At 48.0% G+C, this 115,343-nt stretch carries 102 protein-coding genes (2 of these 102 only partly in view); 56 read left to right on the top strand and 46 right to left on the bottom strand.

Translation table 11 applies throughout. The features are described from left to right. Positions 1 to 843: the 5' portion of a YgiQ family radical SAM protein gene (locus KFF03_RS07620; RefSeq protein ID WP_255860409.1), read on the bottom strand. Its footprint begins 1,479 nt before the window's first position; 843 of the gene's 2,322 nt are visible here — the first part of the coding sequence; it begins with the start codon at positions 841 to 843; its stop codon lies off the left edge, out of view. A 319-nt stretch (positions 844 to 1,162) separates the two neighbouring features. Between KFF03_RS07620 and KFF03_RS07615 the strand changes: the two genes are divergently transcribed. The 7 genes from KFF03_RS07615 to KFF03_RS07585 all read left to right on the top strand — a co-directional run bounded on the left by KFF03_RS07615 (position 1,163) and on the right by KFF03_RS07585 (position 9,350). Continuing rightward, positions 1,163 to 1,786 (top strand): ANTAR domain-containing response regulator, encoded by a 624-nt coding sequence (locus KFF03_RS07615; RefSeq protein WP_255860407.1) that lies wholly within the window; start codon positions 1,163 to 1,165, stop codon positions 1,784 to 1,786. A 10-nt stretch (positions 1,787 to 1,796) separates the two neighbouring features. Beyond that, positions 1,797 to 2,852 (top strand): CmpA/NrtA family ABC transporter substrate-binding protein, encoded by a 1,056-nt coding sequence (locus tag KFF03_RS07610; RefSeq protein WP_255860400.1) that lies wholly within the window; start codon positions 1,797 to 1,799, stop codon positions 2,850 to 2,852. A gap of 421 nt (positions 2,853 to 3,273) precedes the next feature. Beyond that, entirely contained in the window at positions 3,274 to 4,656 is a 1,383-nt protein-coding gene (locus tag KFF03_RS07605; protein ID WP_255860398.1) for a CmpA/NrtA family ABC transporter substrate-binding protein, read from the top strand. A 221-nt stretch (positions 4,657 to 4,877) separates the two neighbouring features. Beyond that, positions 4,878 to 5,840 (top strand): ABC transporter permease, encoded by a 963-nt coding sequence (locus KFF03_RS07600; RefSeq protein ID WP_255860862.1) that lies wholly within the window; start codon positions 4,878 to 4,880, stop codon positions 5,838 to 5,840. Positions 5,841 to 5,905: 65 nt separating this feature from the next. Beyond that, entirely contained in the window at positions 5,906 to 6,745 is an 840-nt protein-coding gene (locus KFF03_RS07595; RefSeq protein ID WP_370647463.1) for an ABC transporter ATP-binding protein, read from the top strand. A 36-nt stretch (positions 6,746 to 6,781) separates the two neighbouring features. Then, entirely contained in the window at positions 6,782 to 7,993 is a 1,212-nt protein-coding gene (locus KFF03_RS07590) for an alginate export family protein (protein WP_255860396.1), read from the top strand. Positions 7,994 to 8,078: 85 nt separating this feature from the next. Further along, positions 8,079 to 9,350 carry an NAD(P)/FAD-dependent oxidoreductase gene (locus KFF03_RS07585; protein WP_255860390.1) on the top strand — a complete coding sequence of 424 codons (1,272 nt, stop codon included), beginning with the start codon at positions 8,079 to 8,081 and terminating at the stop codon, positions 9,348 to 9,350. Positions 9,351 to 9,356: 6 nt separating this feature from the next. Here KFF03_RS07585 and KFF03_RS07580 read toward each other — a convergent pair whose 3' ends face one another. The 5 genes from KFF03_RS07580 to KFF03_RS07560 all read right to left on the bottom strand — a co-directional run bounded on the left by KFF03_RS07580 (position 9,357) and on the right by KFF03_RS07560 (position 17,777). After that, entirely contained in the window at positions 9,357 to 11,126 is a 1,770-nt protein-coding gene (locus KFF03_RS07580; RefSeq protein WP_255860388.1) for a bifunctional protein-serine/threonine kinase/phosphatase, read from the bottom strand. A gap of 349 nt (positions 11,127 to 11,475) precedes the next feature. Next, complete coding sequence (locus KFF03_RS07575; RefSeq protein ID WP_255860386.1) at positions 11,476 to 12,942, bottom strand: NarK family nitrate/nitrite MFS transporter; 1,467 nt, start codon at positions 12,940 to 12,942, stop codon at positions 11,476 to 11,478. A 90-nt stretch (positions 12,943 to 13,032) separates the two neighbouring features. Beyond that, complete coding sequence (gene nirD / locus KFF03_RS07570) at positions 13,033 to 13,359, bottom strand: nitrite reductase small subunit NirD (RefSeq protein ID WP_255860385.1); 327 nt, start codon at positions 13,357 to 13,359, stop codon at positions 13,033 to 13,035. 56 nt (positions 13,360 to 13,415) lie between these two features. Next, complete coding sequence (nirB, locus tag KFF03_RS07565) at positions 13,416 to 16,007, bottom strand: nitrite reductase large subunit NirB (RefSeq protein WP_255860384.1); 2,592 nt, start codon at positions 16,005 to 16,007, stop codon at positions 13,416 to 13,418. Between the two features lie 444 nt (positions 16,008 to 16,451). Further along, positions 16,452 to 17,777, bottom strand: coding sequence for a diguanylate cyclase (locus KFF03_RS07560; RefSeq protein WP_255860382.1), 1,326 nt, complete (start codon positions 17,775 to 17,777; stop codon positions 16,452 to 16,454). A gap of 431 nt (positions 17,778 to 18,208) precedes the next feature. On the opposite strand from KFF03_RS07560, the gene KFF03_RS07555 reads away from it, so the two are divergent. Beyond that, positions 18,209 to 20,944, top strand: a complete 2,736-nt coding sequence (locus tag KFF03_RS07555; RefSeq protein ID WP_255860380.1) for a nitrate reductase — start codon at positions 18,209 to 18,211, stop codon at positions 20,942 to 20,944. A gap of 1 nt (position 20,945) precedes the next feature. Beyond that, positions 20,946 to 21,755, top strand: coding sequence for a uroporphyrinogen-III C-methyltransferase (cobA, locus tag KFF03_RS07550; protein ID WP_255860375.1), 810 nt, complete (start codon positions 20,946 to 20,948; stop codon positions 21,753 to 21,755). Here cobA and KFF03_RS07545 read toward each other — a convergent pair whose 3' ends face one another. Then, the gene (locus tag KFF03_RS07545) at positions 21,756 to 22,403 is read right to left on the bottom strand and encodes a DUF938 domain-containing protein (RefSeq protein ID WP_255860374.1); all 648 of its coding nucleotides are present in this window, start codon (positions 22,401 to 22,403) and stop codon (positions 21,756 to 21,758) included. 152 nt (positions 22,404 to 22,555) lie between these two features. Here KFF03_RS07545 and KFF03_RS07540 point away from each other — a divergent pair, with 152 nt between their 5' ends. Both KFF03_RS07540 and KFF03_RS07535 read left to right on the top strand, forming a co-directional pair. Further along, complete coding sequence (locus KFF03_RS07540) at positions 22,556 to 24,286, top strand: proline--tRNA ligase (RefSeq protein ID WP_255860371.1); 1,731 nt, start codon at positions 22,556 to 22,558, stop codon at positions 24,284 to 24,286. Positions 24,287 to 24,344: 58 nt separating this feature from the next. Beyond that, positions 24,345 to 24,962 carry a lytic transglycosylase domain-containing protein gene (locus tag KFF03_RS07535; RefSeq protein ID WP_255860370.1) on the top strand — a complete coding sequence of 206 codons (618 nt, stop codon included), beginning with the start codon at positions 24,345 to 24,347 and terminating at the stop codon, positions 24,960 to 24,962. A 20-nt stretch (positions 24,963 to 24,982) separates the two neighbouring features. Here KFF03_RS07535 and KFF03_RS07530 read toward each other — a convergent pair whose 3' ends face one another. The 3 genes from KFF03_RS07530 to cysD form a co-directional block, all read right to left on the bottom strand. After that, on the bottom strand, positions 24,983 to 25,708 hold the full coding sequence (locus KFF03_RS07530; protein WP_255860369.1) for a sulfite exporter TauE/SafE family protein: 726 nt from the start codon (positions 25,706 to 25,708) through the stop codon (positions 24,983 to 24,985). Between the two features lie 150 nt (positions 25,709 to 25,858). Beyond that, the gene (gene cysN / locus KFF03_RS07525; RefSeq protein ID WP_255860368.1) at positions 25,859 to 27,469 is read right to left on the bottom strand and encodes a sulfate adenylyltransferase subunit CysN; all 1,611 of its coding nucleotides are present in this window, start codon (positions 27,467 to 27,469) and stop codon (positions 25,859 to 25,861) included. After that, positions 27,469 to 28,377, bottom strand: coding sequence for a sulfate adenylyltransferase subunit CysD (gene cysD / locus KFF03_RS07520; protein WP_255860367.1), 909 nt, complete (start codon positions 28,375 to 28,377; stop codon positions 27,469 to 27,471). The genes cysN and cysD overlap by 1 nt, the downstream gene beginning before the upstream one ends. Positions 28,378 to 28,587: 210 nt before the next feature. On the opposite strand from cysD, the gene KFF03_RS07515 reads away from it, so the two are divergent. The 3 genes from KFF03_RS07515 to KFF03_RS07505 all read left to right on the top strand — a co-directional run bounded on the left by KFF03_RS07515 (position 28,588) and on the right by KFF03_RS07505 (position 31,120). Next, complete coding sequence (locus KFF03_RS07515; RefSeq protein WP_255860362.1) at positions 28,588 to 29,223, top strand: alpha/beta hydrolase; 636 nt, start codon at positions 28,588 to 28,590, stop codon at positions 29,221 to 29,223. Positions 29,224 to 29,320: 97 nt separating this feature from the next. After that, on the top strand, positions 29,321 to 30,430 hold the full coding sequence (gene zapE / locus KFF03_RS07510) for a cell division protein ZapE (RefSeq protein WP_255860361.1): 1,110 nt from the start codon (positions 29,321 to 29,323) through the stop codon (positions 30,428 to 30,430). 93 nt (positions 30,431 to 30,523) lie between these two features. Further along, positions 30,524 to 31,120, top strand: a complete 597-nt coding sequence (locus KFF03_RS07505) for a rhomboid family intramembrane serine protease (RefSeq protein ID WP_255860360.1) — start codon at positions 30,524 to 30,526, stop codon at positions 31,118 to 31,120. 54 nt (positions 31,121 to 31,174) lie between these two features. Here the strand turns inward: KFF03_RS07505 and KFF03_RS07500 are convergent, their stop codons facing one another. The 6 genes from KFF03_RS07500 to KFF03_RS07475 form a co-directional block, all read right to left on the bottom strand. Further along, positions 31,175 to 31,939, bottom strand: coding sequence for a zinc ribbon domain-containing protein (locus KFF03_RS07500; RefSeq protein WP_255860359.1), 765 nt, complete (start codon positions 31,937 to 31,939; stop codon positions 31,175 to 31,177). Positions 31,940 to 32,087: 148 nt separating this feature from the next. Beyond that, positions 32,088 to 32,522 carry a hypothetical protein gene (locus tag KFF03_RS07495; RefSeq protein ID WP_255860358.1) on the bottom strand — a complete coding sequence of 145 codons (435 nt, stop codon included), beginning with the start codon at positions 32,520 to 32,522 and terminating at the stop codon, positions 32,088 to 32,090. Between the two features lie 79 nt (positions 32,523 to 32,601). Continuing rightward, complete coding sequence (gene rluB / locus KFF03_RS07490) at positions 32,602 to 33,441, bottom strand: 23S rRNA pseudouridine(2605) synthase RluB (protein ID WP_255860356.1); 840 nt, start codon at positions 33,439 to 33,441, stop codon at positions 32,602 to 32,604. A gap of 33 nt (positions 33,442 to 33,474) precedes the next feature. Next, positions 33,475 to 34,866: an SMC-Scp complex subunit ScpB gene (scpB, locus tag KFF03_RS17725; protein ID WP_370647462.1), complete on the bottom strand. Its 1,392-nt coding sequence runs from the start codon at positions 34,864 to 34,866 to the stop codon at positions 33,475 to 33,477. 100 nt (positions 34,867 to 34,966) lie between these two features. After that, positions 34,967 to 35,884: a ScpA family protein gene (locus tag KFF03_RS07480; RefSeq protein WP_255860354.1), complete on the bottom strand. Its 918-nt coding sequence runs from the start codon at positions 35,882 to 35,884 to the stop codon at positions 34,967 to 34,969. A gap of 18 nt (positions 35,885 to 35,902) precedes the next feature. Next, on the bottom strand, positions 35,903 to 37,117 hold the full coding sequence (locus KFF03_RS07475; protein WP_255860352.1) for a tryptophan--tRNA ligase: 1,215 nt from the start codon (positions 37,115 to 37,117) through the stop codon (positions 35,903 to 35,905). Positions 37,118 to 37,394: 277 nt separating this feature from the next. Here KFF03_RS07475 and KFF03_RS07470 point away from each other — a divergent pair, with 277 nt between their 5' ends. From KFF03_RS07470 to KFF03_RS07460, 3 genes are all read left to right on the top strand, one after another. Beyond that, entirely contained in the window at positions 37,395 to 38,690 is a 1,296-nt protein-coding gene (locus tag KFF03_RS07470; RefSeq protein WP_255860351.1) for an alanine racemase, read from the top strand. A 15-nt stretch (positions 38,691 to 38,705) separates the two neighbouring features. Further along, the gene (locus tag KFF03_RS07465) at positions 38,706 to 39,914 is read left to right on the top strand and encodes a DUF819 family protein (RefSeq protein ID WP_255860349.1); all 1,209 of its coding nucleotides are present in this window, start codon (positions 38,706 to 38,708) and stop codon (positions 39,912 to 39,914) included. Positions 39,915 to 39,980: 66 nt separating this feature from the next. Then, the gene (locus KFF03_RS07460; RefSeq protein ID WP_255860348.1) at positions 39,981 to 40,676 is read left to right on the top strand and encodes an alpha/beta hydrolase; all 696 of its coding nucleotides are present in this window, start codon (positions 39,981 to 39,983) and stop codon (positions 40,674 to 40,676) included. A gap of 12 nt (positions 40,677 to 40,688) precedes the next feature. Here the strand turns inward: KFF03_RS07460 and KFF03_RS07455 are convergent, their stop codons facing one another. Continuing rightward, entirely contained in the window at positions 40,689 to 42,692 is a 2,004-nt protein-coding gene (locus KFF03_RS07455) for a methyl-accepting chemotaxis protein (protein WP_255860347.1), read from the bottom strand. 216 nt (positions 42,693 to 42,908) lie between these two features. Here KFF03_RS07455 and KFF03_RS07450 point away from each other — a divergent pair, with 216 nt between their 5' ends. The 4 genes from KFF03_RS07450 (at position 42,909) to dapD (ending at position 46,096) form a co-directional block, all read left to right on the top strand. Continuing rightward, entirely contained in the window at positions 42,909 to 43,481 is a 573-nt protein-coding gene (locus tag KFF03_RS07450) for a hypothetical protein (RefSeq protein ID WP_255860345.1), read from the top strand. A 344-nt stretch (positions 43,482 to 43,825) separates the two neighbouring features. Continuing rightward, on the top strand, positions 43,826 to 44,542 hold the full coding sequence (locus tag KFF03_RS07445; protein ID WP_255860343.1) for a hypothetical protein: 717 nt from the start codon (positions 43,826 to 43,828) through the stop codon (positions 44,540 to 44,542). Between the two features lie 128 nt (positions 44,543 to 44,670). Then, positions 44,671 to 45,006 carry an ArsC family reductase gene (locus KFF03_RS07440; protein WP_370647461.1) on the top strand — a complete coding sequence of 112 codons (336 nt, stop codon included), beginning with the start codon at positions 44,671 to 44,673 and terminating at the stop codon, positions 45,004 to 45,006. A 61-nt stretch (positions 45,007 to 45,067) separates the two neighbouring features. Next, on the top strand, positions 45,068 to 46,096 hold the full coding sequence (gene dapD / locus KFF03_RS07435) for a 2,3,4,5-tetrahydropyridine-2,6-dicarboxylate N-succinyltransferase (protein WP_255860341.1): 1,029 nt from the start codon (positions 45,068 to 45,070) through the stop codon (positions 46,094 to 46,096). A 139-nt stretch (positions 46,097 to 46,235) separates the two neighbouring features. Here the strand turns inward: dapD and KFF03_RS07430 are convergent, their stop codons facing one another. Continuing rightward, positions 46,236 to 47,687, bottom strand: coding sequence for a PLP-dependent aminotransferase family protein (locus tag KFF03_RS07430; RefSeq protein WP_255860340.1), 1,452 nt, complete (start codon positions 47,685 to 47,687; stop codon positions 46,236 to 46,238). A gap of 342 nt (positions 47,688 to 48,029) precedes the next feature. Here KFF03_RS07430 and KFF03_RS07425 point away from each other — a divergent pair, with 342 nt between their 5' ends. Continuing rightward, positions 48,030 to 48,611, top strand: coding sequence for a hypothetical protein (locus KFF03_RS07425; protein WP_255860339.1), 582 nt, complete (start codon positions 48,030 to 48,032; stop codon positions 48,609 to 48,611). Between the two features lie 83 nt (positions 48,612 to 48,694). Here the strand turns inward: KFF03_RS07425 and KFF03_RS07420 are convergent, their stop codons facing one another. From KFF03_RS07420 to KFF03_RS07410, 3 genes are all read right to left on the bottom strand, one after another. Further along, positions 48,695 to 49,087, bottom strand: coding sequence for a DUF2750 domain-containing protein (locus KFF03_RS07420; protein WP_255860336.1), 393 nt, complete (start codon positions 49,085 to 49,087; stop codon positions 48,695 to 48,697). Between the two features lie 73 nt (positions 49,088 to 49,160). Further along, positions 49,161 to 49,568, bottom strand: a complete 408-nt coding sequence (locus tag KFF03_RS07415) for a GNAT family N-acetyltransferase (RefSeq protein WP_255860332.1) — start codon at positions 49,566 to 49,568, stop codon at positions 49,161 to 49,163. 33 nt (positions 49,569 to 49,601) lie between these two features. Continuing rightward, positions 49,602 to 49,724, bottom strand: coding sequence for a hypothetical protein (locus KFF03_RS07410; RefSeq protein ID WP_255860331.1), 123 nt, complete (start codon positions 49,722 to 49,724; stop codon positions 49,602 to 49,604). Positions 49,725 to 49,784: 60 nt separating this feature from the next. Between KFF03_RS07410 and KFF03_RS07405 the strand changes: the two genes are divergently transcribed. After that, positions 49,785 to 50,762: a DMT family transporter gene (locus KFF03_RS07405; protein WP_255860330.1), complete on the top strand. Its 978-nt coding sequence runs from the start codon at positions 49,785 to 49,787 to the stop codon at positions 50,760 to 50,762. A gap of 11 nt (positions 50,763 to 50,773) precedes the next feature. Here KFF03_RS07405 and KFF03_RS07400 read toward each other — a convergent pair whose 3' ends face one another. The 10 genes from KFF03_RS07400 to ccmA form a co-directional block, all read right to left on the bottom strand. Beyond that, on the bottom strand, positions 50,774 to 51,367 hold the full coding sequence (locus KFF03_RS07400; protein ID WP_255860328.1) for a thioesterase family protein: 594 nt from the start codon (positions 51,365 to 51,367) through the stop codon (positions 50,774 to 50,776). A gap of 127 nt (positions 51,368 to 51,494) precedes the next feature. Next, a complete protein-coding gene (ccmI, locus tag KFF03_RS07395; protein WP_255860326.1) occupies positions 51,495 to 52,712 on the bottom strand; it encodes a c-type cytochrome biogenesis protein CcmI in 1,218 nt (405 codons plus the stop codon). Next, positions 52,709 to 53,188: a cytochrome c-type biogenesis protein gene (locus KFF03_RS07390; protein WP_255860325.1), complete on the bottom strand. Its 480-nt coding sequence runs from the start codon at positions 53,186 to 53,188 to the stop codon at positions 52,709 to 52,711. Before KFF03_RS07390 ends, ccmI begins: the two co-directional genes overlap by 4 nt. 14 nt (positions 53,189 to 53,202) lie before the next feature. Beyond that, entirely contained in the window at positions 53,203 to 53,724 is a 522-nt protein-coding gene (locus KFF03_RS07385; RefSeq protein WP_255860323.1) for a DsbE family thiol:disulfide interchange protein, read from the bottom strand. Then, entirely contained in the window at positions 53,721 to 55,736 is a 2,016-nt protein-coding gene (locus KFF03_RS07380) for a heme lyase CcmF/NrfE family subunit (protein ID WP_304941527.1), read from the bottom strand. Before KFF03_RS07380 ends, KFF03_RS07385 begins: the two co-directional genes overlap by 4 nt. 3 nt (positions 55,737 to 55,739) lie before the next feature. Further along, complete coding sequence (gene ccmE / locus KFF03_RS07375) at positions 55,740 to 56,201, bottom strand: cytochrome c maturation protein CcmE (protein ID WP_255860321.1); 462 nt, start codon at positions 56,199 to 56,201, stop codon at positions 55,740 to 55,742. Next, positions 56,185 to 56,373 carry a heme exporter protein CcmD gene (ccmD, locus tag KFF03_RS07370; protein WP_255860319.1) on the bottom strand — a complete coding sequence of 63 codons (189 nt, stop codon included), beginning with the start codon at positions 56,371 to 56,373 and terminating at the stop codon, positions 56,185 to 56,187. Before ccmD ends, ccmE begins: the two co-directional genes overlap by 17 nt. Before the next feature lie 14 nt (positions 56,374 to 56,387). After that, the gene (locus tag KFF03_RS07365) at positions 56,388 to 57,134 is read right to left on the bottom strand and encodes a heme ABC transporter permease (RefSeq protein ID WP_255860317.1); all 747 of its coding nucleotides are present in this window, start codon (positions 57,132 to 57,134) and stop codon (positions 56,388 to 56,390) included. A gap of 53 nt (positions 57,135 to 57,187) precedes the next feature. Beyond that, positions 57,188 to 57,856: a heme exporter protein CcmB gene (ccmB, locus tag KFF03_RS07360; protein ID WP_255860315.1), complete on the bottom strand. Its 669-nt coding sequence runs from the start codon at positions 57,854 to 57,856 to the stop codon at positions 57,188 to 57,190. 23 nt (positions 57,857 to 57,879) lie between these two features. Continuing rightward, a complete protein-coding gene (gene ccmA / locus KFF03_RS07355) occupies positions 57,880 to 58,536 on the bottom strand; it encodes a cytochrome c biogenesis heme-transporting ATPase CcmA (RefSeq protein WP_255860306.1) in 657 nt (218 codons plus the stop codon). Positions 58,537 to 58,694: 158 nt separating this feature from the next. On the opposite strand from ccmA, the gene KFF03_RS07350 reads away from it, so the two are divergent. Together KFF03_RS07350 and KFF03_RS07345 are read left to right on the top strand one after the other, a co-directional pair. Next, a complete protein-coding gene (locus KFF03_RS07350; protein WP_255860305.1) occupies positions 58,695 to 60,494 on the top strand; it encodes a flagellar hook-length control protein FliK in 1,800 nt (599 codons plus the stop codon). Between the two features lie 47 nt (positions 60,495 to 60,541). Continuing rightward, positions 60,542 to 60,841: an EscU/YscU/HrcU family type III secretion system export apparatus switch protein gene (locus KFF03_RS07345; RefSeq protein ID WP_255860304.1), complete on the top strand. Its 300-nt coding sequence runs from the start codon at positions 60,542 to 60,544 to the stop codon at positions 60,839 to 60,841. 41 nt (positions 60,842 to 60,882) lie between these two features. Here KFF03_RS07345 and KFF03_RS07340 read toward each other — a convergent pair whose 3' ends face one another. Next, a complete protein-coding gene (locus KFF03_RS07340; RefSeq protein WP_255860303.1) occupies positions 60,883 to 61,566 on the bottom strand; it encodes a TetR/AcrR family transcriptional regulator in 684 nt (227 codons plus the stop codon). Positions 61,567 to 61,985: 419 nt separating this feature from the next. On the opposite strand from KFF03_RS07340, the gene hemN reads away from it, so the two are divergent. Together hemN and KFF03_RS07330 are read left to right on the top strand one after the other, a co-directional pair. Further along, positions 61,986 to 63,383 (top strand): oxygen-independent coproporphyrinogen III oxidase, encoded by a 1,398-nt coding sequence (gene hemN / locus KFF03_RS07335; RefSeq protein ID WP_255860302.1) that lies wholly within the window; start codon positions 61,986 to 61,988, stop codon positions 63,381 to 63,383. Next, the gene (locus KFF03_RS07330; RefSeq protein ID WP_255860301.1) at positions 63,334 to 63,900 is read left to right on the top strand and encodes a TlpA disulfide reductase family protein; all 567 of its coding nucleotides are present in this window, start codon (positions 63,334 to 63,336) and stop codon (positions 63,898 to 63,900) included. Before hemN ends, KFF03_RS07330 begins: the two co-directional genes overlap by 50 nt. 12 nt (positions 63,901 to 63,912) lie before the next feature. Here KFF03_RS07330 and KFF03_RS07325 read toward each other — a convergent pair whose 3' ends face one another. Continuing rightward, positions 63,913 to 64,512, bottom strand: coding sequence for a hypothetical protein (locus KFF03_RS07325; RefSeq protein ID WP_255860299.1), 600 nt, complete (start codon positions 64,510 to 64,512; stop codon positions 63,913 to 63,915). A 151-nt stretch (positions 64,513 to 64,663) separates the two neighbouring features. Here KFF03_RS07325 and KFF03_RS07320 point away from each other — a divergent pair, with 151 nt between their 5' ends. Together KFF03_RS07320 and KFF03_RS07315 are read left to right on the top strand one after the other, a co-directional pair. Then, complete coding sequence (locus tag KFF03_RS07320; protein ID WP_255860297.1) at positions 64,664 to 65,431, top strand: GNAT family N-acetyltransferase; 768 nt, start codon at positions 64,664 to 64,666, stop codon at positions 65,429 to 65,431. Between the two features lie 72 nt (positions 65,432 to 65,503). Then, positions 65,504 to 65,836, top strand: a complete 333-nt coding sequence (locus tag KFF03_RS07315) for a hypothetical protein (protein WP_255860296.1) — start codon at positions 65,504 to 65,506, stop codon at positions 65,834 to 65,836. Between the two features lie 103 nt (positions 65,837 to 65,939). On the opposite strand, the gene KFF03_RS07310 is transcribed toward KFF03_RS07315, so the two are convergent. Next, positions 65,940 to 66,875, bottom strand: a complete 936-nt coding sequence (locus tag KFF03_RS07310; protein WP_255860295.1) for a diguanylate cyclase domain-containing protein — start codon at positions 66,873 to 66,875, stop codon at positions 65,940 to 65,942. A gap of 271 nt (positions 66,876 to 67,146) precedes the next feature. Here KFF03_RS07310 and KFF03_RS07305 point away from each other — a divergent pair, with 271 nt between their 5' ends. Genes KFF03_RS07305 through KFF03_RS07285 form a run of 5 tightly spaced genes read left to right on the top strand, consistent with a single transcriptional unit; the run spans position 67,147 to position 72,598 of the window. Continuing rightward, on the top strand, positions 67,147 to 67,965 hold the full coding sequence (locus KFF03_RS07305) for a glucosaminidase domain-containing protein (protein WP_255860292.1): 819 nt from the start codon (positions 67,147 to 67,149) through the stop codon (positions 67,963 to 67,965). 4 nt (positions 67,966 to 67,969) lie between these two features. Continuing rightward, complete coding sequence (locus tag KFF03_RS07300) at positions 67,970 to 68,362, top strand: PilZ domain-containing protein (protein ID WP_255860290.1); 393 nt, start codon at positions 67,970 to 67,972, stop codon at positions 68,360 to 68,362. Between the two features lie 19 nt (positions 68,363 to 68,381). Continuing rightward, positions 68,382 to 69,566, top strand: a complete 1,185-nt coding sequence (locus KFF03_RS07295) for an acetate/propionate family kinase (protein ID WP_255860287.1) — start codon at positions 68,382 to 68,384, stop codon at positions 69,564 to 69,566. After that, positions 69,559 to 71,697 (top strand): phosphate acetyltransferase, encoded by a 2,139-nt coding sequence (gene pta / locus KFF03_RS07290; protein ID WP_255860285.1) that lies wholly within the window; start codon positions 69,559 to 69,561, stop codon positions 71,695 to 71,697. The genes KFF03_RS07295 and pta overlap by 8 nt, the downstream gene beginning before the upstream one ends. Before the next feature lie 25 nt (positions 71,698 to 71,722). Continuing rightward, on the top strand, positions 71,723 to 72,598 hold the full coding sequence (locus tag KFF03_RS07285) for an acyltransferase (RefSeq protein ID WP_255860283.1): 876 nt from the start codon (positions 71,723 to 71,725) through the stop codon (positions 72,596 to 72,598). Positions 72,599 to 72,635: 37 nt separating this feature from the next. Here KFF03_RS07285 and KFF03_RS07280 read toward each other — a convergent pair whose 3' ends face one another. Next, positions 72,636 to 73,892, bottom strand: coding sequence for a diguanylate cyclase (locus KFF03_RS07280; protein ID WP_255860281.1), 1,257 nt, complete (start codon positions 73,890 to 73,892; stop codon positions 72,636 to 72,638). A gap of 125 nt (positions 73,893 to 74,017) precedes the next feature. Between KFF03_RS07280 and cysK the strand changes: the two genes are divergently transcribed. Continuing rightward, positions 74,018 to 74,965: a cysteine synthase A gene (gene cysK / locus KFF03_RS07275; protein ID WP_255860279.1), complete on the top strand. Its 948-nt coding sequence runs from the start codon at positions 74,018 to 74,020 to the stop codon at positions 74,963 to 74,965. Then, entirely contained in the window at positions 74,955 to 75,623 is a 669-nt protein-coding gene (locus tag KFF03_RS07270; protein ID WP_255860277.1) for an alpha-ketoglutarate-dependent dioxygenase AlkB, read from the top strand. The genes cysK and KFF03_RS07270 overlap by 11 nt, the downstream gene beginning before the upstream one ends. An 18-nt stretch (positions 75,624 to 75,641) precedes the next feature. Here KFF03_RS07270 and KFF03_RS07265 read toward each other — a convergent pair whose 3' ends face one another. Further along, on the bottom strand, positions 75,642 to 76,646 hold the full coding sequence (locus KFF03_RS07265; protein ID WP_255860275.1) for a hypothetical protein: 1,005 nt from the start codon (positions 76,644 to 76,646) through the stop codon (positions 75,642 to 75,644). A gap of 20 nt (positions 76,647 to 76,666) precedes the next feature. After that, positions 76,667 to 77,533: a cation diffusion facilitator family transporter gene (locus KFF03_RS07260; protein ID WP_255860273.1), complete on the bottom strand. Its 867-nt coding sequence runs from the start codon at positions 77,531 to 77,533 to the stop codon at positions 76,667 to 76,669. Positions 77,534 to 77,710: 177 nt separating this feature from the next. Here KFF03_RS07260 and KFF03_RS07255 point away from each other — a divergent pair, with 177 nt between their 5' ends. Both KFF03_RS07255 and KFF03_RS07250 read left to right on the top strand, forming a co-directional pair. Beyond that, the gene (locus KFF03_RS07255; RefSeq protein WP_255860264.1) at positions 77,711 to 78,586 is read left to right on the top strand and encodes a response regulator; all 876 of its coding nucleotides are present in this window, start codon (positions 77,711 to 77,713) and stop codon (positions 78,584 to 78,586) included. Between the two features lie 137 nt (positions 78,587 to 78,723). Next, on the top strand, positions 78,724 to 79,521 hold the full coding sequence (locus KFF03_RS07250; protein WP_255860262.1) for a tol-pal system YbgF family protein: 798 nt from the start codon (positions 78,724 to 78,726) through the stop codon (positions 79,519 to 79,521). A 124-nt stretch (positions 79,522 to 79,645) separates the two neighbouring features. On the opposite strand, the gene KFF03_RS07245 is transcribed toward KFF03_RS07250, so the two are convergent. After that, positions 79,646 to 81,562: a DEAD/DEAH box helicase gene (locus KFF03_RS07245; RefSeq protein ID WP_255860260.1), complete on the bottom strand. Its 1,917-nt coding sequence runs from the start codon at positions 81,560 to 81,562 to the stop codon at positions 79,646 to 79,648. 315 nt (positions 81,563 to 81,877) lie between these two features. On the opposite strand from KFF03_RS07245, the gene KFF03_RS07240 reads away from it, so the two are divergent. Further along, the gene (locus KFF03_RS07240) at positions 81,878 to 84,025 is read left to right on the top strand and encodes an ATP-binding protein (protein ID WP_255860251.1); all 2,148 of its coding nucleotides are present in this window, start codon (positions 81,878 to 81,880) and stop codon (positions 84,023 to 84,025) included. 45 nt (positions 84,026 to 84,070) lie between these two features. Beyond that, entirely contained in the window at positions 84,071 to 84,352 is a 282-nt protein-coding gene (locus KFF03_RS07235) for a pyrimidine/purine nucleoside phosphorylase (protein WP_255860249.1), read from the top strand. 97 nt (positions 84,353 to 84,449) lie between these two features. Here the strand turns inward: KFF03_RS07235 and KFF03_RS07230 are convergent, their stop codons facing one another. Further along, positions 84,450 to 87,074 carry an EAL domain-containing protein gene (locus KFF03_RS07230; protein WP_255860247.1) on the bottom strand — a complete coding sequence of 875 codons (2,625 nt, stop codon included), beginning with the start codon at positions 87,072 to 87,074 and terminating at the stop codon, positions 84,450 to 84,452. 66 nt (positions 87,075 to 87,140) lie between these two features. Beyond that, on the bottom strand, positions 87,141 to 87,800 hold the full coding sequence (locus tag KFF03_RS07225; RefSeq protein WP_255860244.1) for a flagellar brake protein: 660 nt from the start codon (positions 87,798 to 87,800) through the stop codon (positions 87,141 to 87,143). Positions 87,801 to 87,978: 178 nt separating this feature from the next. Here KFF03_RS07225 and KFF03_RS07220 point away from each other — a divergent pair, with 178 nt between their 5' ends. Together KFF03_RS07220 and KFF03_RS07215 are read left to right on the top strand one after the other, a co-directional pair. After that, the gene (locus KFF03_RS07220) at positions 87,979 to 88,251 is read left to right on the top strand and encodes a DUF3820 family protein (RefSeq protein ID WP_255860242.1); all 273 of its coding nucleotides are present in this window, start codon (positions 87,979 to 87,981) and stop codon (positions 88,249 to 88,251) included. 19 nt (positions 88,252 to 88,270) lie between these two features. Then, on the top strand, positions 88,271 to 88,972 hold the full coding sequence (locus KFF03_RS07215; protein WP_255860240.1) for a hypothetical protein: 702 nt from the start codon (positions 88,271 to 88,273) through the stop codon (positions 88,970 to 88,972). Positions 88,973 to 88,996: 24 nt separating this feature from the next. Here the strand turns inward: KFF03_RS07215 and KFF03_RS07210 are convergent, their stop codons facing one another. Further along, a complete protein-coding gene (locus tag KFF03_RS07210; RefSeq protein WP_255860238.1) occupies positions 88,997 to 89,305 on the bottom strand; it encodes a DUF3301 domain-containing protein in 309 nt (102 codons plus the stop codon). Between the two features lie 201 nt (positions 89,306 to 89,506). Then, entirely contained in the window at positions 89,507 to 90,799 is a 1,293-nt protein-coding gene (locus KFF03_RS07205) for an acetyl-CoA C-acetyltransferase (protein WP_255860236.1), read from the bottom strand. A gap of 261 nt (positions 90,800 to 91,060) precedes the next feature. Here KFF03_RS07205 and KFF03_RS07200 point away from each other — a divergent pair, with 261 nt between their 5' ends. Then, the gene (locus KFF03_RS07200; RefSeq protein ID WP_255860234.1) at positions 91,061 to 92,479 is read left to right on the top strand and encodes a 3-oxoacyl-ACP reductase; all 1,419 of its coding nucleotides are present in this window, start codon (positions 91,061 to 91,063) and stop codon (positions 92,477 to 92,479) included. A 125-nt stretch (positions 92,480 to 92,604) separates the two neighbouring features. Further along, a complete protein-coding gene (locus KFF03_RS07195; protein WP_255860232.1) occupies positions 92,605 to 94,851 on the top strand; it encodes an EAL domain-containing protein in 2,247 nt (748 codons plus the stop codon). Here KFF03_RS07195 and KFF03_RS07190 read toward each other — a convergent pair. After that, entirely contained in the window at positions 94,848 to 95,087 is a 240-nt protein-coding gene (locus KFF03_RS07190) for a tRNA (uracil-5-)-methyltransferase (RefSeq protein WP_255860230.1), read from the bottom strand. The genes KFF03_RS07195 and KFF03_RS07190 overlap by 4 nt on opposite strands. A gap of 45 nt (positions 95,088 to 95,132) precedes the next feature. Here KFF03_RS07190 and hrpB point away from each other — a divergent pair, with 45 nt between their 5' ends. From hrpB to KFF03_RS07170, 4 genes are all read left to right on the top strand, one after another. After that, the gene (hrpB, locus tag KFF03_RS07185) at positions 95,133 to 97,583 is read left to right on the top strand and encodes an ATP-dependent helicase HrpB (RefSeq protein WP_255860221.1); all 2,451 of its coding nucleotides are present in this window, start codon (positions 95,133 to 95,135) and stop codon (positions 97,581 to 97,583) included. 147 nt (positions 97,584 to 97,730) lie between these two features. After that, the gene (locus tag KFF03_RS07180) at positions 97,731 to 98,237 is read left to right on the top strand and encodes a hypothetical protein (protein ID WP_255860219.1); all 507 of its coding nucleotides are present in this window, start codon (positions 97,731 to 97,733) and stop codon (positions 98,235 to 98,237) included. Between the two features lie 17 nt (positions 98,238 to 98,254). Further along, a complete protein-coding gene (locus KFF03_RS07175; protein WP_255860211.1) occupies positions 98,255 to 101,257 on the top strand; it encodes an Ig-like domain-containing protein in 3,003 nt (1,000 codons plus the stop codon). A gap of 159 nt (positions 101,258 to 101,416) precedes the next feature. After that, the gene (locus KFF03_RS07170) at positions 101,417 to 103,759 is read left to right on the top strand and encodes a hybrid sensor histidine kinase/response regulator (RefSeq protein ID WP_255860209.1); all 2,343 of its coding nucleotides are present in this window, start codon (positions 101,417 to 101,419) and stop codon (positions 103,757 to 103,759) included. A gap of 50 nt (positions 103,760 to 103,809) precedes the next feature. Here the strand turns inward: KFF03_RS07170 and KFF03_RS07165 are convergent, their stop codons facing one another. Further along, entirely contained in the window at positions 103,810 to 104,568 is a 759-nt protein-coding gene (locus KFF03_RS07165; protein WP_255860207.1) for a sulfite exporter TauE/SafE family protein, read from the bottom strand. Positions 104,569 to 104,592: 24 nt separating this feature from the next. Between KFF03_RS07165 and KFF03_RS07160 the strand changes: the two genes are divergently transcribed. Continuing rightward, positions 104,593 to 104,835, top strand: a complete 243-nt coding sequence (locus KFF03_RS07160) for a glutaredoxin (RefSeq protein WP_255860205.1) — start codon at positions 104,593 to 104,595, stop codon at positions 104,833 to 104,835. 25 nt (positions 104,836 to 104,860) lie between these two features. Here KFF03_RS07160 and KFF03_RS07155 read toward each other — a convergent pair whose 3' ends face one another. After that, on the bottom strand, positions 104,861 to 105,499 hold the full coding sequence (locus KFF03_RS07155) for a riboflavin synthase subunit alpha (protein ID WP_255860203.1): 639 nt from the start codon (positions 105,497 to 105,499) through the stop codon (positions 104,861 to 104,863). A 65-nt stretch (positions 105,500 to 105,564) separates the two neighbouring features. Between KFF03_RS07155 and KFF03_RS07150 the strand changes: the two genes are divergently transcribed. The 4 genes from KFF03_RS07150 to KFF03_RS07135 all read left to right on the top strand — a co-directional run bounded on the left by KFF03_RS07150 (position 105,565) and on the right by KFF03_RS07135 (position 111,948). Next, positions 105,565 to 106,884, top strand: coding sequence for a patatin-like phospholipase family protein (locus KFF03_RS07150; RefSeq protein ID WP_255860201.1), 1,320 nt, complete (start codon positions 105,565 to 105,567; stop codon positions 106,882 to 106,884). Positions 106,885 to 106,886: 2 nt separating this feature from the next. Next, on the top strand, positions 106,887 to 107,630 hold the full coding sequence (cobB, locus tag KFF03_RS07145) for a Sir2 family NAD+-dependent deacetylase (RefSeq protein ID WP_255860199.1): 744 nt from the start codon (positions 106,887 to 106,889) through the stop codon (positions 107,628 to 107,630). A 131-nt stretch (positions 107,631 to 107,761) separates the two neighbouring features. Beyond that, on the top strand, positions 107,762 to 108,853 hold the full coding sequence (locus KFF03_RS07140) for an efflux RND transporter periplasmic adaptor subunit (RefSeq protein ID WP_255860197.1): 1,092 nt from the start codon (positions 107,762 to 107,764) through the stop codon (positions 108,851 to 108,853). 2 nt (positions 108,854 to 108,855) lie between these two features. After that, positions 108,856 to 111,948 carry an efflux RND transporter permease subunit gene (locus KFF03_RS07135; RefSeq protein WP_255860195.1) on the top strand — a complete coding sequence of 1,031 codons (3,093 nt, stop codon included), beginning with the start codon at positions 108,856 to 108,858 and terminating at the stop codon, positions 111,946 to 111,948. 72 nt (positions 111,949 to 112,020) lie between these two features. Here KFF03_RS07135 and KFF03_RS07130 read toward each other — a convergent pair whose 3' ends face one another. After that, the gene (locus KFF03_RS07130; protein ID WP_255860193.1) at positions 112,021 to 112,509 is read right to left on the bottom strand and encodes a DUF4136 domain-containing protein; all 489 of its coding nucleotides are present in this window, start codon (positions 112,507 to 112,509) and stop codon (positions 112,021 to 112,023) included. Between the two features lie 394 nt (positions 112,510 to 112,903). Between KFF03_RS07130 and KFF03_RS07125 the strand changes: the two genes are divergently transcribed. From KFF03_RS07125 to KFF03_RS07115, 3 genes are all read left to right on the top strand, one after another. Then, entirely contained in the window at positions 112,904 to 113,962 is a 1,059-nt protein-coding gene (locus KFF03_RS07125) for a TRAP transporter substrate-binding protein (protein WP_255860858.1), read from the top strand. Between the two features lie 116 nt (positions 113,963 to 114,078). Beyond that, complete coding sequence (locus KFF03_RS07120) at positions 114,079 to 114,618, top strand: TRAP transporter small permease subunit (RefSeq protein WP_255860192.1); 540 nt, start codon at positions 114,079 to 114,081, stop codon at positions 114,616 to 114,618. Further along, positions 114,615 to 115,343, top strand: partial view of a TRAP transporter large permease subunit gene (locus tag KFF03_RS07115; protein ID WP_255860188.1) — the 5' portion only. Its footprint extends 567 nt past the window's final position; the window shows 729 of its 1,296 coding nt (coding positions 1-729); it begins with the start codon at positions 114,615 to 114,617; the stop codon falls past the right edge of the window. The genes KFF03_RS07120 and KFF03_RS07115 overlap by 4 nt, the downstream gene beginning before the upstream one ends.

Genomic DNA, 115,343 nt, shown 5'->3' with positions numbered 1-115,343 from the left:
AATCTTCACCGGCATCACATCCGGGTCTGAATCGCTATCGGCCTGCCCTTGCTGGTCAGAAGCACAGCTGTCGCTGTTGGCTTCTTTCATTTCATACGGGTTCGGCAGCTGATCAATTTGCCCTGGCCAATCAATACGGGACGAGTCAATTTCAGTCCAGCCATCCGGCGTCGCGTCACGCACAATGGTGGTACCACGCAGATCGGTAATGGTATCGACCGGCTCGCCTGCGGATAAACGGTGAGTTAATTCAACAATCGCCCGCTCTGCATTGCCGTACAACAGAATATCGGCACCGGAATCGATCAATACCGAACGGCGCACCTGATTCGACCAATAATCGTATTGGGCAATACGGCGCAAACTGGCTTCGATACCACCAATAACAATCGGCACATCTTTATAGGCTTCGCGACATTTTTGCGAATACACAATCACCGCACGATCCGGACGCTTACCCGGCTCACCGTGAGGTGTATAGGCATCATCAGAGCGCACTTTTAAATCGGCGGTATAACGGTTGATCAGCGAGTCCATATTGCCCGCGGTCACACCAAAATAGAAATTCGGCTTACCCAGTGTCGTAAAGGCATTCGGGTCGTTCCAATCGGGTTGAGCAATAATACCCACCCGGAAGCCCTGAGATTCAAGCATCCGCCCCATCACCGCCATACCAAAGCTGGGGTGATCGACATAAGCATCTCCCGTCACCAGAATCACATCACAGCTGTCCCAGCCAAGTTCGTCCATTTCAGCACGCGACATGGGTAAAAAAGGCGCCGTGCCAAAACATTCGGCCCAATAGGGATAGTTAGAAAACAGATGCTTCTGCGCTTCGGTCATGAGAAAAACTAATAATCATCAGAAAGGTTCTGCATTCTCCCAAAATTCCCTCTTTGGCAAAAGCAGCGTCTTAAGAAAAAGTGCAAAAAGTCGGGTAAAACCCGCATTAACCCTAGCCTTAGAAAGGTCTTAACCGGGTTTTAACTGGCTGTCAGTCGAAGTCATTCTCATTTAAATCATCCAAATCCGACTGACTTCGACGACGAAGCACAACATTACAAAGTTAACATTACCTATTGACCTTGGTTTAATGATTGCAGGCTGACTACCAGCCATAGATGATGCCCACCAATAACCGTGATGCCGTACCCATAAATCTATGAAACCAACCAATACTGCTTCAGGCGCTGCAATTAAAGGCAGCGTTACTAAAATTATGCTGGTTGATGACCAGCCCGGGCGTGCCGCCATGTTAGAACAGGCACTGACCGATGCCGGCTGCGAAGTGATTGCCCGACTGGAAAGTGCTCAGGGGCTGATTAAACAGGTCGAAGAGAATCAGCCGGATGTGATCTTTATTGATATTGAAAGCCCTGACCGGGACATGCTGGAACATATGAGCATTCTTAATCAGCATAACCCCAAGCCAGTGATCATGTTCAGCGATGAAGACGATTCCGACACAATCGAAAAAGCCATGCGCGCCGGAGTCAGCGCCTATGTGGTTGATGGCCTGCAGGCCGGACGCATCAAATCCATTATGGATGTTGCCGTTGCCCGCTTCCGTGAATTCCAGGCATTAAAAAGTGAACTGGAAAAAACCCGCAACCAGCTGGCTGACCGCCGTATCCTCGATGAGGCCAAATCCCTGCTGATGAAGCAAAAGAACATGACCGAAGAAGAGGCTTACCACGCTATCCGTAAGATGGCGATGGATCGTAGCCAACGCATGGTAGATGTCGCGAAGAACATTATTTCCGTGATGAATCTGCTGAGTAACTGAGTATTTCCTTATGACAACACCACAGCAAACAACACAACAAGCATCTGCATTGGAAAAAGACAAGCTGACGCTGGGCTATATGCCTCTGACCGATGCCCTGCCATTAATTGCGGCACAGGAAATGGGTTACTTTCGCCACGCCGGGCTCAACGTCACGCTGCAGCAGGAAGTTTCCTGGGCCAACATCCGCGATAAAGTGATTGTTGGTCATTTTGATGCGGCACAAATGCTGGCCCCCATGTTATTAGCCACGCACCTGGGTATTGGCTGCCTGAGAAAACCCATGCAGGCACCGATGTCACTGGCATTAAATGGTAACGCTCTGACCGTCTCAAACACCCTGGCTGAAACGCTGGCGGTGGATGATATTGCCTCTTCCTCGGCACAACAGCTGGGCCAGCAGTTAGCAACATTGATTCAGCAACGCCAGCAAAACGAGCAGGAAAAGCTGGTCTTTGCCGTGGTCTTTCCTTTCTCCATTCACAATTTGCTAATGCGTGACTGGCTGGCTGATGCGGGAATTGACCCCGACAAAGACATTGAATTGCTGGTATTACCACCGTCACAAATGGTCGATCACCTGAAACTGCAACATATTGATGGTTTCTTCGCTGGCGCTCCCTGGAACAGCGTTGCTATTCAGCAAGGCGTTGGCCAATGCCTGATGCCGGCCACCAAACTCTGGCAACAGGCGCCGGATAAAGTACTGGGTGTCACTCAGAAATGGGCGCAGCAGCACCCGAATACACTCCAGGCGCTGATACACGCCATCAGCCAGGGAGCTCAGTGGTGCCATGAGCATCCGGAGAAAGCGGCAGAGCTGCTTGCTGAAGCGCTGGAGCAGCCCGCTGAAGCGTTATTGCCGGCTCTGACTGGTGAGTTCCGCTACAAACTCGGCGACTCCCCCGTCAGCATTCACAATATGCTGGTACTGGACCCGCTGCAGGCTGGCGACGCCAAAGTGGAGCACGGAGAGTGGTTCCTGCAACAGATGCAGCGTTGGGGCTGGATTCAGGCTGATACTGATATCAAACACGTTGCGCAGGAATGTTTTTCCAGCCGTTAACGCTTATCGCCTGAACAGCAAATAGAACCCGGCAATTGCCGGGTTTTGTTTTTCTGTCGCAAAAATAAAAGTGCGCGCTTTTATTAAATGCCCTGTCAGTTACCACCCCTCTGCAAAAACGCCTCACAATAAATCGAAAATCCGCACCAAAGAAGTTCATCATTAATTTGGGCTAGCCTGATTTGGTGCTCAAAAAGCACTCAACCGTTAATAAATCTGATTTTCCTGCTAAAAATGCCTGAGAAATCTGCCTTTTTTGAAATTGGCACACTCTTCGCTAAATCCAGATTATGTAGCCCAACGTTGGGTTCACTACTTTTTTTATTTCGGGTGTTCGCAGACGAACATTCAATATTGCAAAGGCGCTCACGACCTATTGGGGTTGTGGCGCTTTTTTTTTGGCTTAAAAAGGGGAAACACGATGCGAGGAATTAATTCACTGCGACGTAACCTGCTGAAAACAGCACTGGTGATTTCAACCGGGTTAGCGTCACTAACAACATCTTTTGTTGTTAGCGCAGGTGAGCCGGAAAAAACCGAGCTTAAATTTGGTTTTATTAAGCTAACCGATATGGCTCCTTTAGCCATCGCAAAAGAGCTGGGTTATTTCGAAGACGAAGGTCTGGAAGTTGAGCTGGAAGCACAAGCCAACTGGAAAGTACTTCTCAACGGTGTGATTGACGGTCAGTTAGATGGCGCACACATGCTGGCGGGCCAGCCGTTAGCCGCCACCATTGGTTTTGGTACCAAAGCTCACATCGTGACGCCATTCAGCATGGATTTAAACGGTAACGGCATCACGGTATCCAACGGTGTTTGGGATGAAATGAAAAAACTGGTACCGCATGAAAATGGTAAACCAGTTCACCCGATTAAAGCCGATTACCTGAAGCCAATCGTTGATAAATACAACGACGCGGGCAAGCCATTTAACATGGGCATGGTATTCCCGGTATCAACCCACAACTATGAACTGCGTTACTGGTTAGCAGCCGGTGGTATTCACCCAGGCTACTACGCGCCACACAAAGGCGATACCAAAGGCCAAATTGATGCGGATGCTTTCCTGTCGGTAACACCACCACCACAAATGCCTGCCACATTAGAAGCGGGCACCATTTACGGCTACTGCGTAGGCGAGCCTTGGAACCAGCAAGCTGTATTTAAAGGTATTGGTGTACCCGTTATTACTGACTACGAAATCTGGAAAAACAACCCAGAAAAAGTATTCGGTATGACTAAAGAATTCACCGAGAAATATCCAAACACGACGGTTGCTGTTGTAAAAGCCATGATCCGTGCTGCTCAATGGCTGGACGCTGACAACAATGCCAACCGTCCTGAAGCCGTGAAATATCTGTCTAAGCCTTACTACGTGGGTGCCGACTACGACGTTATTGCTAACTCAATGACCGGTACTTTTGAGTACGAAAAAGGCGACAAGCGTGAAATCCCTGATTTCAACGTATTCTTCCGTTACAACGCGACCTACCCATACTACTCAGATGCTATCTGGTACCTGACACAAATGCGTCGTTGGGGTCAGATTTCTGAAGCTAAAGATGACGCTTGGTACAAAAAGGTAGCTGCAGACGTATACCGTCCTGATATCTATGCCAAAGCTGCAAAAGCGCTGATTGAAGATGGTGAAGTAGAAGCTAAAGACTTCCCTGATTTCGCCACCGAAACCGGCTTCAAGCCACCACAACCCGACTTTATTGACGGTGTGGTATTCGATGGCAGCAAACCAACGGAATACATCAATAAATTCAAAATTGGTTTAGACGCTGACGAAGTTCTGTAACTGAAGCCCTCTAACTACAGCTTTGTAGTTACAGAAAATGAGGCTGAGCCCCGCTCAGCCTCACATTTAAAAACCATCAGAATATTTTGTTTAGTTTTTTGGAATTCCACATCAAACAAAACATTAAACAAAATATTTTAAACAGAGCCAAAGCGCTCTGAGTAATTGAAAAATCAGAGGTTGTTATTGCCATGAGCATGTCATCACTACTAAAAAATCCGATGCAGACGCTGTCTGACGGTTTAACCCCACCTGCCATTACCAAGCTGGTCAAAGCCATTAGCTTACCCATTGTTGGGCTTTGTATTTTCCTGATGCTCTGGCAAGTCGCAGCCAATAACATTGTCACATCGCTGGGTAACTTCCCTGGCCCGAGTGAAGTGGTTCAACAGTTCAGCAACCTGGTAGATGAACACAAGGAAGAACGTGCCAAAGTAGAACAAAAATACGAACGCCAACGCATTCGCAATGAAAAGAAATTGGCAAAAAACCCGGACGCCAATGTAAAGTGGCGCGAATATAAAAGTCGCATTACCTTTTTTGATCAAATCGCTACCAGCTTAGGTACGGTAATGGCCGGTTTTATTGTGGCCAGTTTAATTGCCATTCCAATTGGTATTGTGATTGGCCTGAGCGCAAATGCCTATGCAGCCATCAACCCGATTATTCAGACCTTAAAACCGGTTTCACCATTGGCCTGGTTGCCACTGGTAACCATGGTTGTTAGTGCTCTGTATGTATCCGATGACCCTACCGTTTCTAAATCATTCTTAGTATCTATGTTTACCGTATCTCTGTGCTGCTTATGGCCAACCATGATCAACACGGCGGTCGGTGTTGCCGGTGTACCAAAAGATTTAAACAACGTAAGCCAGGTACTACGCCTGAGCTGGTTCACTCACGTACGTAAAATTGTTATTCCAGCAGCGATTCCGATGATTTTCACTGGCTTACGTTTATCTATTGGTATTGCCTGGATGGTATTAATCGCGGCAGAAATGCTGGCGCAAAACCCGGGCTTAGGTAAGTTCGTATGGGACGAATTCCAGAATGGTAGCTCCAACTCACTGGGTCGAATCATGGTTGCGATTTTAGTGATTGGCTTTATTGGATTCTTACTGGACCGTGCCATGCTGACCATTCAAAAATGGGTAAATTGGGATAAGTCAGCGGTCGTTCGTTAATTGCAGTTGTTCGTTAATTAATCGTGCACAACGGCCAGTTACATACAGAATTTCGGAGATAAATTATGAGCTTTTTAGAAATTTCCAAAACCAGCATTGAGTTCCCTACCCCCAAAGGCCCGTTTAAGGCACTGGATGGTGTTGACCTGAAGATTGATCAAGGTGAGTTTGTCTCACTGATTGGTCACTCCGGTTGCGGTAAGTCCACTGTATTAAATATTGTTGCGGGCTTATATCAAGCGACCGAAGGTGGTGTGATTCTGGAAGGAAAAGAAGTCACAGAGCCAGGGCCGGAGCGAGCCGTGGTGTTCCAGAACCACTCTCTTCTGCCATGGCTGACCGCTTACGAAAATGTCGAACTGGCGGTCAACGAAGTATTTAAAAACAGTAAATCTAAGGCTGAAAAGAAAGCCTGGATTGAGCACAACCTTGAGCTGGTGCATATGACACACGCCATGCACAAGCGTCCGGATGAAATCTCCGGCGGTATGAAGCAGCGTGTCGGGATTGCCCGGGCACTGGCGATGGAACCTCAGGTGTTATTAATGGATGAGCCTTTTGGTGCACTTGATGCCCTGACTCGTGCTCACCTGCAGGATTCCTTAATGGAAATCCAGAAAGACTTAAATAATACCGTCATCATGATTACTCACGATGTTGATGAAGCCGTATTGTTATCCGATCGCATTGTCATGATGACTAACGGCCCGGCGGCGACAGTTGGCGAGATTCTAAACATTGAGCTGGAACGCCCACGCAACCGCATCCAGCTGGCAGATGACCCGACGTATAACAGCTACCGTCAGCAGGTACTCAGTTTCTTATATGAAAAACAAAAAAAGGTTGAAGATATTCAATCAGCAAAAACAGAAAAAACTAAAACCGCGCGAAATAAAGTTGCTTAACCAGATCGTTAAAAAAACATAAATTCAGGAGAAGTTATGAACTCTATTAAAAAATCTGCACGCACCCTGGCGCCATCACTGTTGTCAGCGGCTGTTTTCACCGCCACTCTGGCAACGGCAGCCCAGGCTCAGGCCAACGAAGCAGCAGATGCGTTAACCGGCGGTAAAATTTTGAACGACTTCCGCTTACGTTATGAAACTAACGACACAGATGGCGGCGCTGATGCAGCAACGGCATTAACGTTACGTTCGCGCGTCGGTTATGAAACCGGTTCAATTGCAGGTTTCAAAGTATTAGCAGAACTGGAGGATATTCGTGCAATCGTTGATGAATATGCCCCTGAAGATCCTGATTATGATGTTGTTGCCGATCCGGAAAATACCGAATGGAACCGCGCACAAATCAGCTATGAGAAAGATGGTATTAATGCCACCCTGGGTCGCCAGCGTATTATTCTGGATAACGCACGCTTTATTGGTAATGTTGGCTGGCGTCAAAACGAAGTAACTTATGATGCTGCACGCCTGGGTTACAAAACTGACGAATTCACGGTTGATTACGCTTATATTGATCAGCGTAACTTCCTGAACTTTACCGACAACGATGTCAGCGACCACCTGCTGAATGCAAGCTACAGCGCACTGCCAGTTGGCAAAGTTGCGGGTTATGCCTACCTGCTGGAAAGCAAAGACGACACCATTGGTTATGACAAACTTGATACCTACGGTGCTTACCTGGATGGCAAACAAAAACTGGAATCATTGACGCTGATTTATCGTGCTGAGTTTGCAACACAAACTCGTGAAGTACCTTCCGGTGCAGAGTTTGATACCAGCTATATCTTGTTAGAAGGTGGCGTAAAGGTCGCAGGAATCACAGCAAAACTGGGTAATGAAATTAAAGGTTCCGATGATGGCGATGCCGGTTTTATCACACCTTATGGTACTAACCATAAATTTGGTGGTTGGGCAGATCGTTATTTAGGCACGCCGGGAATTGGTCTGGACGACAAATATATTTCAGTTGCCACCAAGGCTGGTCCGGTTAAGTTAGTAGCGGTTTATCACGACTATGAAGGTGTTGATGAAAGTGACGACCTGGGTAGTGAAATCAACTTATTAGCGGCTGGTAAAATTAATAAAACCTTCAGCGCTGGTATCAAGTATGCCAGCTTCTCAGAGGGCGACGTTGCTCCAGCTCTGAATGATACAGAAAAATTCTGGGCCTGGATTGGCGCAAAATTCTGATCATTTAATTATTTCCTTCCCTCGCCGGATCCGGGTTAACACCCGGCTTCCGGTATTTTTCGGAATTCCCGTCTGGAGCTTCACTATGCCTGTTGTGTCTGAAAAGTCTGGCAATCAATTAATTATTATTGGTAACGGCATGGCCAGTAATCGATTACTGGAAGAGCTGGGCACTCAACACCCATTTGATCAGATTCTGATTTTCAGCAACGAAGCAGTTGCTCACTATAATCGTATTATGCTTTCTCCGCTGTTAGCCGGAGAAACTACACTGACACAAATTACTCCTCATGATGAGGATTGGTATCAACAACGACGTGCTCGTATTTTGCTGAATACCGCCGTTGAAAACATTGATATTCAGACCAAAAAACTGCAAAGCAGTGGTGGTGAACACTATCACTTTTCACAGCTGGTGATTGCCACTGGCTCGCAATCCTTTATACCGAACCTCAGCGGTGCTGACAGCACTAACGTCAGCGGTTTTCGGGATATTCGCGATGTCGATCAATTACTCACTCGCCTGCCTGAATTAAAACAGGCCACGGTGATTGGTGGTGGTTTATTAGGGGTTGAAGCCGCCGTAGGCCTGAAAACACAAGGTGTAGACGTCACCCTGCTACACCGTAACCCGGTATTGATGAATCGCCAGCTGGATGCAGAAGGGTCAATATTATTAACCCAGGCCTTACAACAGCGAGGTGTCGATGTTCACACCGGAGCAACCGATATAGAGTTAATCTCGGATCAACAACAGGTATCTTCGGTCAGTTATCAGCACAACAACACTCGCATCAATATAGACACACAGGCGGTGATTTTTGCTACTGGCATTCAGCCGACAATCGGTATTGCTGAGAATAATGCCATCCTCTGTGATAAAGGAATCCTGGTGGATGAACGCATGCGTACCAGTGCCGATTCAATTTATGCACTGGGTGAGTGTTGTCAGTTTGAACAGTTTACCTATGGTTTGGTTGCGCCCATCTGGGATCAGGCTAAGGTACTGGCAGCGGAGCTGTTACAAGCGAACGCTTCACGTACAAACACTCAAGAAACTCTGGTTTACCGTGAACAACAACACCTGACTAAATTAAAGGTTTCAGGTCTCGACGTACACAGTGTCGGCGAGTTTAACGCTCTGGATGGCGATGATGTCCTGACACTACGAGACGATCACCAGGGTATCTATAAAAAAGTGATTCTGCGCAACAACACCCTGGCCGGCGCGCTTTGTATTGGCGAAGTAGCCGACAGCCAGTGGTATTTTGAGCTGATGCGGAATCAGACAGATATCCGCTCAATACGAGACGTTTTATTATTTGGAAAAGATTTCTGCGAGCCTCAGGTGGCCTGATTGTTTTTATCGCTGCAGAAGTTTCCAGGTTAACAACAACACTAATATCAATAAAACAATACTGGTACTTTTCCAGAATCTAACCGGGTTTCTTTCGATTAAAGGACGCTTATGTGCATGACGTAACAGCTGAGGATTCGGTTGTTTCAGGTCCTGAATAAACTCAGAATAGGCCGGATAACGCTTCTGCCAATTCGGGTGCGTACCTTTTTCCAGCGTCAGATCCAGCCATCGTGGTAAATCCGGGCGATGCTGGCGTAAAGAAATATAACGCCATTCTGACGTTGATTTAGGCGTACGACGATGCACATCATCCATTCGATAAGGGCTATGACCTGCGAGCATTTCGTACACAATTACGGCCAGTGAGAATAAATCACTCTGCACCCCTGCCTGCCCTGTCATCACATATTCAGGGGCAATGTATTGTACCGAACCCACCGGACAGTCTTCCTTGATACTGCCAGCTGATTCGGAGATTCCTCTGACCGAAACTGTGCCAAAATCAATTAACTTCACCTGGCCTTGTGGAGTAATCAGAATATTCTCCGGCTTAAGATCACGATGTACCATACCCAGACGCTGAAACGCCCGTAATCCACGGATTATCTGCTCGGTTATGTCACGCACCTGATCGAGCGATGGTTTGTCGGTGTCATGCAGCCACTGGCGTAATGACTGCCCTTCAATATATTCACATAAGTGGTATAAAAAACGACTGCCATCCCGAACCGGATATATTTTCATCACATTCGGATGATCAACCCGGTTTCCGACCCACTGCTCCCGGGAAAAACCATCCAGATAAACCAGATCATCACTAAAATTCTCAGACGGTGCTTTTAATACATAGTGCTTGCCGTCGTTGTTTTTCACACGGTACACATGACTGCGACTGCCTGAATACAGCACTTTTTCCACGCTGAGCTGATCAATTTTATGACCAACATCCAGCGCCGGTGGAATAACCCGTTGTGTCAGCTGGCGCTGTGCTTCTTCCATATCCGGTGCCGGCACTTGTTCAATACGAACCAGAAACAGGCTGCAGTTATCATCACTACCACGATCCAGCGCCGTGCCAACCAACTGCTGACAGGCTTTTTCAAACTGGTGTTGTTTGTCATCTGGCGTTAATTCGCTCAGGCACTGCTGAATATCAGCCGCAGACAAATATTCATGGGCGCCGTCTGTCGAAAAAACAAAATAGTCACCAGCCTGAATATCCACGCAGTGATAATCCACCTCCAGATAATTATCCATCCCCAGCGCCCGACTCAGAAAGGTTTTACCCCCCTTTTGTGGGTTCCCCTGAGCAATACAATGGTCACGGGTGAGTTGTTCAAATTCTGCCGCCGTTTCAGCCTTTTGCGGCCGATAACGATAAATCCGGCTATCACCGGCATGAAAAATATGAGCACTGGTTGATTTGGCAATTAAAGCACTGAAGGTTGTGACCAGGCTGTTATGACGCGCACTGGCTTGTTGTCCGTGATGAAATAACCAGGCATTTAATGATGACAGCACCTTGCCTGCGGATGTTTTGACATCCCAGCTGTCAGGGGTGCAGTAATAATCCTGCAAAAAATGCGTGACCGCGGTGGATGAAGCCAGCTGCGCCTGATCACTGCAACTTACACCGTCAGCAATACAAGCCCCAATGCCTTTGTATTTAGCCTGAGACAGGCCGGGCTGGTGCGCTGCGAAAGCATCCTGATTTTCGTCTTTAATGCCTGCGGTGGAGAACCCGCCAAAACTGACGGTTAACTGATCGCCCATGACTATTACCAGAAGAACCTGTTAGAGAAATACAACAAGCCTATCAGAATACTTTTTTAAAGCAGCAACAAGGATGTTGCGTGCCCATCATCAGCCCAGGGACGGGCTGTGTGATGGGTGCGGCTAAAAAGTATTCTGATAGGCTTGTTTGCTGTTCGAAGATAAATGGAAACATGCAGAATAAGTTACGCGTCATCCACACTTTTATAAATACGATGATATACGAAAAGCAGTTCTGGTGTTTGTTGGTCGGCCGTCTGCTGCAGGACGCAGCAGCCGAGCCTACAGGGACGTATTCACGGCGTGCCGAACAATAAATACCAGTACTGCTTTTATTTGCGGGAATAAATTAAGAAACCTTAATTAACTCAACCGAACCATCTTCATTGACTTCCGCCATATGACCTTTAGGTTCTTCCATCGCCAACAGCGCAACAAAACCCACCACAGCCGTTGCCGCAATCACCAGGAAGAAGGTGGAATAATCAACCAAAGACAATACCGTCAGGTAAGTAACCGCACCAACGTTACCGTATGCACCCGTCATACCCGCAATTTGTCCGGTTAAACGACGCTTAATCAGAGGTACCGCGGCAAACACCGCCCCCTCTCCGGATTGTACAAAGAAAGAACAGGCCATCGCCGCAACCACTGCCAGCCACACCGGCCAGCTGCTGTCGACCAGCGACATAACGTAATAGCCCACCGCCAGACCCGCAGTCAGAATCAGCAAGGTGGATTTACGGCCAAATTTATCCGATAACCAGCCGCCGCCCGGGCGCGACATCAAATTCATAAAGGCGTACGCCGAAGCCACCATACCAGCCACAACCGGTGTCAGCTCAAAGGTTTCAGCAAAAAACAACGGCAGCATAGACACCACCGCCAGTTCAGAACCAAAGGTAGCAAAATACAACACATTCAGTACCGCAACCTGCTTAAATTTGTACTGATGAATTTCATCCACCGGCGCTTCAAAAACGTGCTTATTCACTTTCCAGACATGCGTTAATTCATACAGGAACAACAGCACCAAACCGACGTAACACAACAGCGCGGTGGTTTCTGACAGCAGGCTCACTCCTTGTGGCGACAATTTCCAGGTTAATAAAGCCAGAGCCGCGTACATCGGGATCTTCATAATCACCAAAAAGAAGAAATCGCCTTTACTGGTCACTTCTAACGCGCCGAGGTTTTTCGGGCGGAAATAGGTAGAGCCTTTTGGGGTATCTGAGACGTTAGCGTAATAAATAAAACTGAATAACAGGCTTAATACACCCGTCAGACCAATCGCATAACGCCAGCCATCATCGCCACCAAATGCCAGTGCGACAACCGGTAAAGTAAAGGCAGCCGCAGCAGAACCAAAATTACCCCAGCCGCCATAAATTCCTTCAGCAGTACCTAATTCATTAGCCGGGAACCATTCTGACACCATCCGGATACCAATCACAAAACCAGCACCAATAAAGCCCAGCATAAAGCGCGCGATAGCGGCTTGGGCAAAGTCATCGGCTAAAGCAAACATAAAACACGGAATCGAACAGATCGCCAGTAGCAATGAATAGACAATCCGTGGGCCGAAGCGGTCAGTCAGCATACCAATAATTACCCGCGCCGGAATTGTCAGGGCAACGTTCAGAATCAGCAGAGTTTTTACTTCTGATGGGGCCAGGCCAAGGCTTGAGGCAATGGCCTGTAACATAGGAGCATGGTTAAACCACACTAAAAAGGTAATAAAAAATGCCATCCAGCTCAGATGCAGGATTTTCATTTTGCCGCTGAAGACAAATAAATTAAATTTCTCGCTTGTCATGCCAAACCTTACTACAAACTTTTAATAATTTTTTATAAAACAAAGCGCTGACAGAATCAGCGCTTTGTCCATGTCGCGCTTATGCTTTTATCAGGCGGCTAATAGCACCTGATTATTCTCAACTTTCACTGAAAATGTTTTCAGACTGACTGAATCATCTTCCAGGCAAGCCCCGGTTTGCAGGTCAAAATGCTGCTTATACAGCGGCGATGCCACCACCAGCTGCTCACCAATTGAACCAATAATCCCGCGAGACAGGACATTCGCTTTACCAAATGGATCAAAGTTCGACACAGCAAACACCTGCTCGCCGTCACCAAAACGAAACAGTGCAACCTGCTCATTATTTAATGCTGCACACACGCCGGTATCCGGCGCAATGTCAGTTAATTCACACACAGTTACCCAATCAGACATAACGGGTCTCCATTATTTTTTATGTTCAGTTATTCTTTATCAGGAATAAACCCGGCTTATTCCACAGGGTTTAGCTCAATTAATTCGATTTTTTCGGCTTCGGTTGCCGGACGGCGCTGTCCACGCTCGCGTACGTAATACAAGCCCGCATCTTCTGCATCTGAATTAATAAAGTGCTTAAAGCGTTTCAGTTTTTCAGGGTTTTCGATGGTGGTTTTCCACTCACACTGATAAGTGCCAACCACTTTGGTCATGGCATCTTCCAGCTCGGCGTTAATTCCCAGGCTGTCTTCGATCACCACCTGCTTGAGGTAGTCAACGCCGCCTTCCATATTCTCCATCCATACCGAGGTGCGTTGCAGACGATCGGCGGTACGTACATAAAACATCAGTACGCGGTCGATATATTTGATCAGGGTTTCGTCATCCAGGTCGGTGGCGAATAAATCGGTATGGCGTGGGCGCATACCACCGTTACCACACACATACAGGTTCCAGCCATTTTCCGTAGCAATCACACCAATATCTTTACTTTGTGCTTCGGCACATTCACGGGTACAACCGGATACCGCAAATTTAATTTTGTGTGGCGAACGCAGGCCTTTGTAGCGATTTTCCAGCGCAATCGCCATCGACACAGAATCCAGTACACCGTAACGGCACCAGGTACTGCCCACACACGATTTCACAGTACGTAGTGACTTACCGTAGGCATGGCCGGTTTCAAACCCGGCGTCCACCAGCGTTTTCCAGATGTCCGGCAGCTCATGCAACTGCGCACCAAACAAGTCGATACGCTGACCGCCAGTAATTTTGGTGTACAGGTCGTATTCTTTAGCCACTTCACCCAGAACAATCAGTTTGTCAGGGGTAATTTCACCACCGGCAACCCGTGGCACAATCGAATAAGTGCCGTCTTTCTGCATATTGCCCAGGAAAATATCATTGGTGTCCTGCAGGCCAATATGCTCGTCTTTTAATACGTATTCATTTTCGAATGAAGCCAGAATGGAGCCGATGGTTGGCTTACAGATTTCACAACCGTGCCCTTTACCATGCTCAGCTAACACGTCTTTAAACGTGGTAAAGCCTTTTACCCGGATAATGTCGGCCAGCTCCTGACGTGAATAGGCGAAGTGCTCACACAGGTCGTTATTTACTTCCACACCCAGCGACGCCAGTTCAGCATCCATCACCTGTTTGGTCAATGCTGCACAACCGCCACAGCCGGTTGACGCTTTGGTAGCATCTTTAATGTCACCCATGGTGCAGCAACCACCCTGCACGGCGGCGGCAATATCGCCCTTGGTAACATCAAAGCAAGAACAGATTTGAGCGGTTTCCGGTAACGCTGCAACACCTAAACCTGCACCACCCTCTTCATCGCTACTGCCTGCCGGTAATAACAGAGCAGCCGGATCGCCCGGAATATCCATATCATTCAGTTTCAGCTGCAACAGGGAGCCATACGCTTCCACATCGCCCACCAACACAGCGCCCAGCAGTTTTTTACCATCGGCAGAAACAATCAAACGCTTGTAGACGTCGCTGACTTCATCTTTAAACACATACGACTGGCAGCCTTCACTATTGCCATGGGCATCACCAATAGAAGCCACATCAACACCCAGCAGCTTGAGCTTGGTCGACATATCCGCACCCTGGAATTCCAGACTGGATTCGCTATCGCTGTAGCAAGCCTGAATATGATTCATTGCCACTTTGGCCATCTGATAGCCCGGGGCTACCAAACCAAAAATCATATTTTCCCACAGGGCGCATTCACCAATGGCGTAGATATCCGGGTCGGATGTCTGACAGGCATTATTAATCACGATACCGCCGCGCTCGCCTATTTGAAGGTCAAACTGGCGAGCCAGTTCGTCTTGCGGACGAATCCCGGCAGAGAACAGAATCATATCGGTTTCAAGGAAGCTGCCATCAGCAAAATTCATGCGATAGCGACAGGTTTCACCGGCGACAATTTCCTGCGTATTTTTTTCGGTATGAACCGTAACGTCTAATTCTTCAATTTTTTTGCGTAATACCTCACCGCCACCGTTATCCAGCTGCACCGCCATCAAACGTGGGGCAAATTCCACCACATGAGTGTCCAGACCGGCTTGTTTTAAAGCGTTAGCCGCTTCAAGCCCTAACAGACCACCACCAACAACAACACCCACTTTGCTTTGTGCGGCGGAGGCTGAAATGGCTTCTAAATCTTCAATAGTACGGTAGACCAGACAATGCTCCTGATCTTTACCCGGAATCGGCGGAACAAAAGGATAAGAACCGGTGGCTAACACCAGTTTGTCATAAGCTTCAACATTGCCATTGGCCGTGGTAATGGTTTTAGCGCTGCTATCAATCGCCACCACCTTGTCATTTAGCAGATAACGAATGTTGTTTTGCTGATATTCACTCTCAGATGTCAGGGATAAATCGTCAGCTGTCGCACCGGAAAAATACTTACTGAGTTGAACCCGGTCATAAGCGAGGCGCGGTTCTTCAGAGAAGGTAATCAGTTCATAATCGGATGCGTTTTCAGAAGCGGCCAGATTTGCCAGAAATTGGTGACCAACCATGCCGTTGCCCACAACGATAATACGTTTTGGGGTGGAAGGGCTTACGTGCGGTAATGTGCTCATAATGAACTCTCTCTATCTGCTCATCGGTAATAATTCTCCTGTGATGCATCATTGCGCTGTCCCGCCCCACGCCGTTGTAGAGAAAGAAATCCATTAACCTTCAGCAAATTAAATGCCAATGTTTTCCATAGGGTTTTCGCCGCTTTTATTGCAGGCACTATAAAAAATAAAAACACTTAAGCTCTTTTCAGGTGCACAACAGTAAAAAACCGCACACTTAGCGTGCAAAAATAAAAGCCATCATCAACAATTCTGACAGAGTTGCAGCGAATGCCGGGATTGACCAATGATCCCGGATAAACCAGCAATAAAAGGATGAGAGAAAAGAAAGAAACTGACAGGATGTGTTTCGTCAGTACATTGCGTACAGACAAGTTCGCGCATTCGCCACTCTCAGGAGTGGCTTTTTTTAAGCACGTTTCAAGGTATAGGTTTCAGAGCCAATTAATCACCACGACTCACAATACAATTTCGCCCCTGAGCTTTCGCCTGATACAAACGTCGATCGGCAATATCAAGCATATTTTCGCTGTTCATACCGGCTTCCGCACTAACAATGCCCGCTGAAAAAGTATATTTAAAATCATCAAACGGGCTACTATCGAGTAAAAATGCAGCCACCCGCTGTACAATTTTTGTCGTGATATCCGGGCCGGTTTCAGTCAATACCAAAACAAATTCTTCACCACCCCAACGACAAATAATGTCGTCATCACGTAATACGGACTGCAAAGCCATCGAGAAATGTTTGATCACTTTATCTCCCATGGCATGTCCATAATTGTCATTGATGGATTTGAAATGATCGAGATCGAGCATCACCAGGCTGAGTGTATGACCGTAACGCTGGAAGCGAGCAACCCCGTCATCCAGGCGACGCAGTGTTTCGCGACGATTCAGCAAGCCGGTTAATGGGTCACGAGTCACCAGATTACGAACCGTTCGCCCACGACGGATACGTGACTCTACCGCCGCCAGCAAGTCCGCAGATTTAACCGGCTTGGTCAAAAAGGTATCCGCCCCGGTACACAAAGCACGCAACTGATGTTCAGAGCTCATTTCACAAGAGAGAAACACAATCGGCACAGAAATCAGATTACTCATTTGACGAATAATCCCAGCCAGCTCCTGTCCACTGATATCCGGCATATACAAATCCAACAGAATCAGATCCGGAATATGATGCTGCAGGTATGGCATCAGGTCTTTCATCGGCGAAGTGATGGTTTCAGTCACAAAACCGGCTTCACGCAATACCGAAGAATAATAGTCAGCTACCGATCGCTGGTCATCAACCACCAATACCTGATAAGGGTCGCGCTCAAAACGCTCACTTAACGCATTTAATTCAGTAATAATGGCATGTGTATCAAACGGGGCCGTAAAAAACGATTGCCCTCCCATGCGTACCGCAGTCGCACGGATTTCAAGGTTATCTTCTGAGCTTAGTGCAATCACAGGCCATTGCTTATTACTGTCAGCAAGGTCAATCAACCATTGGTGCTGCTTCTCTGAAATAACATCCATATTAATGATAACAGCAAACGTATTGGCTTCTTCTCGAGCCAGTAGATGAGAGATCGAGTCAACTATTTTGGCCCGATAGCCTGTCTGAGCAATATTTTCAGCCAGTGCCTCGGTATAATCATTACGCCCCAGCAGCAATACATGCAGAGGCTCCCCCTTCACATACTCATGAATCTTACGGTGTAATAAAGAGACACCATCAGAAGCACCCAACGATACGGCTGTGGAGGCTGGCTTGGTCATCAATGCACTCGTCTTAATCAAATCAATAAATTCAGTCTAGCACCCAATAAAAAGTCTGAGCGTCTATCTTTATTTTAATTTGCACCAGCAACGCATTATCACAACAACCGCACCATCAAGGGTCAAACCCAGCATTTCAACCAACCAAAATAGTGCATTTTTCGCATAAATGGGTCTAAAACCTCTGGAAATGCTATGAAAAACGCACACTGTCAGTTTTGGCATTGAATTTGAAAGCAATTAAACGTAACTCCTCGGGCAGCGATCAGAGCCATCAGGGGTTAGCTCTGACAGCACCACCGCAGGTGTTATCTTTTATGTTGTGTAAATAGTCTGTTACCCCTCCGGTTCAGACTCCGAGCGTTGGCGCTCACAGGTTCATCCTGTGAGCGCTTTTTTTTGGAAATTTTTCGGTAGCTTTGGATAGAACAATGAGCCAAATGATTCAGCAAACTCAAACCACCTGCCCGTACTGTGGTGTCGGTTGTGGAGTGGATGCCCGTCAACTGAATGGTGAACTGTTACCCGTCGCCGGAACACAAACACATCCGGCCAATTTCGGGCGTTTGTGCGTTAAAGGTTCAAACCTGCATGACACACTGGATCATAATGGTCGCTTGCTGACACCTCTGATGTCGGGCAACCCAACATCATGGGATAAAGCGCTCAACCTGATCGCGGATAAAATTCAGCAGGTGCTTAATAGTCATGGCCCTGATGCCATTGGTTTTTATGGTTCAGGTCAACTCCTCACCGAAGACTATTATGTTGCCAACAAGCTGATGAAGGGCTTTATCGGCAGTGCCAACATAGACACCAATTCACGCTTGTGTATGGCCTCGGCCGTTGCCGGTTACAAACGCGCCTTTGGCAGTGATACCGTCCCTGGCTGTTACGAAGATCTGGAAAAAACCGACTTATTGTTGCTGGTCGGCAGCAATACGGCCTGGGCACACCCGATTATTTTCCAACGCATCAGTCAGGCAAAAAAGAACAACCCGGATATGAAAGTGGTGGTCATTGATCCACGTCGCACCGCCACTTGTGATATTGCCGATTTACATCTGGCGCTAAAACCCGGCTCAGATGGCTTCTTGTTCAATGCGCTTTTAGCCTACCTGGCAAATCACAACGCGTTGGATCACACCTTTATCGAGCAACATACCGAAGGTTTTGAAGAGGCATTAACTCAGGCCCAGCAGCAGTGTTCTGATCTGGAAGCCGTTGCACAACAATGTGACCTGCCACGGGCCGATCTGGAAACCTGTTTTGAGTGGTTCGCCAATAGCCCAACCGCGGTGACCGCTTATTCGATGGGCATTAACCAAAGTGCTACCGGAACGGATAAAGCCAATGCCATCATCAATGTACACCTGGCAACCGGTAAGATTGGTAAGCCGGGCAGCTGCCCGTTTTCGATTACAGGTCAACCCAATGCCATGGGGGGCCGCGAAGTGGGTGGACTGGCCAATCAGTTAGCCGCTCATATGGATTTTGCCGCGGCTGATCGCGAACGAGTGAAACGTTTCTGGAATGCTCCGGGTGTCGCGGAAAAACCCGGATTAAAAGCCATCGACCTGTTTAAAGCCGCCGAAAAAGGCGACATTAAATTCCTTTGGATCATGTCCACCAACCCGGTGGTTTCGATGCCGGATGCCGACCTGATTAAACGCGCGCTGAAAAAAGTCGAGCTGGTCGTTGTTTCAGACTGCATGGCCGATACCGATACCGCCGCCTTTGCCCACGTCTTGTTACCGGCCGCCAGCTGGGGCGAAAAAAACGGCACCGTCACCAACTCCGAACGCCGGATTTCCCGCCAACGTGGCTTTTTACCCAGCCCGGGCGAAGCCAAACCGGACTGGTGGATGCTCGCTCAAGTGGCACAACGCTTAGGGTTCAGTGAACAGTTTGACTACCAGAAGCCCTATGACGTCTTTATTGAGCATGCTCGCTTGTCGGCCTTTGAAAATGGCGGCAGCCGGGATTTTGATTTATCTGGCCTGGCCGATATGAATGAAGCTCAGTTTGAAGCGCTAGCTCCGATTCAATGGCCGGTCAACAACACCTTCCCACAAGGTCGTGCCCGCTTTTATGACGATGGTTATTTCTACACGCTTTCGGGAAAAGCACGTTTTGTCAGCAACGCAGCCATCATGCCGGTGCGGGTAGATCAGCCCGGTTTACTGAATATGAATACCGGCCGGATTCGTGACCACTGGCACACCATGACCCGTACTGGTAAGGCTGGCAAGCTGGCACAACACATTGCTGAGCCCTTTGTCGACATTCATCCTCAGGATGCTGAAAACCTGGGAATTAAGGACAAACAACTGGTTGTGGTTCGCAGCGAACTGAACGAAATTCTGGTTAAGGCACAACTGACCGATGCTCAGAAACGCGGCGAAGTGTTCGTCCCAATGCATTGGACTGAGCGTTACAGCAAACAAGCACGTATGGGCAGCCTGATTAATTCCGATCATGACCCGGTTTCAGGCCAGCCTGAATTAAAAGTGACCGATGTGATGTTGTCCCCCGCCGAGCTGGATTGGCAGGGTTTTATTCTGAGTAAGCAGGACCTATTTGCATCCGACAAAGTCACACAACGCCGTCCTCTGGACTGTGAATACTGGACCGTCGGCAAAACCGACACTGGTTACTTTTATAATATCGCAGGCAGTGGTGCCGGAATGGACATCCTGACCGAGATTAAACAACGGCTGACATCGGATACAGAATGCCAATGGGTGTGTCTGGATGATGCAAACAAAGGCCATCATCGTTGGGCCTGTATTGCCAACAACCAACTGCAAGCGGTGATGTTTTTACATGATATTCAACAGCCACTGACACTGAACCAGACCTGGCTGATCGAACAATTTAACCAGCCAGAACTCGACCGAAACACACGCCTGGCGCTGTTAACAGGCAAACCACCAGGCCAAAAAGAAGACCCGGGCGCCATTGTTTGCTCCTGTTTCCAGGTGGGTGAACGCGCGATTCAAAAAGCCATTGCCGAAGGTGCAAGCAGTGCTGCCGAATTAGGCGAAAAACTGCTGTGTGGTACCAACTGTGGCTCCTGCATTCCAGAGCTGACCGCCATGATTAAATCCTATACGCCAGCACAAGCACAAGCACATGAGCTGGCGACCGAGTTAAGTGAATCCTGATATGAAAAATCAACCAAATAATCAGTCATACGGTACCGTCTTTTTAGTGGGTGCAGGCCCGGGCGACCCAGAGTTATTAACTCTGAAAGCCATGAAAGCCATTAGCCAGGCCGACTGTGTGTTGTACGATGCTCTGATCTCAGAAGAGATTCTGGAGTTAATTCCCCAGCAATGCACCCGCATTCATGTCGGTAAGCGTTGTGGCGAACACAAAATGGGGCAAGCGGATATTCAGACCCTGCTGGTTTCCTGCGCTAAAAAATATCAACGCGTCGTACGTCTGAAAGGCGGCGATCCGTTTATTTTTGGCCGTGGTGGTGAAGAGCTGCAATACCTGCAACAACGTGGCATCAATACCGAGGTTGTACCCGGTATTTCGGCAGCGGTCGGCTGTGCCGCAGCCGCGCAAATTCCCCTGACACATCGCCACTTAGGCAACGCGTTGTTAATGCAGAGTGGTCATAGTCAATACGGTGATTTTGAGCTGGCCGACAACCCAACCCGGGTGTTTTATATGGGGCGCAAACACGCCGGAGCCATCAGTGCGAATCTGCTTAATCAAGGGCTGGACGAACACACGCCGGTCGCGTTAATTGTGAATGGCACGTTAAAAAACCAGCAGGTCTTCAGCGGCACTTTAATTGAATTGCCGGATCTGGCAAAAAAATATCAGGGTGACGGGCCAATGATGATGATTGTGGGTGAGGTTACTTCGTTTGCACTGGCAAGCGCTCAATCAAGCCACGCACACCATCAAGACTCAAACCATCAAGATAGGCAGAACAGTCAACGCCAGCAGCGTGTTGCCTGATCAAAATTTCTGAAAAATTAACATGCGGTTATTAGCAGGCATCGCAATGTCTTTGATTAACCGCAGTTTTTCTTTGCGGGCAGTCAGAATAATCTGCTCAAAGTCCTTAATACCAGAATCCGGATCACGCTCGCGTAACCAGGCATCCAGCAGCTCGTTGCCATCACTGGTGAACTGCCCTTCGTAATTAAACGGCCCATAAAACAAAGCCAAACCATCCTGAACCAGCACCCGGCCAATCCCGGCAAGCATGGCTCTGACGTGCGACCAGCCCACATAATGAACCACATTGGCACTGAATACCGCATCCACTTGTTTGACCGGCCACAAGTCTTCCGTCACATCCAACACCAAGGGTGGCAAAAAGTTCTCATGACCCGAGTGTTCTCGCCAGGCATTAATATCCGGCAAACATTCACTGATTTCCGAAGGTTGCCATTTAATATGCGGGATCTGACTGGTCATATAATGTGCGTGTTGGCCGGTACCACTGCCGATTTCCAGCACCACCGCGTGCTCTGGCAACTCTTGCAGCAACACATCCGCAATGGGCTTTTGGTTACGCAAACAAGAAGGCGCAACCGGCAAATCAGAGCTTTCACCAGTGTCGTACGGAGGATTCTGTTGCAGGTTGTGGGTTGTCACCATACAGCGACTCTCTTTAATTGACCGTTCACACAAACGCGAGTATCGCATAGCAATGTGACAGCACAAGAGGACAATAAGAAAAATTGCCGCCATCGGCCATAACCATTAAAATCTGGCGCTTTCTAAACAGATACTATGGGCACAGACGACGCATGCGCGCTACTCAATTCCTGATTGCAACCGAAAAAGAAACTCCGGCTGATGCCGTGGTCATCAGTCATAAACTGATGCTGCGCTCCGGCATGATCCGCAAACTGGCGGCTGGCCTGTATAACTGGATGCCACTGGGCCTGCGAACGCTGCGCAAAGTTGAAGCCATTGTGCGTGAAGAAATGAATCGCTCCGGCGCGATGGAAGTATTAATGCCCGCCGTTCAGCCTGCAGAATTGTGGGAAGAAACCGGCCGCTGGTATCAGTACGGTGGTGAGTTATTGCGCTTAAAAGATCGCCACAACCGTGATTTCTGTGTGGGCCCAACTCACGAAGAAGTCATTACCGACTTAGCCCGTAACAACATCAGCAGCTACAAACAGCTACCGCTGAACATGTACCAGATTCAGACCAAATTCCGTGACGAAACCCGTCCACGTTTTGGTGTCATGCGCTCGCGTGAATTCATCATGAAAGATGCCTACTCCTTTCATAGCAGCGCTGAGTGCCTGGAAAACACCTACCAGATTATGCACGACACCTACTCGCGCATCTTTACTCGTCTAGGCCTGGACTTCCGCCCGGTATGGGCAGATACAGGCTCAATTGGTGGCGCTAAATCGCATGAATTCCACGTACTGGCCGAATCTGGCGAAGACGATATCGCGTTCTCGAATGCCAGTGATTACGCTGCAAACGTTGAGCTGGCCGAAGCACTGGCACCTGCCGGGGATCGTGCAGCTGCGACTGAAGACATGCGCGAAGTGGATACGCCTGATGCCAAAACCATCGATGAACTGGTTGAGCAGTTTGGTTTGGCCATCGAAAAAACCATCAAAACGCTGATTGTCCGTGGTGAAGCCGATGAAGATGGCAACCAGGCTCTGATCGCCCTGCTGGTGCGTGGCGACCACGAATTAAACGAAATTAAAGCCGAAAAGCTGGATGGCGTTGCCAGCCCGCTGCAATTTGCCACCGAAGAAGACATTCGTGCAGCCATTGGCGCAGGCCCAGGCTCTTTAGGCCCGGTCGGCCTGACGCTGCGTATTGTGGCTGATCGTGCCGTTGCCCACTGCTCTGACTTTGGTGCTGGCGCTAATAGCGATGGCAAACACCTGTTTGGCATCAACTGGGAACGTGATTTACCCCTGCCGGAAGTGGCTGATCTGCGTAATGTTGTTGCGGGCGATCCAAGCCCATGCGGTAACGGCACACTGGAAATCAAACGTGGCATCGAAGTGGGCCATATCTTCCAGTTAGGCACAAAATATTCTGAAGCCCTGAAAGCCACAGTATTGAACGAAAACGGCAAAGATCAGACGATGATCATGGGTTGTTACGGCATTGGCGTCAGCCGTGTTGTCGCTGCCGCCATCGAACAAAACAACGATGACAACGGCATTATCTGGCCGGATGCTATTGCTCCCTTCCACGTTGGTATTGTACCGATGAACCTGCATCGCTCTGAAGCGGTTCAACAAGCAACAGAGAAGCTGTACAACGAGCTGACCGAAGCTGGCTTTGAGGTATATCTGGACGACCGCGATAAGAAAACCAGCCCGGGCGTTAAGTTTGCTGATATGGAACTGATGGGCATTCCACATCGAATCGTTATTTCTGATCGTGGTTTAGAAGCCGGTACGCTGGAATACAAAGCGCGCCGCTCAGACTATAAGCAGGATATTGAAGCGGGTTCAGTGGTTGAGTTCCTGAAAGAGAATATCAAACTTTAATAACGCTACCGGCGTTGCTATAACACGTTGTTATCAACGCAAACAAAGAGAAGCACTGATGAAACCGAAGATTAACGATCCTGTTCTTTTTAAATCGGTTTTATCGGTGCTTTTTTTTACTCTCTTCTCTATAAGTTCACCATCGCTCGCTCAATCAGGCGAGAAACCTGTCATTGATAACGAGCTGCGCAGCGCCCTGCTAAATGCCGTTAACGATGCCACCTCGTTTGAAGATCAGTTTGCCGCTCAGGTTTGGCTAGTTGATATGTCGGGCCGTTTAAAGCGTTATATGAAAGACGATAAAACGCGTCTGGATTTTTTACGCATGGTGCATCAAGAAGCCACGCGTGCGGACTTATCACCTGAGCTGGTGATGGCATTAATTCATGTAGAAAGTGCTTTTCAACGATTTGCTATTTCAGTAGTTGGTGCCCGAGGTTACATGCAGATCATGCCATTCTGGAAAAAAGAAATTGGCCGTGCCGATGACAATCTTATGGATACCCGCACAAACCTGCGTTATGGATGCACCATTCTCAAGCACTATTTAAAGCGCGAAAAAGGGGATTGGACCCGAGCACTGGCTCGCTACAACGGTAGCCTGGGACGCACGAAATACCCGGAAAAAGTGATGACCTTCTGGGAAAAATACTGGTTTATTGATCATAGTGGCTAGTGTCTATTAACCATATTCTGTTAATAGGTGCTAAACACAACAGCAACAATCATCTTCAACGCTAATAGCGTCAACAATATTTTAATACTCTGAATTAACTTATCGTTATTGGCTTTCAAGCGCAGCTTGGTGCCAATAAAAGAACCCAGCACTGAGCCTACAACCATAAAGGTTAACAGCCCGATTTCATCCAGAATATTAAACGCCAGCACACCATAAACCGGAATTTTTGCCAGATGGCTGATACTCATAAACAATGAACTGGTGGCGATAATTTCGTCTTTTGAACTCAGCTGCTTGGTTAACACAGATAATGACAAGGGCCCGGTAGCACCCACCACCAAGCCAAGCCCCGTTTGTAAAAAACCAATCAGGTAATAGTTTTCAAAGCGACTGATAAATCGTGAAAACGATTTACTCCATAAATTCAGTAATAAATACAGGCCAATTGCGGCGGGCACATAATCCATCGGCACGTTAATTAACACATAGCCAACCAGCACCATACCGATCACTGAGCCCACTAAAAAGCGGGGTAAAAACTCCCAGCGAACATAACCTAGTGAAAACACCATACGTGATGCATTACTGGCAAGCTGAGTTAATCCATGCACCGGAATAATGATACTGGCAGGCAAGAACATCGGCATAATGGCGATTAACAGCATGCCTCCACCAAAACCAATCACACCGGCAATGGCAGAAGTGATTAAGGCTATAATGCCAAGCAATAACTCAATTAACACAACCTACTCTCTTCAAAGACCACTTTTTTCAAAAACCAGTCACTCCAGCAAACAATTACTTTTATATCAGATCGGCGTTATTAACGAGCAATAAAAAACCCCAACTTGTTACCAAGTTGAGGTTTATTTAATGCGTTAAGAGGTCAGAAATTAAATAATTCCTTTCTCCTGCAGATCAGCAATCAAACTATCCAGTGATTCTTGATCCGCCGCCAGGCTGATATCAGCACCATCAGCACCACCGGCAACCAGAGCTACCAAACCAGCCGCTTTCAGCAGCTCAGCATTTTCAGCGTTTGCGATAGCGGATACACGACCCATTTCAAACAGGCGACGATCCAGTTGCAGTGCAACGTTTTCAGCATCAACAGAATTAATAGCAACCACGGCTGGCTTTTGGCCAAAGCGTGCGGCTTTTTCTTCTGCCGTTAATGGGCTGGCATCACCGTTGCCATCCTGAGCTTCGCCAACAATCATACCCGCACCAACGGTCACGTTGGTTAAGCGATCAATGACAATAAAAGCACCGGTTGCACGGTTCTTCTGGTAGGCATCAAACGCAACCGGCTTGGTTAAAGTCACTTCACACAGGCCAATTTCATTCAGGTTAATCTGGTCAGCATCGTGCTGTTCCATGGTGTTCACATCCACACGGTGGTGAACTTTAGAAACCGCACCCTGAGACATTTGTGACGCAAACTTAATATCGTACGCCTTACCCGGTACCAATGCGTCTTCTGCCATCCATACGATGTCTGCATTGATCTTACTGGTTACAACCGGCACGTCGTCGATATTAACCAGCATATCACCACGAGAAACGTCAATTTCGTCTTCCAGCGTGATCGTAACGGCCTGGTCGATAAAAGCTTCTTCGTGCTCGCCTTCATAGGTCACGATCGAGGCAACCGTGCTGGTTTTACGCGAAGGCAGCGCCATCACGCTATCGCCCTTACGAACAACACCCGACGCTACGGTGCCACAGAAACCACGGAAGTCCAGGTTTGGACGATTCACGTACTGAACCGGGAAGCGGAAGTTATCGACGTTTTTATCGGCCGAAATTTCAGCGGTTTCCAGGATTTCCATCAGCGTTTTATCGGTGTACCAGTTAGAACGCTCGGTACGGTTAACAATGTTGTCACCGTCGAGGGCAGAAATCGGCACACACTTGATGTCGCTCAGATTCAGGTTTTCAGCAAACTTAAGGTAATCGGCTTTGATTTCTTCGAAGCGCTCTTCGGAGAAGTCCAGCAGATCCATTTTGTTCACCGCAACCACAACGTGCTTAATACCCAGCAGAGAAGCGATGTACGAGTGACGTTTGGTTTGAGTCTGAACGCCGTAACGGGCATCAATCAGGATGATCGCCAGGTCACAGGTTGAGGCACCCGTCGCCATGTTGCGTGTGTACTGTTCGTGCCCTGGGGTGTCAGCAATGATGAACTTACGCTTCTCGGTAGAGAAATAACGGTAAGCCACGTCAATGGTAATACCCTGCTCACGTTCAGCAGCCAGGCCATCTACCAGCAATGCCAGGTCAATCTGATCACCCTGAGTACCGGACTTGGCAGAATCATTTTCAATCGCCGCCAGCTGATCTTCAAAGATCATCTTGGAATCGTATAACAGGCGTCCAATCAGTGTGGATTTACCGTCATCAACGTTACCGCAAGTCAGGAAACGCAGCAGTTCTTTGTTTTCGTGTTGCTTCAGATAACCCAGGATATCTTCTGCAATCAGGTTAGATTGGTGTGACATCAGAAGTACCCCTCTTGTTTTTTCTTCTCCATAGATGCCGACGAGTCGTGGTCAATCGCACGGCCCTGACGCTCCGACGTAGTGGTCAGCAACATTTCCTGAATAATTTCAGGTAAGGTGTTTGCTGTGGATTCCACCGCGCCAGTTAATGGATAACAACCCAGGGTACGGAAACGCACCATCTTATTCTCAGGCACTTCGCCTTCTTCTAACGGCATACGCTCGTCATCAACCATGATCAGCATGCCATCACGCTCAACCACAGGACGTTCTTCTGCCAGATACAGACCCGGAATATCAATGTTTTCCAGATAGATGTACTGCCAGATATCCAGTTCTGTCCAGTTAGATAGAGGGAATACTCGAATGGATTCGCCTTTGTTTACTTTGCCGTTGTAGATATTCCACAGCTCAGGACGCTGGTTTTTTGGGTCCCAACGGTGATTTTCGTCACGGAAAGAATACACACGCTCCTTGGCACGGGATTTTTCTTCATCACGACGTGCACCACCAAACGCGGCATCAAAACCCCACTTATCTAACGCTTGTTTCAGCGCCTGGGTTTTCATGATATCGGTGTGCTTGGAAGAGCCATGAGTAAACGGGCCAACGCCAGCCGCCAAACCTTCAGGGTTGGTATGAACCAGCAGCTCCATACCAATTTCTTTGGCCATTTTGTCGCGGAATTCAATCATTTCCTTAAACTTCCACGTGGTATCAACGTGCATCAGAGGAAATGGTGGTTTACCCGGATAAAAAGCCTTGCGGGCCAGGTGCAGCATCACTGCGGAATCTTTACCGACAGAATACAGCATTACTGGATTATCAAACTCAGCAGCGACTTCACGGATAATATGAATACTCTCCGCTTCCAGCTGCTTTAAATGCGTCAGGTTATAATCAGTCATGGTTGCTCTTTTTGCTCCCAAAATTTCCATAAAGGGGGATTTTTAACTGCGGCGACTATACCAAGATGATTGGCATATAAGAAGGTCATATAAATAACATTTAGATATATAGATATGGTACTTCTGGCGCGCTCATGCACATTAAAGCTTGATCACAATACTTAATACTGAGAGCTTAACGAAGCTTAACCGGACACTGAGAACATACCGATGACAGAAAAAACCGTGGCGATTCATCATGCAGACATTCAACTAGAAGCTCTCTTGCATCAAAACAGCACACAGCAACAACACAATGCAGGTCTGCTGATGTGCCATCCTCATCCTCTATTCGATGGCACCATGCACAACAAGGTTGTAACGACGGCAACCCGAACAGCGGCGCGCCTTGGAATGTCGACACTACGCTTCAACTTTCGTGGCGTCGGTGACAGTAATGGTGAGCATGACCACGGCAAAGGGGAAGTACAGGACGTATTAGCCGCCTTATCTTACGCCAGAGAAGAATTAGGCTGGCAAACCATTTTTCTCGGTGGCTTCTCATTTGGCGCAGGTATGGCTTGCCTGGCGGCATGTGAAAAGCCCGAGTGGTTGTCAGGTCTGTTTCTCGTAGCACCCGCCGTACACCACTTTGACGCACCAAACACCCTGCCTTATGAGTTCGAAACCCACGTATACATGGGTGATGCCGATGAAGTGGTACCTTTTGAGGAAGTGGATGATTGGGTTGCCCGAGTTGTACCTCAGCCTCACTGGGAAGTATTTTCGGATGGTGGACATTTCTTTCACGGACGTTTGACCGACTTCCAAAAGTCACTGAAACACGATATTGAAGCCCTGCTGTAAACATCGCCCCACTACAAATAGACGCCATTTTAAGGTAAATTGCGCCCCCATTTTGTTGAACTTATTCAAACCAAACCGCTGAAATCCGGAGTGTGCTGTGTCTACCCCTTGGGAACTCTATCAAGAAGACTTAAAACGTGATGACTTCTCTTACGATGCGGCACAGGAAATGGCCGTTAAACATCTGCAACGCCTGTACGATGATTTAGTCGCCGACTATGAAGCCAACAGAAACAAAGGCTTTATGTCGAAGCTGTTTACCAAAAAGAAGCAGAAAGAGCCCATCAAAGGCCTGTACTTCTGGGGTGGCGTTGGCCGCGGTAAAACCTATCTGGTGGATACTTTTTACGACGCACTGCCGTTTGAACGTAAAATGCGCACTCACTTCCACCGCTTTATGCAGCGTGTTCATGGTGATTTAACCAAACTTACCGGCGCTAAAAACCCACTGGAAACCGTTGCCGATCAGATTGCTGAAGAAGCGGTTGTGATCTGTTTTGACGAATTCTTTGTTTCTGATATCGGTGACGCCATGATTCTTGGTGGCCTGATGCAGGAATTATTCGCTCGTGGCGTCACGCTGGTCTCCACCTCCAATATCGTACCGGATGGTTTGTATAAAGATGGCTTACAGCGTGATCGTTTTATTCCGGCAATCAAACTGCTGAATAAATACACCGAAGTGGTTAACGTCGATAGTGGCGTGGATTACCGTTTACGGACACTGGAGCAAGCCGAACTGTATCACTTCCCGCTGGACGATAGTGCAGAAGCATCGCTGCAAAAAAGTTTCGACAGCCTGATACCTGACCCTAAACACGTTGAGAAAAACGTTAACGTTGAAATCCTAGGTCGAAATATCCCAGCCAAAGCTGTTTGCGACGACGTAGCCTGGTTTGAATTTGAAGGCTTGTGTGATGGACCCCGATCGCAGAACGATTACATCGAACTGGGCAAACTGTTCCACGCCATTCTGATTTCTAATGTGCCAGTGATGGGAACCAAAAATGACGACCTGGCTCGTCGTTATATCAACCTGATTGACGAATTCTACGACCGTGGCGTTAAAGTGATTATGTCGGCCGATGCACCGATTCATGAAATTTACGGCACCGGAAAATTAGAATTTGAGTTCCAACGTACAACCTCTCGTATGCTGGAAATGCAGTCACACGATTATTTAGCGCGCGAGCATAAGGCGGATTAAGCGTTTTCAGCGCAAGAGCAGAATAAGCAGCCATTGTGCTGCTTATTTTTTTCACGCCAACAAAAACAAGGGAAAAAGGAAACACCTGGCTGTATGACTCCTCGTAAGATATTTAACTTCAAACAAACACTTAGCAAACAGTTTCGTTTTGTCTTAATCATTGCAGCCGTTTTACTAAGTATTGAATTATTAAACCTGCTGACGTTACGCAGCTTGAATGTGCTGGCACTGATTCCTCGGGAAATAACACGACTGCCGTTGATTATAACAGCCCCCCTACTTCATAAAGACACTTGGCATTTTGCCTCGAATATTATTCCGTTTACGATTCTGTCTTTTCTGGCAATGCAATACGGTAAAAAAACCTATCTGACTGTACTGCTGAGCAGCACCCTTGCAACCGGCTTTGGTGTTTGGCTGTTTGCCCGGGGCATCCCACATATGGGTCTTAACGGTTTAGTTTATGCGTTGTTTGGCTTTTTATTGGTCAGCGGCATTCGTACTCGCCAGATCAAACACCTGGCAATCTCACTGATTACCTTATTAGGCTGGGGCGGACTGGTATTTGGTTTGTTACCGATTAATGCCTACATTTCATGGGAGAGTAACATTTTCGGTGTGTTAAGCGGCATTGCCTGCGCCATGATATTGCAGCAAATACCGATTAAAAATGTGACAGTAGAGATGTAATCAGAGAAGTAAACCTAAACATAAGTTGCGGCAGCTTGCTTCTCTGAAGGAGAACTATTTTTCAATCGCTTTTGTTAACTCAGCAATCACCTGTTTAATATCGCCAGCCTTGGTGTACAGTTCCATTTTTGCACCACCTACCCCGCGAATTTCTAATGAGGCTTTACGGGATAAAACCCCTAACAAGATAATTGCGACGGCAGCACCATATAAAAAAGGAATCTGCATTTGCTGTCCGGCAACTGCTGTTAAAATCCCCAAACCAACCATCACCAGATAACCGTAAGACGACGTCTTGCTGAACTCAGCAATTCGCTCCGGATTTACTGAAAACTGCATATCAACAAAAGTGTTACGCCCTTGATAGGTAACCAGTTCTATCGTTTTTAGGGCCTGATGATAACGCTGACTGATTTCATCCATGTCTTCTTCAACTTCAGTCACTGCGCCCGTGCTTGCAATCCGCCCTTCATCAACATGAATAAAGGCCAGAATAATCAGCGCCACCACCGTTACCGCAACGGCAATCGCCCCACCCTGATTCATCCACGCGAGAATCGTTGCAATGATGGCAGGCAAGCCAATAACCAGATAGACCCAGTTGCGTGTTTTCACTGAAGATACGGCAGCAATCTCATCCAGTACAAAATTATCTTTCTTGGTTTTAAACAACTCTCTTTTTTCAGGCTGAGGAGCTGATTGTATTTGGGGCGCTTGCTGCGTTTGAGGTATTTGTTGCAGCGGGTGTCCACAAGAAGGACAAGAAACAGCAGCGTCAGAAACCTGATTACTGCATTCCGGGCAGGAAACTAAGGGCATACTTCAACTTCTTTAGTCAGGGGTCATAAATGAGTCGAGATTAACAAGTATTCAACACCCTGTTATTGACTCAAGGCATATCAGGCGCATGATATCAGAAAATTCTAATATACCCATTGATAAATAGTCTAAATTTTATCGTCTACCTTCACCATTCCCCGGTTTTTTCAACCGAAAGCACGGAGAGTGATCTGTCCGGCAGAGCATATTGGCGCATCACAAACTCAATCTGCAGATTGTCGCAATTTTTCCCTAGACTGCCCGACTCCAGCGACACACAAACCTCTATCTGATAATGATGGTCTGCTAACTGCTTGATAATGTTATAGCTGGCTAACACCTCATCACCACCGGGGTAAGGAAAATTAGCCGCCATACAACCACGATAAGAATTACGCCCCAGATAAACCGCAGCGACTGAGTTATCACCATTCAATTCGGTCATTAGCTGAGCAAAACAACCAGCAGGAATCCGCTCTCCGTCACTGAAAAACTGACCACCAACCACCGTATAATCGGGTGTATTTTCAGCCAGCGAGGCAAATGGAAATGCCATCAGAAAGGTCATTAGAAATAAACGCATACAGTACCTGAGTTTAAGGATAGGTCATGAAAAAATAAAAAAGCAGCCCAATTGAGCTGCTTGTTCACCGCAGTGTTTCTTACTGCTTAGGTTTTCGCTTCTCGGCCGATTGACGCACCTTCTGACGTTTTTGCTGACGCACAAACTGTTCTTTTTCTTTACCAATTAAGCGCTTGGTGCGCTTACGCTCCAGACCAACCAGATCAGCAAGGTCATTTACTTCGCGCTGCTTTAATTCTACCCAGGTGCCAACCGGAATATTCGCAGGCATAAAAATACAGCCATAACGCACGCGTTTTAAGCGGCTGACTTCCACCCCCTGGCTTTCCCATAAACGACGCACTTCGCGGTTACGGCCTTCCATCACCACCACGTGATACCATTTGTTAGCGCCTTCACCATCGAAGAACTGAACATCGGTAAAACGGGCCGGGCCATCTTCCAGCATCACACCTTCTTTAAGCCGAGCAATCATGGCTTCATCTACGTCACCACGCACACGCACGGCGTATTCACGGTCCACTTCCGAAGACGGATGCATTAATTTGTTGGCCAAATCGCCATCGGTGGTAAACAACAATAAACCGCTGGTATTAATATCCAGACGACCAACATTAATCCAGCGCTCGTTTTTGGTTTTCGGCAAATGATCAAATACGGTTGGACGACCATCCGGATCATTGCGTGAGCACACTTCCCCCACGGGTTTGTTATAAGCCAGCACACGACGGGTACGACCCGCTTCTTCGAGCTTAACCGGACGGCCATTCACACGCACATCATCCAAACGATGTGCACGGTCGCCCAATTTCACTTTATCGCCGTTTACGGTAACCCGGCCTTCGGCAATTAAACGCTCGGCTTCACGACGTGAGGCAACACCTGCCAGGGCTAATAATTTTTGTACTCGTTCTCTCATAATATCTCTTCTTCTGAATTCGGTTGTCAGCTTTTATCCAAATAGGCTAGGGCCAGACGGCGATGACGAGTCTGAGTCGTCATCGCTTAATTCGTTTTCCTGAGCTTGCTTTTCTGCCTGTTCTTCAGCTAAAAGCGCTTTTTCAGCTTCAATTTCCTGCTGAATCAATAACTCTTCAGCTTCGGCTTCTAAGCGCTCCTGTTCGGCTTTTTCCTGTTCAAGCCGCTCTTGTTCCAGTTGCAGCTCTTCAAGCAATTCGCGCTCGGCCTGTTCTTCTGCTGCATCCATATCAGCATGATCATCAGACTCGACTACTTCAGGTTCAACTATCTCAGACTCGACCACCTCAGGCTCAAGTACCTCCGGCTCTGCATCCGCACTGGCGGCCGCCTGCTCTGCGGCAATTTCCTGCATAATGCGATCTTTAATGGCCTGCTGCTCAGCTAATAAACGTGCACGCTGAGCATCTTCCAGCGTCTTAGGCGTGTCAGCTACCGCTTCTGGCTCAGTAGCTTCTAACACCACAGCTTCAGGTAAAGTCGTTTCGGGGACAGGTAACTCTGATATCGCGGCATCTTGCTGCGCCATTAAGTCTTCTTGCTGCGCAACTAAATCGGATAAATCCCGATCTTTTTCGACGTTTTCTAAACGCTCCAGTAACTCACCAATATCACGTGGTTTTTCGGAGGCTGCTTCATCCTCATCGTCCGGGCGGGCAAAAACATTGGCTTCAACACGTTCAACAAGCGCTGCCGCTTTTGCCAGATCTTCTTCGGTAGCATCCAGCACACTGGCACCACGCTCTTCAACATCTTCATCCGAAACGAAGTCGTATTCTTTTGGTGTTTCTTTGCGGGCTTCAGCATCGTCACCAAATTCCAGCTTACGATTGGTGTCTTCCAGCTCGCGGATTTCCATCAGGCTTGGCAAGTCTTCCAGACTTTTTAAACCAAAATAATCGAGGAATTCTTTGGTGGTGGCGTACATTGCCGGGCGGCCCGGTACATCGCGATAGCCAACAATACGTACCCAGTCGCGTTCGATCAGGGTTTTCATCATTTGTGAACTCACGACAACACCACGCACATCTTCAATATCGCCCCGGGTAATGGGTTGGCGATAAGCAATCAGTGCCAGTGTTTCCAGTAAGGCGCGGGAATAGCGTTGGGGGCGTTCATCCCACAAGCGGCCAACCCAGGGGGCTACTTCGCTACGCACTTGCAAACGATAGCCACTGGCGACTTCGATCAATTCAATACCACGGCCTAACAGGTCGTGTTTGATCTCGGTCAGGGCTTGTTTCAGCTCGGTGCTTTTGGGTTGTTCGTGATGATCAAACAAGGTCTGCATACGTTCCAGCGACAGCGGCCCACCGGCAGCCATCAACGCAGCTTCAAGAATATTTTTTAATGCGGGCCTGCTCATAACAAAGCGTCCATAAAGAGTGTCTCACGACGGTCTTATTTAACGGTTGGCAAACGATGGTCTACCAAGCAAACAATCAACTAAGCAATTAAAGAATCAATCAACCAGCAGCGTCGTCTGCTTCATCCCGGATCTGGCGGTGTGGACTGATGGCTTCCCGGGTTTTTACATGAATGGTGCCAAACGTATCCTGCTGCACGATATCAATCAGGGATTCTTTCACCAGCTCCAGAATCGCCAGAAACGTGACAACAACGCCCAGTTTACCTTCTTTTGGCTCAAACAGAGAGCGAAAAGTGGTAAAGCTGCCGCCTTTTAAGCGCTCCAGCACATCCGTCATCCGCTCCCGGGTCGATAATTGCTCGCGCTGAATTTCATGATGCTCAAAACGCTCAGCACGGCGTAATACCGCGGCAAACGCCAGCATGATTTCTTTCATTTCCACTTCCGGGTGAATGCGCTCCTGAATCCGCTCCGGTGCATCCACCTCAGGCAGCCAGGTATCACGCTCAAGACGCGGTAACTCATCCAGATTTTCCGCAGCCGTTTTAAAGCGTTCGTATTCCTGCAAACGACGAATCAGCTCCGCTCGTGGGTCTTCTTCTTCCTCGTCACCGTTTTCGTTATTGCGCGGTAATAACATGCGACTTTTGATTTCGGCCAGCATCGCGGCCATCACCAGGTATTCTCCGGCAACCTCCAGCTGCATGGCTTTCATCATGTCGATGTATTCCAGATATTGCTCAACAATATCCGCGACGTTGATTTCAAGAATATCGAGGTTTTGTTTGCGAATCAGATACAGCAATAAATCCAGCGGCCCTTCAAACTGCTCCAGAATGACTTCTAACGCATCCGGTGGAATATACAGATCGAGCGGCAGCTGAGTCATGGGCTCACCCTGCACCAGAGCAAACGGCATTTCCTGTTGGCCTCTTTTTTCAGTGCCTGCTTGGCTGTCAGCAACGGCTTCGTCTGCCACCGACGAATCTGCCTCTGTTACGCTCTGGTCATTCATAATCTGATATTACGTCCTCTACAAATAATCCAGGCCCATGGCTTCACGCACAATTTCCAGCGTGTCACGCACTTCTTCCCGGGCTTTATCGGTGCCTTCAGCAATAATGCTGCGCACCAGATCTCGATTACTTTCGTATTGCTGAGCGCGCTCTCGAATCGGTTGCTGCTCAGCTATCACCGCATCAATGATAGGCTGTTTGCATTCCAGACAACCCCAGCCAGCACTGCGACATTGCTGCTGCACCCGTTCCTGTGTTGTTTCATCGGAATACGTCAGATGAAACTGCCATACCGGGCATTTATCCGGATTACCGGCATCGGTCAGGCGAATACGCGCCGGATCGGTAGGCATGGTACGAACTTTTTTCTCAATCTCGTCTGGCTCAGCCCGCAATGGAATCAGGTTGTCGTGAGACTTCGACATTTTCTGGCCATCTAAGCCAGGTAAGCGGGAAACATCGGATAACATTTCCATCGGTTCTGGCAGTATCGTTTTGCCCGTACCTTCGAGATAGCCCAGCAGTCGTTCACGGTCTGCCAGGGTTAAATTATTTTGTTCTTTGACCAGTGCCTGAGCGGTCGCTAACGCTTCAACATCGCCGTGACTCAGGTAAGTGCTGCGCAACTGGGAATATAAACCTGATACTTTTTTGCCCAGCTTTTTAATCGCCAGTTCAGCATTGGCTTCAAATCCGGCTTCCCGCCCGTACAAATGATTAAACCGACGAGACACTTCCCGCGCCAGTTCAATATGAGCCACCTGATCGGCGCCCACGGGTACCTGCCCGGCACGAAACGCCAGCATATCCGCGCTTTGTAATAACGGATAAGCAAGAAAACCCAGCGTACTGTTTTCACTGTCGCGCAGTTTTTCTTTCAGATCTTTGTAACTCGGCACCCGCTCCAGCCAGGCTTGTGGTGTGATCATCGATAACAACAAGTGCAGTTCAGCCAGCTCAGGAATGCGGCTTTGTACAAATAATGTCGTTGTGCCTGGGTTAACACCCGCTGCCAACCAATCAATAATCATATCCAGTGAGTGGCCGGCAATATCATTGCTGTTTTCGTAACGACTGCTGAGTGCGTGCCAGTCTGCGGCAAAGAAGAAACAATCGTACTCGTGTTGCAACTTCACCCAGTTTTTCAGAACACCATGATAATGGCCTAAGTGGAGACGACCGGTTGGTCGCATTCCGGATAACACCCGCCTCTGCGGGTCAACAGAACTCAATGCCTGTTCCTCATCGTTATAAACATGGCGCTAGTTTACCTCGCCAGACAAGACGAGCATAGTATTTCAAAGATGGGCATAGTATTTCAAAGACGAGCACAGTATCTAAAGATAAGCACTATGACTGTTAATATGACAACCGCTAATATGACAATCGCCCACCATTATGGTACAAACGTGCAACTATAACTCCAATAAGATGATGAAAACGGCTGCACACGGCACATAAAAAGACCTGCGGAAGGCCTGTGTTAAAGCAAACGTTTCGGATGACTTCATGAATGACCTCTATTTTCAATCTCTGGACAACAGCCTCAAACAAGCTGGCATTCATTACCCGTCACTGATTATTGATAAACAGCGACTGGATCAGAATATCGACCATCTGCTGCAGGTGACCAATCAGGGCTATCAGTTACGCATTGTGGCTAAATCGCTGCCATCCGTACCTATGCTGCGTTATATCATGCGCCGTACCGGCACCAACCGTTTAATGAGCTTTCATCTGCCCTTTCTGATCCATCTGATTCAGGAAATTCCGGAAGCCGATGTATTGTTAGGTAAACCAATGCCGATCAGCGCGGTTCAGGCTTTTTATAACTGGAAGCAAACGTCCCTCAGCAGTTTCAATGACAGCCAGCAACTGCAATGGCTGGTCGATTCATTAGAACGCCTGCAGGAATATCAGAATTTTGCCCAACGCCAGCAGATCACCATGCAAATCAACCTTGAGATTAATATTGGCCTTAACCGAGGTGGTTTCAGTGATGAAAGTGAATTTGATCAGGCGTTGGCTTTATTGAAAAAAAGCCGCCACCTCAAGCTCAGTGGCCTCATGGGTTATGAAGCCCACATCACCAAAATTCCAGGCTTTTTAGGCGGTCATCGCAAAGCATTTAAACAAGCGATGACGACCTATCAACAACGCATCCAACAAATCGAAGCCGTGTTTGGTGAAGAAACAACCAGCCAGCTCTGTCTGAATGGCGCCGGCAGTTCAACCTATCCACTGTATGAGCAGGCTGCCCGACAAAAAACACCCGTTATTAATGAAATTGCCACTGCTTCAGCACTGGTTAAACCAACTGACTTTGATGTATTTACCCTGCAGCATCATGCCCCGGCCTGCTTTATTGCCGCACCCATATTAAAAGACATCGACGCACCGGAAATCCCAATGGCCTCCGGCTTAACCAAGCTGCTGCGATTATTCGGTAAAGCCCCCAAACGAGGTGTCTTTATTTATGGCGGCAACTGGTTAGCCAGCCCATGTTATCCCGATGAAGCCAAACACTCTGAATTATTGGGTCATTCCAGCAATCAGGAATTGTACCAGGTGCCACTTAACAGCCCGGTAAAGCGTGATGACTTTTTGTTTTTCCGGCCGTCTCAAAGTGAGGCCGTTTTCCTGCAGTTCGGCGAGTTACTGTTATTAGACGAAGGAAAAATCAAACAGCATTGGCCGGTGTTCCAATACCCAATTGATTCTTTGCCAGAAGCTGTACCTCTGTCTCAGTCAGAAACAGGCTCTCAATCGAGAACAAATATTAAACCGTCTCAAAAAATACTATAAAAAAGGAACATCACCTTGTCTGTTATTGTTGCCGCAATTATGTATCTGTTTATTCCGGCCCTGCTGGTATTCCTGTGTCAGAAATTTCAGATACTGGATAAAATCGGAGTGGTGGTTTTATCGTTTGGCTTAGGCATATTACTCAGCGCTTCGCTGGACTTCTCTTCCTGGATTGATCCTCAATCACTCACTGAGCTGCAAACTAATCTCTCCGAAATTGCCATCGCACTAGCATTACCCATGCTGGTATTTTCGATTGATGTAAAGCATTCGTTAAAAATGGCAGGCGACACCATGAAAAGCATGGCCGTTGCATTAGTTTCGGTCATGCTGATCAGCTTTCTTGGCGCGTTATTATTCAGCGGGCAACTCAATAACATTTGGCAAATTGCCGGCATGTCGGTTGGCGCCTATACCGGCGGCGGCCCCAATATGGCAGCGATTAAAACCGCCATTGATGCCGATCAGGCGATCTTTGTGACCATGACAACTTACGATATTTTGTTGTCAGCGCTGTACCTGATTTTTGTGATGACCATCGCCAAACCATTATTTGGTTTATTGCTTCGCCCTTTTCAGGAAACTCATGACACTCAAGATGGTGGCGTACACGAATCCTCCGATCATCACGATAAATTCTCACACTTAGCCGATGAAACCGCCAACAGTTATAAGGTGTTGGCCGACGTTAAAACCATGCCTCAAACCTTAAAGGTACTATTGATCTCAGCCTGCTGTGTTGGGGGGGCCAAATTGATCGCGGGTTTATTCCCGGCTTCGATGTCATCCGCCGTCATCATCATTGCCATTACCAGTCTTGGCCTTGGTGCGTCGTTTATTCCTTATGTCCGCCAGTTAGCCAACAGTTTCCAACTGGGTATGTATTTAATTCTGGTGTTTTGTTTCACCATGGGCACCATGACAGATACCAGCATTATCACCAACCTGAACCTCGATCTGTTTGCTTATATTGGCTTCATCTTGTTAGGCTCATTAGTGCTGCAGGCGATGATCTGCAAGCTGATGAACATCGATACTGATACTTTTTTGATTACCTCATCGGCCGCCATTATGTCGGTTCCTTTTATTCCCGTGATTGCCGGGGCATTAAAAAACCGTGAAATTATTATTCCCGGCTTTGCGGCAGCCATTCTGGGTTATGTGATTGGTAATTACCTGGGTATTGCTGTTGCCTATGCCACACGTTCCATGCTCGGAGGCTGAGCCTCAGAAAATACTCTGGCAACACCGATTTGATATACTCGGATTTTTTACCAGCCAGGTGTACCAATGAGTGAGACGATAAGTGAAACAGCGTCAACGTTTGAATCGCTGAAGGTTCTAGTTCATGAGCCAGATGTGGAAGCAGACAGCTGCATTATCTGGCTACATGGCCTTGGAGCGACGGCTTATGACTTTGCTCCCATCACGCCATTTATACGCCAATATAGTGGCCAACCGGGCTTACGCATGATCTACCCACAAGCGCCTTCACTCTCCGTCAGTATTAATGGTGGCATGATGATGCCCGCCTGGTATGACATTCTCTCTGCATCGCCGAGGCGCACGATTAATACCCATCAATATCAGCAAGCGATTCATGCGATACAAGATTTGGTCAAACAACAAATTAACAACGGACTGGAAAGCAAACGCGTTTTTATTGCAGGGTTTTCACAAGGAGGAGCGGTCGCGTATCAGGCGGCCTGTGGATTCACCGAATCATTGGCCGGGGTCATCAGCCTTTCAACCTATATTGCTGACACACTGAAAATCGCTCCCGAAAACCAACAACTACCCGTATTTATTGGCCACGGGTCGCAGGATATGGTGGTGCCAGAAATGCTTGGACTGGAAGCACTGGAGTGGTTCAGAGCCAACCGGTTTGAGCCGGTATGGAAGAAATACCCACTGCAGCACGAAGTGAGTGAAGGTGAGCTGAAAGACGTGGCCGATTTTATCAGCCAAACGCTATCAGCTCATTAAGCCTGTTCCGGCTTATTTTAAATCAGCAATGATAAAACGATCGGCCTGCTGATTCATTTTCTGCGACAGCTCACGCTGCTGTTTAGAGGTTTTACGCATAAAGTCAGAAGTTTCAACCGTGTGTTCAGCAATGTTGTGGATCTGGCGCATGGAGTCACCCAACTCTTTATTGGTAGCAACCTGCTCTTCCGCTGCAGAAGCCACTTGGTCCGACAGGTTTTGAATATCACTGATAGCGTCTCGAATTGAGACCAGTGCCCGGTCGAGTTCACCCGCCGTCGACACACTTTCATCAACCGCTGACTGAGATTGCTCGACAGCAGCAAACGCCGCTTCAGATTCCTGCTGGAATTTACCAATGATGCTTTCAATTTCAGACGTGGATTCTTGAGTACGCTGTGCCAAAGTACGAACTTCGTCTGCTACGACCGCAAAACCTCTTCCCTGCTCACCGGCACGAGCCGCTTCAATGGCCGCATTTAACGCCAATAAATTGGTTTGTTCGGCAATAGATTTGATCACATTCAACACGCCACCAATGGTACTACTGCTGTTATGCAGCTCACGAATGGTGGAAGAGACTTCGGCCATATGCTCATTCAGATTGGCAATCCGCGATACGCTGCGTTCAACCACCTGGGTGCCTTCGTCAGTGATTCGGTTGGCATTCTCAGATTGATTAGCAACCGTCTGAATATTCGCGGCAATTTCACGGGTGGCCTGTTCCAGCTGACCAACCCCAACCACCACTTTTTCCGTTTCCGTTTGTTGTGCCTGCATGCCTTTGGCACTCAGGGAAACGGTGCAATGGTTCTGAATGGAGATCAGCTCCACTTCTTTTGATGTGTTCTCCATCTGACGAACCAGGTCGGAAATATTCTCCAGCATCTCATTCAGTGCAGTGGCGGAGTCACCCAACTCGTCGTCCATGAAAATTTCACTGCGACTATCCAGACGAAACTCTCTGCCAGCCTGATGCATGGTATGGGACAGTGAACGTATCTGGCGATACATTAATGAAGATAACCAAAAAGCAATTACCAGAGTCAATCCAACCACCACCAGCGCTGTCACCAGTGACGACCACATGCGTGCTTTAGCGGCCGATGTTGCCGCTTTAGCATGCTCAATCATTGTTTTCTTAAAATCATCTTCCAGCGCTTTGAGTTTATTAATCCGGGCTGTTGAAGCTGCAAACCACTTACTGGGATCAACTCCAAAGCCACCACTCATCGCCTTGTCGTTAGCGATACGTCGGTATTCCTGAACCTGCTTTTCCTCTGCAGTTTGCTTGAATGCTGCAAAATGCTGAAGTTCCTCTTCATTGGCAAACAACTGGTAGTTAGAGAAATAAGTATTTTGCCCGGAAACCAGGTCAATAAACCGTGCATATAAACCCGGTGCAAACTGGTCTTTAGCAAACGCATTACTCAACACAGCACGCTCAATACCAGAGCGTTCTTTGCCTTGTAAAAAGTTGAAATAGGCCTGCAGTTCACGTGAGATTTCGCCATCTTCGGTATAATCGGTAGCATACGCAGGCACACTTAATAAGTGGCGAATATTGTTGGTATAAAACTTAAGCACACTGGATAGCTCTATTTGTTGAGCACTGACACGCTGGCGTATTCCCGCTAATTGCTTCACACCCGAAGCCACATCCATCACTTCTTTATGGACGCTGGGGTAAAGGCTGTAATCATTGTTATTGATCCAGTCATGCCACTCAGACAAGCGCTGGTCAGTCAGCTGACGTTGTTTTGGCAAAGCATCAACAAACTTGGTACCACCGCTGCCCAGATAACCAGCCGACATACCCCGCTCTTTTTGCATCTCATGGGCAAGAGCACTGTTTACCACGGACAATTCTGCCAAATCAGCAATGTGCTGCATCGATTCAACATCGTGCATATGACCTTTAAGAACCATGCTTTGAGAAAACAACAAAGCGAGCAGCGGCAAGATCAACAACAATAAAAGCTTGTGCTTAACACTGGCATTACGCAGAAACTTCATAATAACTCCCGTATTTCTTACACATTACGTTAGTTGGTTTTTGCCGCAATTCCAGCTCGCATTGATTAATATCAACAGGCATTTTGATATTAATCAAAATGCACTAAATAAGTGCTTAAAAACCATTCTAAGGTCTTATTTATCAAATGCTGATATGCCATTCTTTAGACAGATATTTAAGAAAGACTCAGGTAGAACAAGGGTAATGAGTTATTAATGACGTCAGATATTCATCATTATGACGATGGTAAGCCATTAAACCGATCTGAAACCGTAAAGCGTCAACTGGAACGAGATGCAGCACGCTTATTTATGCGAGCTTATGAAAAGCAACATGGCATCCCGATACGGGATATATGGCACAACGAACCAGCCAAGCCCGACGTATCATGCCACCTGGATGGTCAGCCGCTGGATCTGGAAATTGCTCATTTATACGCCAGCAGCAGCGAAGCAAAAATTCTGACGCATCATATTACGCAACAAGTTGAACCGGATGCAGAACCCTCTTCAGAATCTCAGGAACTACGGCGCTATCTGCAGGAATTAACCGAGCTGGATGTACGACAACGACTTCAAGTTGCCTTAGGCAATATACTGAGACAAAAATCCAAGAAACATTATTTATCGGATCGAGTGTGGTTAATCATTCGAAATGTCAGCCCGCTTTGGCAAAGTACCGACTTTCTCGGTCAGGTTAATCAGCTATTATTGCCGAACCATCCTTTTGAACAAATCTGGCTGTTGCCGGATTATGAGGGTCAGCAGCCCTTAATCAGGCTGTTTTAATCCTGCTGCTTGAATAATCAGACCTCAGCTTCAGCCGCTCCTCCACTTCTGCTACCATAGCGCCCGTTTTGCACACAAAAATCCGCATTGTTTTAGAGGATATACGCCTTGATCACCATGTATGGCATTAAGAACTGCGAGCTATTTTTGTGAGTTAAACCATATAAAAAACACCGCTTTATACCCCGCCCTTTTACCGCTGCCGCTACGAAAACTTACTGAAACACACCAATAATTTATAAAGTACACAACTACTGTGCCGATAGTAGCCTTAAATCAATAGCAGCTCGTTTTGAATCTACGCAATATCAGGTTCCCCAGCTCAATAATGAAAAGGACTCGATATGATTATCAACGGTGTAAACATACAAGCGGGTGCCGCCCTATCTAAGGGTGCAGTATCGAATAAGCCTGTTCTTCAAGATCAAAGTAGTCAGTCGTTTGAAGATAGGGTCTCAGCCAAAAATGCCAAGATTAAGAAGTCTGAACAGCAAGCTCAGCAGGATGCTACTGGACTTAGAGCCTTAATTACTACATACCCCGGAGGCAATATCACTGCTGACGAACGTGCAGCAAGTAAGCTGAGAGTAATAGATATTTACGTGGGAGACCTCCCGAGAGTCACAGATAGTCTCGAATCTAAAATCGATGTGTTAGAAGACGAGGTTGCCACGCAAATGCCGGATATTGCCCGGACTGACTGGGATTTCTCAATCGATGAAAACGGAGGGATTATCGTTAAGGCTGACCACCTGAATGATGCAGATAAAGAGAAACTCGCTTCAATTATTAGTAAATCTGGTATCACTGAAGATCTAACCGAAGCCCGTGACCTGATGGTTGAGTTCATTGAGGAAGATCGAACGAAAGCAATGTACTCCACCAGTATTGGTAAGTTTGACCTAACAAACGAAAACTTTTCAGAAATCATAAACTTCCGTGAGTACGTCGACGGGGCTTCAAGCTCTCCTATAGGCCATGGATACGCCCTGCATGACCAGTTAGATGCACGTGCAGAAGTTGTTTATAACAAACTTACTACCGTAGATATATACGTTTAATTCAGGGCCTGCAGCGTCAGCTAACCCACCTGACAACATAGCCTCATAGGCCTAAACACCCTCTCCGTCTTCTGCTACCATAGCTGCCGATTTTTACAGAGCCCGCAGAGGACAGAGCTTTGATCACTATGTTCGGAATCCCCGGTTGCGACACCATCAAGAAAGCCCGCAAATGGCTGGAAGAAAACGGGGTTGATTATCAGTTCCATGACTACAAAAAAGACGGTTTAAGCGAAGCCCAGCTGGACAGCTGGCTTGATGAGTTAGGCTTCGAGGCTTTGATCAATAAGCGTGGTACCACTTGGCGTAAGCTGCCAGACGACATCAAAGACAATATTGACCGCGACAGTGCGCGTGCAGTGATGCTGGAAAACCAGTCCATCATTAAGCGTCCGTTACTGGATACCGGCTCTGCCAAAATACTGGGCTTTAAAGCCGACGAATATCAGCAGCTGTTCAGTTAAGCAACTGACCTGCGAAGAAACGAATTAACACGACACATCTATTTATATTTGAGGATATCCAATGAGCACATTTGCCCTGGCCATCGGCGTTGGTACAAAAAACAGCAAAGGCGAGTGGTTAGAAGTTTTCTACCAGCAGCCTCTGTTAAACCCGGCCGCAGAGCTGGTTGCTGCCGCTAAAGAAACACTGGGCTACGAAGGTGGCAATCAGGCCATCGAAGCCGACGGTGGTGAACTGAGCGCATTCGCAGACGCGATTGAAGCCGCCGATGCGGCACAAGCAGCACTGGCACGTGCCTGCACTGAAAGCCAGAAGCCTGTGGTTGTGACCATTCTGGAAACCGACGAGCAATCTTCCACGACGCCAGAAGTGTATCTGAAGCTACACCTGTTATCGCACCGCCTGGTTAAGCCACACGGCGTTGATCTGTCGGGTATGTTCGGCCTGCTGCCAAACGTAGCTTGGACTAACCTGGGTGCAATTGATCTGGCGGAACTGCCACAAGCGCAACTGCAAGCGCGTCTGAACGGCGAACTGTTAAGCGTAAACAGCGTTGATAAGTTCCCACGTATGACCGACTACGTGGTACCAAGCGGCGTTCGTATCGCACACACCGCACGTGTTCGCTTAGGTGCTTACATCGGTGAAGGCACCACCATCATGCACGAAGGTTTTGTGAACTTTAATGCCGGTACCATGGGTGTTTCCATGATTGAAGGCCGTATCTCTGCCGGTGTTGTAGTAGGCGACGGTTCTGACTTAGGCGGTGGCTGCTCGACCATGGGCACTCTGTCTGGCGGCGGCAACATCATCATCTCTGTGGGTGAGAAGTGTCTGCTAGGCGCTAACGCTGGTATCGGTATTCCTCTGGGCGACCGTTGCACCGTAGAAGCTGGCCTGTACATCACTGCTGGCAGCAAAATTCAGGTACTGGACGACAACAAAGCCGTGGTTGAAACGGTTAAAGCACGTGATCTGGCCGGTAAATCTGACCTGCTGTTCCGTCGCGATTCCATCACTGGCGCACTGCAGTGTGTAACCAACAAAACGGCGATTGAGTTGAACAACGAGCTGCACGCGAATAACTAATTCGCCGCTCTACTGCCGCACAATGCAAAACGCCCGACTGGACTAGCATCCAGTCGGGCGTTTTTTGTTATAACCGAGTTAAAAAGAGAGTTAAAACTGGCAAGCGTTCCCACGCGGAGCGTGGGAACGAGTAAACACTCTACATCTGCTTTTCAGCCAGAGCGCCTAAAGTTTTTAATGCCTGCTCCGTTTGCTCATTCCAGGGCACCGCAGCACTTAAACGAATAAAGTTTGAAAAGTGCTCAGTATTGGAAAATAACCCCCCCGGCGTTACCACAATCGACGCTTGTAAGGCGTCGTAATGCAACGCCATGGCATCCACTCCCTGCGGTAACGCCACCCACAAAATAAACCCACCGGCCGGTTCATTAATTTTGGTGCCTGGCGGAAAATAGTCGCGCACTGCCTGAATAAAGCGTTGCATATTGGTTGCCGCCTGAGTGCGAAACTGACGCAAATGACGATCGTAATGGCCGTTCTGCAAATAGGATAACAACGCATATTGCGACAAGCTGGACGCCGAAAACGTAGTAAACGTCTGGTTCTCCATCACCTTGTTTTTCCAGCGTCCGGGAATACACCAGCCCACTCGCAAACCGGCGGCCACGGTTTTAGAAAACGATGAGCAATACAGCACCCAACCGTCTTTATCGTAGGTTTTTAATACCGAATTCACCGCCTGCTTCTGGCCCCGCAAGGTCGGAAAGCTGATATCGCCATAAATATCATCTTCAATCACCGGCACTTCATATTGCTGCGCCAATGCCACTAACTGCTGCTGGTTTTCTGCGGGAATACTGCAGCCGGTCGGGTTGGAATAACGGCTACTCACTTCAATCGCTTTAATCGGCCACTGCTGCAACGCCAGTTTTAACGCATCAATACTGATGCCGGTTTGTGGATCGGTGGGGATTTCAATCACCTTCAGATTCAGCATTTTGGCAATTTGCAGAAAACCGTAATAACAAGGCGACTCAACCGCCACCAGATCACCGGGCTGGGTCACGGAACGCAGGCATAACGTTAATGCTTCGGCGCAACCATGGGTAACAACAATATCATCGCTTAAACAACGCACGCCTACATCACGCATCCGCACCGCGATATGTGAACGCAGCTCCTCGACCCCGGGAGAGAAGGTATAGTTGAGTACATCTGCCGTTTGAAAACGACTGACTTTCTGAATATGGGTCTGTAATGCCCGCTGCGGCAACCAGCTGATATGCGGAATGGCTGCACCCAGATTCACCGTTGCCGAACGATTAATACGCGTCAGCATCTGGTTGATAAACTCACCCTTGGTCACGTCTCTGGGTTCATCACCTAGTGACAGCGGCGGGCGCTCGTCGCTATCTGGCGCGATATCCGAGCGCACGTAATAGCCTGACTGTGGCCGGGCACTGATCCAGCCCTGATCTTCCAACCAGGCGTAGGCCTGCGTTACGGTCGAAATGCTGACACCGTGCTGCTGCGCCAGCTTACGCACACTCGGCACTTTAGAACCGCTGGCATAAATACCCTCACGAATATCATCGGCAATATGATCGGCTAATTGTAAGTACAGCGGCTGTTCGGCCTGTCGTTGTAACATGATGGGCTCGTTGGCATCAGCAGAAAAACACGGTGTTATCTTAGCCGTAAAACTGTACTGGCACTAAGTACAGTTTTTGTATTCAGGAGCAGTACAGTTTATTCGTGCTTGTCCGCACTACACCATAGTGATAACTTAAACACTAAAGTATATGTGGGTTTGTAAGAGAGTAGGCACACCACAATTAGAATCGTGCGTACCCACGGTTTTCTGTAAAGGAATGATCTTGCCAAGGAAGGTTTCAAATTGATGACGGTTATTGCCCTTTCAGTTATCGAGAAATCCTTTTAGTCCTGTAAGGTCGTGCAATTAAAATTTCAGGTTTATTTGGGAAGTTTGTTAATGAGCAAAACGATAGAAACAACAATTATCAATGACAGGTATCTTGAAGCAATTGGAATAAACTTAATAAGTGAGGCTGCGGCGGCTGATCCTGGCCATGCTTTTAAAAAAATAATTCCTTCTATGGCATTTTTTTGCTTTGCATTTGAATCAAAATTAAACACTTATGGTAGTCATGTATTCCAAGCTAAAGAGTGGAAAAAATATACTAATTCTAGCCTAATAGGGAAATTAGACTGGCTTTTTAGTCGTATAAAAGTGGATATCACTGACGAAATCAATGAATTACGAAATAACATTATTCAAATGATAGAATTTCGAAATTCTCTAGTTCACTCTAAACCAATCAATTTTCAAGAAGAACGAGAACTTATCGGCCTAGAAAACATCGATGAAAAATATATTATTCCAAAGCGCCCAGAAAATGACTTCATGGCAAACTATTCGTTAGAAAATGCAGAAAGCTTTCAAAAATCGGTATGCGTTTTTGATGCAGTATGGATTCACTACTCCAAGAATTACTTTCCTGACTACGATCCAAGTCGTGTTATCGGAGTATCAACCGCAAAAGTAGTTCAGTAAAGGATAAGCATTAAAAACTAATCAACACTCCCAACCAAACCACCACTACGCCCAAGCATTAAACCTTGGGCATAGCGAAAAACTCACACGTCCTGCAACTCAGCCCTTAGCCCTTCATCCAGCTCATACGGATCAACCAGCAGTGCTTCTTCTTTCAGATTCGGGAAAACCACCAACAGGGTTTCATCTTGTTCCAAGCCAGGCGTCCAGCGCTCCAGCCAAACATCCAGAGCAACCGCTTTTGGCTCGCAGTCGCTCCATTCGCCGTTACACCACTCCTTTGCGTAATCCGGGTGCGGCCATACCGGTAAGCAGTTTTCACCCTCTTCTGAGCTGATGGTGACCCAGCCTTCGTCATTAGCCAGGCTCCAGATCTCACCGAACTGAGCGGCTTTTTTCAGGAACAAATCATAACGTTTGTTATTGGATAACTTGAGAGTGGCTTGGTGATCTTTATGACTCAGGGAATAGCTCATCGGGTGCTCTTTTGGTAAACATTAAATAACCACATTACAGGAAGCGCGATTGTAGCGTTTTGAGCCAGAAATATTAATGCTCATTGCCGGCATAGACCCACATGGGTTCTGTCTTACCTGCACGTTCAAACCCCATCGCCTGATAAAACGCCACAGCTTCACCATCGGCGGTCAGCATTTGCTGATGAAAATCCTTATAAACGGTTTGCAGGGCCTGCATCATTTGTCGTCCAATTCCCTGACCATGAACATCCGGATGAACCAGCATATGAGGGTAATACACCACCAGATAACCGTCTGAAATGGCATTACCAATACCGACCAACTTGCCATCCAGTCGAGCTGTCACTAAAGACGCTGAATTACGCAAAGCCGGTAATAATTTTTCGGGTTTTTCGGCTGAAGACCAGCCATTAGCACGATACAAAGCCACCACCTCGTCATCTTGCACTGTGTCATTCAGCTCGACCTGAACATTCATTTTACTTCTCTCCGACTACTAGTAATTATTTTGTTAATAATTTTGCAAAATAATCTCAATAAACGCCAGTACAATTTTGGCTGCCAGCAGCAGTACAGTGACCTCCTGCCCGCCAACTGTACTCCCTGTAAATCTAAATTGTGCTGCTATTGCCATACAGTGAAAAACCTCAGAATTCATAACCTCAGACAATATTTTTCCAACGAGGTACTCGACATGAACGGGACTGAGCTATCGCCCCAAACCAGCCATAACACGGCACCAGCATCTTTTATTCAAAGCTCTGTTGTTAAAGGCCCTTTTGTTCAGGGTCCTCTTATTCAAGGTCTGGCCGCAGTCGTGTTATTTTCGTTAACCGTGCCCATGACCCAACTGGCACTGGCTGATTTTTCAGCCGAGTTTATCACCGCCACTCGTGGTTTATTAGCGGGTGTGCTGGCCTGGCTGGTGATTTTGAAACAAGGATGGAAGTGGCCAACCAATAACGCCCTACCCTGGCTGTTAGTGGCTGGTGCGGGTGTGGTGCTTGGCTTTCCGTATTTATTAAGCCTAAGTCTGACGCAGGTTGCCGCTGCGGATATGGGTGTGGTATTGGCCGGGTTACCACTCACCACCTCATTATTGGCTGCCTGGATTCATCACGAACGTCATAGCGCGCCTTTCTGGTTATTAGCGGCGACCGGGTTTTTATTGCTGGCCTTGTATGTAGTGCTTGGCCTCGGTGAGCTACCCAGCTTCAGTGCTCAGGACTCATGGCTGCTGTTAGCTACCTTGTTGATGGGAGGTATTGGTTACAGTGCCGGCGCCAAAGCAACCAAACTGATTAATCAGCCGGATGCCGGGTGGCAAACCATCTGCTGGACACTGGTGCTTTACCTGCCGCTGTCGGCGCTACTATGGGGAATGAGCTGGGGAGAACAGGCACAACAGTTAACCCGCCCGGTCGCTTTGCCCTCATTGCTGGCATTAGTGTATCTGGCGTTAATCAGCCAGCTATGGGGATTTAAATTCTGGTATCAGGCGCTGGCATCCAGTAGTGTTGCTAAAGTCAGTCAGCTGCAGTTGCTGCAGCCATTTTTTACGCTGTTTTTTATCGCCTTGTTATTGCCACAAGACATCAGCGGGTTACAGCTCGTATTTTGTTGCCTGGTGGTACTGAACGTTTATGCCAGTATCAAAGTAGCGCGCCGTTAATTCAAAAAGAATCAGACGCTCTGCTTTAAAACAACGTTATCTTTTTTTGCGTTATTTAAATCAGGGTTGTCTGAATAAGCACGCTTGGCAATCGACATTTTTTTCCAGTAATCGATATGTTCCGGTAACTCAGAAGGAATGTCTTTAATGTTCAGCAAGCTAGCCACCGAAGCCGGGGAGGCCAACTTCCCCTGCTGCAACAATACCGCTTTGACCAATCCATACGCGTGGATTTTACCGTCCGCCACAAAGCGTTGTTCCAGATAAAAATATTTTTCGTCCCAACCTAAATAACGGGTTTCGACATCAAACTTTTTAAACAAACGAATTTCACGGATGTAGCCCATCTCGATACCGGCAACAATAAAATTCAGTTTATTCTTGAGCATGCCATCCCAAGTATTGGTTTGCACCGGATGATCCCAGCGGCCACGCTCCATAAAGACCATGTAACGAGCGTTATTGATGTGCATATTGAAGTCGATGTCGCGCAGACCAACGCGAAAAGAGCGTTTTGTTGCCGCAAAAAAGCTTAACGGGCGAAAGGCCGGGTTGGTTTTGTTCTTGCGGTTCAGATAGATCGAGCGAAGAATTTCGAGAATCATGACTTAAATTGCACACTATCGTGCCAGTAACTAATAATTGGCGCGAAGTGTACGGATTTTAATGCCGTTGTCACCCTTGACAACAAAGATGATCATTCATTCGTTACAAATGGCAATCAGCAGCGCGTTATTCAACGCGCTGACTGATCACCAACTTAATCACTTCCGGTTCCTGATTGCTCACCGGGGTTTGTTCTACCTGCCAATCACCAGCTTGAGCCACCGGCTGCCCGGATTTCGACACCCGTGCCACCACAGCAACCTGAGCATGAGACGATAAGTTCATGCCCGCCATCATGGCCTGTGCATCGGATAAGGTCACTACTTGAGGCAAATCCGCTACTGTCAGCTTCTGCGCCGCCAATGGCATTGGCGGACCAGCCACGGCTTTAGCCAACACAAACACAGCATCCTGAGGCTGGGTCTCTGCTTTTGCTTCAGCCGACAGCTCTACCAGGACTTTGATTTCTGCACGTTTCAGGAAACTCAGGTTAACGCTTTCGCCCTGCTCTTCCAGTTTATTAGCCGCGCGACGAATACCCTGCTCCAGATATGCTGCTTCCTGCCCATCCGGCAAACCGGCCCATAACACACGCCAGTGATCAATGGCTGCCTGATACTTGTTCAGCTCAAAAGCAAAAATACCGGCCAGCCCCATCGCCTGACGGTTATCTGGCATCAGTGCCAACGCGTCTTTAATCAGCTGATAGTTGTTTTCATCCGCTTGCTGGTCAGCGGCAAAGAAGCGCGCCTGGGCCAGCATCGTCATGGTGGTGGCACGATCCACCTTGGCTTCCTGGGGCAGCGTCACCAGAATATCGGCAAACACATCAGCGGCTTGCTTAAAATCGCCCTCTGCGTTCAGTAACCGAGCGCGTAGAAAACGCCATTCAACTTCATTCGGAAATTTATCCGACGCCATGGCTAAGCGTTCCAGTAACTCCTGCTGCTCAGGCACGCTGAGCTGTGCCTGGGCACTTTTACTTAATAATTCGGTTGCCCGTAATTCATTGCCCGCACCCCAGTTCTGATAAAACAAAAACGTCGCAGCCACTGCAGCCACAAATAATGACAGCGATAACACCCAGCGGTTGGCCGTATTTTCTTTTACCGCCGAATCCTGTTCCTGAGCATCACTGGCAAGAAATTCACGATCCAACTCCAGCTGTAAGCCAGCGCGGGTTTCGTCGTCTAAATCTGCCTGCGTTAATTCCTGACAACGCTCCTGATACAAGCGCAGATTCTCTTCACTCTGGCTCACCACATGCGTATCTGTTTTATAAAACACCGGCTTAATTAATAATGCCAGCAATGGCAATAACAGCAGAATAATTGCCCAGATCATGAATCAGCACCTTCTTTTTTTAACTGTGCCAGTCGTTGTTTTTCAGCATCGGTTAACGGCGTCATTTGTTTTTTATTCCCACCACGGCGCACCATCACCAGCAACACCAGGCCCAAAGCAAAAATAATCAGCGGGCCAAACCATAATAAAAAGGTATTGGTACGCATTGGCGGGTTGTAACGCACAAAATCGCCATAACGATCGACCATATAACCCACCACCTCATCATCACTTTTGCCTTGCTGCATCAGCTCGTACACTTTATCGCGCATATCCCGGGCAACCGGAGCATTGGAATCGGCCAGGTTTTGGTTCTGGCATTTTGGGCAGCGTAAATCTTCAGCCAGTTGATTAAAGCGCTCGGTATCGCGCTGGTTATCAAACGGGTATTTATGACCTTCAATAACCGCCAAGCTTATTGCAGAAAAGCCGGATAGCAGCAGGAAAAACGACCAACGTAAAAAAACAAAATTCATCAGCGTTTCTCCGATTATTGCATCGCATCAAACTGGGGTTTTAATTTTTCCCAGACGCGTGGGTTTAAATCACCCACATGTTTGGCGCGAATAATGCCCTGACTATCGACTAAAAATGTCTCCGGTGCGCCATAAACACCCAGGTCTAATCCCAGCTTGCCGTCCGGATCAGACACATTAAATTCATACGGGTTGCCATAGGCGCTGAGCCATTGCTTCGCTTTAAAGTCATCGTCTTTATAGTTGATGCCAATAATACGAATGCCTTCACTGGCAAGGGTATTTAAAAACTCGTGCTCGGCTTTACAGGTTGGGCACCAGGTCGCCCAGACATTCACCAGCATCGGTTGACCATCGAGACTGGTGGCCGAAATTTCAGCACCACTTTCCAGTGCCTTGGTAGCAAATTCCGGGAACGGCTTACCAATTAATGGCGACGGTAATACGTCTTTATTTTCTTTGCCCAAGCCAATCCAGAACAAAATGCCCATGGCGAAAAATATCGCCAGGGGAATAAATAATAACGCGCGATTCATACGGTTTGCTCCTGTGGTTGAGCAGAACCCTGACGTGGGCTTTCTGTGCGACGGCTATTTTTGCTGCGGCTGTTTTTACTGCGATAGCGCTTATCCAGCATGGCTAACAAACCACCCAGCGACATAAAGATGGAACCTAGCCATACCCAGCGCATAAACGGCTTCACCTGCAAACGCATACCCCAGGCGCCGTTTTGTAATGGTTCACCCATGGAGACATACACATCACGCCATAAATTTACGTCGATTTCTGCTTCGGTCATCACCGTACCGCGCGCGGTATAACGGCGTTTTTCCGGTGTCATCACTTCAATCAGTTTATCACCGTCGTAAACATGAAACCGTGTTGCCTGAGAGGTGTAGTTAGGCCCCTGAATATTCCCGCTTTCAACAAATTCAAAACGATAACCGCCAAATTCGGCACTTTCGCCCGGCGCCAGACGCACTGATTTTTCAATGCTGTAATTCGCCACCAAAGTGACACCAATCACACTGACACCCACGCCAATATGGGCAATCACCATACCTAAATAACTCAGGCCCAGTTTTGGAATACGGGAGATCTGACCACGGGATTTTTTCCAAACATCCCACTTGGTAGCGGCAATCACCCAGATCGCCACAAACATGCCCATGACCACCTGCCAGTTCATGTCATTGCCCATCAGTAGTGGTGTGGCAAAAGCCAGCAATAAGGCAATCACAAACGCAGCCATCAACTCTTTACTGAGACGCTCAATGGAGTCAGCTTTCCAGCGGGACATAGCTCCCAGACCAATCAGGAAACTTAACAAGACAGACAGCGGAACAAACATGGTGTTAAACCAGGCCGCACCCACCGAGATTTTGCCCATGCCCATAAAATCGATAATCAATGGATATAAGGTGCCCAGCAAGATCGCAAACGCTGATACCAACAACACCAGATTGTTGGCTAGCAAACCACTTTCACGGGAGATCCATTCATAACGGCCAACGGAAGCGACCGTTGGTGCCTTCAACGCATACAGCAGCAAAGAGCCGCCCACACAGATACCCAACAAGGCCAGAATAAACACACCCCGCTCCGGGTCAGACGCAAACGCATGCACCGAGGTTAATACGCCTGAGCGCACCAGGAAGGTACCCAACAAACTTAATGAAAAAGCAAAAATCGCCAGTAATACCGTCCAGCTTTTAAATAAGCCACGCTTTTCGGTAACCGCCAGCGAGTGAATTAATGCGGTTGCCACCAACCAGGGCATTAATGATGCGTTTTCAACCGGGTCCCAGAACCACCAGCCGCCCCAGCCCAACTCGTAGTACGCCCACCAGCTACCCAGTGCGATACCTAACGTCAGGAAGATCCAGGCTGCTACAGTCCACGGACGCGACCAGCGTGCCCAGGCGGCATCCAAGCGACCGCCCATCAGTGCCGCCAGTGCAAAAGCAAACACGACCGATAGCCCGACATAACCCATGTACAAGGTAGGTGGATGCACGATCAGGCCAAAATCCTGTAATAACGGGTTCAAGTCACCACCTTCTCGTGGTGGAGACGGCAACACTCGCTCAAAGGGATTAGAGGTTTCTACGGTAAACAAGATAAAGCCCACAGATACCATACCCATGATGGACAGTACCCGGGCAACCATAATCAGTGGTAGCGACTGGCTGAACCAGGCTACTGCCACGCCCCAACAACCCAACATAGCAACCCACAGCAGTAACGAGCCTTCGTGAGCGCCCCACACCGCACTGATTTTGTACGGTGTTGGCAACGCGGTATTGGAGTTGGAGGCCACATAGGCAACCGAGAAGTCATCAACAACAAAACTGTAAGTCAGGGCAATCAGGCTGATCACCAAAAATAATGCCTGTGCGGTTGCCAATGGGCGAGCATAGGCCATCAGCCAATCACGGCGGGCAGCAACGCCGACCAACGGCACCACCACCTGAAATGCGGCAACGACCAAGGCCAGGATCAGTGCCAACTGGCCTAATTCCGGCACCATTGCTTGAAACTCAGTCATGCGTTACTCCCGAGCTGCATCAATGGCTTGCACACCGTCAACATGTGCTTTTTCAAGAGCTTCTTTTACTTCCGGCGGCATATAATTTTCATCGTGTTTTGCTAACACTTCTGACGCCTGGAAAACACCGCTGCTATCCAACTGACCCAGAGCTACAATACCCTGCCCTTCACGGAATAAGTCCGGCAGGATGCCTTCGTAATAAATCGGCACTTCAGCAGCGCCGTCGGTCACTTTAAACAACACACCTAAACCTTCGGTGTCGCGTTCAACCGAACCGTCGACCACTAAACCACCAGCGCGCATGGTACGGCCAACCGGCGCTTCACCATTGGCAATCTGAGTGGGGGTCATAAACAAATTAATGTTCTGACTCAGGGAATACATCAGTAAGCCTACGGCCGTGCCCAGGCCCAGCACCATAAAGATAATCAGGGTTAATCGTTTTTTACGCTGAGGGTGCATTTTCTCTCTCCTGGCTTTTGCGTTCACGGCGTAAACGCTGAGCCTGTTCTTTAATCAAGCGACGGCGGCGGATAACAGGCAGCAGGATATTTAGTAGAATTATTGCGCTGCTCAGACCATAAGCGAGCCAGACATAAAAGCCGTGGCCGCCCATAGCAAAAAATTCGGTCATACTGTCGAACTGCATCAGGACTCCAGAATCTGTTTTACCCACTTGCGCTTACGTTCGTGCAGCAGGATTTCATTACGGGTACGCAGGATCACCAACAGCGCAAAAAACGCATAGGTGGCCACAATCATAATCAATAGCGGGATCAGCATTTCGGTTGCCATACTCGGCTTTTCCGTCAGCTTCAGCGTGGCAGGCTGATGTAAGGTGTTCCACCACTCAACCGAATATTTGATGATCGGGATATTCACCAGCCCGACCAGGGATAAAATAGCGGCCGCTTTATGGCCACTCTCTTCGGATTCCATCGCCTGCTGAATCGCCATCACGCCAAAATACAAAAACAGCAGTAATAACATGGAGGTTAAACGTGCATCCCAGACCCACCAGGTGCCCCACGTAGGCTTACCCCAGATGGCACCGGTTAACAGCGCAATTAAACAAAAGCTGGCACCAATCGGGGCGATGGTTTTCGCTACCCAAGCCGCCATTTTCATACGCCAGATTAAAAATACCGCACCGGCAACGGCCATCATCATATAAGCGCTTTGCGCCAGAATCGCCGCAGGCACATGGATGTAAATAATACGGAAGCTATTACCCTGCTGGTAATCCGCCGGGGCATAAGCCAGCCCCCAGACCAGTCCGACCACACCGGCAATGGCCGACAGACCTACTAACCAGGGAATCCACTTTTCGGTAATTTCATAAAACCATTTGGGCGACCCCAAGCGGTGATACAAACGTACTATCCAATCCCACATAATCGACTAATCCGATACTTATAATGTTATGGCGCCAGGATCTGTTAACAGCCCTAGCGCGACAAATTCAGTTTGAGTGCAGCGGCAACCGCAAACGGCGTCAGGCACATAGCCAGCGCCAGTATTGCTCCCAAAAAGCCCAACTGACCGTTAAAGTCCATGCCGATACCTGCACTGTAAACGGCACTGGCAGCAAAAATTAACACCGGGATATACAGAGGCAAAATCAACAAACTCAGCAACAAGCCACCACTGCGCACACCCGCAGTTAACGCTGCCCCCACAGCCCCCAACAAACTTAACACCGGGGTGCCAACCGCCAGACTGAGTATCAATGCGCCGTAGGCTTCATTCGGCATATTCAGCATCAGCGCCAGCACCGGTGACATAATCGTGAGCGGTAAACCGCTGATACACCAGTGTACTAAGGCTTTGCCCAACGCCATGGCGTATAACGATTCACCCGATGCCAGCCATTGCTCCAGTGAGCCATCTTCGACATCGGCTTTAAATAACGCATCCAACGATAATAACGTGGCCAGCAGTGCTGCCACCCAAATCACGCCGCCGGCAATTTTACCGAGAAATTTAGGGTCCGGATCAACGGCCAGTGGAAATAACGCCGCCACCATCAGAAAAAACATCAGCGGATTAAGCCATTCACCGGGGTTCCGCGCCGCCAGTAAGAAGTCGCGTTTTACCGTTGCCAGCACCAGACTCATTGCGGCCACCTGCTTCTCATGAACTAAAGTCTCCCCAATTCCAGCTGACGTAATGAAGCAATGCTTTCTAGCGCATGGTGCGAGGTAATTACCACACTGCCCTTGCTTTCCACATGCTGCTGCAAGCGGTTTTCAAGCCAGCTGACACCGGCTTTATCCAGTGCAGTAAAGGGTTCATCCAGAATCCATAACGGTGCCGGGCCGGTGCCTTGCTCAGCCAACGCCAGGCGCGCCAGACCAACACGACGTTGCTGACCTGCCGACAATTGCATACAAGGAGTTTCTTCGTAGCCAAACAACTGCACTTCATCGAGTGCACGCCACAGATCATCTTCACTGACGTTCCAGGCCGAGGTTAACCAACGTAAATTTTCGATCGGAGTGAGGGCTTTTTTAACCGCGGATAAGTGGCCCATATACAGGCGTTGCTGGGCGTAATCGCTGTAGACATCCAGCAGGTTCTGGCCCTGCCACAACAACTCACCGTCATAATCACGATTCAGACCGGCCAACAAACGCAACAAGGTGGTTTTACCGGCACCATTCGGGCCAACCAGCTGCAACAACTCGCCAGCCTTTAATTGCAAATCCAGGTGTTCAAACAACACCCGATCATCGCGCTCGCAATACAGCTGGCGTGCCTGCAAATCAATACTGAGAGTGCCCGTTACGGCGGTCATAATGACCCCTTACCTCTGAAAACAAGATTTCATCAGCCTGAAATACCAAGACTATTGCTGATAAAACCGGCGCATTATATACAAATTCACCCTTTAAGGACGAAGCCGCACAAACTAACATGGGTAAAGATGAGTAAACCTTGGCCGATGTCAAAAATATGCCTGAAACAGTTACCGGATCTGCAAATAGCAGCCTGCCATTAATCTCTGCCAAGACGCTAAAATCGGCCCAGCTGAGCTCCGGTTCATCAACGGCTGGGCAACGATCACACATTGTTCAGGCGGAAGTCATCTCTTCACAGAAACATCCCGACAAAAGCGGACAAAGCCTGGTCACCGTCTCCGTTGAAGGACGTCAGCTGCAGCTCAGCAGTGAGCAGTCTCTGAGCAAAGGCAGCCAGCTGACACTGCAATTATTGATTCAGGCAGCGGATGATAATGCCCCGGAAAGTATTCAGAAGATTCAGGTAGTGGCGATCAATGCGCCAGAGACGACTTTGCAAAACACTTCCAAAATCGGCACTGTACTGCCCGGCGGTAAGCCCACAAATATTGAAGCGGCATTAAAACTGTTGGCCCAGCAGCTGCAAGCAAGTGCTCAAAGTCAAACAAATACTTCAAGCTCCAGCACAAACCCGCTTGCAGCCAGCAAACCCTCTGCCGGTGAAATCCGACAATGGCTGGCGCAAACATTACCACTGGCGACACTGAGGCCTCAGACTCAGACTTCGGCACTCACTACCTATAACGACAGCGTAAAAACTCACAGTGCGGCGCCTCAAGCTTCTGGCACTGGCAGCCAACTCACGAATAATCCGACTATCAACCTGCAACTGGCGGCACTGGCCCAGAAAGCACTGAACAATCCGGGAACACCAGCTGTGGTTAAACACACGCTGAATCAGTATCTGACACAATTGACTTCCGCCACCCAATCGGCCGGAGCGAAACAGCAAATTCACAACAGCGGCCTGACGCTTGAGGCCAAACTGGTTAGCCTGCTAACGAGCATCGCTAATCAAGTGAACTCTAGTGCCAATCAGGTGAACACGGAAGCGCCTTCTGCCACCACTTCCAACCTCTTTAAAAATCTGTGGCAATCAGCCAGTTCAAGCGCTACAACCGGCAGCAACCAAAGTGACACGGCCAAAGGTAGCAATGAAAGCCGTAGTAATGGCGATCGCAGCATCAGTCAGATTCTGGCTAACACCAAATCTCAACTCGAAAACTCATTAGGAAAAGCCTTTGCCAGCCTGAATGGCAACAACGAAGCCACTCAATTGAACATCCCCACCAGCAACGCTTTATCAGCGTTATCGGAGCAGCTGAATCAACTGCAATCCAGTGATCTTAAAGCGGTACTAAGTAAGAGCCTGCAACTCTGGCTCAATCAGATTAACGCTCAACGCGCAGGCAGCGGTGAAACACAAGCGGCACAACAACTGTCGTCACAGCTCTCATCTCAGCTGAGCAGCACGTTGCAGGAACGGCTGCCGGAAGGCTTTCGTTTGCTACAGGGAGCACTGGCGAATATTGAGTCAGAACAACTGCAACGCCTGCAACAAAGTAACGACCAATGGCAATTGTCTTTTCCGTTGTTAGTGCGTCAGGATCAACAATTGAACGATGTCAGAGCGCAATTATTTAAAGACACAGACGACACGGCAGATGCCACTGGTAAGCAGAAAAAAATCCAGTGGCGGGTTCATCTGCATTTTGACCTGGCACAACTGGGGCCATTGGATGTTGAAGTGGATATGCGACTGCCATCGTTGTCGGCGACTTTCTGGTCAACACAAGCGTCCACTCTGGCACTATTGCAACAGCACCTGGCCCCGCTACGCAGCAAGCTTAGCCAGTTTGGTGTCGAAGTGGAAACTTTAAATGCCCGTCACGGCCAGCTACCCGAACGTCAGCGTAATCAGATTCATGGCAATCTGGTGGACATTCACAGTTAACTACCCAGCTCATGCACGGTCTGCTATCGATGAATAAGAAAACTCATATGAGAAACAAGGATCAAGCGGCGGGCATTCCGGAATCGCTGTTTCAGGCCAGCGAAGCACTGGCACTCAGCTATGACGGAGTATCAGCCCCTAAAGTCAGCGCCAAAGGCGAAGATGAACTGGCCCAGGCCATTATCAACCTTGCACTGCAGCATGAAGTACCGGTCTATGAAAATGCGTCGTTAATGCGCTGGCTCAGCCAACTGGAGCTGGGTGATGAAATTCCGGAAAGTATGTATCAGGTAATTGCAGAAATTCTGGCGTTTGTTTACCAATTGGAAGGGAAAACACCACAATAAAGGGAAAAACCCCACTCTCAAAGTGGGGTATAAAATCTTTATTAATTTGCCTGAGAAGTCGCTTGCTGGAACTCTTCCAACGCTTTCTCCAGTGATATCAGCAACCAGCTAATATGGCTGCGAATCATATCCTGCGGAATAAGCTCGACTCCGGCAATCAGATTGGCAAGAGACTTATAGCGATAGGAATCAATCAGACCGTGAATTGAGGAAACAAAATACAGCGTCATTTGTTTTTGTTGTGGCTCAGGGCAATCGACCAAACCAGGCAACGCATCCACCAATAACGTAGACGCGTGTTGTTGCCACTCATCCACTAAACGTTCCAGGTGGTATTTAACCTCCTGATCCGCGGCATCGGATTCTTCCAGTGTCAGCCGGGGTGGCTGAAACATTAACTGATAATAACCCGGAAAACGTTGAGCAAACTGGATCAGATCGGAGGCAAACTGATAGACGCCTTTATCCGGCGAAATGCCACGGCGAAGTTGCTCGTTAATATCGAGAAATGCTAATTCAAATCCACGTCGACGTGTGTTGAGAAACAAGGATTCTTTATTGGGAAAATAGTTGTAAATATTACTGGCGGTCATACCTAACTGAGAAGCCAGCTTACGCATCGACAAATGATGAAAACCGACCTCTGCCATCACACTGGAAGCACTGTCCATAATGCGCTGGCGCTGAGCGATGATCTCTTCTGGTGTAAACGGTTTTTTTGGCATCTTCCCTACCTTTATCCTTATCTTGATCACAGGCCACATGCAGGCACAGACAGATACTGAATCATTCAGCATTGTAACGTTCTTTACGTTTTGCCATCAAACGACCGTTTTCCGACAAAATCAAGCCTGTTATCGGCCAAGAAATCAAAAAATTAACGGTTTTTCAGTGAGCCAATGTAAAACCCCCTTTAAAAACAGCATTTCGAGCCAATAAACCGAAAGCAACACAAACGTAAAACATTGCAAAAAGACACCTTACAGCAATACAAACTTACAAAAGTAACACTTCGATCCAGTGCAATGCCGGCAACTTGATATGAAACAAGATGCTCTGAGTGAACTTACCTAAACTAGCATCAACGTTAACAATGAGCCGTCAGAGCTCTACCTTCTCAGTTGCAGCAGAATCAGAATTCGTTATGAGTGAACATCTTCAATGGGATCCGCTGTTGATTCAGCGTTACAACCGCCCCGGCCCGCGTTACACCTCCTACCCGACCGCCGTCGAGTTTTTGCCAGTGACCGGTGACAGCTTTGAGCGTGAAGCTTTTGCTAATCGTGATCCACAAAAGCCACTTTCCCTGTATATCCATATCCCGTTTTGTGCTCATGTTTGCTACTACTGCGGCTGCAACAAAATTGTGACCAAACGCCGGGAGCAGGCAGAGCCTTATCTGGAGCTGTTAAAAAATGAAATTCTGACCAAAAAGCAGCTATTAGGTGACGGCCGTCGGGTCGAACAACTCCACTTTGGCGGTGGTACACCGACGTTTTTATCCGATGAACAGCTGCAGGATCTGATTGAATTTTTACAGCAACATTTTGATTTCAGTGATGCAGCCAGTGCGGACTATTCGATTGAAATTGATCCGCGCGAATTGCGCCCGGGCACGTTAAAAATGTTGCGCCAACACGGCTTCAATCGCATCAGTTTTGGTGTGCAGGACCTGGAAGAACAGGTTCAGATTGCGGTCAACCGGGTACAACCGGAGAGCATGATTCGCGCCGTCATGGCAGAAGCTCGTGAGTTGGGCTTCGGATCGATCAATATGGATCTGATTTATGGCCTGCCACATCAGACGTTGGAAAGCTTCGACCGCACTCTGGATACCATTATTGAATTAAGCCCGGATCGTTTATCGGTATTTAATTATGCCCACCTGCCAGAGCGCTTTAAGCCACAACGTCGTATTAACGGTGATGACCTGCCTTCGGCCCAGGAAAAACTGGCCATTCTTGGACATTGCATCGAGAAGCTATCCAACGCTGATTATCATTATGTTGGTATGGATCACTTTGCCAAGCCGGATGATGAACTGGCAAAAGCTCAGGCAAACGGTAAGTTACATCGCAACTTCCAGGGCTATACCACCCATGGCGATTGTGATCTGGTTGGCTTTGGTGTTTCTTCCATCAGCCAGATTGGTGATTATTATTTGCAGAATCAGGTCACGGTAGACGCCTACGAACACTGCTTAACCGACAACACGTTACCGACGTTAAAGTATCGCCATGTGACCCACGATGATCGCATCCGCCGTTACATCATCGCTGAGTTGTTGTGTCACCTGAACGTGCAATTTGCCGAGCTGGATCGCAGCTTTCACATTAACAGCCGCGATTATCTGGCCGATAGCCTGGCAGAACTACAACCCATGATTGCCGATGAACTTGTGGTGGTTGATGATGTCGAAATCCGCATCACAGAAAAAGGGCGTTTGCTGGTCCGGAATGCCTGTATGGCCTTCGACAGCTATCTGAAACAACATGAACAACCACAAAATCAGGAAAGACGGCGCTTCTCAAAAGCCATTTAATAATGATGGTCGTACAGACCCCAAAGTAAAAACCTGGCACAACCGCCTGATTGAGCTTCTGGTGGTTGCGCTGGTATTTATTGGCCTTAGCCAATGGCTGAACCGTCACCTGCTGCAAGACGGCACCAACATCCCAAACCTGACACTGCCAACACTCAGTGGCACCTCATCGTCACTGCAGTGGCCAGCCGCTCATGACAAAACCCTGGTTTATTTTTTTGCCCCCTGGTGCAGTGTATGCCGTATCAGTATGCCCGGACTGAATACCCTACCCGACAATCAGAGTGTTCGCGTTATCGCCATTGCACTGGATTATGAAACACGTGAAGAAGTGAGTCGTTTTGTTAACGAAGTGGGTTTTAAACAAGAAGTGCTCATGGGCAATAGCGATATTCGCAACCAATTTAACATTACCGGCTACCCCAGCTATTACGTGCTTGATCGCGAAGGAAAAGTGATTCATCAGGACCGAGGAATGAGCACGCCACCCGGGCTGTGGTTACGCACTCAAATTTAAACCTGTTAAGCATTAAAGAATACCCGGCTTACCATCCCAATAGGCCCAGCTATCGCCGTCGTATTGCAGATAAACCCGCTTTTCAAACGGCTTTTCGTAAGATTCGCGACTGCGACGCAGGGTACGGGCACCATCAAATGCGGCGTCATGGATCCACTCTTGCTGGTCGTCGACATACCATTGAATATACGCCTCAACATAAAAGAACTGACCAATTTGATACGGCGTGGAAATTTCCATCACGGTTTTCAGGCGACCATAACCGTAATAAAACCCTTCATCCGTATTGACCTCCCCCTCTGCTCCCGGGTAATCATAAATCCAACCTACCTGAACCTTACGACGGGTTGCGCCGTTCTCTTCAACCGTGACCATTTTGGTTTCTTTTTTTCGTACCAGCAAACCATGATCGACCAGCGCCGATAAGAAACGTGCATCTTTGCCCTGAGAAGAACGTTCAACATCATAGGGCATTGGAAATGGCAGCCATTTCAGGTCTTTACGTTTCAACGCTTCATCAATCAGTTTGATCGCCTGGTTTTCTCCCAGAAAAGGCTGAGCCGAGGCGAATCCCCCAGACAGTAATAAAAATGTAATACACAGTAGTTTCATCTTGCCCTCCTCTCTTTTAGGATAGCGCGCAACGGACATACTGGCAGGGTTCTGAGTCAGATATTTTAATGAGCAGATCAGCCGCTCCTCTGTAACCCCGCTGTCATACGTCTGTTTTACTGTCACGCAAAACGAATAAATGAGCTTCATTATGCAACAAGCCACAGCAAGCCAGACACAACCGGCTCAAACGAATGAATCCCCGCTGGTCGCACGACTCACCACCGACCCGGCAGAAATCCAACAGGCGCTTGAGTTACGCTACCGGGTGTTTGCCGAAGGCATGGGAGCCAGCCTGCCCACTGCCGACCAGGGCATCGATAAAGATGAATTTGATGACCTGTGTTTACACCTGATCGTAAAAGACGTTCATGGTGATCGTATTGTTGGCTACAGCCGTATTTTAACTAACGAACTGGCAGAACAGACTGGCGGCTTTTATTCCTCCACTGAATTTGACCTCAGCAACATCATCAAGCCCGGCAAACGCTATATGGAAATTGGCCGCACCTGTGTCGACCCGGATTACCGCAGTGGTGCAGTGATTGGTTTGTTATGGGGTGGCATCGCCCAGTTTATGTCGGCCAATCAGATTGATTATTTAATGGGCTGCGCCAGCATCTCGTTGTCGGAGGGCTACTCCCGCGCTATTGCCATCATTGATTACTTACGCGAGAAACACTTCACTTCAGAAGATATGCGAGCCGAACCACGGGTTCATATGCCACGTACCGAAGTTGAATTAGATGGGAAAAGCCTGGTGCCACCGCTACTCAAAGCCTATCTGCGTATTGGTGTAAAAGTCTGCGGTGAGCCATTCCTGGATAAAGATTTCAACGTGTGTGATGCCCTGATCCTGCTCGGTAAAGATGATATGAATCAGCGTTACCTGCGCCACTTTGTGAAAACCGAAGGTTAAGCAATCGCCCAACCACAAAACGTGTGACTCTCTGCTAACCTTTATGTAGACCGATTGTATTACGGAGAGGTTATGAGTCACATTACCATCAGTCAGGCCAGCGAACTGATCTGGGATTTATTGAAAGCTCTGGAAGACGGCTACTGGGAAGCCAATAGCTGTCACGATAAAGACGTTATCTTTAATTTGCTGCAAATCCTTAATGGTGAATATATGGAACTGGCTAAGGTCAGCATTCAGGATCATCATTACGAATATGAGGTGATCACCACCAGCAAAGAGTTGCTGCATCAGGCGTTGAGCAAGTTTCAACAAGCCATCAGTGACAATGTGCGTCGCCTGTCGACAGCCACACGATTGCACAAATTGATCAACCAGCTGAATTCTAATCTGAGTTCGCAATAAAAAAGCACGCTCAAAAGCTGGGTTCATTCGCCCATAAAAAAACCTCTGAGACATGACATCGCAGAGGTTTTTGTTTATCCAGTCGCAATAACAGATAACCTACTTAATTGGTCAGCAGCATCCGGATTGATGCCAGATCAACGGCCTCACTCATGCGATTACGACCTTCTGACTTAGCGGTATATAACGCTTCATCGGCTGCTGTCATCAACAGGCGACAATCTTCTCCAGCCGTGGGTTCACACCAGGCCATACCCATACTGAGGGTTACGATATCGCTGGTAGCGGATGCATCATGAGGCAGTTTTAAATCTGAGACGGCTTGCTGCATCCGTCTTGCAACCACTTCAACCCCTTCAATCTGAATCGAAGGCAGGATGACAGCAAACTCTTCTCCTCCATAACGAGCCACCAGATCACAGGGCCGCTGAACACAAGATTGCAACGCCTGAGCAACCTCCTGCAAACACACATCACCCGCCACATGACCATAAAAATCGTTGTACATTTTAAAATGATCGATATCGACCATAATCAGGCCAATACTATTACTTTCACGTTGCGCACGACGCCATTCGGCCAACAAGAACTGATCCAGGTAACGGCGATTCGCCACGCCGGTCAAACCGTCGGTAGCGCTTAACGCCTCCAGGCGAGCCACTTCCTGACGCCGCTGCAGTTGGGATTTAAGACGAGCCAGAGCCAGCACCGGGTGCAAAGGTTTTCGCAGATAATCCACCGCCCCTGCCAATAAGGCCTGAGCTTCATCATTCGCGCTATCCGGCCCCATCACCAGCACATCACAATCACGCAGCAATGGGTTCGAGCGCCAACGTAAACAAAATTCAGATAAGTCTTCGCGAATAAAATTGCGATCCAACAATAACAAATCGGGTTTTAACGTTGGACTGCCTAACCAGTACTGCAGTTGTTCTTCCTGAACAGCACTGACAACAGTGGCGTCAGCTGCCAGCAAATCGGCCAATTCGGCCTGAATGGCTAACGTCTGATCCGCAATAATGATTAGAGGTTGAGTCATGTTCTGGATTCTTATTAACAGTGTCCTGAAACTATCGGCCAGAATACACGAAACTTCCGCTTTATTAATAAAAATACACACTTAAATACTGGTTTTTCTGAAAAAGCCATTTCAATGACGATCAACCGCCATTTCAGCGTTATTTATCCGGCGTGATTTTGCGATTTTTTGCTTTCTGAAGCAGAGCCTCTCTTGGGTGATGCCGTGTTTCCGGTATACTCCTCAACCTTAAAATCTATGACCTGCTTCACAAAACAGCTGAATGGACACTATGCGCAACTCAACTTTAATCAGCGCCCTGACTCTTTCCGGGGTAATTGCTTTTTCAACGGGCTGGTATCTGGCCAGCTCCAATCTGACCACACAAACCAGCACGACTGAAGTCAGCGAAACACCCTGGGTGAACCCGGACCTACCGGACTTTGCTAGTTACACCGATGTAAAAGCCAAGAAGCATGCGTTCTTTTCTTTCCTTCAACCCCTGATTGCCCAGGCCAATAATCGTGTATTACTGGAGAGGCAACAAATCCAGAACTGGCAAAATGGTGCCGAGGTTAATCCTGAAGAGCTGAACCGTTTATTAAAGAAATACCGCGTCAGCAGCAGTGATAAAAATCAGCAGCTCGCAGAATTATCAGACAAAGTTCAGACCATTCCACCGTCACTGGTGATGGCCCAGGCCGCCAATGAATCCGCCTGGGGAACTTCCCGCTTTGCCCGACTGGGTAATAACTTATTTGGCCAATGGTGCTTCAGTCAGGGGTGTGGCATTGTCCCTTCTTCCCGTAATGCCGGTGCCAGCCATGAAGTCGCCAAATTCAGTTCACCCGCACAATCGGTTGCCAGCTATATCCGCAACCTCAACAGCCACCCGAGCTATGAACCTTTACGCCACTTGCGTACAGAGCAACTACAACAACAAAGTTATAGTACCGGTGACAAGCTGGCCGCAGGCTTGCTGAAATATTCAGAGCGTGGTGAAGAATACGTCAAAGAAATACGCGCTATGATTCGCCATAATGACTTGGCGCGCTTTGATAACAACCAAAAGCTTGATGCGGCGCAAGAACATCAGGGAAAGCAGGATTAAATCCATGTCAGACAGTGAACGTCGTTTCCGGCAGCGTTATGATGCCGCACCATTGAAAATTGATTTACGTGTCATTAATGTATTCGGACGTGCAGGTAAACGCCACGAAGCTATTGCCCGCGACTTTTCTACCGGTGGGGTGTCGATTATCACCCCATTGAAAATGAAGCCTGGGAAACGGCTGATCGTGTCATTGACCAGTGACGATCACAGCTTACAAGCGGTCCCTGCTGAGATTCTCCGCACAGAAAAGAATCACGACCACTATATTTATGCATTACGTTTTACAATGGAGCAAATGCCAGAAGCTGCTTGCCGTGGTGCTGACACGGTTCTGCAACGTCTGGCCTCTACGCTTCAGCAACAGACTCAAGGGGAGCAACGCATCCCCGGATAATCCACAATAAGGAACGGATGTGAGCCAATCTGTATTAGTAATTAATTGCGGCAGCTCTTCGATTAAATTTGCACTTTATCCCTCGGAACAGGCTTCTACCCCAACCATCAAAGGGTTAGCAGAACGCCTCGGTGAATCCACTCCCTCATTAACATTGAAAGGCCAGTACCAGGAAACCATTAACCTGCCTGCTGGCTCCGCTCACCAGCAAGCACTCTCGGCTTTTATGAATCATTGCCAGACATCACTGACCAATCTGGCCGGTATTGGCCATCGTGTCGTTCATGGCGGTGAAGCATTCAGCCAGAGCATTCTGCTGGATGACAAAAATATTGCTGAATTGAAACACATTTCAGATCTGGCACCGCTGCACAACCCGGTCAATTTATTAGGGATTGAGCTTTGCCAACAACTACAGCCAGGCATTGCCAACGTTGCTGTTTTTGATACGGCATTCCACCAGACGATTCCCGAATCAACGTATTTGTATGCCGTCCCCTATGACTGGTATGAAGATGCCGGAGTTCGACGATATGGTTTCCATGGCACCAGTTACCGCTATGTTGCACAGGAAACGGCGAGACGCTTAAACAAACCAGCCGACGGCCTGAATCTGTTAATTGCGCATTTAGGTAACGGCTGTAGTGCCTGCGCGATTGAGCAAGGTAAATCGGTTGATACCACCATGGGATTAACACCACTGGAAGGCATGGTCATGGGGTCCCGCAGCGGTGATATTGACCCATCACTAATTGACTACATGGTGAATCACAAAGGCAAAACTCTGGAACAGGTTAGCAACGATTTAATTCGCAACAGTGGCCTGAAAGGTTTGTCGCAACTGAGCAATGATATGCGCTCACTACTGCAGGCCGAAGCCGAAGGTCACTGCGGGGCAAAACGTGCCATTGATGTGTTCTGCTTCCGGGTAGCGCGTCAGATGGCTGCACTGACCACCTCACTTTCACATGTTGATGCCATTGTTTTCACCGGCGGTATTGGCGAGCACGCCAGTGACGTTCGCCAACGCATTATCAGCAGCTGGCAAAGTCTGAAAGGCCAGATCGACCCGAGCCTCAACGAAGTACACGGCGATAGCAACGGTCGAATCAGCACACCCGACTCGCCTTTGATTATGGTGGTTGCCACCGATGAAGAACGAATGATTGCACAGGATACCTACCAGCAGGTGGCTCATGATTAATATAGTTATTGCTCCAACCGGCCTGGAAAGTGGCCTGACAACCATCAGCTTAGGACTGATTCGTGCTCTGGATGCCCAAGGCTTAAAAGTCGGTTTTGTGAAACCGGTTGCGCCCAATTATGGCCAACAGGAACGTTCAACCCACTTGGTACGAACCGTACTGCAACTGCAAACTCCAAACCCAATGCAGCTCCATCAGGTTCAACAACGTATCAGCGATGGCATGTTGGATCGTGTTCTGGAAGATGCTGTGGCGTTACATGACGAAGTGGCCAAAGAATGTGACGTTGTGTTGATTGAAGGTCTGGCACCGGATCGTTCGGAGCCCTATACCGCGAAATTGAATGCTGAAATTGCCAAAGCCCTGAATGCTGATGTTCTGCTGGTTGCCAATGGCCGAGACCGTAGCAGCAGCCAGATTCGTTCTGACCTGAAATTACAGCGTGGCATTTATGGCGGCAGTAAGGCCAACCTGCTGGGTGCCATCATCAACAAAGTGGGAAGCACCTCAGCGCAACAGCCATTTCTGCAGGCAGATCAAAAAACATCGGATGATCAGGATCAACCATCCCCTTATGCCAGCGAAGAAGATTGCTGGCAATTAGGCATCAAGCAATGCCCGGTGGTGGGCGTGATTCCATGGCAACCGGAACTGATCAGCCCAAGAGCTCTGGATATCCGGCGTTTATTTAATGCCGAAATCATTAATGAAGGTGAAATGGATAGCCGACGCGTACTCCGGATTACCTTATGCGCACGCACATTACCCAATATGGTTGATACTCTGCGTCCGGGAACCCTGATTGTGACTCCGGGTGATCGCGACGATATCGTATTAGCAGCGGCCATGGCTGCCAACAACGGAACACCACTTGCCGGGGTATTATTGACCGGTGGGCTGAGACCCAACCCGGGCGTCATTGACTTATGTCAGAGCGCTCTGGCAACCGGTATTCCGGTCATGAGAACCGAACTGGATACCTTCGCCACCGCAGAGAAGCTCTCTCACATGGATCATCATGTGCCAATGGACGATGTTGATCGGGTACAGCGCATCATGGAGTCGGTGACCGAACATCTGAACTCCGAGTTGTTAATGGAGCGTCTTGGGGCACCCCACCCGACTCGTTTATCTCCAGCTGCTTTCCGTTATCAGATTGTTGCCAAAGCCTGCAGCGACAAACAACGTATTGTATTGCCTGAAGGCGATGAGCCCAGAACCGTTCAGGCCGCGGCCATTTGCCAGCAAAGAGGTATCGCCGACTGCGTATTACTGGGCGATAAAAGTAAAATCCTGCAGGTTGCGCATGCCAATGAAATTGAGCTACCTGCTGATCTGCAAATCATTGATCCGGTGGATATTCGTGAGCATTACGTGCCACCGATGGTCGAGCTACGTAAACACAAACAACTGACCGACCCAATGGCGATGGCGCAACTGGAAGACAATGTTGTTCTCGGTACCATGATGCTGGCAGAAGATGATGTCGACGGCCTTGTTTCTGGTGCTGTACACACGACGGCCAACACCATTCGTCCAGCCCTACAGCTGATTAAAACGGCGCCGGGAGCCAAGCTAGTCTCCTCGGTATTTTTCATGGGATTACCCGACCAGGTATTGGTGTACGGTGATTGCGCGGTGAACCCAGACCCGAATGCCGAAGAGCTGGCGGATATTGCCATTCAGAGCGCCGGTTCAGCCGCCGCGATGGGGATCCCAGCCAGAGTAGCCATGGTGAGTTACAGCACCGGTAAATCCGGCAGTGGTGCGGATGTGGAAAAAGTCCGGACAGCCACCAGTCAGGTGCAGGGGTTACGCCCGGATCTGGTCGTTGACGGCCCACTGCAATATGACGCTGCGACCACCATGAGTGTTGCGCGCTCCAAGGCCCCGGACAGTGCTGTAGCTGGTCAGGCGACTGTGTTAATCTTCCCCGACCTGAATACGGGTAATACCACCTATAAAGCAGTTCAGCGCAGTGCCAACGTGATTAGCATTGGCCCGATGCTGCAGGGTCTGGCAAAACCTGTAAACGATTTATCCCGCGGTGCTTTGGTTGAAGATATTGTTTATACCATCGCACTCACCGCGATTCAGGCTCAACAAAGAAAACAAACACAACAACAATAACGGCACCAAAAGGACGACGCACGCTATGCCTGCAATTATCACCGGTATCATTGCCAGCTTATTATTGCTGACCAATATTCTGTTCTGGGTTACTTTCCTGATGCTATTTACTTTGCTAAGGAAAATTTTACCCTGGAATAGCGCCCGAAAGGTGATCGGCAAGCTGATGATTGTGATTGCTGAAAGCTGGGTCTACTGCAACAGCGGTTGGATCTGGCTGACACAAAAAATGGACTGGGATATCCGTCTGCCAGATAACCTGGACCGCAATGGCTGGTACTTTGTTGTCAGCAATCACCAGTCCTGGGTCGATATCCTGTTGTTACAACACACACTGAAAGGCCGTGCACCCTTTCTGAAGTTTTTTCTGAAACAGGAATTAATCAAGGTACCTATTATGGGCGCCGCCTGGTGGGCACTGGATTTCCCGTTTATGAAACGCTACAGCAAAGCGTATCTGGAAAAGCATCCGGAAATGCGCGGTAAAGATCTGGAAACCACACGCCAAGCCTGTGAAAAATTCAAAGAGATTCCAACGTCCGTAGTGAATTATCTGGAAGGCACACGTTTCACTCAAAGCAAACACGATAAGCAACAGTCTCCATATCAACATCTGTTGAAGCCAAAGAGTGGCGGAATGGCTTTTGCCATGAGTGCAATGGGAGATCAATTTAAATCGATTATTGATGTCACAATTGATTACCCCGATGGCATCCCTACGTTCTGGGATTTCTTACAGGGTAAAATGAAGCGGTGTACTGTCGTGGTGGAAGAAAAAGCCATTCCTGAAGCGGTTCGTGGCGGCGATTATGAAAATGACCCAGAGTTCCGTGCAACCTTCCAGGATTGGGTTCAGGACCTTTGGCAGGAAAAAGATCAGACACTGCAATCCCTGAAGTGACCTATCACAGTTAAACGTAAGACATGGCCGGGAAGGCTTATAACCTTACCCGGTTACGACCGCTACCTTTGGCCTGATATAACAACTCATCCGCTCGCCGAATGAAATCTTCAGGTGATTGCCCCAACCTTGGCACACCACCAGCAACTCCGGCACTGACCGTTACTATCCCTAAATCGCTGTGGTTGTGAGTAATATTTAAATGCTGAATTGTTACACGAATGACCTCTGCCAGACTTGCGGCATCATCCGGAGTCATATTCGGCAATAACACGATAAACTCTTCGCCACCATAACGAGCACACAGGTCAGACGATCGTCGACATTGCTGCAACATGACACTGGCAATCTGCTTCAGACACTCATCCCCCATCAAGTGGCCATTGCTATCGTTATATTGCTTAAACTCATCAACATCTAACATGATCAAAGACAGCGGCTCTGATGAGCGCTGACAACGCCGCCACTCACGCTCAAACTCCTGTTCAAAGTGACGACGATTAGCAACCTGGGTTAAGCCATCCGTGGTTGATAAATACTGCAGACGCTGAGTCAATAACTGAAGTCGTTCGGCTTCATGTGCTAACAAGCAGTTTTTCAGATAATCCCGGCGGAAAGAGGCTTCCATCATGTAGGACAAGTACCCCCCCATCACAATCATGACAACCCAGAACACCACAAAAAACGGCTGCAGTGCCAATATAGTCCGGCTCATTTCTGAGTCATCGACCAAAGAGCCCAACTGGCTGTATACCGACAGGTAAATCAGCAACATCGCCAGCGAAGTCATCAGAAAACTGCGGTAACTTAAGCGCAGCGTCACCATGGCAAACACCTGAACCGGTACCAGCCCCAGGTGATAAGTATAACGAGGCAAGCCTTCTAATAGTGAGATGTAATAGATCACCGACATGCCGATCACAGCAATGCCAGCGGCCGTCACAGGAATCAGATAAACCCGGTAACGCGTGTTATACAAAGCAAACAGCGCCCCTAACATCAATCCAGTGAGCATAGCGCGGACGAGAAACAGATTTTCAGTTTGCTCAAATCCAACAAAAATATCCGCCAAGCCAAACATTAAATACGTCAGTAGCCCGGCAAAAATAATTTTCAAATCGATGCGTAGAAAATGCAGATTGCGATGAACAAGATACTTTGACTCGATATCGTTATCAAAACGAAGGGTTCCGGCGCTGGTATCCAGCATTTGTTCTAATCGATTGATTTGAACTTCAACCAACTTCAGGCTGGCTTGCCTATCACTTTCTGACTGGTCACTGGCTTTCAGCACACACTCTCCCTTAATCACTCTCCGCTTTAGTGGTTTTATGATAACAGCGGATGATTTAATCTAAGTCTAGCAGCCTATTGTAAAAACACCGCCACTGATGATGGCATTCACATTTTGAGGAAATTATGAAGGTTTACGAGGACATTACACAATCAATTGGCAATACTCCCTTAGTACGCATCAGCAAACTGACTCAGCACCCTAATGTTTACGCCAAACTTGAAAACCGTAACCCGGCTCACTCTGTAAAGTGTCGTATTGGAGCCAACATGATCTGGCAGGCGGAGCAAGATGGCAAACTCAAAGCCGGTATGGAGATCATTGAGCCGACCAGTGGTAATACCGGTATCGCCTTAGCCTTTGTTGGCGCAGCACGCGGCTATAAAGTAACCCTGACCATGCCAGAAACCATGAGCCTGGAACGCCGTAAGGTAATGCAGGCGCTGGGGGCTAACCTGGTGCTCACCGAAGGCGCTAAAGGCATGCGTGGCGCCGTTGAAAAGGCGGAAGAGTTACTGGCGGAATCTCCCGAACAACGCATCATGCTGCAACAGTTTGAAAACCCTGCCAACCCGGAAATTCACGAAAAAACAACAGGCCCTGAAATCTGGCAGGATACCGATGGAAGTGTTGATGTTGTAGTTGCCGGTGTGGGTACCGGGGGGACTATTTCAGGCATTTCACGCTACATCAAACAGCATAAAGCCATTACCTCTGTTGCCGTTGAACCGGCAGACTCAGCCATTATTACTCAGGTACGTAACGGCGAAGACATTACCCCAGCCCCGCATAAAATTCAGGGCATTGGTGCGAACTTCATTCCCAAAAATCTGGACTTAGATGTTCTTGATCGGGTTGAAACCGTCGGCAATGATGAAGCGATGGAAATGGCACACCGTTTGATGGCAGAAGAAGGCATTCTCGCCGGCATTTCCTGCGGTGCAGCCATGCAGGCAGCACTGCGCCTGGCCGAAGAAGATGCTTTCCAGGACAAAACCATCGTGGTCATTCTGCCGGATTCAGGCGAGCGCTATCTGACTTCACCACTGTTTGCAGGCCGTTTTGAAAACTAGTTCATTATTTGAACAACCGGTGCCACAGGAAGATTCTCTTGTGGCGCTGCTGGATCAAGATTCTTCGCTGGACCTGACGCAGCCACAGATATTGCTTGATGGCGACCTGTTGCTCTATCCCCAGGCCTTCGCCCCTTCGGTCGCGCTTCAGTTATTTCAGCAGCTACAGCAAGAGATTCTCTGGCAACAAGAAACACTGACAATTTATGGCAAACAACACTCTTGTCCACGCCTGCAAAGCTGGATTGGCAGCCCAGAAGCCATTTATCGTTATAGCGGTAAAACCTTTCGTCCCGATCCGTGGACACCAACCACATCGGCACTTAACGCTCTGATCAGTAAATGCCTGCAGCATCCGTTTAATTCATTGTTGGCCAACCTCTACCGCGATGGCCAAGATTCGATGGGCTGGCATAGTGATAACGAACCGGAACTTGGAGCAGAACCAGTGATTGCGTCATTAAGCCTGGGCGCGACGCGTGATTTTTCATTACGACGCGTCGGAGAAACCCGACAACATCTCAGCATTGCTCTATCTTCTGGCAGCTTACTCATCATGAAGGCCGGTATGCAAAACCGCTGGCAACATGCGTTGCCAAAGCGCCGAAACATCCATAGTCCAAGAATCAACCTGACCTTTCGCCAGATTGTAAGTTAAAGGATGGCAAACGGTGGTTTATTGAGAAAAGACGGTTTCTAAACGAAACATAATCACCGGTGTGCTTTCGTATTGAGTTTCCCGAGTCCAGATAAACTCAGGGGATAATTCGGCAAACACATACTGCTTCCAGATTTGCTGTCGGTATCGAATACCGGCAGCATAAGAATCAAACGTTGCGCCAAACTGCGTATCACCATTTGCACTGGCGACAAAACCCAATGCTGCTTTTTTGCTGAATCGATGATACAGGCCCGCTCCATAGCCCAATTCAAAAAAACCATCATTTAATAAATAGTCCGCACGGGTACTGAAGCGGAATTGTTTATTAATATTAAGGGGGTAGTTAAGCTGCACGTCCGACTCGGATTCCCAACCATCTGTGGTGAAATACGAAAAACGTTGAGTAGCTTTCAGCTCCCACTCAGAAAAATAAGCGTATCTCCGGGCCCGCAGACGAACAAACGGATCCGGTGGTAACCCCCAGCGAACACCGCCATCAATATTCGTTTTCCACTGGTCGGTTTCATTAATGATAAATCGTAATGCAGCGGTATATTCGACGTTTTCGACACTCTCAATCGGATCCGCTTCACGTAAAGCGTCTTCATCTTCTGATTCAACCAATAACTTCAGTCGCTCATTACTGTTAGGCAATGCCATTTTGACACTTACCCCAAATTTATAATCAACGGGCTCTCCCAGCTCGCGACGAGTATAAAATGAGAACTTTGCACGACTGCCGGCAACATCATCCGAAACAATCTCTTCACTGAAAAAGGTATCAACAAAAAATGCGTCAATATTGCCCGAGATGCCATCAAGATAAGCGACCAACCAGTCTTTTGATCGGTCCATAATATCTTTCGTAACCCGGGTTTCTTCCTGATAAACCTCTGACACCGCGTCACCCTGTGGCAAGTCGAACTCGAGGAATTCAGGCTGATACGTGGGCGTGGTAAAACCGGATACTGCCAGACTAAAAACGGCTACAAAACAGGTCAGCAAAGTTCGCAAAAGCATTAGAAAGTGCTCACCTCTCTTTAAACCGGATCATGATGAATCAGCACTTGCGCCTGCGGAAACTGGTTGCAAATATCCTGCTCGACGTGATTACCGATAGCATGTGCTTCGCGAAGTGATAATTGCGCAGGAAGATCCAGATGAAACTGAATAAACTGAACCTGGCCTGCTTGTCGGGTTTTCAGGTCATGAAAACCGACAACATCTGGATGCTGATTGATTATTTCAGCAACCCGGGATTCCGTTTCAGCCGGCAACGCTTTATCCATAAGGACATTCAACGCCATCACAATAATATCCCAGACACTTTTTGCCAGGACAATAACCACCACCAGAGCAACTAACGGGTCCATCCACAGCCAACCCAACGATACACCAACCAATGCTGCCACAACGGCGATATTGGTCAGGATGTCACTGAAATAATGGGCAGAGTCGGCTTTTACAGCCAGCGACTGTGTTTTTTGATAAACCCAGCGCTGAAAAATAACCAGGCATGCTGTCAAAATGGTTGAAAAAACCATCACTCCAATACTTTCAGGCAGCGCCGCCAGTTCTTTTGGGTAAAAGATCCGGTCAACCACCTGAAGCAGTACCATCATCATAGAACCACTGATAAAGGCAGCTTGCACCAGCGCAGCGATGCCCTCTGCCTTTGCATGGCCAAACGGGTGTCCCTTATCAGGTGGCATCAACGCATAACGAATGGCAAAAAAGTTAACGATTGAGGCAAAAATATCGGCAATGGAATCCAGCATTGAAGAAAGCACACTGGTTGAATCACTAAAAGACCAGACGATCGCTTTTGCCAACAACAAAACAGCAGCCACGAATACGGACGCATAAGCTGCAACCAAAACTAAGCGTGACGACTCAGAATTACCCATGCTATTTCCTGAGGATTCATTATTAGTATCAAAGCCATCACTATAGCGGAAAGCAGCACTATTTAGGATAACCCGATCACCTTTTTCTGAACTGCCGTTCGTATCGCGCAGTTTCATCTTGACCCACATTAAACAAATTGATTCTATAGCCGTTCACTTTGGGGATTGGGGAACAATATGCCTGTGAAACATGCGCTGGTCGTTGATGATTCAAAATCAGCACGGATGATGCTGCAACGTATGCTGAATAAAATGAATGTTGAATCAGAAGCGGTAGAAAGTGCCGAAGCTGCATTGCTGTTTCTCGACAAGTCCCAGCCAGACGTGATTTTTATGGATCATATGATGCCAGGCATGAACGGCCTGGAAGCCACACAGATGATCAAAGCCAACCCTAAGACGGCCACCATCCCTACCATCATGTACACCTCGAAAGAAGGTGAAGACTATTTCAACATGGCAAAATCGCATGGGGCTGAGGGTGTTCTGGCAAAACCTGCAAATCAGGAAGCCGTTATGTCGGTGATTGAGTCTCTGAGCGAACTCGCTGCCAACGATGACGACCTTCCCGTGACGGATCAGGCTAATATTCCGCTGATTGAAATCGACAAACTGGTTCAAAAGCATCTCAAAATTGCTATTGCAGAAGCCAAGGCAGAAATCACTGCAGGGTTAGACAGCTCAACACAACAGTTACAAAATGCTCAGACGCACGAAATTAAACTGGCACAACGCCATTGGCTACAGCGCTATGAAAGCCTTGAGAAAAACCTGAACGATGCATTGGAGCCAAAGGTTTTATTTAAAAATACCCGCCCTCTGAATCAACGCCTGGCGACGTTAGTTGCAGAAAAAACCACTAAAAAAGCGGCGGCTGATCTCAACGACATCATTAATGTTCAAAATACGGAAACCAAAGAATCTCTGGCTAAAGACATCGCTGAAATACAACAATTGGCACAAACCAGTAAAAAACAGGCGGTGTTTATCGGTGTCTTAACCGGTATTATCAGCGCACTGGCAACAAGCGCAGCGTTTCTATTTCTTATTTAGATCAATATCAATTAGCGCCCCCTGATCAACTCCTGTAATAAAGGTGTAACTGGCCCATCAGCACCTTTTTATTTGGTTTACACATAGTTACAATTTACGATTATTTATATTTTGGAATCCGATCAGGGAAACAATAAATGATCAGAATTATTTCGCTATTGGCAGTGATCACCTTACTCGGGGGATGTGCTGCGGCCACACCGATTCTTATCGCCGAAGGAGCTGGCCACAGTATTGTTCGTCACGATGAAGATATTAAAGTCCGCGCCGCGGCAGCGCTTCAGGAAGAACCCGACCTGCTGACTTTTTCAGTCCAATCCATCTCGCGCGGTAAAACCGAGATGGCCGTCGCCACCTACCTGAAAGGCTATTCTGACCCGGATTACAGCCAGAACATTAAGTCACTGGCCCTGTATCAGATTGGCTTAATTTATATGAACCGTTACAACGATGATCGTGACGATGTGAAAGCCCGTGCTTATTTCAACCAGCACAATATTGAATTTCCAGACTCCCGGGTTAAAGAGCGTGTCAACAAACGATTGGCCATCCTGGATAAACGTCAAAGCAAATCTGTCCAGCTCAACGCCAAGCAGCTCCTGAAACAGGTTAACCGCGCCAAGCTACTGTCTAAAAACGACACTCCATTCGATGCCGAGCTAACGCCGATGAGTGAGCGCGCCATCACCGATGAACGCGTTAAAGAAGCCGAAGGGGTGTATTTGATTCTCTATGATAACAAAGCTTCATCGGATGAAATGCGTGCCAAAGCACTGTACCAACTGGGCCTTATTTATATGAGTCCGTACAATCGCCATGGCGACAACCGTAAAGCACTGGCCTATTTCCGTAAAATTACGGCTGAATTTCCGCAAACGTCTGTGGCGCGTGGCGCTTCACAAAAAGCGAGTCAGTTGATTAATCGCCAGAACTAACTTCAGAGCAAACAGAGCAGTCATAGTCAAACTGGCTATCTGATTCGAAGGCTATTTATGACAGCCCGAGAAACAGACACAAAAAAAGGAGCATCAGCTCCTTTTTTTGCATCAATGATTGCACTTATTCTTTTGGCTTACGCTTCTTAAAGCCTGGCTTATCATTGCGGCGCTCACCACGCTCATAACCTTTACCGCCCTGCCCGGCTTTATTACCACCACTTGGCTTACCGCCTTGACCAGGTTTGCCACGGTGAGGCTTTTTAGGGCCACGATCCGGACGATCAGTACGCTTACGGCCATCACTCTTAGGAATATCAGAGGTTTTATACTCTTTCATATCCAGCGAACGGCCACATACTTTGGCCTTTTTCAGTACAGACAAAGTGGCCGGTGGCATACCGTTAGGTAAATCGATAACGGAGAAGTTTTCCAGAATTTCGATATGACCAATAAACTTACTTTCTAATTCCGCTTCATTGGCAACAGCGCCCACCAGGTTACCTGGGCGTAAACCATCGTTGTAACCCACAGCGACCATATAACGCTGCATATCAACCTCAGGCTGACCTTTTAATGCTTTGGCCTGCTCTTCCGGCATCGCTTTGCTGCGGGGGCCACGATCCTGACGATCACCACGACGATCATCCCGTTCACGACGGTTATCACGGTCATCACGACGATCGCGTGAATTACGCTCCATCATCCGGGCGTCGGCTTTTTCATCCAGGAATAACGGTTTGTTACCTTGCACTAATTTCGCCAGTGCTGCTGCCAAATCCAGCGTATCAATTGGGTTTTCAACCAGCAGCTGCTCGATAATTTCACGGAACACCTGGTTCTTTTCACTGTGTACCGCGTCCAGAATCTGAGCCTGGAAACGTTCTTTGCGCTTAGCATTCACATCTTTTGCCGTTGGTAACGGCATTTCTTCGATAGTCTGACGAGTCGCTTTTTCGATATCACGCAACATACGTTTTTCACGGCCACGAACAAATACAATCGCTTCACCTTCACGACCAGCACGACCGGTACGGCCAATACGGTGAACGTAAGATTCAGTATCCTGAGGAATGTCGTAGTTAATGACGTGACTGATACGCTCAACGTCTAAGCCACGCGCAGCAACATCGGTAGCTACCAGGATATCCAGCTTGCCGGCTTTTAACTTTTCAACCGCTTTTTCACGCAATTGCTGCGGAATATCACCATTTAATGGCGCACATTTAAAGCCGTTAGCCTGCATAAAATCAGCAACTTCTTCGGTGGCCTGCTTGGTGCGTACAAACACCATCATGGCGTCAAAGTCTTCCACTTCACAAATACGCAGCAAGGCGTCATTTTTATGCGCGCCGCCAACAAACCAATAACGTTGGCGAATTTTATCGTTGGTGGTGGTTTTGGCTTTGATTTTTACCTGTACCGGGTCATTCAGGTGTTTTTCTGCAACCGCCTGAATTTCTTTTGGCATGGTGGCTGAGAATAATGCCACCTGACGCTGTTTGGGTGCCTGCTCCAGAATCCAGTTAACATCGTCGATAAAACCCATGCGTAACATTTCATCGGCTTCATCCAGCACCACGGCTTTGATGTCTGACAGATTTAACGTGCCACGACGCAGGTGATCCATCACACGACCCGGCGTACCAACAACCCACTGCGGTCCACGTTTTAATTCACGTAACTGCGTACCATAATCAGTACCACCATAAATAGCCGACACATTAATGCCCGGCAGGTATTTGGAGTACGTCTTAACTGCTTCAGCAACTTGTTGCGCCAATTCACGGGTAGGTGCCAGCACCAATACCTGGGGAGCACTCAGCTCAGCTTGTGTGCGCGCCAGAATCGGCAGCGAGAATGCTGCTGTTTTACCGGTACCGGTTTGTGCCATACCCAGCACATCACGTCCTTCCAATAAAGACGGAATACTGGATGCCTGAATTGGCGATGGTTCTTCGTAGCCCAACTCTTCCAGCGTGCGAAGAATAGAAAAGGGCAGACCCAGGCTGGCGAAGCCTGTAGGCGTTGATTCACTCATTAGTGTACCTGTGTATCAGAAAGCTGGGCGTAGGCCGTATTCACTCTCACACAAGTACCCGGATGTTGCTTATATAAAGCAACCTTCTGAAAGGGATAAAGACTTGCCAACAGGACGGCGATGCCCGACTAGGGGTTTAAAAGGGCGGCGATTATACATAAAAGCCTGGCATAGTGCTCATACTTTCTTTGTCGATTCTGTAGCTAATTGTATCTGAGACAGCTCTCGATATTCCTGTTCAGCCTCTCACTGGCAAGACAGCGTAATCAAAAAACTGCTAATCTGAATTCAGATCCGTGCACGAGCCAGTTGCCCATGAGTATCAAAACACGCCTGTTATTTGCCGTTATCACCCTGCAACTGGTTGGTTTTGCTGTTGTTATCTTCCGCTTCAGTCATGACATCAGCGATTCCCTTCAACAACAAGGACAGGTTCAGATTCGCACCACCGTGTTATCACGTTTGCAGCATTTTGATGCCCTCGCCAGTGAGATGGAGCGAAGCGCTCGAGCACTGGCGCTTTCCGGTGAGCTGGTACACGCCCGCAAGCTGGATCTTAATGCCACAGAAAAAGCGTTTTCAGATTTATTACTGAAGACTTTTCGGTCTTTCCCACAGGCCTTAGGTGGTGGCATCTGGTTTGAACCCTATCGCTACTCGCCGGCGCAACGTTTGATGGGACCTTATGCCTATCGTACCAGCCAGGGCGTAGTGTTTAGCTGGGAATTAAACAGTGACACCTACAATTATCCGGAGCAATCCTGGTATCAGCTGGCCATCCCGCCAGATTGGCCGCGCAATGTTATGCCTGAGGTACAGATTTATTGGACTCCCCCCTATCGCGACGAAGCGGGTACTGAGTCGTTAATGATGACGGTTGATGCACTGATGTTTGATCAACAGCAAACCATTCTTGGCATGGCTACGGTTGACTGGTCGATGGAAACCGCCTTGTCATATCTGAATCAGTCTGTGTTCACGCCAAATAGTCAGATTTTCTTATTTCATCCTGACAACCCACAACCACTGCTCAGTCATCAACTGGCAGCAACCACACAACAGCAATTAGTTGAGTTATTTCAGAATCAACACCCAGATAACACTCAACACCTGGATAACAACCAGACAAAAAACAACGCCATTATTGAGTTAACACATCAGCCAGGCCATCACATTTACAGTGGAAAAACACGTTCGGGCTTGATTTTTGGTGTTGTGGTACCGGATGCAGATTTTGCTCAGCTGGTTGAACAACAACGCTCCGATACATATACCATCGGCATAGCCATGGCGTTGTTGTTTATCGCCATCATGGCACTGATCCTGGAAATCTTATTTAAGCCCTTCGAACAAATTCAGGCCTTATTAACCTCAACCGTCGAAGCCAATCGTGATAACCCTAAAACCCGTATTCATCCGATGACCTATGATGGCAACAATGAGTTCAGTCCGATTATTTCGACATTCAACATCCTGGCTGAACAGATTGAACGTTTTACCCAACGCTTATCAGACAGCAACCATGAGCTGCAACAAAGCCAAGCTCAGATAGCCGACCTTAACTTTCGCCTTGAAGAAAAAGTGGCTGAGAGAACTGAGCAACTTCAGGCACGTAAAGAAGAAGCCATCAACGCATTACAAGAGCTAAAAATAACCCAGAAACAACTGGTCAATATGGAGAAATATGCGGCACTGGGAGAGCTGGTTGCAGGCCTGGCCCATGAAGTGAACACTCCGCTCAGCGTTGCCATTACCGCCATAGAAACATTAGAAGAACAACTGGACGCATACTCACAAACAACCCCGTCGTCACAAACACCCTCTCCATCACAAGACAGCTCATTATCACAGGGAAACATTCATCCGTTATTGCACAGTCTGCGGGAACAGGTTGATGCTTCAATGAAAAATCTGAACCTGGCCAGCGATATGATCAGTCGCTTTAAACAGGTTGCGGTTGATCAGGCCAGTGATCAGTTGCGGGAGTTTGAACTCGGCGACTACCTCACCAGTATTATCAGTTCTTTGCGGCCGAACTATAAATACCGCCCCATCACCATTGATTTATCCTGCCCGGAAAAAATTTACCTGTCAGGGCATCCGGGCGCCCTGTCACAAATCATGACTAACCTGATTATGAATTCGCTAATCCATGCCTTTGAAGAAGGTCAAAGCGGCCATATCCAGATCAGTGCACAGCGAGATAAAGATCGTATTACTCTGATATACCGTGACGATGGTAAAGGCATGAGTGAGTCCGTCGTTAATCACGTATTTGAGCCCTTTTTCACAACTCGCCGGGATCAGGGCGGCAGTGGCATGGGCACCCATGTTATCCATCAATTGGTGACACAAACACTGGGCGGGAATGTGACGGTTACCAGCACACCGGAATTGGGAACACGCTATGTCATCACTCTGCCAGATCCGTTATCGGCCGACGGGAAGACAGATTCAGTCTGAAGCATTATACTGCGCGCCCTTTTAATCTATTGTGGAGTACGTAACGTGCTGGAAGTTAACGAATATTTTGATGGCAAAGTTAAGTCGATTGGTCTGCAAACGGCAACACTGCCAGCAACAGTCGGTGTGATGGTTGCAGGTGATTATGAGTTTGGCACAAGCCAAAAAGAAGTGATGACAGTGGTATCCGGCAGCATGGACGTTAAATTACCGGGCGCAGATGCCTTTCAAACGATTGCTCAGGGCGAATCTTTTAACGTTGACGCCAATGTTAAATTTCAGGTTAAAGTAACTGCAGATACCGCATATTTCTGCACTTACGAATAATGCTCAGGCTACATCGTATTACCTTTTCAGAATTGTGTTTGCGATGTAGCCCTTCTCTTTTTCTGTAGCCCTTCTCTTTTTCTGTAGCCCTTCTCTTTTACAAGTCTAGCTTTTCCGACATCAGAGTTTCCATATCATCAACCGGCAATGGTTTACTGAATAAAAACCCCTGATAGATTTCACAATGATTTTGCCGTAAAAAATCCAGCTGCTGCTGTGTTTCTACACCTTCAGCCAATACATCCAACCCCAGGCCTTTTGCCATATTGATAATCGTCGTGGTGATAACCTTACCTTCATCCTGGTGCTCAATCGAATTAACAAAACTGCGATCAATTTTTAACTTATCGACCTGATAACGATGCAGATACGCTAACGATGAATAACCGGTGCCAAAGTCATCAACAGCGAGCGCCACGCCCAGCTTTTTTAACCCTGCAATGGTTTCCAGCACTTGTGGGGTTGGCTCAAGAAGAGCACCTTCAGTAATTTCCAGCTCGAGCCAGCCTGGCAAAATCTGATATTCCTGAAGCAATTTTTCCAGCAATTCAACCAGCCCACCGGCAACAAACGTTGGCTGCGTAATGTTAACCGCAACCTGTATTAGTTCTCGCTGCTCTGATTGCCAGCGACTGATGGTTTTACACGCGGATTTTAATGCCCAACCATCCAACTCCGGCATTAGGCCATTATCCTCCGCGACCGGTAAAAAACGTCCGGGAGAGATAATACCTTCTGTCGGGTGGTACCAACGCATTAACGCCTCTGCCCCAATCACCTTACCACTGTTGATGCACACCTGAGGCTGATAATACAGCTGCAATTCATCATCCCGTTGCAAAGCTTTGCGCAATTGATTACCCAATTCAAGGCGATCGGAAGCCGCCTGAGTCATATCATTGCTGTAGAACTGATAACCATTGCGGCCATGCTTTTTGGCTCGAAACATAGCGACATCGGCATTACTAAGCAGCTGTGTCACAGAGTTGCCATGATCCGGATACAACGTAATCCCCATCGACACGCTGATAAACAGCTCCTGACCAACCCCCGCATCAAACGGTGTTTTTAATAATCCCTGGATAATATCAACAACCGATTTTGCCTGATCAATATTGCTGATCCCTTCCAGCACCACCATAAAGTCATCGCCGCCCAGCCGTGCAACGGTATCGCTGTCTCGCAAGCGTTTTCGTAAACGATGAGAAAAAGCCTGTAACAATCGATCTCCGGCCGGATGACCCAGGCTGTCGTTGATATGTTTAAAATGATCCAGATCGATGGCAATTAACGCCAGTTTATTCTGACTGTTATGGGATTTTTCAAGCGCACTTTCCAACCGGTTCAACAACAGCGCCCGGTTTGGCAAATTGGTGAGCGAGTCATAAAAAGACAAATGCTCCAGCTGTTGCTCAGACTCTTTTATTTTGGACATGTCCGAAAAAACACCCACATAATGACTGACTCGCTGATTGCCATCTCGCACTGCTGTAATCGTCAGCCATTCCGGAAATAATTCGCCACTTTTTTTACGATTCCAGATTTCCCCACGCCAATAACCATGATTATCAATGGCGGCATACATATTGTGATAAAAATCGCGACCATATTGTCCGGATTTTAAAACAGAGATTGGCCTGCCAAGAATTTCATGCTCAGCATAACCGGTAATATTGGTAAAAGCCGGATTCACCGCCTCAATACAAGCACTGGCATCGGTGATCACGATACCTTCCATGGTTGACTCAAACACAACTGATGCCTGATGTAAGCGACGATCTTTCGCTTGTTGGTCGGTTATGTCCTGAATAGAACCACTACGTGCAATGGTTATCCCATGGTTATTCTGAATCGTTTCACCCAAGCCATGAATGTATTTTTCATTACCCGAAGGCAATAAAATCCGATAAATCATTTCAGTGGCTTCACCCGTGCTATAACTGTTTTTCAGCGTTGTTGAAAAACGCTCTCTGTCTTCCGGGTGAACATAATCAATATAACGGGCAAGACGAATCGATTGGGTACCTGCCGGTAACTCAAGAATCTCAGCAGCCTGAGGTGTCAGATTAATGCGATCATTAATAATGTCATCGCGCCAGCTGCCAATTTTTGCTAACCGCTCTGTACGAAATAATAATTGCTCTCGCCGTTGCAAATGATCAACCACACGAGTCCGATCCACCACCAGATAACAAAGCTGTGCAAAGGTTGATAACAGTGACGATTCGGCTTCCGATAAGTCTTTTGCCTCAGACAAGGCAAAAAACAGGCAACCCCCTTCTGATTGTCGACCAATCACCGGCACAATCAGCAAGCTTGTTGGTTGCATCGTTTGCCAGATATGTTGTTCAGAACGCGTCATTGAGTCCGCTGGATTTAATACACGCACACGATGATCCGCGATCAACTCACGCCAGTCAGACAGATTCCTGGCCAAGATACGTACGTCATAATCCACTTGTGCAGGTACGCCGGATTCCACCATATAAGAATCGGCATGATTTTCATCAGGACTGATAAAAAATAAGGAATAATCAGCTTTCAACTGTACACAGAGCTGTGTCAGCGCCACTTTCAAATCGGTATCCAATACCTCAGATCGGGTGGTTAAAAAGACCTTGATACAACGCTCGATTAACAAGTCCAGTGGCAACAAGCGCTCATCGTGCTTACCAACGGATTGTATCGAACGCCGTATTGACGTTTTGCCCGGATACTTCAAATACATACTCCGTACAGGCGACTGTTGTTAATACCAACGGCTATTTCTATTACAGGCTTTTTTCTGTCAGGTATTCAGATTCGTCAGCACATAGGCGTGCAAAGTGATGCGATCTGAATCGCTCATTTCCTGAAACTGAACACCCACTGCAACCTGAGTTTCTTCCGTATTCACTGACCGGACGATAGCACTGACTTTAATGATGCGATCCACACCGCTTACCGATACCTGAGCGGTGATCGTCAAATTATCCCCTTCAACGACGGGCAGCTGTCGTGCAACGATTCTGGCTCCACCCAAACTCAAGTCAGTAATACGTGCGGATACCTTGTGCTGTTGTTCTGTCCCATACAACACCGAACAAATCAAACTGACCTTTGCCCTCACTGAGCTGCGAACCTCACCCAGAACCAGCTCTTTTGGCATGGCCAGATGGATGTGCGCAAAAGGGATTCTTGAAACATGAATCACCTCAGTTTTAAAAGCACAGGCGCTGTTCCATTGCGCCGCGAAAAACCGTACTGCCAATGGCATACCGTTTTTTAACGGCAAAGGAGAACCATTTTTCATCGGTGTGGACACAATGATCGAACGACCTGCCATATAACCCACCAGGCTACTGCGGTCACGTTCATCAGAATAACCATCAAACTCCAGCTGAATTGCCTGTCCTGGCAACAGCTTTAACTCTTCAAAGCGCTTTGGCTTGCCTGCGTCAGCGGCCAAGTGATCACCTAATAACTCATTTGCTACGCCTAGAGTGTAGACCAGAGACTATTTTTTTCCTGCCAATCCTCGCGTTGATACGAAAAATCAGACAATCCGGTTAAATCCTCAGAGCTATTGATAAGTGATTGAAAACTATAGAATATTGATTTCAGCGTTATACCAAGGCCAACATCGCATGTTTAATAAGCAGGACCTGATTGCACTGATTACCACCACCATGCCTTACGGCAAGTTTCAGGGGCGTGTGCTGATTGATATTCCGGAAGAATATTTACTCTGGATGAACAAACAAGGTATGCCATCGGGCCGTTTAGGATTCCTGCTTAGCCTGGCACTGGAAATACGGATCAATGGCCTGGAGCAAATTCTGGAGCCACTCAGAAAAGACCCGGCCGTTCAAAAAATGGTTCAGGCTTCAAACACCCCAACTTCTGATCAATTTCACTGACACAGTAGGAATAGCTGACATGATACGGCTTGGCATCCTGGAAACAGATACCTTATATGAAGATTTGCTGTCGGATTATCAATCTTACGGCCAGATGTTCGCCGCCTTTTTTCAACGCCTGGGTACAACACCCGATATACGTTTCTATGATGCACAAAACGGTGAACTGCCAAAGGCCCATGATTGTGATGCCTACCTGATTACCGGCTCCAAAGCCGGCGTTTATGACTCTCTTCCGTGGATCAGTGAATTATCCAGCTGGATACAACAGGCGTTTGAGCGCAAAGAAAAGATTGCCGGCATCTGTTTTGGCCATCAGATACTGGCGCACAGCCTGGGAGGATTTGCGGGCAAAAGTGAAAAAGGCTGGGGCATAGGTGTCCATACCACAGAGGTTATTCATCATCCGGCCTGGCTGAATGATGACGCGTCTCATATTCGCCTGATATACAGCCATCAGGATCAGGTAGAACGCTTGCCCACCAATGCCAAAAAGCTGTTTCAGAGTGAGTTTTGTGACAATGCCGCGTTTTTTATTGATCAACGCATCCTGGCCTTTCAGGGCCACCCTGAATTCACGGCAGAATATTTAGCGCGCTTATTACCACGGCGCAAAGAAAACATTGGCGAATCACGTTATCAGCAAGGGATGAATACGTTAAATCAGCCCATGGATGCCGACCGTGTTGGTCGTTGGCTATTGGAGTTTATGCAGCTGTAATTCATAAATCTTAAAGCCGGATATTCAGTGCATACGGTGAATATCCAGCTCTAATTGTTCGACACGACGACCCGCCAGGTAAATCTGCCCGGAGTAGCGCTCATCCCCCGTCGATGAAAAATCAAACCGATAACAACGAATCAGTCGCCAGCCAACACCACGCTTACGCAACTGTAAACCATCCAACAACAAGGTATCGTCCAGCAACTGTAAACCTTGTTGTTCGCAGTGTTTACGCACCACCTTCAACGCCAGTACCCGGGCTTGTTGCTGTTTATTCCAGAACAAATACAGCACAGCAACCAGCGAGAAAAAGAAAATCCAGCCCAACATAGTCATTTCCGAATCAATATCTGTGACTTGATATGCTACCGAAATGAAGAAAAAACAAGCCTGTAAAAACAAAAAAGTGCTGCTGAAAACGGCTAATCGCATTCTCAGCAACACTTATTCAGACGCACACTCTCAATATATAACGCTCAATATATAACGCTCAATATATAACGCTCAATACATTCTATGAGTGCGAACTTATTAAGCTTCCGGGCGTTCCAGAATGGCCACCGCGCCCTGACCACCAGCGGCACAGATGGAAATCAAGCCACGACCGGACCCTTTCTCTTCCAGCATTTTAGCCAAGGACGAAACAATACGGCCGCCGGTCGCTGCAAATGGGTGGCCGGTAGCAATAGAAGAGCCACGGATATTTAACTTACTGCGATCAATGGCACCCAGGGGTTTATCACGACCCAGCTTTTCTTTGCAGAAAGTTTCATCTTCCCAGGCTTTTAAAGTCGCCGCGACCACCCCGGCAAAAGCTTCATGAATTTCATAGAAATCGAAGTCCTGTAAAGTCAGCCCAGCACGATCAAGCATCGTTGACACTGCGTAGGCCGGCGCCATTAACAAACCTTCCGCTTCTTTACCTACAAAATTAACCGCCGCTGTTTCATAGAAACTCAGGTAAGCACGAACAGGCAAACCATGTTCTTTGGCCCACTCTTCAGACGCCATTAACACCACAGAAGCACCATCCGTCAGTGCCGAAGAATTAGCGGCGGTTAACGTTCCTTTACCACTTTTTTTATCAAACGCCGGTTTCAGTGTCGCCATTTTCTCCAGGTTAGGCTCACGAGCAGAGTTGTCTTTTTCCAGCCCCAGGTATGGGGAGATCAGATCATCAAAAAAGCCATCTTCATAGGCTTTCAGAAGGTTGGTGTGAGAGTTAAAAGCAATCTGATCCTGCTCATCCTGAGCAATGCCCCACTCTTTAACGGTAATTTCAGTATGTTCGCCCATCGACATATTGGTACGAGGTTCACCATTTCGAGGAACTAACGGTGCCAGATGTTTCGGGCGAATTTTAGCCAATAATTTAAGACGCTCAGCGGTTGTTTTGGCGCGATTCACATCCAGCAAAATTTTACGCAACCCTTCTGATACACCAATCGGTGCATCTGAGGTGGTATCCGAACCACCAGCAATTCCCACCTCAATCTGACCTAAGGCAATTTTGTTAGCAACCTGCATACAAGCTTGTAAGCCCGTTGCACACGCCTGCTGAATATCTGTTGCCGGAGACATTGGATCGAGTGCTGTACTCAACAAGGTTTCACGGGCCAAGTTAAAATCACGACTGTGCTTAATCACAGAACCGGCAACAAACTCGCCTATTTTTTCTCCCTGAAGGTTATAACGATTGACCAAACCATTCAGTGCCGCCGTCAGCATATCCTGGTTAGAAGCATGAGAATAAATGGTATTAGAGCGGGCAAAAGGAATACGGTTGCCGCCAATAATAGCGACACGGCGAACGGTCTGAGTCATTTCGGAATCCTGATATCAATGTAAGATTAACAACACACAATCAACAGCAAAAAATAAAGCTGTTATCCTGGCAGCAGTGTAGACAGCAGGCCGTCAACAGAGCATTGGCTGATCTGACGCAAGCAGGCCCATTCCCAGACAATTTAACCAACGTATATTGATATACTATGCCGTTAATGGGTGGGCCAGCGTGATACCTACATACCAACTGACCTGAGCACACAAAGCGTAACGTTATAAAAAAGACAGACGGAAATCATCATGGGCAACTTTTACGAATCACTGCTGAACAACAATATAGGTCGTAATTTACTGAAAACAGTCGGGTTACCAACCCCAATTGAGTTAAAACGTTATCGTGCAGATCAAGCCAGTTATTTCGAAGGTAATGTGCTGATTGGTGCCAGTGACGACGCAGCCTTGTTGAATGACATTATGCGCAACCTGAAAGATGCCAAAGCCAATGTGTATTTTCCAGCTAATGCAAAAACAGCCGCTGCCATTACCGCCGCTGCGGAAGCCAATCAGGTTCAGATAACGGCAATTGAAATCAGCAAAAATATGACGGGTAAGTTTGATGCGCTGGTTTTTGATGCTTCTGGCTTCCAACATGCACCAGATCTTGACCAACTCTACACGTTTTTTAACCCGGTGATGCGCCAACTGAACAGCAATGGCCGTGTACTGGCTTTAGGCCGCCCACACCTGAAGGCAACATCCGGCGAACAAGCCGCAGCCATGCGTGCCCTCGAAGGTTTCAGCCGTTCCGTTGCCAAAGAAATCGGCAAAAAAAGCTCAACTTCACAAGCTATTTACGTTGAGCAAGGCGCAGAGAGCAACCTGGATGCCACCTTCCGCTTTGTAATGTCGGCAAAATCGGCTTACGTCGACGGTCAGGTGATTACCATTCGTCAGGCAGAAACCGTCGAATACCCAGACTGGCACAAACCACTGTCTGGCAAAGTAGCACTGGTCACCGGCGCTTCACGTGGTATTGGTGAATCCATTGCCCGAACCCTGGCACGGGATGGTGCCCAGGTGTTAGGCCTCGATATTCCGGCCGCAGAAACCGACCTGGCGCGTGTGATGGCCGAAATCGGCGGTAGCCTTCTACTGGCAGATATTTCATCGGCAGACGCACCACAGGCAATTTCAGACAAACTGAAAGAACTGGGTGGTGCTGACATCATCGTTCATAACGCTGGCATAACCCGTGATAAAACACTGGTCAACATGCCTGAGCATTGGTGGCAAATGACTATTGATATCAATCTGGCTGCAGAAGAACGTATCAATCAGGCGTTGTTTGAGCAAAAAACCATCAAAGCCGGCGGCCGTATCATTTGCGTCTCTTCCATGAATGGTATTGCTGGCCAGGTTGGACAAACCAACTATTCCGCTTCGAAAGCCGGTGTGATTGGCTACGTACAGTTTATGGCAGATGAGCTGGCAAAGAAAAAAATCACCATCAATGCCGTTGCGCCTGGCTTTATTGAAACTGCAATGACGGACGCAATCCCAATGATGACCCGGGAAGTCGGACGCCGTCTGAACTCCTTGTCTCAGGGTGGAAAACCGGTTGATGTCGCTGAAACCATTGCATTTTTCGCCAACCCTGCGGCTTCAGGGGTCTCTGGCAACGTTGTACGTGTTTGTGGCCAATCTCTGGTTGGCGCCTGATATGTGATTAGCCGAATGAAATTTCCTGATGAATCCGCAATAGATTCACAGGGAATTTCAAAAAACTACTGAAGTTTTATAATTCGCAGCTAAACTGTACTTAATACTTTAAGTTGACGCTGTGTATGTCCGCAAATCATACCAATCCGGAAAGCCCGAACCCTGTTGTTTCGTTAAGTCGCTACAGCCATCTGCTGGAGCTCATGGTGTCCGGACACTCACTTTATACGCTGCTGGATGAACTGTGCTACCTGATCCAGGAACGTCAACCTGGCTGTCTAGCGTCTGTGCTGTTACTCAGTGAAGATGGATTGCGCCTGACGCACGGTGCTGCACCTTCGTTACCACAAGCATATATTGATGGCATCAATGGTGTTGAAATTGGCCAGGGTGTCGGTAGTTGTGGTACCGCTGCATACAACAAAGAACTGGTGGTTGTCGAAGACATCAATACCCACCCGTTCTGGCAACCCTACAAAGAGCTGGCTGCAATTGGTAATCTGCAAGCCTGCTGGTCACAGCCCATTTTTGGTGCCAATAACCAGGTGCTCGGCACCTTTGCGATGTATTACAACGAGCCGAAAGCTCCTTCTGTTGAAGATATCGTACTGATTCTTGAAGCCTCCAGGCTGGCACGTTTTGGTATCGAACACAGTCGCGCACAAACCCAGGGCAAGCTCAGCACTCTGGTTGCTCAGCACCTGCCAATGGGCATGATCACAACCGATGAAAACTTCCTGATTTCTGGGGTTAATCCGGCCTTCACTCATATCACCGGGTTTTCTGAACAAGACGTTATGGGCAAAACTCCGGATACTCTGGTCAGCACCCCAGACCAACTGGATCACTTTCGGGAAATTATTGCCAAGCTGCCGCCATCACGTAGCTGGACATCAGAAATTCAGGGCAAGCGCAAAAACCAGGAAACCTACACCGCCGAGATTTGTTTTTCAGCAATTCATGACAAAAACGGCAACATCATTAAAAGTGTGGCTTTGATCAGTGATATTTCTGAGCGAAAACGTTCCGAAGAAACCATTCAATATCTGGCCAATTACGATGTATTGACCAACTTCCCTAACCGCAACCTGTTTTACGAACACATGACCTGGGCGATTGAACAGGGAAATCACAAGAACGTGTCGTTCAGTGTCGCCATTCTCGACCTGGACTACTTCAAAGAAGTGAATGACAACCACGGCCATGATGCGGGTGATGAATTATTGATTCAGGCCGCTAACCGGCTAAAGAATTGCCTGAATCCAGGTGATACCCTTGCCCGTCTAGGGGGAGATGAGTTCGGCATTATCATCTCCGGCGATGATCGCCAACGCACAGAGCAAACGACTCAACATTGCCTGTCTAATCTGAGCAAACCATTTAAATTACGGCAGGTCAAAGAATGTCGTATTTCCAGCAGTCTGGGGATTGCACGTTTCCCTGAAGACGGCGGCACCATCTCACAACTGATGAAAGCCGCAGACCAGGCATTGTATGCCGCTAAGGCCGCCGGCCGTAACACCTGCAAGCACTTTACTCAGGAGATGCAACAAGAAGCCGTCGATCAGGCATTAATGCATCAGGATTTACGCCACGCCGTAGAGCGCAATGAACTGGAACTGCATTATCAGCCGATCCTTGATCTGAAAAGTAACTCGATCACACAGCTGGAAGCGCTGGTGCGCTGGAATCATCCGGACAGAGGCTTGGTACGACCGGATATTTTTATCCCTCTGGCTGAAAAAACCGGCATTATCCGCGAAATTGGTTATTGGGTACGGGAAGCAGCGCTAAAACAAATTAAACACTTTTCCCAGTTAGGTTTTGATCTTTCAGTATCGGTTAACTTGTCAACCGCTGAGTTTTTCGACAATGAACTGGCCGATCATATTCTTGGCCAAATTAAGAAAGCTGAGGTTTGCCCGAGCAAACTCACCATTGAAATTACCGAAAGTTTGTTTATTCAAAACCAGGCAGACACACAGAACTTTCTTGAGAAACTGAAAAACAATCAGGTGCAGATTGCCCTGGATGACTTTGGCACCGGCTTTTCATCCTTGTCCTACCTGTCCGCATTCCCGGTCGACAAATTAAAAATCGATAAAAGTTTTATCGACGACATGATTGGAGACAAACGCAAACAAGCTCTGGTAGATAGCATTATTTCTCTGGGCCACAGCCTAGATATGCAGGTAATTGCCGAAGGGATCGAGCAACAGGAACAACTATCTGAGCTGGAACAAAAGCAATGCGATAGTATTCAGGGCTACTTTTTATCGCGACCGCTGGATGCGATCTCCATTGAGATGTTTCTCTTTAATGAGCAGCAATCAAAAGACGCGGTTTCGGGTAATCCCCCAACAACACCTTAGCGTTTTTTGCTGGCCTTCTTTTTACGTAAAAAATCTTTTACCGGTGTTTTCTTTTCCGGTAGCGCTTTTTCGAAACGCTCTCGTATATCATTGACCTGAGTTTCTTTACGCTGATGCTCTTTGTCTTCACGCCGGCGTTGACTGGCCTTGGCAAAATCCACCACACTTGAAGACGAATTTTTAGCGACCATACGATTACCTCTTTCCCACACCTGAATGCCCGAATAGGCTAACATGACGACTTTTTAACGTCTTGCGAAATATCCATCATAAACTTACATATGAACCACGCGTCCTTACCCATCGATGAGGTTATGCCTCTACTTCAAGGCAAACTGCAACAACACAACAATGTTGTTTTAGTCGCTGCTCCAGGGGCAGGTAAAACAACACGCGTGCCCATCGCACTGATGGATGAAGCCTGGCTGTCAGACAAAAAAATTCTGATGCTGGAGCCGCGCCGTATCGCTACCCGTAATGCCGCACGGTTTATGGCACAGCAACTTGGCCAGCCTTGTGGTGAGACAGTGGGTTACCGGATGCGTTCCGAAAGTGTAGTCCGTCAGACCACTCAGGTTGAAGTCATTACCGAAGGATTACTGACACGCATGTTGTTGGAGGATCCGGAACTATCTGACGTTGGACTGATTATATTTGATGAGTTTCATGAACGAAATCTGCATTCTGACTTAGGATTAGCACTGGCACATAATTGTCAGCAGGTGTTCCGTGATGACCTGAAAATTCTGGTGATGTCAGCCACACTGGACGAACAGGCGTTAGCACAAAAGTTGGCAGCACCGGTGGTGATCAGCGATGGCCGTAGTTTTGCTGTAGAAACACACTATCGCCCTCCTTCAACGCCCTTAAGCCAGCATAAAAATGAACTGGCCAAACATTGCGTCAGCGTTATTTACGAAATATTAAAACAGCAACAGCCCGGCGATATTCTGGTGTTTCTGCCCGGTGTTGCCGAGATTGATGCGTTATTAGCACAGTGCGATTTCCCGGACTGCCAGATTTTTCCATTACATGGCCGCTTATCCGATCAGGCACAAAAACAAGCACTCAGACCTGACAGCGACGGACGGCGAAAAATCATTCTGGCGACCAATATTGCCGAAAGTTCGGTCACCATTGATGGTGTTCGTATTGTGATCGACAGCGGTCTGGAAAGAACACAACAATTTGATGTTCGTTCCGGTCTGGAACGGCTGGACAGCAGTATGATTTCGCAGGCTTCAGCGGATCAACGTCGTGGCCGCGCCGGACGTCAGGCCCATGGCCATTGTTATCGGCTTTGGTCTGAAAGCAGCCATGTAACACGCCCGGCACACTTGAGTGCTGAGATCGAACGCAGTGACTTATCGTTTCTGCTGATGTCGTTATACGCCTGGGGAATCTCCGCCAGTGATGCCACCTGGCTGACTTCCCCATCAACCGCGGCATTATCCCGGGCGCAACAACTGTTACAACAATTGGGCATGTTAAATGCCGATGAAAATGGCCTGAATCAGCACGGTGAGCGCATTGCAGCATCTGGTCTGTCGCCCCGTTGGGGGCATGCCCTGCTAACAGCCGAGCAACTGGGATTTGGTCAAGCGGCAGCTTTGTGTATTGCCCGCCTGCAATTATGTGAACGCCTGAGCCAATCGCCCGATGACCTTGAGTCGGCTTTTCGACGACTGTCTCCCTCACAACATCAACAGGCTCAACAACTGGCCAATGGCTGGATTAAGACGTTATCCCTGCAACCCGATAACTGCGCAGAAAATCTGGCATTAGTCATTGCCCTTGCCTACCCGGATCGTATCGCCCGGCAGCGCCATAACAGCAGTGATCAGTACCTGTTAACTTCAGGAACCGGTGTCAGTCTTTCCCACCATTCTCACCTGAACGGAAGTCCATGGTTGGCCATTGCTCATATTTCTGGCCAAAAGCCCGTTATCCGGCAAGCCGCTGAGTTATCCGATGCCGACATCGAGCAATTAATTCAGCTCTGTCCGGAATTATTAGCAGATCACATCGCTATTGAATGGCAGGAAAATGGCCATCTACTTGCTCGCCAACAGCAAAAATTAGGAAGCATTATCTGGCGCTCACAGGCCATCTCTGAACTAACAGAAAGTGATTGGCAAATTGCCTGGCTGAACTATTTTCAAAGCCATGACTTAAAGGATTTACCATGGGATACGGCCAGCAAAAATATATGCCAGCGTTGCGAATACCTCCGCTCTGAATTTCCTGAGATTCCAGCCATGACAGAGTCAGTCCTGATCGATGAGCTGAGCACCTGGCTACTCCCTTACCTGAATGGCTGCCGCCATTTGCGTGACTTGAAAAAACTGGATCTGAAATCAGCATTATTGTCCCGTCTTGAGTGGCCCCAGCAACAACAGCTGGAGCAACTATTGCCGACACATTGGCAAGTGAGCAGCGGCTCCAGAATCGCCATCGATTATCAGCAATCGCCACCAGTGCTGGCCGTTAAACTGCAGGAAATGTTTGGTGTGCCACAGCAACCTATGGTCTTGCAGGGAAAACTTCCACTGATGATTCATCTATTGTCTCCGGCCCAAAGACCTTTGGCCGTGACACAGGATCTGGCCAGTTTCTGGCAGAACGCATACCCGGAAGTCCGCAAAGAAATGCGCGGCCGCTACCCGAAACACCCATGGCCAGAGGACCCGCTTAGTGCCGAAGCAACCCGCTTCACCAAACGAAAAACGTGAACTTGTGCAGAAAAAAACACTCTGACTGGGTAATGGTTCGCAAATTAACCAAGCCTCACAATTATTTACCAGATTCTGCTGTTATAAATCGACATCCAGACTAGGCTGGTTTAAGCCTTCTGCTTTGTGGACTGAAAGGGTTGTACTGTGACAAAGTCAAAACTGCTATTACTTGGCCTGACCTCATCCGTGGCACTGATTGCCTTGATCACGGGTGTCAACTCAGCAAAAGACAGGGTTGTGATTGAAGCACAGCCGTCTACAGCGATATCGAAAGCAGTGACATCGGCAATAACGACAACACCAGCACCCTCAAACATTCAAACGACTTCCCAGGCGGAATCTAATCATATTCATACGCCTGATCTGAACACTCACCCGGCAGAAAACGCAACGTACCATACTGACTCACGTCAACATGAGCACAGTCACAACGATCAGGACATAGACATTCCCGTTGAAATTAATGCGTATATTGAGGCTCAGAGAATTCCACGGCATCAACTAAAAGCGGTCAAAAATCCGAATGGAAGTTATTCACTCGACCCTCAGGGTCAGTTTGAAACCGTTTCGATTGCAGTCATCGGAGAAGACGGCAAAGTTCATATCACGGAGAGACAAATTCAGCCAACCGCTGACTCCACCCAACAATAACAAAGAGGTCTGGCTAGATGTCTCTCCCCACTATCGTATCCCGCAGTTTGATTGCCGCTTCATTATTGGCCCCGATATCATCCCAAGCTGCCGTCACCATCGTAAATAATGATTCGGCCGGTGAAGGTTTTAATGACGTTACCGCAGTTTCAGCCGTCGGAGGAAATTCGGGAACAACGCTTGGACAGCAACGACTCAATGTATTTAACAAAGCGGCTGAAATACTCAATACCGTTTTTGATATTCAACAGCCCGTGCAGGTTAATGCACAGTTTAACCCTTTAACCTGTTCTCCCGGCTCCGCTGTATTAGGTCAGGCTGGGCCTGCTGACTTCACCTTTATTGACCAAGGTGGCGGTGATTTTATTGTCTACCCAGATGCACTTTATAACCAGATTTCAGGCTCTGATATTGACCCAGCGAATCTGGAAATTAATGCAACGTTCAACTCAACTCTGGATGCCGGCACCAGCTGTTTAGGCGGAACCAGCTGGTATTACGGCTTCAATGATAATCCTTCCGCTGGCAGTGCGTTGTTGCCGGTTGTGCTGCATGAAATTATGCATGGCATGGGCTTCTTAAGCCTATTAGGTTCCGATGGCGCATCCGGCGCTTCCGTTGGTCCACAACAGGTTTTTGATATCTATACTCGCCAGCTCAAACGTCAGAGCAATGGTATTTTGCTGAAAGACATGAATCAGAGCCAAAGAGCCTCTGCACTCATCAGCAACGGCGATCTGGTTTGGTCTGGTGCAAACGTCAATGCACGGGCCAATGAATTTACCTCCGGCATCAACAGTGGCAGCGTGAGAATGTACGCCCCCTCAACGTATCAAGGCGGCTCATCCGTCGGCCACTTTGATTCGGCACTTTCTCCTAACGAAATTATGGAGCCCAGCTACACGCAGTTTCTGGACGACCCGGGTCTGGCAACACAATTACTGGTCGATATTGGCTGGACCTTGGCTTCCCCTCCTTCACCTAACTCAGCCCCAGTGATTTCTTCTATCAGCAATCAGAGCCTGGATGAAGACAGTGATAAAACCCTCTCACTTTCGGCAACCGATGCCAACAACGATAGCCTGACGTTTTCCATTACCAATGCCCCCAGCCAATTAAATGCCAGTATTACAGGCACCACTCTGACGCTGGACCCCATTGCTGACTTTAATGGTAACGGCTCAGTGACTGTTCAGGTCAGTGACAGATCATTAACCGATTCCACCAGCTTTAACGTCACAGTCAATGCTGTGAACGATGCCCCGGTATTTAATGTTCAGAGTGATATTGATCTGGTTAACACCAATACCTCTGTCATTACGCTGTCGGCCACCGATATTGATTCGGCCAGCAACACGCTGGTGTATTCAGTCACCAGTTTTGATAGCGCCTCTCTGACAGCTTCCATCAGTGCAGACCAGCTCACCATCACACCGAAAGCAGGGATAACTGGTAGCAGTAATGTTTCCGTTCAGGTCAGTGATGGGGATAAAACCGACCAGCAAACCTTTGCGGTTAACCTGCGTAATCCAAATTTATCTAATCAGGCTCCGGTTCTAACCCCCGTTGGCAATCAGGTATTACTAGCCGGAGATACTCTGACGGTTAACCTGAGCGCAACCGATGCCGAAAATGACCCTCTCACCTACTCTGTATCGGGGTCAACAGCTCGTATTCAGGCCAGCATCAGTGGTGCTGCATTGATCATTACAGCAGCCGATGGGTTCAACGGCATCACCGATCTGACCGTATCTGTCAATGACGGTCAGGATAACGATTCTGAAATGTTCAATGTGACCGCGTATCCGGCTTTCACGCTATCAGATGGAAATAACCAAATTCGCAACGGAGAAACCCTTAGCGCCGGGCTGGCTACGACTGACCTGCAGCTCTCAGGAGGCAACAACCAACTGACATTGGCGGTTTTCTTTAATGGCGAGCAACGGGATGGGTTATTAACGAACAGTGATTCTGGATATCAACTGGCACCCCCAACCTCCGGTGCCTTTGCCGGTATTTATCGTGTCGATGTAACCGATAGCAATAACCTCAGCAGCCACTTTTTTATTGAACGCCCTCTGCGCTTAGTAACCAGTGCAACACCATTACTTGATCTTGCTGAACAACAGTTATGGATCGAGGGCGCTCCAGCCGGCAGCAATATTACGCTCAGCAGTGATACAGACAAACTTTCCTTCCAGAACACCACGGGCCAGGAAATTACGGAAGTTACTGCAACAGATCAGGACGAACTGTTTAATCGTGCGACGGCAAATCTCGAATTAGTGGCTGGGCAACTACCTGAAAACATCACATTTATGGCAGCCAGCCCCAATATTCCAGACAGCGAACAGCAGGTTGAGACGCTGGCGGGCAAAAATGTGTCCATTCAGGTGACAGATACATCCGCTAATGCGCTCAGCAATGCCAGTGTTAATGCTGAAGATAATCGTCTGGCAGACTGGAAGCTAACGGCATCGGTTCGCAGCAACGATAACGGTAATGCCCGGATGATTTTGCCACAGGAAGAGATACGGTTAACCATCACTGCTGATGATTTTATTGATCAGTCTGTGATCCTCAGTGCCAACGAAACAGACTTGACGGTTACAATGGAAAAAACGACCGCGCCTTTCACCTTAACGGGCCGAATCACAGCACAAGGCTTTAACTTCAGCAGCGAAAGACCACAGGTTCGTTTAAACCTGAGCGACGGTACTTCGGATAATCTTACGATTTCCCTGGACGAGTCCAATACAGTCACCCGTTTTGAAGCGCAACTCGACCTCAGCATCATTTCACCTGAATCCATTACCATCCAGCACAGTCAGGCCTCAACGCTGACACAGCCGATCCCACAGGGTATTGATGAGCTGGTACTCGAGCTTTTGTTACTGGCACTGCCTGTTAACAACGACGATGAAGCCATCGATACCGGCTCAGGTGGCGGCAACGGCACTTTGTTACTACTTTTAGTTACAATTCTATCTCTAATCAGAAGAAAGACATTCACAGCCTGAGCATTTACCTTCTATACTTCTCGTACACAGGCCGCAGCATATGTGCTGCGGTTTTGCTAAGGCCGGGAATTTCTACTGTACATGTTCAAGTTAAGATCTCAATTGACCTTCATCGTTATGTTGCTATTGCTCACAAGTCCGTCAGCAATCGCTCATTTGGTGAACACAGATAAAGAGAACTGGCTGATTCTGACTGATGAGCAGTCCAAAATTTCTACTGAGAAAGCCCTCTATATTCTTCAGGACCCACTCTCACAACTATCGTTATCCTATCTGAAGAACAATAAGATTCTGTTCTCCCCCTACCCCAAAAAAGTATTCAACGAAGGCTTTACCAAATCCGGCTATTGGCTGAAGTTTCATGTCCGCAATAACGCCCAGGCGCATACTAAATGGCTATTAGAGGTTGGTTACCCATTACTCGACCGGCTCGATATTTTTATTGAAGATAACGACGGCAACCGTCTTGCGTTATGGCAACTCGGGGATCTCAAATCTTTCGCAGAACGCCCTATTGAACACCGAAATTTTGTTGTGCCACTGGATTTTTCGGTTCATAAAGAACAAGTCGTATACTTAAATATTCACAGCAGTAGTTCGGTTCAGGCCCCGATCACCTTATGGAAAAGTGAATTTTTTATTGAAGAGCACTCAACCGAGCAATATGCCCTGGGGGTGTATTACGGCATGATGGCCGCGATGTTTCTGTACAATCTGTTTTTATGGATCAGTATTCGCGATAAAAGTTACCTGCTGTACATTGGTTACATTGCTTCTTTTGCAGCGCTCCAGCTATCAACCAGTGGTATTGGTTATCAATTTATCTGGAGTCTGTCCCCGGCTATTGCACAACTCGCGGTACCACTGACCATTGCATTGGTTGGCGTATTCGGTACCGCATTCACTCGCAGCTTCCTGCACACCGATATCAATTCAAAAAATGCAGACCGTGCTTTATTAGCCTGCATGGCAATGAGTGGTTTTACCGGGCTGTTGGCTTTTGTTTCCTCAACCGCAACGGTCATGGCACTTGCGGCTCCGGTTGTTCTGGCATTTTTATTGGTCATTTTATTTGCCTCGCTAACAACTCTGTTAAAAGGCAAACGAGAAGCGCGCTTTTTTCTGGCAGCCTGGGTGGCCTTTATTATTGGTGGCCTGATTACCATCATTACCATTTATGGCGCTCTTCCCAGTAATGTCTGGACCATTCATGCCAGTAAAATTGGCAGTGTCTTTGAAATTGTCTTGCTGTCGTTTGCATTAGCCGATCGGATCAATATTCTGCAGCATGACAAAGAACAAGCTGAGCAACGCATCAAGGATGAGCTGGAGCAAAAAGCCGAAAGCCTGATGGAATCGAACCGCCTGAAAAATGATTTCCTGGCGACCATCAGTCACGAATTCCGTACACCACTCAATGGGATTCTGGGATCACTGGAGTTGGCCGCAGACAGTCACCTTCAAGATGCCAATCTGGCTTTAAAAGACGCTCAAACCAGCGCCCATGAAATGTTGGAATTAGTGGACAATGTTCTCACCTATACTGAGTTACAGTCCGGAACACGAACGGTCAGCCCGGAAAATATTGAACTGAAACCCGTCCTTGCCGCCTTTTCAGAGTCTATTCGTCTTCGCTGCGAACATAAAAACCTGGCGTTTGAGTGCATTCAGGATAGCAGCCTGCCTGAACGCCTTTACATCGATATCAAATGTGTACGCCATGCTTTAAAAGCGTTGCTGGATAATGCCATTAAATTCACTGAAGCCGGGCATATTCGAGTCACCTTCTCCCTGGCAGAAATGGATCATATCGATTGCCTGGAAATTCAGATTCAGGATACAGGTATCGGTATGACAGACGTTGAGCTTGAACGTGTTTCGGGTTTTATGTCTCAAGTGGATTCCTCCTATCAGCGCCGCTATCAGGGCTTGGGAATCGGCTTGTCACTGGTGCGCGCAGTCTGCCATTGCCTGCAAGGTAACATCCATGTTTCTTCCCATAAAAATGAAGGTACAACGGTATTATTAAAGTTCCCTACCCGCAAAGCCAGCAGTGAATCCAACCCAAGACTGGCGTCACTCTCAACGTTCAATCTCGAGACCACCGACGAAAATGCGCTGGGGCATGTGCTTGTTGTAGAAGACAACACCATCAATCAGAAAGTCTTAAAAAGTATGCTGGGGCGTTTACAGCTTAAGGTGGACATTGCTGACAATGGTGAACAAGCCATTGAGTTATTAAACCGCCGTAGAAACTACCACTACGACCTGATCTTTATGGATTGCCAGATGCCGGTAATGGATGGCTTTGAAGCAACCCGGCAAATACGCAAGAGCCAGCTGAAAGAGAGCCATACGCCCATTATAGCGGTGACCGCTAATGCCATGTCCGGCGATGAGAAATTGTGTCTCGAAGCGGGTATGAACGACTACCTGAGTAAACCTATCAACCTGGATCAGGTTCGAGCAGCAGTATACAAGTGGGTGCCTTCTACTCATTGAAACGCTCACTGTCCTGCCTGTTAAGCCTCTGTTCTTTACATTTATTTTGATCAGGCCCCGGCCAATAACTTGATGCCCACCAACAATGTCACGACTTCATAAACCCGCTTAATCGCCAGATTTCCGGCAAGAATGGACGTGTGTGCACCAAGGTAGCCGCCCACTAACGAACCCGCAATCAAAACCGGAATCCAGCTCCATTGAACATCAGCCACGGTGCCCATCGTAATAGCACCGGTTCCATTCCAGCCTAAGCCAACAGCCACCAGAGTCTGAGCAACGGCGATCTTGTATTCCAGACCAAACCAATACACCAGCCATAAAGTCACAAACAAACCACTGCCCGCTGATAATGATCCATTTACAAAACCAATCAGTAATAAAACAACACCACCCATAAAAAATCCGAACCAATCACGATGTTTGTGGTCTGATTGCAGACCAAGCTGTGGTTTGAACCAGGAATAAACAGCCAGTGCCAGTGTTAACAGGCCCAGCGCTATTTCTGCGAGTCGTTCGGGAACGTCGAGAATAAAAAAGACGCCTCCAATCACTCCCGGTACACCTGCAAACAGGATCAGGGCCAGAATAACCTTGTCCAGATGGTTTTCACGTAAGTGACGGAGGGTTGCACCCACTCCTAACGCAACGGTAGCAATTTTATGTGTTGCCAACGCCAACGGAAAAGGTAACCCCATAAAAATCAGAATGGGGAGCTGAATCAAACCAGCGCCACCGCCGGCTAACGCTGAAAACCAGTTCGCCACCACAGCAATCAGAAATAACAGGATTTGTTCGCTATAATCCATACACACTCAAATTCGGGAGCTTTTATGCAATACGCTTTGTACTACTACGACATGTGTCCATTTTGCCAGCGGGTGTTGCGTGCCCTGCCAAACGTGAATGTCGAAGTAGAAAAACGCAATGTTTTAAAAGATCAGCAACATCGTAAATACCAGCAAAAAGAAACCGGCCGCACGACCGTGCCCTGCCTGCTGATTAAAGATGATAACGGCGAAGAAAACTGGATGTTTGAATCGGCCGATATCATCAACTACCTGAAGTCTCTCTGATCACTTCATTCGGTTACAGGCAGCGTTACGATCCTGCCTGTAGCAGTTTTTTTAAATCATCCTGGTCACCAATCAAACGACGAACCGTATCTACTACAGCCTGAGTTTGAGCATCCACTTCCAGATTCACCCAATCGCCAGCCTGAATGTCGCCAAATACCGTGACATCCAGCGTTTCTGGTATCAGATGCACCGCAAAACGCTCGTCTTCAACTTCAGCAATCGTCAGACTGCAACCGTTCAATGAAACAAAGCCCTTATCTAATAAATACGGCGCCAATTTGGCCGGACGCTGCATCCATACCACCCGATTATTGGTGCTATCAATCACATCGGTTACCGCAACTTGATCCATCACATGACCTGAAACCACATGGCCACCAATTTCATCCCCGTAGCGGGCCGCACGCTCTATATTCACCACCGTGCCGGACTCAAGTTGCCCCAGGTTTGTCACCTTCAGAGTCTGTCCAATAGCATCAAAACTGACCCGGTTATTGTCGATGGTGCGAACGGTCAGGCAGGTACCGTTAATCGAAACGGATGCACCTATTTCCAGCCCCTGTAACAAGCGCTCAGGAAAGTCGAAAATAAAGGTAGCAAACGCTTCCGCTCGCTTTACTTCTGTAACAGCAAGCTTAGTTTGCACAATGCCGGTAAACATAAATCACTCCCATCGGTACCAAGGGCGGCATTATGCACTAAAATAGAGAAACAGGGTTACCGACGGTGGATGGAGATTTGCAGCAGCTAACAGATAACAACCCCAATACACAAAACAGCCCCAGCGCACAAAACGATCTCGACACAGACAATATTGGGGCTAGCAGCATGGGTACCACAGATAGTTTCCAAACAGCCTCTGGTTATCAAAAAGCCAATGGCTATCAGAAAACCGGATTAATATTATCCGGTGGTGGCGCGCGTGCGGCGTATCAGGTTGGTGTATTAAAAGCCATTCACAAGATTCTTCCCCGTGGCGACTACAACCCATTCGATGTGATTTCAGGAACATCAGCCGGCGCCATCAACGGTATTGCGCTTGCCAGCTATGCCGATAATTACCGCATTGGTATACGCCACCTGGAACGTATCTGGTCACACTTTGAATGTGATCAGATCTACCGCACCGATTTCAAAGGTGTGTCTTCCACTCTGGCGAAACTTATTCGCAGCCTGGTGATTGGCCGTGGCTATAAACACGACCCGGTTTCGCTGTTAGATAATACGCCATTACGAAAACTGCTTTCAGAAGTCATTCGTTTTGACAATATTCAAACGGCCATCGACAACGGTGCATTGCATGCTATTGCGATCAACTGCTCGGGGCTGGAATCCGGTGAATCCGTGAGTTTTTTCCAGGGCCATTACAGCATTACCAACTGGCAACGAGAACGTCGCATTGGTTCACGTGCACGATTGAATGTTGATCATTTAATGGCTTCGTCTGCGATTCCTATGATTTTCCCGGCGATGAAAATCAATCGTGAATATTTTGCCGATGGTGCCGTTCGGCAGCTGGCACCCATCAGCCCGGCATTACACCTGGGCGCTGAAAAAATTATGGTGATTGGTGTCAGTGGTGTCGCACACAAACGCAAAGAACGCCGCCAACAACTGGAATATCCGACTCCAGCGAAAATGATGGGGCATATGCTGAACGCCGCCTTCCTTGATTCCATGGAAACCGATGTTGAGCGCTTACGACGGATCAACCGTACGGTTGAAAAAATTCCGGAAAAAATACGTCAGCAAGAAGGTATGGAATTACGCAAAATCGATTTACTGGAAATTAACCCCAGCCAGTCACTCGACGATATTGCCGGGGAACACGCCGATGAAATTCCTAAAGCCTTAAAAATGGCCATTGGTGGCAGTGGCAATACAAGCCGTAATGGCTCTGGTATTCTCAGTTACTTGTTATTTTCCAAAGGGTTCTGCCAGAACCTGATTGACCTGGGATATAACGATGCCATGACACGCGAAGATGAAATAAAAGAGTTTTTCTCTGATCATTTTGAAGGACGTGCGGTTAATCGCGCCAGTTAACGATGCCTGCTGAAGATTCCCTGAAATTACTCTCACCCCAAAAAATTGTTGTATTAACCGGTGCAGGCATATCGGCTGAGTCAGGTGTCAAAACATTCCGGGATAATGATGGGCTGTGGGAGCATCACAGAATTGAAGATGTCGCCACACCCGAGGCATTTGCGCGAGACCCGGAACTGGTTCAGCACTTCTACAATTTACGACGGGCTCAACTGAACGATGTTGCCCCAAACAGCGCCCACCATGCTCTGGCAGCGTTTGAACAGCATTTTCTGCAAAAAACGGATAATGAGTTTTTGCTGGTAACACAAAATGTTGACAACCTGCATGACCGGGCGGGCAGCAAAAATTTGCTGCATATGCATGGCGAACTCGCCTTGTCACGCTGTATTAACTCAGGACAAATACATCAGCAGAAACAACCCATAACCCCCGAAAGCCGCTGTACCTGCTGCCACATCAATCACAATACGCTGCGTCCTCATATTGTCTGGTTTGGTGAAATGCCGCTGCATATGGATACCATTTATCAGGCGCTGGAACAGTGTGATTTATTTATATCCATTGGCACTTCCGGGCATGTTTACCCAGCTGCAGGATTTGTTGAGATCGCTCGCGCAGCCGGCGCCTACACATTGGAAATAAATCTGGAACCCTCCCAGGTTAATCGCTTGTTTCATCAACATATCCAAGGACCTGCAGGCACAGAAGTTCCGAAGATTCTGAAAACCTGGCAGACAATCTGACCTCTATTAGTTCAATATTCAGAACAACAGGTTGCAGAATCAGCCGCTGATCAAACAGCCCTTTCATCACCTACAATACGCGCTAACCTTTATTCAGCACGCTATTTAACTTTAATCATCAGGAAAGCTATATGCGCTATCCCCTTATGTTGTTGCTCACCTTGTTTATCACCGCCTGTGGTCAGGTTGAAGATAATCAGCAAGAGCCACAGGTACGCCCGGTCAAAATCTATCAGGTGCCTCAGGCCAATGAAGTACTGATGCGGAAATTTCCCGCTCAAGTGCAGGCGGCAGAACAGGCCGCGCTCGCCTTTCGCCTGCCGGGTGAATTGTTACAACTTCCGGTTCATGCAGGTCAACAAGTGAAACGCGGAGAACTGCTGGCACGACTCGATCCGGTGAATTATCAGATTGCCGTCGATGACCGCAAAGCACGCTTCGATTTAGCCACCCTGCACTTCCGCCGAATCGAAGATCTGTATCGTCAACAACAGGTTTCAGAATCCCAGTATGACCGCGCCAAGGCGGAGCTTGATATCGCCCAAGCAGCACTGAATGCCGCAAAAACCGACCTGCAATACACTGCCCTGACAGCGCCATTCTCAGGTGTCATCGGCGAAGTCTACGTTGATAACCATCAACCGATTGCTGCTGGCTCACCGGTTGCAATGCTGCAAATTCAAAATCAACTCGAAGTACGCTTACAATTGCCCGAAAATTTAATGGCGAATATCAGCGATAATACCGATCAGGACAGCAGCAACTTATATCAGCCTGAAGTTGAATTTGAAGCATTGCCGGGCAAGCGTTTTTTAGCGACCTACAAAGAACACACAGCGCAAGCTGATCGGGCAACCGGCAGCTACACCGTTACCCTGACCTTACCACGCCCTCCTTCTCTGAACCTGCTGCCCGGCATGTCTGCCAGCGTTCATGTGGACCTTAATCAGGTACTCAGCAATATCAAAAACCAGATTCTGATTCCTGCCAGTGCTCTCTACCAAGGTCAGGAACTTGAACTGGGCAGTAATCAGGCATCTGTCTGGACAATCAAACCGGATATGACATTGGCCAAACGTAATATTGAAGTCGGACAGTTAACACAACAAGGAATTGAAGTGTTGTCCGGACTTCAGCCTGGGGAGCAAATCCTGGCCGCCGGTGTCCATCAGGCAAGCGAAGGTATGCGTGTTCGTCCCTGGATACAGGAAAGAGGCCTGTAATCATGAACGGACAACACAATACGAGTGTGAGCAATAACGCTGCGACTTATTTTATCCAACACTCCACCACCAGCTGGATGTTGTTATTGATTCTGCTTATTGGGGGTATCGTCAGCTATATGGGGTTGGGCCGACTGGAAGACCCTCAGTTTACGATTAAAGAAGCCATGGTCGTGACCTATTACCCTGGTGCGAATGCATTACAGGTAGAAGAAGAAGTCAGCGCGCCATTGGAAAGTGCAATTCAATCGTTGCCCTACATTGACCACGTCACCTCCATATCCAAAAGTGGTTTTTCCCAGATACACCTGATTATCAAGCCCACATACAAATCAAATCAGTTACCACAAATCTGGGATGAATTACGTCGAAAAGTTCGTGATGAGCAATCAGCCCTGCCACCCGGTGCTATCACCCCGATTGTTTTGGACGACTTTGCCGATGTGTATGGCGTTTTACTGTCACTCAGCGGCGATCATTATTCCTACCAGGAACTGGATGATTTTGCTGATTTTCTGAAGCGGGAGTTATCAACCGTAGAGGGCGTTGCCAAAGTTGAGTTTGCCGGTGCTCAGGAAGAGCAGGTTTTCATCGATATTTCGCGTGAAAAAATGGCGAACCTGGGGATTCCCATGTCACGCCTGTACAGCTTATTAAATACTCAGAACGCGGTTAGTGATGCAGGCCACGTTCGTTATGCTGGAGAGTATATACGTATCCACCCAACCGGGGAGTTTACTTCGGTGCAACAAATGGGTGACCTGTTAGTCAGCGACCCTGGTTCAGAAAAACTCATCTACCTGAAAGACATCGCCAATATTTCAGAGGGTATTTCAGATACACCAACTCACTTGGTTAATTATCGCTCTCAGCCGTCACTGCACATCGGTATATCGTTTAATCAGGGCGTCAACGTGGTCGAGATTGGCCATGCAATTCGCCATAAGCTGGCCGAGTTGAAATACAACCAACCGTTAGGAGTAGAACTAAACACACTGTATGACCAACCTGCCGAAGTAGAAGCGTCGTCCAAGGGCTTTGTTCTGAATTTGTTAATTTCGGTCATCATCGTTATTGCCGTGTTATTTGTATTTATGGGGCCGAGAGCTGGTCTGATTATTGGTCTTGTCTTATTTCTGACAATTCTGGGAACATTTATTGTGATGAAGTCGATGAATATCGAGCTTCATCGTATCTCTCTGGGCGCTCTTATTATTGCTCTCGGGATGTTGGTAGATAATGCACTGGTTATCACTGAAGGCATCATGGTTGGCTTACAAAAAGGCCAAAGCCGGGTTCGCGCCGCCTTTGAAATTGTCAAACAAACTCAATGGCCACTGCTCGGGGCAACCATTATTGCCATTACTGCATTTGCTCCTATCGGATTATCGCCAGATTCCACTGGTGAATTTGTTGGGCCGCTTTTCTATGTATTACTGATATCGCTACTGTTAAGTTGGTTTACGGCACTCAGCCTGACACCGTTTTTATGCAATCTGTTATTTGCCAAACAGGAAGAACAAGGCGCGTCAGACAAAACCGATACCGAGCCTTATAAAGGGGCGCTTTATGACTTTTACCGCACAGCACTCGCGCTGATGCTGCACAACCGTGCCACGACCGGAGTCGTTATGTTGGTTGCATTGTTAGCGGCTATTTATGGTTTCGGTTTTGTTAAGCAAAGCTTTTTCCCGCCGTCTAATACGCCGATGTTCCTGGTCGATATCTGGCTACCAGAAGGCAGCGATATTCATGCGACACAAAAACAGGCACAAGCTCTGGAACAGTATTTTCTTAAGCAGCCTGGCGTCGAGTTCACATCCTCTACGGTCGGTCAGGGTGAATTACGTTTTATGCTGACTTATGCTCCCGAGCGTCAGTATCGAGCTTTTGCGCAAGTCATGGTTCGTACAGAAGACCGTGACATGATCACCCCCATGATTGATGAAGCCAGAGTCTGGACCCAGCGCCAGATGCCGAGTTCTGAAATTAAATTCAAACGACTGGAAATTGGCCCGGCAACCAGTGCCAAAATCGAGGTTCGCTTTTTTGGCCCTGATCAGGTGAAGTTACGTCAGTTAGCCGAGCAGGCGAAAACAATACTGAAAGCCGACCCCTATGCCGATAATATTCGCCACGACTGGCGTGAAAGAGAAAAAGTTATCCGTCCGGTTTTTGATGAAGATAATGCCAGACGGGCCGGAATCTCCCGACAGGATCTGGACGATCTGCTCCTGTTGAGCGTATCCGGTAAACCGATTGGTATTTATCGCGAAGGCACCACTCTGAAACCGATTATCATGCGTCCGCCGGCCATCGAACGACTGGATATTGATAGCTTGATGGATCTGCAGATCTGGAGCCCAGTATTCAACCGCTACATCCCGATACAACAAGTGGTTGAGCGATTCGATCTGGTATTTGAAGATCCGATTATTGCCCGGCGCGACCGTAAACGCACCATTCAGATTTATGCTGACCCGACTCTGAACAGCGGATTAACTGCCAATGACCTGCTCAATCGTATACGCCCTGAAATTGAGGCCATAGAGTTACCTCCGGGTTATGAACTGGAATGGGGTGGTGAATTTGAAGCATCAACCGACGCGGAAGAAAGCGTCTATGCGTCACTGCCACTGGGCTACCTGTTCATGTTTATTATTACGGTCTTGCTGTTTAATGAACTGCGCAGCGCTCTGGTGATCTGGGCATGTGTGCCGTTGGCAATCATTGGTGTTGCTGCCGGTATGCTGGTGCTTAATGCGGAATTTGGCTTTATGGCCTTGCTGGGGTTACTCAGTTTGTCCGGCATGATTGTGAAAAACGGGATTGTTCTGGTCGATCAAATCCGCCTCGAAATCGCTCAGGGCAAAGCCGAATACGATGCGGTTTTTGATGCATCAATCAGTCGTTTGCGGCCGGTAACCATGGCAGCTTTAACCACGATTCTGGGGTTATTACCGCTGCTGATTGACCCGTTTTTCAGTGCCATGGCAGTGGTTATTTGTTTTGGTCTGGCCTTCGCAACCGTACTGACGCTAGGTGTTGTTCCGGTGCTGTATGCCATGATGCATGGTATTCGCAACCCTGAATAATTCAGAACATCCAACCCAATAAAAAAGGGGCATTTCGTTACCGAAATGCCCCTTTTTTTGATTCCAAATCGATTACTCAAAGTGTGCAAAAATTGCAACAAACGCCTGGTTAATTTCATCCTGCGTTTTTTCTTCCTGAGCAATTTCAGAAGAGCCGCTGGTCAACCAGATAGAACGCTTATCCGCAACATCATTAATATTGATCACCAGCTTAGCAATTTTCGCTGAAGCTACATCATGACGGGTGTACATGCCCTGGCCTGTTGGGTAGTACTGCATATTCAGTTTTTGAGTGTTCTTAACGCCAACGGCATATTCCACTAACAGATCAGCCCCCTGGTCTACATATTTAAGGCCCTTTTGTTCCAGGGCAAACTTAATCGCCTGACCGACCTTTCCCATTGCCTGTGGCGTGGTGCCTTTGACATTATCAATCGATTTCAGCGTGAAGGTCTGGTAATCCGCAGCATGACGATCCGGTGATTGGCGGTAATCCAGCGGCGCATTGGCAGAGCAACCGATTAAGAAACAAGCGGTGATGAAGGCAGCTAACAATTTCATTTCATTATCCTTATTGTTGAGGGTTAGAGTCTGCTGGCTAGGGAGATGTGGCATCCTGACCAGCGACATCAGCTGTTTTTCAGGTTGAGATTACCGAATTTCTACCAAAGTCGCATCCTTTAATATGGATCATTGGTCATACCAAAGAGACCCCATATTCTCTCGTTTCCGGGAGGGTCTACAACCAAGCCGATAAGTATTATTACGCACAACCAATAAGCACTTATCGCCCAGCAACTTCGCAATAACGAAATAACCCCGCAGTCATGCGAATAGGCTCTGAATCATCCGCATTGCACTATCAATTACAGCATTGAGCACTTTGCCCGGAGCAGGTCTCAATCCGGTTACCCAACAACCCAAAGGATAACAACAAATGATCAGCCTTAACCGTATGAAACGCTGGCTTGCTGCCGGTGTCTGTACCCTAGCCATTGTTGCCCCCACTCAGGCAGCAGAAAAAGTTTACCGCCTGAAGCTGGCCGAAACCTGGCCAACGAACTTCCCGGTTTTTGGTGATGCGCCACGCAATATGGCAGCCATGGCCGAAAAAATGTCTAAAGGTCGACTGAAAATCACCATCGATTCCAAAAACAAACACAAAGCACCCTTAGGTGTCTTTGATATGGTTCGTGCTGGCCAGTATGACATGGGTCACTCAGCGTCTTATTACTGGAAGGGCAAAGTACCAGCAACGCTGTACTTCACAACCATGCCATTTGGTATGACAGCACCGGAACAATATTCCTGGTTCTACTACGGCGGTGGTATGGAGCTGATGGAAAAAGTCTACAGCAAATACAACGTGTTAAGTTTCCCGGGTGGTAACACCGGTAACCAAATGGGTGGTTGGTTCCAGAAAGAAATCAACTCTCTGGATGACTTAAAAGGCCTGAAAATGCGTATCCCGGGCTTTGCTGGCGAAGTACTGGCGAAACTGGGTGCCAAACCAACCAATATCCCGGCGGGCGAACTGTACACCGCACTGGAACGCCGTACCATCGATGCTTTGGAATGGGTAGGCCCGTCTCTGGACCTGCGCATGGGTTTCCACAAAATTGCACCGTTCTACTACACCGGTTGGCATGAACCAGCCACTGAGCTGCAATTTATGATCAACAAGCGTAGCTGGGACCGTTTACCGGCAGATCTGCAGGAAATCCTGCGTGTTGCCATGCGTACCGCCGCTTATGACATGTACATCCAGTCGTACCATGAGTCTGCAGAGAACCTGCAAAAAATTGAAAACGAGTACAAAAACGTACAAATCAAAACCTTCCCGGAATCAGTCATGAGCGCCATGCGCAAAGCCAACGAAGAACTGCTGGCTGAAAAAGCGGCTGCTGACCCTCTGGCAAAAGAAATTCTGGATTCACAGGCAAGCTACCTGAAAAAAGCGCGCCGCTGGACCGAAATTTCTGACAAAGCGTACCTGAACAGTATCGCGCAATAACCCCAACCTCTGACTGCGACGGCTGAATACATAGCCGTTACAGTCAATAAAAATAACTCCAGGCACTAGCCGCTGCTGTGAAGCATTGGCTAGTGCAAGTAACACCGGAGAATCCCATGCTTTATCAGGCCGAGCGTTTTATAAACCGCTTTTCTGAATTACTCGGAACAATTTCTGCCATCTTGTTCCTGTTGATGCTGGTGAATGTCTTTATTGATGTTGTCATGCGTTACGCCCTGAATGATGTTTCCATCGGCATGCAGGAAATGGAATGGCATCTGTTTGCCGCCATGTTCATGTTAGGCGTCCCATACACCTTAAAAGTTGGTGGCCATGTTCGTGTCGATTTAATTTATGAAGGTCGTAGCGATCGCACCAAATCCCTGATCGATATTCTGGGTGGCTTTATTTTATTACTGCCCTTCTGCTTACTGGTCGCGTATTACGGCGTCGATTTCGCCAAAGAAGCTTACGCGCTGGGTGAGACCTCGGGAGACCCTGGTGGTTTACCTCACCGCTGGATCATTAAAGCGGTTATTCCTTTTGCATTTTTCGCCACGGCCATTGCCGGTGTTGGCTTAATTTTGCAAAGCATTCGAGTGGCGCTGCACCCGGAGCAGGCTAAACACATCAACCCACACGAGCCAGAATTATGATCGGTATTGTCATGTTTTTTGTTGCCCTGCTGATGCTGTTATTCGGCTTCCCAGTGGCATTTACCTTTGGCGGCGTCGCCTTGATTTTCGGTTTGATCGCCGAAGGTCCTGATATGTTTGCATTTATGCCCTTCCGCATTCAGAGCATTATGGAAAATGTGGTGCTGATGGCAGTGCCTCTGTTTATTTTCATGGGCATCGTATTACAGAAAACCCGATTAGCAGAACAGTTACTGGAATCCATGGGTAAGCTGTTTGGTGGCGTTCGTGGCGGTCTGGCAATTTCTACCGTTCTTGTGGGTGCTCTGTTAGCCGCATCAACCGGCGTTGTTGGCGCTTCTGTTGTGGCAATGGGCCTGATTTCACTGCCGGTAATGATGAAATACAATTACGACAAATCGTTAGCTTGCGGCACAATTTGCGCGTCAGGCACCTTAGGACAAATTATCCCACCTTCTATCGTACTGATCATTCTGGGTGACGTACTGGGTATCCCTGTGGGCGATTTATTCCAGGCGGCCGTCGGCCCGGGCATGATGCTGGTTGGTATTTATATCGCCTACATCCTGATTTATTCCTGGATCAAACCTGAGGTTGCTCCGGCAATGCCAATGGATGAAGATGCAGGCAATAAACGTGAAGAATACATGCGTGCAATCAAAGCGATTATCCCACCACTGGCGCTGATTCTGATTGTATTAGGTTCTATTTTTGCGGGCATTGCC

This window comes from Bacterioplanoides sp. SCSIO 12839 (assembly GCF_024397975.1).
In the GTDB taxonomy this organism is placed as follows: domain Bacteria; phylum Pseudomonadota; class Gammaproteobacteria; order Pseudomonadales; family Oceanobacteraceae; genus Bacterioplanoides.
Note: the sequence above shows the minus strand (reverse complement) of the source record. Positions and strands in the feature narration are given on the sequence as shown.

What these genes read in the sequence shown, in the direction of transcription:
- KFF03_RS07615 (WP_255860407.1), top strand. Translation starts at nt 1,163, where the DNA reads ATGAAACCAACCAATACTGCTTCAGGCGCTGCAATTAAAGGCAGCGTT.
- KFF03_RS07610 (WP_255860400.1), top strand. Translation starts at nt 1,797, where the DNA reads ATGACAACACCACAGCAAACAACACAACAAGCATCTGCATTGGAAAAA.
- KFF03_RS07605 (WP_255860398.1), top strand. Translation starts at nt 3,274, where the DNA reads ATGCGAGGAATTAATTCACTGCGACGTAACCTGCTGAAAACAGCACTG.
- KFF03_RS07600 (WP_255860862.1), top strand. Translation starts at nt 4,878, where the DNA reads ATGCAGACGCTGTCTGACGGTTTAACCCCACCTGCCATTACCAAGCTG.
- KFF03_RS07595 (WP_370647463.1), top strand. Translation starts at nt 5,906, where the DNA reads ATGAGCTTTTTAGAAATTTCCAAAACCAGCATTGAGTTCCCTACCCCC.
- KFF03_RS07590 (WP_255860396.1), top strand. Translation starts at nt 6,782, where the DNA reads ATGAACTCTATTAAAAAATCTGCACGCACCCTGGCGCCATCACTGTTG.
- KFF03_RS07585 (WP_255860390.1), top strand. Translation starts at nt 8,079, where the DNA reads ATGCCTGTTGTGTCTGAAAAGTCTGGCAATCAATTAATTATTATTGGT.
- KFF03_RS07580 (WP_255860388.1), bottom strand. Translation starts at nt 11,126, where the DNA reads ATGGGCGATCAGTTAACCGTCAGTTTTGGCGGGTTCTCCACCGCAGGC.
- KFF03_RS07575 (WP_255860386.1), bottom strand. Translation starts at nt 12,942, where the DNA reads ATGACAAGCGAGAAATTTAATTTATTTGTCTTCAGCGGCAAAATGAAA.
- nirD (WP_255860385.1), bottom strand. Translation starts at nt 13,359, where the DNA reads ATGTCTGATTGGGTAACTGTGTGTGAATTAACTGACATTGCGCCGGAT.
- nirB (WP_255860384.1), bottom strand. Translation starts at nt 16,007, where the DNA reads ATGAGCACATTACCGCACGTAAGCCCTTCCACCCCAAAACGTATTATC.
- KFF03_RS07560 (WP_255860382.1), bottom strand. Translation starts at nt 17,777, where the DNA reads ATGACCAAGCCAGCCTCCACAGCCGTATCGTTGGGTGCTTCTGATGGT.
- KFF03_RS07555 (WP_255860380.1), top strand. Translation starts at nt 18,209, where the DNA reads ATGAGCCAAATGATTCAGCAAACTCAAACCACCTGCCCGTACTGTGGT.
- cobA (WP_255860375.1), top strand. Translation starts at nt 20,946, where the DNA reads ATGAAAAATCAACCAAATAATCAGTCATACGGTACCGTCTTTTTAGTG.
- KFF03_RS07545 (WP_255860374.1), bottom strand. Translation starts at nt 22,403, where the DNA reads ATGGTGACAACCCACAACCTGCAACAGAATCCTCCGTACGACACTGGT.
- KFF03_RS07540 (WP_255860371.1), top strand. Translation starts at nt 22,556, where the DNA reads ATGCGCGCTACTCAATTCCTGATTGCAACCGAAAAAGAAACTCCGGCT.
- KFF03_RS07535 (WP_255860370.1), top strand. Translation starts at nt 24,345, where the DNA reads ATGAAACCGAAGATTAACGATCCTGTTCTTTTTAAATCGGTTTTATCG.
- cysN (WP_255860368.1), bottom strand. Translation starts at nt 27,469, where the DNA reads ATGTCACACCAATCTAACCTGATTGCAGAAGATATCCTGGGTTATCTG.
- cysD (WP_255860367.1), bottom strand. Translation starts at nt 28,377, where the DNA reads ATGACTGATTATAACCTGACGCATTTAAAGCAGCTGGAAGCGGAGAGT.
- KFF03_RS07515 (WP_255860362.1), top strand. Translation starts at nt 28,588, where the DNA reads ATGACAGAAAAAACCGTGGCGATTCATCATGCAGACATTCAACTAGAA.
- KFF03_RS07505 (WP_255860360.1), top strand. Translation starts at nt 30,524, where the DNA reads ATGACTCCTCGTAAGATATTTAACTTCAAACAAACACTTAGCAAACAG.
- KFF03_RS07500 (WP_255860359.1), bottom strand. Translation starts at nt 31,939, where the DNA reads ATGCCCTTAGTTTCCTGCCCGGAATGCAGTAATCAGGTTTCTGACGCT.
- KFF03_RS07495 (WP_255860358.1), bottom strand. Translation starts at nt 32,522, where the DNA reads ATGCGTTTATTTCTAATGACCTTTCTGATGGCATTTCCATTTGCCTCG.
- rluB (WP_255860356.1), bottom strand. Translation starts at nt 33,441, where the DNA reads ATGAGAGAACGAGTACAAAAATTATTAGCCCTGGCAGGTGTTGCCTCA.
- scpB (WP_370647462.1), bottom strand. Translation starts at nt 34,866, where the DNA reads ATGAGCAGGCCCGCATTAAAAAATATTCTTGAAGCTGCGTTGATGGCT.
- KFF03_RS07480 (WP_255860354.1), bottom strand. Translation starts at nt 35,884, where the DNA reads ATGAATGACCAGAGCGTAACAGAGGCAGATTCGTCGGTGGCAGACGAA.
- KFF03_RS07470 (WP_255860351.1), top strand. Translation starts at nt 37,395, where the DNA reads ATGAATGACCTCTATTTTCAATCTCTGGACAACAGCCTCAAACAAGCT.
- KFF03_RS07460 (WP_255860348.1), top strand. Translation starts at nt 39,981, where the DNA reads ATGAGTGAGACGATAAGTGAAACAGCGTCAACGTTTGAATCGCTGAAG.
- KFF03_RS07455 (WP_255860347.1), bottom strand. Translation starts at nt 42,692, where the DNA reads ATGAAGTTTCTGCGTAATGCCAGTGTTAAGCACAAGCTTTTATTGTTG.
- KFF03_RS07450 (WP_255860345.1), top strand. Translation starts at nt 42,909, where the DNA reads ATGACGTCAGATATTCATCATTATGACGATGGTAAGCCATTAAACCGA.
- KFF03_RS07445 (WP_255860343.1), top strand. Translation starts at nt 43,826, where the DNA reads ATGATTATCAACGGTGTAAACATACAAGCGGGTGCCGCCCTATCTAAG.
- KFF03_RS07440 (WP_370647461.1), top strand. Translation starts at nt 44,671, where the DNA reads ATGTTCGGAATCCCCGGTTGCGACACCATCAAGAAAGCCCGCAAATGG.
- dapD (WP_255860341.1), top strand. Translation starts at nt 45,068, where the DNA reads ATGAGCACATTTGCCCTGGCCATCGGCGTTGGTACAAAAAACAGCAAA.
- KFF03_RS07430 (WP_255860340.1), bottom strand. Translation starts at nt 47,687, where the DNA reads ATGTTACAACGACAGGCCGAACAGCCGCTGTACTTACAATTAGCCGAT.
- KFF03_RS07425 (WP_255860339.1), top strand. Translation starts at nt 48,030, where the DNA reads ATGAGCAAAACGATAGAAACAACAATTATCAATGACAGGTATCTTGAA.
- KFF03_RS07420 (WP_255860336.1), bottom strand. Translation starts at nt 49,087, where the DNA reads ATGAGCTATTCCCTGAGTCATAAAGATCACCAAGCCACTCTCAAGTTA.
- KFF03_RS07415 (WP_255860332.1), bottom strand. Translation starts at nt 49,568, where the DNA reads ATGAATGTTCAGGTCGAGCTGAATGACACAGTGCAAGATGACGAGGTG.
- KFF03_RS07410 (WP_255860331.1), bottom strand. Translation starts at nt 49,724, where the DNA reads ATGGCAATAGCAGCACAATTTAGATTTACAGGGAGTACAGTTGGCGGG.
- KFF03_RS07405 (WP_255860330.1), top strand. Translation starts at nt 49,785, where the DNA reads ATGAACGGGACTGAGCTATCGCCCCAAACCAGCCATAACACGGCACCA.
- KFF03_RS07400 (WP_255860328.1), bottom strand. Translation starts at nt 51,367, where the DNA reads ATGATTCTCGAAATTCTTCGCTCGATCTATCTGAACCGCAAGAACAAA.
- ccmI (WP_255860326.1), bottom strand. Translation starts at nt 52,712, where the DNA reads ATGATCTGGGCAATTATTCTGCTGTTATTGCCATTGCTGGCATTATTA.
- KFF03_RS07390 (WP_255860325.1), bottom strand. Translation starts at nt 53,188, where the DNA reads ATGAATTTTGTTTTTTTACGTTGGTCGTTTTTCCTGCTGCTATCCGGC.
- KFF03_RS07385 (WP_255860323.1), bottom strand. Translation starts at nt 53,724, where the DNA reads ATGAATCGCGCGTTATTATTTATTCCCCTGGCGATATTTTTCGCCATG.
- KFF03_RS07380 (WP_304941527.1), bottom strand. Translation starts at nt 55,736, where the DNA reads ATGACTGAGTTTCAAGCAATGGTGCCGGAATTAGGCCAGTTGGCACTG.
- ccmE (WP_255860321.1), bottom strand. Translation starts at nt 56,201, where the DNA reads ATGCACCCTCAGCGTAAAAAACGATTAACCCTGATTATCTTTATGGTG.
- ccmD (WP_255860319.1), bottom strand. Translation starts at nt 56,373, where the DNA reads ATGACCGAATTTTTTGCTATGGGCGGCCACGGCTTTTATGTCTGGCTC.
- KFF03_RS07365 (WP_255860317.1), bottom strand. Translation starts at nt 57,134, where the DNA reads ATGTGGGATTGGATAGTACGTTTGTATCACCGCTTGGGGTCGCCCAAA.
- ccmB (WP_255860315.1), bottom strand. Translation starts at nt 57,856, where the DNA reads ATGAGTCTGGTGCTGGCAACGGTAAAACGCGACTTCTTACTGGCGGCG.
- ccmA (WP_255860306.1), bottom strand. Translation starts at nt 58,536, where the DNA reads ATGACCGCCGTAACGGGCACTCTCAGTATTGATTTGCAGGCACGCCAG.
- KFF03_RS07350 (WP_255860305.1), top strand. Translation starts at nt 58,695, where the DNA reads ATGCCTGAAACAGTTACCGGATCTGCAAATAGCAGCCTGCCATTAATC.
- KFF03_RS07345 (WP_255860304.1), top strand. Translation starts at nt 60,542, where the DNA reads ATGAGAAACAAGGATCAAGCGGCGGGCATTCCGGAATCGCTGTTTCAG.
- KFF03_RS07340 (WP_255860303.1), bottom strand. Translation starts at nt 61,566, where the DNA reads ATGCCAAAAAAACCGTTTACACCAGAAGAGATCATCGCTCAGCGCCAG.
- hemN (WP_255860302.1), top strand. Translation starts at nt 61,986, where the DNA reads ATGAGTGAACATCTTCAATGGGATCCGCTGTTGATTCAGCGTTACAAC.
- KFF03_RS07330 (WP_255860301.1), top strand. Translation starts at nt 63,334, where the DNA reads ATGAACAACCACAAAATCAGGAAAGACGGCGCTTCTCAAAAGCCATTT.
- KFF03_RS07325 (WP_255860299.1), bottom strand. Translation starts at nt 64,512, where the DNA reads ATGAAACTACTGTGTATTACATTTTTATTACTGTCTGGGGGATTCGCC.
- KFF03_RS07320 (WP_255860297.1), top strand. Translation starts at nt 64,664, where the DNA reads ATGCAACAAGCCACAGCAAGCCAGACACAACCGGCTCAAACGAATGAA.
- KFF03_RS07315 (WP_255860296.1), top strand. Translation starts at nt 65,504, where the DNA reads ATGAGTCACATTACCATCAGTCAGGCCAGCGAACTGATCTGGGATTTA.
- KFF03_RS07310 (WP_255860295.1), bottom strand. Translation starts at nt 66,875, where the DNA reads ATGACTCAACCTCTAATCATTATTGCGGATCAGACGTTAGCCATTCAG.
- KFF03_RS07305 (WP_255860292.1), top strand. Translation starts at nt 67,147, where the DNA reads ATGCGCAACTCAACTTTAATCAGCGCCCTGACTCTTTCCGGGGTAATT.
- KFF03_RS07300 (WP_255860290.1), top strand. Translation starts at nt 67,970, where the DNA reads ATGTCAGACAGTGAACGTCGTTTCCGGCAGCGTTATGATGCCGCACCA.
- pta (WP_255860285.1), top strand. Translation starts at nt 69,559, where the DNA reads ATGATTAATATAGTTATTGCTCCAACCGGCCTGGAAAGTGGCCTGACA.
- KFF03_RS07285 (WP_255860283.1), top strand. Translation starts at nt 71,723, where the DNA reads ATGCCTGCAATTATCACCGGTATCATTGCCAGCTTATTATTGCTGACC.
- cysK (WP_255860279.1), top strand. Translation starts at nt 74,018, where the DNA reads ATGAAGGTTTACGAGGACATTACACAATCAATTGGCAATACTCCCTTA.
- KFF03_RS07265 (WP_255860275.1), bottom strand. Translation starts at nt 76,646, where the DNA reads ATGCTTTTGCGAACTTTGCTGACCTGTTTTGTAGCCGTTTTTAGTCTG.
- KFF03_RS07260 (WP_255860273.1), bottom strand. Translation starts at nt 77,533, where the DNA reads ATGGGTAATTCTGAGTCGTCACGCTTAGTTTTGGTTGCAGCTTATGCG.
- KFF03_RS07255 (WP_255860264.1), top strand. Translation starts at nt 77,711, where the DNA reads ATGCCTGTGAAACATGCGCTGGTCGTTGATGATTCAAAATCAGCACGG.
- KFF03_RS07250 (WP_255860262.1), top strand. Translation starts at nt 78,724, where the DNA reads ATGATCAGAATTATTTCGCTATTGGCAGTGATCACCTTACTCGGGGGA.
- KFF03_RS07245 (WP_255860260.1), bottom strand. Translation starts at nt 81,562, where the DNA reads ATGAGTGAATCAACGCCTACAGGCTTCGCCAGCCTGGGTCTGCCCTTT.
- KFF03_RS07240 (WP_255860251.1), top strand. Translation starts at nt 81,878, where the DNA reads ATGAGTATCAAAACACGCCTGTTATTTGCCGTTATCACCCTGCAACTG.
- KFF03_RS07220 (WP_255860242.1), top strand. Translation starts at nt 87,979, where the DNA reads ATGTTTAATAAGCAGGACCTGATTGCACTGATTACCACCACCATGCCT.
- KFF03_RS07215 (WP_255860240.1), top strand. Translation starts at nt 88,271, where the DNA reads ATGATACGGCTTGGCATCCTGGAAACAGATACCTTATATGAAGATTTG.
- KFF03_RS07210 (WP_255860238.1), bottom strand. Translation starts at nt 89,305, where the DNA reads ATGTTGGGCTGGATTTTCTTTTTCTCGCTGGTTGCTGTGCTGTATTTG.
- KFF03_RS07205 (WP_255860236.1), bottom strand. Translation starts at nt 90,799, where the DNA reads ATGACTCAGACCGTTCGCCGTGTCGCTATTATTGGCGGCAACCGTATT.
- KFF03_RS07200 (WP_255860234.1), top strand. Translation starts at nt 91,061, where the DNA reads ATGGGCAACTTTTACGAATCACTGCTGAACAACAATATAGGTCGTAAT.
- KFF03_RS07195 (WP_255860232.1), top strand. Translation starts at nt 92,605, where the DNA reads ATGTCCGCAAATCATACCAATCCGGAAAGCCCGAACCCTGTTGTTTCG.
- KFF03_RS07190 (WP_255860230.1), bottom strand. Translation starts at nt 95,087, where the DNA reads ATGTTAGCCTATTCGGGCATTCAGGTGTGGGAAAGAGGTAATCGTATG.
- hrpB (WP_255860221.1), top strand. Translation starts at nt 95,133, where the DNA reads ATGAACCACGCGTCCTTACCCATCGATGAGGTTATGCCTCTACTTCAA.
- KFF03_RS07175 (WP_255860211.1), top strand. Translation starts at nt 98,255, where the DNA reads ATGTCTCTCCCCACTATCGTATCCCGCAGTTTGATTGCCGCTTCATTA.
- KFF03_RS07165 (WP_255860207.1), bottom strand. Translation starts at nt 104,568, where the DNA reads ATGGATTATAGCGAACAAATCCTGTTATTTCTGATTGCTGTGGTGGCG.
- KFF03_RS07160 (WP_255860205.1), top strand. Translation starts at nt 104,593, where the DNA reads ATGCAATACGCTTTGTACTACTACGACATGTGTCCATTTTGCCAGCGG.
- KFF03_RS07155 (WP_255860203.1), bottom strand. Translation starts at nt 105,499, where the DNA reads ATGTTTACCGGCATTGTGCAAACTAAGCTTGCTGTTACAGAAGTAAAG.
- cobB (WP_255860199.1), top strand. Translation starts at nt 106,887, where the DNA reads ATGCCTGCTGAAGATTCCCTGAAATTACTCTCACCCCAAAAAATTGTT.
- KFF03_RS07140 (WP_255860197.1), top strand. Translation starts at nt 107,762, where the DNA reads ATGCGCTATCCCCTTATGTTGTTGCTCACCTTGTTTATCACCGCCTGT.
- KFF03_RS07135 (WP_255860195.1), top strand. Translation starts at nt 108,856, where the DNA reads ATGAACGGACAACACAATACGAGTGTGAGCAATAACGCTGCGACTTAT.
- KFF03_RS07130 (WP_255860193.1), bottom strand. Translation starts at nt 112,509, where the DNA reads ATGAAATTGTTAGCTGCCTTCATCACCGCTTGTTTCTTAATCGGTTGC.
- KFF03_RS07125 (WP_255860858.1), top strand. Translation starts at nt 112,904, where the DNA reads ATGAAACGCTGGCTTGCTGCCGGTGTCTGTACCCTAGCCATTGTTGCC.
- KFF03_RS07120 (WP_255860192.1), top strand. Translation starts at nt 114,079, where the DNA reads ATGCTTTATCAGGCCGAGCGTTTTATAAACCGCTTTTCTGAATTACTC.